The 111,935-nt window shown below is 71.3% G+C and carries 112 protein-coding genes, 2 pseudogenes and 1 riboswitch (2 of these 115 running past the window's edge); of the genes and pseudogenes, 47 read left to right on the forward strand and 67 right to left on the reverse strand.

Going from position 1 to position 111,935, the window contains the following annotated elements:
• The 3 genes in view from ABGB05_RS04480 to ABGB05_RS04490 are tightly spaced (each overlapping or abutting the next) and all read right to left on the reverse strand, a layout consistent with a single transcriptional unit that may run on beyond the window.
• Nucleotides 1-655: the 5' portion of a hypothetical protein gene (locus ABGB05_RS04480; RefSeq protein ID WP_347651843.1), read on the reverse strand. Its footprint begins 347 nt before the window's first position; 655 of the gene's 1,002 nt are visible here — the first part of the coding sequence; it begins with the start codon at nt 653-655; the stop codon falls past the left edge of the window.
• Nucleotides 652-1,542 carry an ABC transporter ATP-binding protein gene (locus ABGB05_RS04485; protein ID WP_347651844.1) on the reverse strand — a complete coding sequence of 297 codons (891 nt, stop codon included), beginning with the start codon at nt 1,540-1,542 and terminating at the stop codon, nt 652-654. The genes ABGB05_RS04480 and ABGB05_RS04485 overlap by 4 nt, the downstream gene beginning before the upstream one ends.
• Complete coding sequence (locus tag ABGB05_RS04490; protein ID WP_347651845.1) at nt 1,539-1,928, reverse strand: GntR family transcriptional regulator; 390 nt, start codon at nt 1,926-1,928, stop codon at nt 1,539-1,541. Before ABGB05_RS04490 ends, ABGB05_RS04485 begins: the two co-directional genes overlap by 4 nt.
• 218 nt (nt 1,929-2,146) lie before the next feature.
• On the opposite strand from ABGB05_RS04490, the gene ABGB05_RS04495 reads away from it, so the two are divergent.
• Nucleotides 2,147-2,836 carry an alpha/beta hydrolase gene (locus tag ABGB05_RS04495; RefSeq protein ID WP_347651846.1) on the forward strand — a complete coding sequence of 230 codons (690 nt, stop codon included), beginning with the start codon at nt 2,147-2,149 and terminating at the stop codon, nt 2,834-2,836.
• 218 nt (nt 2,837-3,054) lie between these two features.
• Nucleotides 3,055-4,935, forward strand: a complete 1,881-nt coding sequence (locus tag ABGB05_RS04500) for a Xaa-Pro dipeptidyl-peptidase (protein ID WP_347651847.1) — start codon at nt 3,055-3,057, stop codon at nt 4,933-4,935.
• A gap of 71 nt (nt 4,936-5,006) precedes the next feature.
• Here the strand turns inward: ABGB05_RS04500 and ABGB05_RS04505 are convergent, their stop codons facing one another.
• From ABGB05_RS04505 to ABGB05_RS04515, 3 genes are all read right to left on the reverse strand, one after another.
• Nucleotides 5,007-5,723: an NAD(P)-binding domain-containing protein gene (locus tag ABGB05_RS04505; RefSeq protein WP_347651848.1), complete on the reverse strand. Its 717-nt coding sequence runs from the start codon at nt 5,721-5,723 to the stop codon at nt 5,007-5,009.
• Nucleotides 5,724-5,789: 66 nt separating this feature from the next.
• Entirely contained in the window at nt 5,790-6,821 is a 1,032-nt protein-coding gene (locus tag ABGB05_RS04510; RefSeq protein WP_347651849.1) for an LLM class flavin-dependent oxidoreductase, read from the reverse strand.
• Nucleotides 6,814-7,863 (reverse strand): LLM class flavin-dependent oxidoreductase, encoded by a 1,050-nt coding sequence (locus ABGB05_RS04515; protein ID WP_347651850.1) that lies wholly within the window; start codon nt 7,861-7,863, stop codon nt 6,814-6,816. The genes ABGB05_RS04510 and ABGB05_RS04515 overlap by 8 nt, the downstream gene beginning before the upstream one ends.
• Nucleotides 7,864-7,976: 113 nt before the next feature.
• Here ABGB05_RS04515 and ABGB05_RS04520 point away from each other — a divergent pair, with 113 nt between their 5' ends.
• Nucleotides 7,977-8,465 carry a MarR family transcriptional regulator gene (locus tag ABGB05_RS04520; RefSeq protein ID WP_347651851.1) on the forward strand — a complete coding sequence of 163 codons (489 nt, stop codon included), beginning with the start codon at nt 7,977-7,979 and terminating at the stop codon, nt 8,463-8,465.
• Here the strand turns inward: ABGB05_RS04520 and ABGB05_RS04525 are convergent.
• Nucleotides 8,450-9,022 carry a hypothetical protein gene (locus ABGB05_RS04525; protein ID WP_347651852.1) on the reverse strand — a complete coding sequence of 191 codons (573 nt, stop codon included), beginning with the start codon at nt 9,020-9,022 and terminating at the stop codon, nt 8,450-8,452. The two genes, ABGB05_RS04520 and ABGB05_RS04525, sit on opposite strands and share 16 nt — an antisense overlap.
• 84 nt (nt 9,023-9,106) lie before the next feature.
• Here ABGB05_RS04525 and ABGB05_RS04530 point away from each other — a divergent pair, with 84 nt between their 5' ends.
• A complete protein-coding gene (locus tag ABGB05_RS04530; protein WP_347651853.1) occupies nt 9,107-9,400 on the forward strand; it encodes a hypothetical protein in 294 nt (97 codons plus the stop codon).
• A gap of 490 nt (nt 9,401-9,890) precedes the next feature.
• Here ABGB05_RS04530 and ABGB05_RS04535 read toward each other — a convergent pair whose 3' ends face one another.
• The gene (locus ABGB05_RS04535) at nt 9,891-11,102 is read right to left on the reverse strand and encodes a helix-turn-helix transcriptional regulator (protein ID WP_347651854.1); all 1,212 of its coding nucleotides are present in this window, start codon (nt 11,100-11,102) and stop codon (nt 9,891-9,893) included.
• Nucleotides 11,103-11,186: 84 nt separating this feature from the next.
• Here ABGB05_RS04535 and ABGB05_RS04540 point away from each other — a divergent pair, with 84 nt between their 5' ends.
• The 5 genes from ABGB05_RS04540 to ABGB05_RS04560 all read left to right on the forward strand — a co-directional run bounded on the left by ABGB05_RS04540 (nt 11,187) and on the right by ABGB05_RS04560 (nt 18,208).
• Nucleotides 11,187-11,729: a flavoprotein gene (locus ABGB05_RS04540; protein ID WP_347651855.1), complete on the forward strand. Its 543-nt coding sequence runs from the start codon at nt 11,187-11,189 to the stop codon at nt 11,727-11,729.
• 379 nt (nt 11,730-12,108) lie between these two features.
• On the forward strand, nt 12,109-15,237 hold the full coding sequence (locus ABGB05_RS04545; RefSeq protein ID WP_347651856.1) for a DUF3427 domain-containing protein: 3,129 nt from the start codon (nt 12,109-12,111) through the stop codon (nt 15,235-15,237).
• A 105-nt stretch (nt 15,238-15,342) separates the two neighbouring features.
• Nucleotides 15,343-16,413, forward strand: a complete 1,071-nt coding sequence (locus ABGB05_RS04550) for a sigma-70 family RNA polymerase sigma factor (RefSeq protein WP_347651857.1) — start codon at nt 15,343-15,345, stop codon at nt 16,411-16,413.
• Nucleotides 16,414-16,488: 75 nt separating this feature from the next.
• Nucleotides 16,489-17,295, forward strand: coding sequence for an alpha/beta hydrolase (locus tag ABGB05_RS04555; protein ID WP_347651858.1), 807 nt, complete (start codon nt 16,489-16,491; stop codon nt 17,293-17,295).
• A 196-nt stretch (nt 17,296-17,491) separates the two neighbouring features.
• Nucleotides 17,492-18,208, forward strand: a complete 717-nt coding sequence (locus ABGB05_RS04560; protein WP_347651859.1) for a hypothetical protein — start codon at nt 17,492-17,494, stop codon at nt 18,206-18,208.
• A 47-nt stretch (nt 18,209-18,255) separates the two neighbouring features.
• Here ABGB05_RS04560 and ABGB05_RS04565 read toward each other — a convergent pair whose 3' ends face one another.
• The 4 genes from ABGB05_RS04565 to ABGB05_RS04580 are packed head-to-tail and all read right to left on the reverse strand — an operon-like array spanning nt 18,256 to nt 23,315.
• Entirely contained in the window at nt 18,256-19,662 is a 1,407-nt protein-coding gene (locus ABGB05_RS04565; protein WP_347651860.1) for an AAA domain-containing protein, read from the reverse strand.
• Nucleotides 19,659-21,179 (reverse strand): hypothetical protein, encoded by a 1,521-nt coding sequence (locus ABGB05_RS04570; RefSeq protein WP_347651861.1) that lies wholly within the window; start codon nt 21,177-21,179, stop codon nt 19,659-19,661. Before ABGB05_RS04570 ends, ABGB05_RS04565 begins: the two co-directional genes overlap by 4 nt.
• Before the next feature lie 31 nt (nt 21,180-21,210).
• Nucleotides 21,211-22,371: a hypothetical protein gene (locus ABGB05_RS04575; protein WP_347651862.1), complete on the reverse strand. Its 1,161-nt coding sequence runs from the start codon at nt 22,369-22,371 to the stop codon at nt 21,211-21,213.
• Complete coding sequence (locus tag ABGB05_RS04580) at nt 22,368-23,315, reverse strand: hypothetical protein (protein ID WP_347651863.1); 948 nt, start codon at nt 23,313-23,315, stop codon at nt 22,368-22,370. Before ABGB05_RS04580 ends, ABGB05_RS04575 begins: the two co-directional genes overlap by 4 nt.
• Before the next feature lie 115 nt (nt 23,316-23,430).
• Between ABGB05_RS04580 and ABGB05_RS04585 the strand changes: the two genes are divergently transcribed.
• Nucleotides 23,431-24,216 (forward strand): permease-like cell division protein FtsX, encoded by a 786-nt coding sequence (locus ABGB05_RS04585; RefSeq protein ID WP_347651864.1) that lies wholly within the window; start codon nt 23,431-23,433, stop codon nt 24,214-24,216.
• Nucleotides 24,217-24,296: 80 nt separating this feature from the next.
• Here ABGB05_RS04585 and ABGB05_RS04590 read toward each other — a convergent pair whose 3' ends face one another.
• The 6 genes from ABGB05_RS04590 to ABGB05_RS04615 form a co-directional block, all read right to left on the reverse strand.
• Nucleotides 24,297-25,103, reverse strand: a complete 807-nt coding sequence (locus ABGB05_RS04590; RefSeq protein ID WP_347651865.1) for a hypothetical protein — start codon at nt 25,101-25,103, stop codon at nt 24,297-24,299.
• A complete protein-coding gene (locus ABGB05_RS04595; protein WP_347651866.1) occupies nt 25,100-25,885 on the reverse strand; it encodes a winged helix-turn-helix domain-containing protein in 786 nt (261 codons plus the stop codon). The genes ABGB05_RS04590 and ABGB05_RS04595 overlap by 4 nt, the downstream gene beginning before the upstream one ends.
• A gap of 367 nt (nt 25,886-26,252) precedes the next feature.
• Nucleotides 26,253-28,301: a glycogen debranching N-terminal domain-containing protein gene (locus ABGB05_RS04600; protein WP_347651867.1), complete on the reverse strand. Its 2,049-nt coding sequence runs from the start codon at nt 28,299-28,301 to the stop codon at nt 26,253-26,255.
• The gene (locus ABGB05_RS04605) at nt 28,298-28,720 is read right to left on the reverse strand and encodes an SCP2 sterol-binding domain-containing protein (protein ID WP_347651868.1); all 423 of its coding nucleotides are present in this window, start codon (nt 28,718-28,720) and stop codon (nt 28,298-28,300) included. Before ABGB05_RS04605 ends, ABGB05_RS04600 begins: the two co-directional genes overlap by 4 nt.
• A 152-nt stretch (nt 28,721-28,872) precedes the next feature.
• Nucleotides 28,873-29,691: a sugar phosphate isomerase/epimerase gene (locus ABGB05_RS04610; RefSeq protein ID WP_347651869.1), complete on the reverse strand. Its 819-nt coding sequence runs from the start codon at nt 29,689-29,691 to the stop codon at nt 28,873-28,875.
• A 109-nt stretch (nt 29,692-29,800) separates the two neighbouring features.
• Complete coding sequence (locus ABGB05_RS04615; RefSeq protein ID WP_347651870.1) at nt 29,801-30,748, reverse strand: Ppx/GppA phosphatase family protein; 948 nt, start codon at nt 30,746-30,748, stop codon at nt 29,801-29,803.
• Nucleotides 30,749-30,802: 54 nt separating this feature from the next.
• Between ABGB05_RS04615 and ABGB05_RS04620 the strand changes: the two genes are divergently transcribed.
• Complete coding sequence (locus ABGB05_RS04620) at nt 30,803-31,723, forward strand: hypothetical protein (protein WP_347651871.1); 921 nt, start codon at nt 30,803-30,805, stop codon at nt 31,721-31,723.
• Nucleotides 31,724-31,834: 111 nt separating this feature from the next.
• Here the strand turns inward: ABGB05_RS04620 and ABGB05_RS04625 are convergent, their stop codons facing one another.
• Complete coding sequence (locus ABGB05_RS04625; RefSeq protein WP_331214460.1) at nt 31,835-32,518, reverse strand: response regulator transcription factor; 684 nt, start codon at nt 32,516-32,518, stop codon at nt 31,835-31,837.
• A gap of 29 nt (nt 32,519-32,547) precedes the next feature.
• Nucleotides 32,548-33,864 carry an ATP-binding protein gene (locus ABGB05_RS04630; protein WP_347651872.1) on the reverse strand — a complete coding sequence of 439 codons (1,317 nt, stop codon included), beginning with the start codon at nt 33,862-33,864 and terminating at the stop codon, nt 32,548-32,550.
• 242 nt (nt 33,865-34,106) lie between these two features.
• Here ABGB05_RS04630 and phoU point away from each other — a divergent pair, with 242 nt between their 5' ends.
• Nucleotides 34,107-34,745 carry a phosphate signaling complex protein PhoU gene (gene phoU, locus ABGB05_RS04635; RefSeq protein WP_347651873.1) on the forward strand — a complete coding sequence of 213 codons (639 nt, stop codon included), beginning with the start codon at nt 34,107-34,109 and terminating at the stop codon, nt 34,743-34,745.
• Nucleotides 34,746-34,804: 59 nt separating this feature from the next.
• Here phoU and ABGB05_RS04640 read toward each other — a convergent pair whose 3' ends face one another.
• A complete protein-coding gene (locus ABGB05_RS04640; RefSeq protein WP_347651874.1) occupies nt 34,805-35,608 on the reverse strand; it encodes a phosphoglyceromutase in 804 nt (267 codons plus the stop codon).
• Between the two features lie 153 nt (nt 35,609-35,761).
• Between ABGB05_RS04640 and ABGB05_RS04645 the strand changes: the two genes are divergently transcribed.
• From ABGB05_RS04645 to ABGB05_RS04655, 3 genes are all read left to right on the forward strand, one after another.
• Nucleotides 35,762-37,078: an MFS transporter gene (locus ABGB05_RS04645; RefSeq protein WP_347651875.1), complete on the forward strand. Its 1,317-nt coding sequence runs from the start codon at nt 35,762-35,764 to the stop codon at nt 37,076-37,078.
• 65 nt (nt 37,079-37,143) lie between these two features.
• Nucleotides 37,144-37,746 (forward strand): helix-turn-helix domain-containing protein, encoded by a 603-nt coding sequence (locus ABGB05_RS04650; protein ID WP_347651876.1) that lies wholly within the window; start codon nt 37,144-37,146, stop codon nt 37,744-37,746.
• A 62-nt stretch (nt 37,747-37,808) separates the two neighbouring features.
• Nucleotides 37,809-38,642, forward strand: coding sequence for a M23 family metallopeptidase (locus ABGB05_RS04655; RefSeq protein WP_347651877.1), 834 nt, complete (start codon nt 37,809-37,811; stop codon nt 38,640-38,642).
• A 359-nt stretch (nt 38,643-39,001) separates the two neighbouring features.
• On the opposite strand, the gene ABGB05_RS04660 is transcribed toward ABGB05_RS04655, so the two are convergent.
• Entirely contained in the window at nt 39,002-39,277 is a 276-nt protein-coding gene (locus ABGB05_RS04660) for a hypothetical protein (RefSeq protein WP_347651980.1), read from the reverse strand.
• Between the two features lie 40 nt (nt 39,278-39,317).
• Here ABGB05_RS04660 and ABGB05_RS04665 point away from each other — a divergent pair, with 40 nt between their 5' ends.
• Nucleotides 39,318-40,166, forward strand: coding sequence for a hypothetical protein (locus ABGB05_RS04665; protein ID WP_347651981.1), 849 nt, complete (start codon nt 39,318-39,320; stop codon nt 40,164-40,166).
• 114 nt (nt 40,167-40,280) lie between these two features.
• Here the strand turns inward: ABGB05_RS04665 and ABGB05_RS04670 are convergent, their stop codons facing one another.
• Nucleotides 40,281-40,805 carry a YbjN domain-containing protein gene (locus tag ABGB05_RS04670; protein WP_347651878.1) on the reverse strand — a complete coding sequence of 175 codons (525 nt, stop codon included), beginning with the start codon at nt 40,803-40,805 and terminating at the stop codon, nt 40,281-40,283.
• A gap of 82 nt (nt 40,806-40,887) precedes the next feature.
• Complete coding sequence (gene mshA, locus ABGB05_RS04675) at nt 40,888-42,261, reverse strand: D-inositol-3-phosphate glycosyltransferase (protein ID WP_347651879.1); 1,374 nt, start codon at nt 42,259-42,261, stop codon at nt 40,888-40,890.
• A 297-nt stretch (nt 42,262-42,558) separates the two neighbouring features.
• Here mshA and ABGB05_RS04680 point away from each other — a divergent pair, with 297 nt between their 5' ends.
• Together ABGB05_RS04680 and ABGB05_RS04685 are read left to right on the forward strand one after the other, a co-directional pair.
• Complete coding sequence (locus ABGB05_RS04680; protein WP_347651880.1) at nt 42,559-43,338, forward strand: SDR family oxidoreductase; 780 nt, start codon at nt 42,559-42,561, stop codon at nt 43,336-43,338.
• Between the two features lie 153 nt (nt 43,339-43,491).
• Nucleotides 43,492-44,268 carry a class I SAM-dependent methyltransferase gene (locus ABGB05_RS04685; RefSeq protein ID WP_347651974.1) on the forward strand — a complete coding sequence of 259 codons (777 nt, stop codon included), beginning with the start codon at nt 43,492-43,494 and terminating at the stop codon, nt 44,266-44,268.
• A 76-nt stretch (nt 44,269-44,344) separates the two neighbouring features.
• Here the strand turns inward: ABGB05_RS04685 and ABGB05_RS04690 are convergent, their stop codons facing one another.
• Together ABGB05_RS04690 and ABGB05_RS04695 are read right to left on the reverse strand one after the other, a co-directional pair.
• Entirely contained in the window at nt 44,345-44,533 is a 189-nt protein-coding gene (locus tag ABGB05_RS04690; RefSeq protein WP_347651881.1) for a hypothetical protein, read from the reverse strand.
• Nucleotides 44,534-44,595: 62 nt separating this feature from the next.
• Complete coding sequence (locus tag ABGB05_RS04695; protein WP_347651975.1) at nt 44,596-45,651, reverse strand: UDP-N-acetylmuramate dehydrogenase; 1,056 nt, start codon at nt 45,649-45,651, stop codon at nt 44,596-44,598.
• Between the two features lie 97 nt (nt 45,652-45,748).
• On the opposite strand from ABGB05_RS04695, the gene ABGB05_RS04700 reads away from it, so the two are divergent.
• Nucleotides 45,749-46,510 (forward strand): maleylpyruvate isomerase family mycothiol-dependent enzyme, encoded by a 762-nt coding sequence (locus ABGB05_RS04700; RefSeq protein ID WP_347651882.1) that lies wholly within the window; start codon nt 45,749-45,751, stop codon nt 46,508-46,510.
• 107 nt (nt 46,511-46,617) lie between these two features.
• Here the strand turns inward: ABGB05_RS04700 and ABGB05_RS04705 are convergent.
• Together ABGB05_RS04705 and ABGB05_RS04710 are read right to left on the reverse strand one after the other, a co-directional pair.
• Nucleotides 46,618-46,827: pseudogene (locus tag ABGB05_RS04705) on the reverse strand (macro domain-containing protein); the annotation flags it as partial.
• Nucleotides 46,828-46,843: 16 nt separating this feature from the next.
• A complete protein-coding gene (locus ABGB05_RS04710) occupies nt 46,844-47,671 on the reverse strand; it encodes an EI24 domain-containing protein (protein ID WP_347651976.1) in 828 nt (275 codons plus the stop codon).
• A gap of 184 nt (nt 47,672-47,855) precedes the next feature.
• On the opposite strand from ABGB05_RS04710, the gene ABGB05_RS04715 reads away from it, so the two are divergent.
• Nucleotides 47,856-48,833, forward strand: coding sequence for a YafY family protein (locus ABGB05_RS04715; RefSeq protein WP_347651883.1), 978 nt, complete (start codon nt 47,856-47,858; stop codon nt 48,831-48,833).
• Between the two features lie 49 nt (nt 48,834-48,882).
• On the opposite strand, the gene ABGB05_RS04720 is transcribed toward ABGB05_RS04715, so the two are convergent.
• From ABGB05_RS04720 to ABGB05_RS04765, 10 genes are all read right to left on the reverse strand, one after another.
• Complete coding sequence (locus ABGB05_RS04720) at nt 48,883-49,806, reverse strand: SDR family oxidoreductase (RefSeq protein ID WP_347651884.1); 924 nt, start codon at nt 49,804-49,806, stop codon at nt 48,883-48,885.
• Between the two features lie 62 nt (nt 49,807-49,868).
• Nucleotides 49,869-50,606, reverse strand: a complete 738-nt coding sequence (locus ABGB05_RS04725; RefSeq protein ID WP_347651885.1) for an alanyl-tRNA editing protein — start codon at nt 50,604-50,606, stop codon at nt 49,869-49,871.
• 45 nt (nt 50,607-50,651) lie between these two features.
• Nucleotides 50,652-51,539, reverse strand: a complete 888-nt coding sequence (locus tag ABGB05_RS04730) for an alpha/beta hydrolase (RefSeq protein WP_347651886.1) — start codon at nt 51,537-51,539, stop codon at nt 50,652-50,654.
• The gene (locus ABGB05_RS04735; protein WP_347651887.1) at nt 51,536-51,850 is read right to left on the reverse strand and encodes a DUF2516 family protein; all 315 of its coding nucleotides are present in this window, start codon (nt 51,848-51,850) and stop codon (nt 51,536-51,538) included. The genes ABGB05_RS04730 and ABGB05_RS04735 overlap by 4 nt, the downstream gene beginning before the upstream one ends.
• A gap of 70 nt (nt 51,851-51,920) precedes the next feature.
• Complete coding sequence (locus ABGB05_RS04740) at nt 51,921-52,586, reverse strand: hypothetical protein (RefSeq protein ID WP_347651888.1); 666 nt, start codon at nt 52,584-52,586, stop codon at nt 51,921-51,923.
• A gap of 2 nt (nt 52,587-52,588) precedes the next feature.
• The gene (locus tag ABGB05_RS04745; RefSeq protein WP_347651889.1) at nt 52,589-53,269 is read right to left on the reverse strand and encodes a helix-turn-helix domain-containing protein; all 681 of its coding nucleotides are present in this window, start codon (nt 53,267-53,269) and stop codon (nt 52,589-52,591) included.
• A 79-nt stretch (nt 53,270-53,348) separates the two neighbouring features.
• Complete coding sequence (locus tag ABGB05_RS04750) at nt 53,349-54,308, reverse strand: asparaginase (RefSeq protein WP_347651890.1); 960 nt, start codon at nt 54,306-54,308, stop codon at nt 53,349-53,351.
• A 74-nt stretch (nt 54,309-54,382) separates the two neighbouring features.
• A complete protein-coding gene (locus ABGB05_RS04755; protein ID WP_347651891.1) occupies nt 54,383-55,216 on the reverse strand; it encodes a 3-keto-5-aminohexanoate cleavage protein in 834 nt (277 codons plus the stop codon).
• Between the two features lie 80 nt (nt 55,217-55,296).
• Nucleotides 55,297-56,409 (reverse strand): folate-binding protein, encoded by a 1,113-nt coding sequence (locus ABGB05_RS04760; protein ID WP_347651892.1) that lies wholly within the window; start codon nt 56,407-56,409, stop codon nt 55,297-55,299.
• Entirely contained in the window at nt 56,406-56,813 is a 408-nt protein-coding gene (locus tag ABGB05_RS04765; protein ID WP_347651977.1) for a transcriptional repressor, read from the reverse strand. The genes ABGB05_RS04760 and ABGB05_RS04765 overlap by 4 nt, the downstream gene beginning before the upstream one ends.
• A 134-nt stretch (nt 56,814-56,947) precedes the next feature.
• Here ABGB05_RS04765 and ABGB05_RS04770 point away from each other — a divergent pair, with 134 nt between their 5' ends.
• Nucleotides 56,948-57,796 carry an aminotransferase class IV gene (locus ABGB05_RS04770; RefSeq protein WP_347651893.1) on the forward strand — a complete coding sequence of 283 codons (849 nt, stop codon included), beginning with the start codon at nt 56,948-56,950 and terminating at the stop codon, nt 57,794-57,796.
• A gap of 13 nt (nt 57,797-57,809) precedes the next feature.
• Here the strand turns inward: ABGB05_RS04770 and ABGB05_RS04775 are convergent, their stop codons facing one another.
• Together ABGB05_RS04775 and mtfM are read right to left on the reverse strand one after the other, a co-directional pair.
• Nucleotides 57,810-58,409 carry an FABP family protein gene (locus ABGB05_RS04775; RefSeq protein ID WP_347651894.1) on the reverse strand — a complete coding sequence of 200 codons (600 nt, stop codon included), beginning with the start codon at nt 58,407-58,409 and terminating at the stop codon, nt 57,810-57,812.
• A 7-nt stretch (nt 58,410-58,416) separates the two neighbouring features.
• Nucleotides 58,417-58,521, reverse strand: coding sequence for a small membrane protein MtfM (mtfM, locus tag ABGB05_RS04780; protein WP_347651895.1), 105 nt, complete (start codon nt 58,519-58,521; stop codon nt 58,417-58,419).
• Between the two features lie 25 nt (nt 58,522-58,546).
• On the opposite strand from mtfM, the gene ABGB05_RS04785 reads away from it, so the two are divergent.
• A complete protein-coding gene (locus ABGB05_RS04785; RefSeq protein WP_347651896.1) occupies nt 58,547-58,909 on the forward strand; it encodes a DsrE family protein in 363 nt (120 codons plus the stop codon).
• Between the two features lie 21 nt (nt 58,910-58,930).
• On the opposite strand, the gene ABGB05_RS04790 is transcribed toward ABGB05_RS04785, so the two are convergent.
• On the reverse strand, nt 58,931-59,815 hold the full coding sequence (locus ABGB05_RS04790) for a hypothetical protein (protein WP_347651897.1): 885 nt from the start codon (nt 59,813-59,815) through the stop codon (nt 58,931-58,933).
• A 66-nt stretch (nt 59,816-59,881) separates the two neighbouring features.
• Nucleotides 59,882-60,367 carry a winged helix-turn-helix domain-containing protein gene (locus ABGB05_RS04795; RefSeq protein ID WP_347651898.1) on the reverse strand — a complete coding sequence of 162 codons (486 nt, stop codon included), beginning with the start codon at nt 60,365-60,367 and terminating at the stop codon, nt 59,882-59,884.
• 305 nt (nt 60,368-60,672) lie between these two features.
• Here ABGB05_RS04795 and ABGB05_RS04800 point away from each other — a divergent pair, with 305 nt between their 5' ends.
• Together ABGB05_RS04800 and ABGB05_RS04805 are read left to right on the forward strand one after the other, a co-directional pair.
• Nucleotides 60,673-65,067, forward strand: coding sequence for a S8 family serine peptidase (locus ABGB05_RS04800; protein ID WP_347651899.1), 4,395 nt, complete (start codon nt 60,673-60,675; stop codon nt 65,065-65,067).
• Between the two features lie 249 nt (nt 65,068-65,316).
• Complete coding sequence (locus tag ABGB05_RS04805; RefSeq protein WP_347651900.1) at nt 65,317-65,784, forward strand: nuclear transport factor 2 family protein; 468 nt, start codon at nt 65,317-65,319, stop codon at nt 65,782-65,784.
• Nucleotides 65,785-65,809: 25 nt separating this feature from the next.
• Here the strand turns inward: ABGB05_RS04805 and ABGB05_RS04810 are convergent, their stop codons facing one another.
• Complete coding sequence (locus ABGB05_RS04810; RefSeq protein WP_347651901.1) at nt 65,810-68,662, reverse strand: DEAD/DEAH box helicase family protein; 2,853 nt, start codon at nt 68,660-68,662, stop codon at nt 65,810-65,812.
• A 598-nt stretch (nt 68,663-69,260) separates the two neighbouring features.
• On the opposite strand from ABGB05_RS04810, the gene ABGB05_RS04815 reads away from it, so the two are divergent.
• On the forward strand, nt 69,261-71,525 hold the full coding sequence (locus tag ABGB05_RS04815; protein WP_347651978.1) for a ricin-type beta-trefoil lectin domain protein: 2,265 nt from the start codon (nt 69,261-69,263) through the stop codon (nt 71,523-71,525).
• Nucleotides 71,526-71,561: 36 nt separating this feature from the next.
• Here ABGB05_RS04815 and ABGB05_RS04820 read toward each other — a convergent pair whose 3' ends face one another.
• From ABGB05_RS04820 to ABGB05_RS04830, 3 genes are all read right to left on the reverse strand, one after another.
• Nucleotides 71,562-72,407, reverse strand: coding sequence for an alpha/beta hydrolase (locus ABGB05_RS04820; protein WP_347651902.1), 846 nt, complete (start codon nt 72,405-72,407; stop codon nt 71,562-71,564).
• Between the two features lie 32 nt (nt 72,408-72,439).
• Complete coding sequence (locus ABGB05_RS04825) at nt 72,440-73,240, reverse strand: hypothetical protein (RefSeq protein ID WP_347651903.1); 801 nt, start codon at nt 73,238-73,240, stop codon at nt 72,440-72,442.
• A gap of 182 nt (nt 73,241-73,422) precedes the next feature.
• Nucleotides 73,423-74,016, reverse strand: coding sequence for a PadR family transcriptional regulator (locus tag ABGB05_RS04830; protein ID WP_347651904.1), 594 nt, complete (start codon nt 74,014-74,016; stop codon nt 73,423-73,425).
• 52 nt (nt 74,017-74,068) lie between these two features.
• Here ABGB05_RS04830 and ABGB05_RS04835 point away from each other — a divergent pair, with 52 nt between their 5' ends.
• Both ABGB05_RS04835 and ABGB05_RS04840 read left to right on the forward strand, forming a co-directional pair.
• Nucleotides 74,069-74,752 carry a DUF998 domain-containing protein gene (locus ABGB05_RS04835; RefSeq protein WP_347651905.1) on the forward strand — a complete coding sequence of 228 codons (684 nt, stop codon included), beginning with the start codon at nt 74,069-74,071 and terminating at the stop codon, nt 74,750-74,752.
• A 222-nt stretch (nt 74,753-74,974) separates the two neighbouring features.
• A complete protein-coding gene (locus ABGB05_RS04840; RefSeq protein WP_347651906.1) occupies nt 74,975-76,213 on the forward strand; it encodes a hypothetical protein in 1,239 nt (412 codons plus the stop codon).
• A 200-nt stretch (nt 76,214-76,413) separates the two neighbouring features.
• Here the strand turns inward: ABGB05_RS04840 and ABGB05_RS04845 are convergent, their stop codons facing one another.
• Complete coding sequence (locus tag ABGB05_RS04845) at nt 76,414-76,911, reverse strand: VOC family protein (protein ID WP_347651907.1); 498 nt, start codon at nt 76,909-76,911, stop codon at nt 76,414-76,416.
• Between the two features lie 184 nt (nt 76,912-77,095).
• Here ABGB05_RS04845 and ABGB05_RS04850 point away from each other — a divergent pair, with 184 nt between their 5' ends.
• Genes ABGB05_RS04850 through ABGB05_RS04860 form a run of 3 tightly spaced genes read left to right on the forward strand, consistent with a single transcriptional unit; the run spans nt 77,096 to nt 78,167 of the window.
• A complete protein-coding gene (locus ABGB05_RS04850; protein WP_347651908.1) occupies nt 77,096-77,458 on the forward strand; it encodes a DUF2089 domain-containing protein in 363 nt (120 codons plus the stop codon).
• Complete coding sequence (locus tag ABGB05_RS04855) at nt 77,455-77,715, forward strand: hypothetical protein (RefSeq protein ID WP_347651909.1); 261 nt, start codon at nt 77,455-77,457, stop codon at nt 77,713-77,715. Before ABGB05_RS04850 ends, ABGB05_RS04855 begins: the two co-directional genes overlap by 4 nt.
• Before the next feature lie 20 nt (nt 77,716-77,735).
• Nucleotides 77,736-78,167 carry a hypothetical protein gene (locus ABGB05_RS04860; RefSeq protein WP_347651910.1) on the forward strand — a complete coding sequence of 144 codons (432 nt, stop codon included), beginning with the start codon at nt 77,736-77,738 and terminating at the stop codon, nt 78,165-78,167.
• A 222-nt stretch (nt 78,168-78,389) separates the two neighbouring features.
• Here ABGB05_RS04860 and ABGB05_RS04865 read toward each other — a convergent pair whose 3' ends face one another.
• Nucleotides 78,390-78,899, reverse strand: coding sequence for a nuclear transport factor 2 family protein (locus tag ABGB05_RS04865; protein ID WP_347651911.1), 510 nt, complete (start codon nt 78,897-78,899; stop codon nt 78,390-78,392).
• Nucleotides 78,900-78,918: 19 nt separating this feature from the next.
• Between ABGB05_RS04865 and ABGB05_RS04870 the strand changes: the two genes are divergently transcribed.
• A complete protein-coding gene (locus tag ABGB05_RS04870; protein ID WP_347651912.1) occupies nt 78,919-79,713 on the forward strand; it encodes a helix-turn-helix transcriptional regulator in 795 nt (264 codons plus the stop codon).
• 253 nt (nt 79,714-79,966) lie between these two features.
• Here ABGB05_RS04870 and ABGB05_RS04875 read toward each other — a convergent pair whose 3' ends face one another.
• Nucleotides 79,967-80,464: a GNAT family N-acetyltransferase gene (locus ABGB05_RS04875; RefSeq protein ID WP_347651913.1), complete on the reverse strand. Its 498-nt coding sequence runs from the start codon at nt 80,462-80,464 to the stop codon at nt 79,967-79,969.
• A gap of 75 nt (nt 80,465-80,539) precedes the next feature.
• Between ABGB05_RS04875 and ABGB05_RS04880 the strand changes: the two genes are divergently transcribed.
• The 3 genes from ABGB05_RS04880 (at nt 80,540) to ABGB05_RS04890 (ending at nt 84,001) form a co-directional block, all read left to right on the forward strand.
• Entirely contained in the window at nt 80,540-80,974 is a 435-nt protein-coding gene (locus tag ABGB05_RS04880) for a VOC family protein (protein WP_347651914.1), read from the forward strand.
• 127 nt (nt 80,975-81,101) lie between these two features.
• Nucleotides 81,102-81,296, forward strand: coding sequence for a hypothetical protein (locus ABGB05_RS04885; RefSeq protein ID WP_347651915.1), 195 nt, complete (start codon nt 81,102-81,104; stop codon nt 81,294-81,296).
• A complete protein-coding gene (locus tag ABGB05_RS04890; protein ID WP_347651916.1) occupies nt 81,263-84,001 on the forward strand; it encodes an AAA family ATPase in 2,739 nt (912 codons plus the stop codon). Before ABGB05_RS04885 ends, ABGB05_RS04890 begins: the two co-directional genes overlap by 34 nt.
• A gap of 359 nt (nt 84,002-84,360) precedes the next feature.
• Here ABGB05_RS04890 and ABGB05_RS04895 read toward each other — a convergent pair whose 3' ends face one another.
• The 3 genes from ABGB05_RS04895 to ABGB05_RS04905 form a co-directional block, all read right to left on the reverse strand.
• Nucleotides 84,361-85,320, reverse strand: a complete 960-nt coding sequence (locus ABGB05_RS04895) for a DUF559 domain-containing protein (protein ID WP_347651917.1) — start codon at nt 85,318-85,320, stop codon at nt 84,361-84,363.
• Between the two features lie 131 nt (nt 85,321-85,451).
• The gene (locus tag ABGB05_RS04900) at nt 85,452-85,709 is read right to left on the reverse strand and encodes a winged helix-turn-helix domain-containing protein (protein ID WP_347651918.1); all 258 of its coding nucleotides are present in this window, start codon (nt 85,707-85,709) and stop codon (nt 85,452-85,454) included.
• A 131-nt stretch (nt 85,710-85,840) separates the two neighbouring features.
• Complete coding sequence (locus ABGB05_RS04905; protein ID WP_347651919.1) at nt 85,841-86,071, reverse strand: winged helix-turn-helix domain-containing protein; 231 nt, start codon at nt 86,069-86,071, stop codon at nt 85,841-85,843.
• Nucleotides 86,072-86,399: 328 nt separating this feature from the next.
• Between ABGB05_RS04905 and ABGB05_RS04910 the strand changes: the two genes are divergently transcribed.
• Genes ABGB05_RS04910 through ABGB05_RS04920 form a run of 3 tightly spaced genes read left to right on the forward strand, consistent with a single transcriptional unit; the run spans nt 86,400 to nt 87,833 of the window.
• Nucleotides 86,400-86,711, forward strand: coding sequence for a DivIVA domain-containing protein (locus ABGB05_RS04910; RefSeq protein ID WP_347651920.1), 312 nt, complete (start codon nt 86,400-86,402; stop codon nt 86,709-86,711).
• The gene (locus tag ABGB05_RS04915) at nt 86,708-87,013 is read left to right on the forward strand and encodes a hypothetical protein (RefSeq protein ID WP_347651921.1); all 306 of its coding nucleotides are present in this window, start codon (nt 86,708-86,710) and stop codon (nt 87,011-87,013) included. The genes ABGB05_RS04910 and ABGB05_RS04915 overlap by 4 nt, the downstream gene beginning before the upstream one ends.
• Nucleotides 87,003-87,833 carry a hypothetical protein gene (locus ABGB05_RS04920; protein ID WP_347651922.1) on the forward strand — a complete coding sequence of 277 codons (831 nt, stop codon included), beginning with the start codon at nt 87,003-87,005 and terminating at the stop codon, nt 87,831-87,833. Before ABGB05_RS04915 ends, ABGB05_RS04920 begins: the two co-directional genes overlap by 11 nt.
• A 5-nt stretch (nt 87,834-87,838) precedes the next feature.
• On the opposite strand, the gene ABGB05_RS04925 is transcribed toward ABGB05_RS04920, so the two are convergent.
• From ABGB05_RS04925 to ABGB05_RS04970, 10 genes and pseudogenes are all read right to left on the reverse strand, one after another.
• Nucleotides 87,839-89,569: a thiamine pyrophosphate-binding protein gene (locus ABGB05_RS04925; RefSeq protein WP_347651923.1), complete on the reverse strand. Its 1,731-nt coding sequence runs from the start codon at nt 89,567-89,569 to the stop codon at nt 87,839-87,841.
• A gap of 113 nt (nt 89,570-89,682) precedes the next feature.
• Nucleotides 89,683-90,210, reverse strand: coding sequence for a GNAT family N-acetyltransferase (locus tag ABGB05_RS04930; protein ID WP_347651924.1), 528 nt, complete (start codon nt 90,208-90,210; stop codon nt 89,683-89,685).
• Between the two features lie 54 nt (nt 90,211-90,264).
• Nucleotides 90,265-90,897, reverse strand: coding sequence for a TetR/AcrR family transcriptional regulator (locus tag ABGB05_RS04935; protein WP_347651925.1), 633 nt, complete (start codon nt 90,895-90,897; stop codon nt 90,265-90,267).
• Nucleotides 90,798-92,278, reverse strand: a pseudogene (locus tag ABGB05_RS04940) (methyltransferase); the annotation flags it as partial. The gene ABGB05_RS04935 and the pseudogene ABGB05_RS04940, both read right to left, overlap by 100 nt.
• Nucleotides 92,275-93,171, reverse strand: coding sequence for a hypothetical protein (locus tag ABGB05_RS04945; protein WP_347651926.1), 897 nt, complete (start codon nt 93,169-93,171; stop codon nt 92,275-92,277). The pseudogene ABGB05_RS04940 and the gene ABGB05_RS04945, both read right to left, overlap by 4 nt.
• Before the next feature lie 344 nt (nt 93,172-93,515).
• Nucleotides 93,516-93,845, reverse strand: coding sequence for a DUF1416 domain-containing protein (locus tag ABGB05_RS04950; RefSeq protein ID WP_347651927.1), 330 nt, complete (start codon nt 93,843-93,845; stop codon nt 93,516-93,518).
• Nucleotides 93,842-94,690, reverse strand: a complete 849-nt coding sequence (locus ABGB05_RS04955) for a sulfurtransferase (protein ID WP_347651928.1) — start codon at nt 94,688-94,690, stop codon at nt 93,842-93,844. Before ABGB05_RS04955 ends, ABGB05_RS04950 begins: the two co-directional genes overlap by 4 nt.
• A 179-nt stretch (nt 94,691-94,869) precedes the next feature.
• A complete protein-coding gene (locus ABGB05_RS04960) occupies nt 94,870-94,947 on the reverse strand; it encodes an Ms5788A family Cys-rich leader peptide (protein WP_311202345.1) in 78 nt (25 codons plus the stop codon).
• 95 nt (nt 94,948-95,042) lie between these two features.
• Complete coding sequence (locus ABGB05_RS04965) at nt 95,043-95,855, reverse strand: DUF2993 domain-containing protein (RefSeq protein WP_347651929.1); 813 nt, start codon at nt 95,853-95,855, stop codon at nt 95,043-95,045.
• An 83-nt stretch (nt 95,856-95,938) separates the two neighbouring features.
• Nucleotides 95,939-97,111, reverse strand: a complete 1,173-nt coding sequence (locus ABGB05_RS04970) for a hypothetical protein (protein WP_347651930.1) — start codon at nt 97,109-97,111, stop codon at nt 95,939-95,941.
• Nucleotides 97,112-97,373: 262 nt separating this feature from the next.
• Here ABGB05_RS04970 and ABGB05_RS04975 point away from each other — a divergent pair, with 262 nt between their 5' ends.
• From ABGB05_RS04975 to pstB, 7 genes are all read left to right on the forward strand, one after another.
• Nucleotides 97,374-98,087 carry a response regulator transcription factor gene (locus tag ABGB05_RS04975; RefSeq protein WP_347651931.1) on the forward strand — a complete coding sequence of 238 codons (714 nt, stop codon included), beginning with the start codon at nt 97,374-97,376 and terminating at the stop codon, nt 98,085-98,087.
• A gap of 194 nt (nt 98,088-98,281) precedes the next feature.
• A complete protein-coding gene (locus ABGB05_RS04980) occupies nt 98,282-99,346 on the forward strand; it encodes a polysaccharide deacetylase family protein (RefSeq protein WP_347651932.1) in 1,065 nt (354 codons plus the stop codon).
• 41 nt (nt 99,347-99,387) lie between these two features.
• Entirely contained in the window at nt 99,388-100,362 is a 975-nt protein-coding gene (gene mshD, locus ABGB05_RS04985) for a mycothiol synthase (RefSeq protein WP_347651933.1), read from the forward strand.
• Nucleotides 100,363-100,612: 250 nt separating this feature from the next.
• Nucleotides 100,613-101,713, forward strand: coding sequence for a phosphate ABC transporter substrate-binding protein PstS (pstS, locus tag ABGB05_RS04990; protein WP_347651934.1), 1,101 nt, complete (start codon nt 100,613-100,615; stop codon nt 101,711-101,713).
• Nucleotides 101,714-101,791: 78 nt separating this feature from the next.
• Nucleotides 101,792-102,922, forward strand: coding sequence for a phosphate ABC transporter permease subunit PstC (gene pstC, locus ABGB05_RS04995; protein WP_347651935.1), 1,131 nt, complete (start codon nt 101,792-101,794; stop codon nt 102,920-102,922).
• Entirely contained in the window at nt 102,919-104,001 is a 1,083-nt protein-coding gene (pstA, locus tag ABGB05_RS05000) for a phosphate ABC transporter permease PstA (RefSeq protein ID WP_347651936.1), read from the forward strand. Before pstC ends, pstA begins: the two co-directional genes overlap by 4 nt.
• A gap of 21 nt (nt 104,002-104,022) precedes the next feature.
• Nucleotides 104,023-104,799, forward strand: a complete 777-nt coding sequence (pstB, locus tag ABGB05_RS05005) for a phosphate ABC transporter ATP-binding protein PstB (RefSeq protein ID WP_347651937.1) — start codon at nt 104,023-104,025, stop codon at nt 104,797-104,799.
• A gap of 86 nt (nt 104,800-104,885) precedes the next feature.
• On the opposite strand, the gene ABGB05_RS05010 is transcribed toward pstB, so the two are convergent.
• The gene (locus ABGB05_RS05010; protein WP_347651938.1) at nt 104,886-105,446 is read right to left on the reverse strand and encodes a GNAT family N-acetyltransferase; all 561 of its coding nucleotides are present in this window, start codon (nt 105,444-105,446) and stop codon (nt 104,886-104,888) included.
• Between the two features lie 81 nt (nt 105,447-105,527).
• Nucleotides 105,528-105,641: riboswitch (SAM riboswitch) on the reverse strand.
• 66 nt (nt 105,642-105,707) lie between these two features.
• Nucleotides 105,708-106,559, reverse strand: coding sequence for an NUDIX hydrolase (locus ABGB05_RS05015; protein WP_347651939.1), 852 nt, complete (start codon nt 106,557-106,559; stop codon nt 105,708-105,710).
• A gap of 87 nt (nt 106,560-106,646) precedes the next feature.
• Here ABGB05_RS05015 and ABGB05_RS05020 point away from each other — a divergent pair, with 87 nt between their 5' ends.
• Complete coding sequence (locus ABGB05_RS05020; RefSeq protein ID WP_347651940.1) at nt 106,647-107,615, forward strand: Gfo/Idh/MocA family oxidoreductase; 969 nt, start codon at nt 106,647-106,649, stop codon at nt 107,613-107,615.
• A 70-nt stretch (nt 107,616-107,685) separates the two neighbouring features.
• Here the strand turns inward: ABGB05_RS05020 and ABGB05_RS05025 are convergent, their stop codons facing one another.
• Both ABGB05_RS05025 and ABGB05_RS05030 read right to left on the reverse strand, forming a co-directional pair.
• Complete coding sequence (locus ABGB05_RS05025) at nt 107,686-108,687, reverse strand: inorganic phosphate transporter (RefSeq protein ID WP_347651941.1); 1,002 nt, start codon at nt 108,685-108,687, stop codon at nt 107,686-107,688.
• A 3-nt stretch (nt 108,688-108,690) separates the two neighbouring features.
• Complete coding sequence (locus ABGB05_RS05030; protein WP_347651942.1) at nt 108,691-109,317, reverse strand: DUF47 family protein; 627 nt, start codon at nt 109,315-109,317, stop codon at nt 108,691-108,693.
• A gap of 324 nt (nt 109,318-109,641) precedes the next feature.
• Here ABGB05_RS05030 and sigJ point away from each other — a divergent pair, with 324 nt between their 5' ends.
• Entirely contained in the window at nt 109,642-110,637 is a 996-nt protein-coding gene (gene sigJ / locus ABGB05_RS05035) for an RNA polymerase sigma factor SigJ (protein ID WP_347651943.1), read from the forward strand.
• A gap of 34 nt (nt 110,638-110,671) precedes the next feature.
• Here the strand turns inward: sigJ and ABGB05_RS05040 are convergent, their stop codons facing one another.
• The gene (locus ABGB05_RS05040) at nt 110,672-111,175 is read right to left on the reverse strand and encodes a DUF402 domain-containing protein (protein WP_347651944.1); all 504 of its coding nucleotides are present in this window, start codon (nt 111,173-111,175) and stop codon (nt 110,672-110,674) included.
• A gap of 360 nt (nt 111,176-111,535) precedes the next feature.
• Between ABGB05_RS05040 and ABGB05_RS05045 the strand changes: the two genes are divergently transcribed.
• Nucleotides 111,536-111,935 carry the 5' end (the start) of an ATP-dependent DNA helicase gene (locus ABGB05_RS05045; RefSeq protein WP_347651979.1) on the forward strand. Its footprint extends 1,703 nt past the window's final position, so 400 of the gene's 2,103 nt are visible here — the first part of the coding sequence; it begins with the start codon at nt 111,536-111,538; the stop codon falls past the right edge of the window.

Genomic DNA, 111,935 nt, shown 5'->3' on the forward strand with positions numbered 1-111,935 from the left:
CCTGGTGGACGGGGGCGATGAGGTACGGGCGGACCAGGAAGGGCATGGCGATCTGGACAACGGCGACCACCAGCAGGGTGACCGCCATCGCCGGCACGGTACGCCGGATGAGCAGCCCTGCGGTGACCCCGACGGCAAAGGCAAGCGCGGCGTAGCCGACCGGGACGAGCCCTCGGTTGGCGAAGAGGTGGGGAAGCATCCGGTCCATGCCGACGGTATCGATCGGGGCGGCCCACCAGCTCACCGCCAGGGTGATCAGCCCGGCGGCGACCATGCTGGCCACGCCGCCGAGCAGGAGCTTGACCACCAGCCAGCGGGCGCGGGTGACGCTCTGGTTCCACACCAGCCGGTGGGTGCCGGTCTCCAGTTCCCGGGCGACCAGGGGCGCGCCCCAGAAGACCCCGAGCAGAGCCGGCAATGCGAACATGCCGCCGATGCCGAGGTAGTAGAAGTTGCCGATCATGCCCCCGCCCACCCGGGTCAGGAAGCTGTCGGCGGCGGAGCCACAGCTGTCGCCGCAGGTGGTGAGGCCACTGCTGGCGTACAGCTCGTTCAGGCCGGGGCGGGTGACCAGCAGCAGGAGGGCGAACGCGGCCAGGACGGCCAGGACCGCCGAGAACTGGGTACGGAACTGACGCCAGGTCAGCCAGGTCATCGCTGGGCCTCCAGGACGGGCGTACGGCCGACGGTGGCGGCCTCGGTCAGATAGGCGAGGACCAGGTCCTCCAGGTCGAGCCGGCCTACCGTCCAGCGCGGATCGTCGACCGGGGCGGTGCTGCGTACCACGAGGGTGGACTGCCGTTCGGTGTGACTGGCCTGGATGGGTCGCTGACCGGCCGGCAGCGTGGCCGGGTCGACCCGGTCCCCGGTCAGCCGGTGGTGGGTGGCGAGCAGTTCGTCGACCTCACCGACGAGCTGGACCCGCGCGGCGGTCAGCACGACCAGGTAGTCGCAGATCCGCTCCAGGTCGGCGACCAGGTGCGAGGAGAGCACCACGCTGGCCTCGCTGTCGGCGACGAACTCCATCAGGTTCTGCAGGAACTCCCGGCGGGCCAGCGGGTCGAGGCTGGCCACCGGCTCGTCCAGGATCAGCAGCTCGGGGTGCTTGGCGACGGCCAGGGTGAGGGCCAGCTGGGCCCGCTGGCCGCCGGAGAGCTTGCCGGCCGGCTGGGCCGGGTCCAGTCCGAGGTGTTCGATCCGGCGGGCCGCCAGCGCTGCGTCCCAGCCCGGGTTGAGTCGGGCGCCGAGGCGCAGGTGCTCGGCCACGGTAAGCCGGGCGTAGGTGGGAGTGTCCTGGGCGACAAAACCGACCTTGGCCAGCTGTTCCGGCCCGCTCGCCGGGCGGGCACCGAGGACCTCGATGGTGCCGGACGTCGGCGCCAGCAGCCCGCAGGCCAACTGCAGCAGGGTCGACTTGCCGGCACCGTTCGGCCCGACCAGCCCGACGACCCGGCCGCGCGGAATGCTCAGGTCGCAGTCGGTCAGTGCGGGGCGCCGCCCGTACCGTTTCGTCAGCCGTGCGGTCTCGATGGCGGCGGTCATGCCCGCTCCCCCGCCGGGGTCCGGAACGTGCTGACGAAGAGCGCCTCGATGCTCTCCTCGTCGAGTCCGGCGTGCCGGGCTCTGCCGAGCCACTGCTCCAACTCCTCGCGCAGGCGCCCGTGCGCGGCAAGCGACGCGTCACTCAACGTCCTGGTCACGTACGTCCCGATGCCGGCCCGGACCGCGACCAGCCCCTCGTACTCCAACTCCCGGTACGCCTTGAGCACGGTGTTCGGGTTGATCGCCACCTTTGCGACGACCTCCTTGACCGTGGGCAGCCGGTCCCCCTCGTTGAGCCGCCCCAACCGCATGGCCTGGCGGACCTGCTGGATCAACTGCATGTATGGCGCGACGCCGGATCGGGCGTCCAGGTGAAACTCGATCACTCCAACTCCAAATCACTAGGGTCCTAGCACATTAGCACTTAGCTGTCCTCAGCGTCACGAAAACCCAGGGCTCCACCGTTGACGGAATTCGGCAAGTCGGGGATGACGTGACCTTCCTCGCGGGACGCGCTCCGGACGAATCGTCGGACACAATGTCTGACACCATGTACGGCGACGTTGTCCGCGAGCCCGCGGACCTGGTCCCGAAGAGGAGAAGGATGACTGACGCAACCGCGGAGCGGCCGGTGATCGTGCTGGTGCACGGCGCCTGGCACCGCCCCTCGACCTGGGACGCCACCCGGGCCGCGCTCGCCGAACTCGGATACGAGACTCGGGTTGCCGCGCTGCCCAGCGCCGGCACCAACCCGACCGCCTCGATGTACGACGACGCCGACGCGGTCCGCCGGGAGGTGGACGCGGTCGACGGCCCGGTGGTGGTTCTCGCCCACTCGTACGGGGGCATCCCGACCGCCCAGGGCCTGACCGGTGCCCACAACGTCGACCACCTGATCTTCCTGGCCGCGTACCTGCTCGACGACGGCGAGTCCATGTACAGCCGGCACGGCATGGAGGTGCCCGCCGACACCAGCGGCCTCTTCCCGCGGCCCGAGCACCCGGGCCCGGCGCTGTACCACGACGTACCCGAGGAGGTGGCCGCGCGGGCGGTGGCCGACCTGGTCGACCAGAGCCTGGTGTCGTTCACCGGCACGGTGACCCGGGCCGCCTGGCACGACATCCCGGCCACCTACATCGTCTGCGAGGACGACCGGATCCTGCCGACCGCGCTACAGGAGACGATGTCGGCGCACGCCGGAAAGACCCGCCGGTGGGCCGGCGGCCACTCGCCGTTCCTGGCCGCACCGGAGAGGTTCGCCGCCCTGGTCGACGAGATCGTCCGGTCCCGCTGACCAAGTCCCACTGACCGGTTCCCGCCGGCACCTCCCGACCCGGACCACCGGTCCGCCTCCTCGGCGGGCCGGTGGCGTCAACAGGGCCACCCGTGGCGGGAACTTCCCGGCAAAGATGATCAACAAATCCTTCGATCGCACCTAGCATGTGGACAGACGGCTCTACCGGCTCCACCCCCTGGCCGGCTCGGCCACCGGTTCGACCGAAGGAGACGCCCGTGCGTCGACCCCCGTACCTGTCCCTACTCGGCGTCGGCATGTCCGGCGCGCTGGTCCTGGGTGCCGCCCCGGCCGCCTCGGCGGCACCGCCGGCGACCCCCACCACGCCCGGCATCGTGGTCAGCGACGGCATGACCCAGCCGGTCTTCTCGCTCGACGACGCGATCGAGGAGCGGGTGTACGTCCAGACGTCACTCGACACCGACCACGACGGCAGCCCCGACCGGATCGCGATCGACATCTCCCGCCCCCGGGAGACCGCCACCGGCTTCAAGGTGCCGGTCATCTTCGAACACAGCCCGTACCGCAAGGACGTCTGGGAGGACGTCCCATACCCGAGTGTGCTGGTCGACGAACTGCCACAGAACGGCCTCGCCGACCGCTCCAGGCAGCGGAGCGCCGACGTCGGGGTGCAACGGGCGACGGCGAAGGCCAACCTGCCCGGCTCCTGGGACGACTACTACGTGCCGCGCGGCTACGCGGTCGTGCTCGGGCAGAGCATCGGCACCGGCGACTCCGACGGCTGCCCGACCACCGGCGACCAGGCCGAGACGCTCGGCACCAAGGCGGTCATCGACTGGCTGAACGGCCGGGCGCGCGGGTACGACGCCAACGGCGCCCCGGTCAACGCCGACTGGACCACCGGCGCGGTCGGCATGATCGGCGCCTCCTACAACGGCACGCTGCCGAACCAGGTCGCCACCACCGGGGTCAAGGGGCTCAAGACCATCGTCCCGGTCGCCGCGATCAGCAGCTGGTACGACTACTACCGGGCAAACGGCCTGGTCGTCGCCCCGGGGACGTACCAGGGTGAGGACGCGGACGTCCTGGCCATGTTCACCGGCGGACGGGCCCGGTCCGAGGGACGCTGCGCGGACGAGTTCGCCGAGATCACCGAGGAGCAGGACCGGGTCACCGGCGACTACACGAAGTTCTGGGCCGACCGGGACTACCTCGACGCCCGGAAGGTCGAGGCGAGCGTCTTCGTCGTACACGGGCTCAACGACTGGAACGTCAAGACCGAGCACTTCGCAGGCTGGTGGGACGAGCTGACGAAGAACCGGGTGCCGCGCAAGCTGTGGCTGCACCAGGGCGGGCACGGCGGACCGGGCAGCACCGCGTCGGTGACCCTGCCGAACGGGCAGACCTGGACGTACAAGCAGACCGAGAACCGGTGGTTCGACTACTGGCTGTGGAACATCCGCAACGGCATCATGGACGAGCCGACCGCGGTACTCCAGCGCGAGAACCGGATCTACACGACGTACCGCAACTGGCCTGATCCTGGTGCGCGCGAAGTGGCACTGAAGCTGGCCGCGACCAGCGCCGGCCAGCCGGGCACGCTGACCACCGGCCGGCAGCCGAGCCGCAACGTCGAGCAGTCCTTTGTCGACGAGGGCCGGACCATCCACCCCGACGCCCTGGTCGCCGACCCGGACACCGCGAGCGCGAACCGGCTCGCCTACCTCTCACCGACGCTCGCCGCCGACGTACGGTTCTCCGGCCGGCCGGAGATGCGGCTGCGGATGGCGATCGGCAACAAGCCGGACGCCAACCTCACCGTCTACCTGGTCGACTACGGCCCGGCCGGCTCCACCGCCGCGCCGTTCGTGGTGACCCGGGGCTGGATGGACCCGCAGAACCGCAAGGGTCCGTCCCGCACCGAGCCGGTCCGGCAGGGCAAGCTGTACGACTACCGGTGGACCCTGGAGCCGAAGGACTACGTCTTCCCGGCCGGACACCGGATCGGTGTGGTCGTCTTCTCCAGCGACCAGGAGTACACGCTGCTGCCGTTCGGCGGCACCGAACTGCGGGTCGCACCGAACGACAGCGAGCTGCGGCTGCCGGTCGTCGGCGGTCGGGGCGTACTCGGCTTCTGACCTGTGGTTGAACCGGGGCGGTCCGCGATCAGCGGGCCGCCCCGGCCCGTCTCGACCGGCGTCGTCCCGTCTCAACCGGCGTCCTGCCCCGTCCCGGCGCGGGCGGCGGCGACGACCCGGCCCCGCTCCGACTCCGGGAAGCGGTCGAGCATGGCCCGCAGTTCGTCGGCGCTGACGTTGGCGCCGAACGACTCGCTGCCCGGTTCGAGCCGTACGCCCTCGGCGAGCGGTCCGGCGATGACCGGATCGAAGCCGAGCGCGTCGACGAGGGTCGCGACCGCGGCGACGTCGGCCGGATCGTCGCCGGCGACCGCGATCGCCTTACGTCCGGCCGTCCCCGCCGGTCGGGCCTCGGCCTCGAGGTCGTGGTACCCCATGTGGTTGAACGCCTTGACGACCCGGGAACCGGACAGGAACGTCTGGACGGTCTCGCTCGATGACGTACGCGGGTTGGTGAGGTCGTCGCGGATGCCGTCGATCTCCCACCAGTAGTTCATCGCGTCGACGACCGGCTTGCCGCGCATCGCCTCGGCGGGAATGCTGCGGTACTTGCTCAACGGGAGGGCGAGGATGACAAGGTCGGCACCGGTCGCGGCGTCCAGTGCGGTGGTGGCGACCGCTCCGGGCGTGAGCACCTCGACGGTGAGGGCGATCTTCGCCGGGTCCCCGGAGCCGGCGATCAGCACCCGGTAGCCGGCGGCGAGGGCCAGCCGGGCGAGCACCGTACCCACCTTGCCGGCGCCGAGGATGCCGATGGTTTGCGGCCCGTTCGGGGCGTTGTCGGCCATGTCTTCCTTCCGGGTGTCGCGGTGGCGTCCGATGGCCCGGTCAGCTCGCCGGGCCAACTGGTTGGCTCAACTGGCCAGGATGTCACGGACCAGGGGAATCACCGTGGTGCCGTACAGTTCGACGGCGCGCATCCGGGCGCTCACCGGCTGCGGCCCGACGGTGTAGATGAGGTCGAACCGGCCGACGCCGAGGCTGCGGACCGCGCGGGCGATCCGGCGGGCCACGGTCTCGGGTGAGCCGATGTAGAGCGACCCCTGCGCCACCTCGGCGTCGAACTCGGCGCGACGGACCGGTGGCCAGCCCCGCAGCGCGCCGATCCGGTCCCGCATGATCCGGTAGGACGGCCAGAACACTTCCTTCGCCTCCTCGTCGGTGTCGGCGACGAAGCCTGGCGAGTGCATCCCGACCGGGTGGGCGGTCGTTCCGAGCTGCTCGGCTGCCCGCCGGTAGAGGTCGATGTACGGTGCGAAGCGCTCGGGGGCGCCGCCGATGATGGCGAGCATGAGCGGGAGCCCGTAGCGGGCGGTCCGGACGACCGACTGCGGTGAGCCGCCAACGCCGACCCAGGTGCGCAGGCGCCCGGATTCCGTTTTCGGGAACACGTCGGCCTGCTCGAGCGGGGCCCGCACGGTGCCGCTCCAGGTGACCGGCTTCTCCTCCAACAGTTTCACGAACAGTTCGATCTTCTCTTCGAACAGTACGTCGTAGTCGCGCAGGTCGTAACCGAACAGGGGAAAGGACTCGGTGAACGAGCCACGGCCGAGGATGACCTCGGCCCGGCCGTGCGACAGCGCGTCCACGGTGGCGAAGCGCTGGAAGACCCGGACGGGGTCGTCGGAGCTCAGCACGGTGACCCCTGAGGCGAGGCGGATCCGTGAGGTACGGGTGGCGATCCCGGCCAGTACGGTTTCCGGGGTCGACACCGAGTACTCCGGTCGGTGGTGTTCGCCGAGGGCGATGACGTCGACGCCGAGTTCGTCGGCGAGTACCGCCTCGTCGACGACCTGGCGGATCGCCGCGGCGTGCGAGACGAGTGCGCCGGAGTCGTCCGCCGGGACGTCGCCGAAGCTGTCGAGGCCGAACACGAGATCAGACATGGGTGGGCTCCTTCGCGAGCAGTTCCCGGACCCGGGGCGCGACCTCGCTGCCGAGCAGCTCGATGGTGCGCGCGCGGGCGTCGCGCGGCAGGTGCATGATGTCGTACTTGAGATCGAAGCGACTCAGCCGCAGGTCGCGGGCGGTTTTGGCGATCTTCCGGGCCACCGTCTCCGGAGACCCGACGAACAGCGCGCCCGTGGCGAGTTCGATCTCGTAGCGGGTGCGGTCCGGCCTGTAGAAGCCGCGCTCCTCGGCGAGCGCCGTGACCACCGGCTGCCAGTACCGCCACCAGGTCTCCACGGCCTCCTCGTCGGTGTCGGCGACCAGGCCGAGCGAGTGCTGCCCGATCGGGCGTACCGGATGGCCGGCCTGTTCGAGTGCCCGGAGGTAGAGGTCGACGTGGCCGGCGAACCGTTGCGGGCGCCCGCCGATGATCGCGAGCATGAGCGGGAGCCCGTAGCGGGCGGCCCGGGCCACCGAGTTGGGGCTGCCGCCGACGCCGATCCAGGTCGGGATGCCGCCGGGACGCATGCGCGGGTGCAGTCGCTGCCCGACCAGCGGGGTGCGTACCGTTCCGGACCAGGTGACCGGTTCGTCGCCCTGGAGCCGGACGAAGAGGTCGAGCTTCTCCTCGAACAGTCGCTCGTAGTCGGCGAGGTCGTAGCCGAACAGCGGGAACGACTCGGTCGCCGAGGCGCGGCCGAGGACGATCTGCGCACGGCCGTTCGAGACCGCGTCGAGGGTCGAGAACTCGTGGTAGAGCCGTACCGGGTCGTTGGTGCTGAGCACGGTGACGGAGGTGCCGAGGCGGATCCGCTCGGTCGCGGTGGCGATCGCGGCGAGCAGTACGGGTGTCGCCGAGTCGTTGTGGCCCTGCCGGTAGTGCTCGCCCACGCTGAACACGTCGAGTCCGACCGACTCCGCGAGCCGCGCCTCGTCGACGAGCAGCCGTACCGTCTCGGCGTCGCTGAGGACCCGGCCGCGATCGGTGGCCACCTCCCCGAACGAGTTGAGTCCCAGTTCGAAGTCTTCCGCTGTCATCGTCCCCTCCCTCACGTACTCCCCGGCCGGCGACACCCGGGGCCGGAAGCCTCAGGTGCTTGACACGTCAACAATGCTAGCCTGTGGTTGACATGTCAATCAGGGGGAGCCAGATGACAAACGCCACACCCGGCAGAGGGGGCCGCCAGCTACCGACCGCCGAGCAGCTCCGGATCTGGCGGGACTTCATCGAGACCACCGAAGCGCTCCGCTCCCGGCTCACGTCTCGCCTGCAGACCGAGTGCGCGCTCTCGCCGGGCGACTACGCCGTGCTGCTCGCCCTCAGCGAGGCGGAGGACCGGCAGCTACGCTCGTCCGAACTCGCGACCCAGATCGGCTGGGAACGGAGCCGGCTCTCCCACCACCTGGGGCGGATGGAGCGGCGCGGCCTCATCCGGCGCCAGGAGTCCGCCGCCGACCCCCGCGGAGCGGAGGTGCTGCTCACCGAGGCCGGCGCCGAAGCGTTCCAGCGGTCCACGTACCCGCACCTGCGGGCGATCCGCGAACTCTTCGTCGACGCCCTCACCCCGGAGCAACTCGTCGCGGCCGGCGAGATCGCGGCGGCACTCCGCGATCGCCTGGACCGTCAGCAGGACGGCTGACGGTAAGCATTGCGGCGGCGCGTTGCTCCGGATGGCGACCAGGGAATGGACAGCACCTTCGGCTCCAGGGTCAGATCCTCGACGGCGCCACGCAGCTCGGACAGGTCGCGGTCGTGCTCGGGATGCGGTGGCATCAGCGGAAGCGGATCCTGGGTGAACCTCGGCTCCGGGCCGAACAGACGCAGCAGGTCACGGGCGAACCGGCTGAAGGTTCGGTTCGGTCGCACGAAATCCATCGGTACGTCGCTCTTCGCCGAGTAGCGCCAGGGCAGGAGGAGATGGCCGGCACAGATCGTGATCCGAAACTGGGCACGCGGTGGACGTACCGAGACGGTCTCCGGCAGGCCCTCGAGATGGTTGAGCAGCTCCTCGTACTGCACGAGCCAACGCACCGAACCGAAAGCGTGGTCGCTGGTCATCTCAGATGCGTCTCGCGCGTCCCTCGCGCGTTCGACGGCCCGGTGCATTGCCGCCGGTACTCGGCGCCACAGCTGCACTGCGAGTGTGAACCCGAATCGCTCGATCGCCCAGGCAGATGGACCGTCAACTACCGCCACGCTCATCACCCCTTGTGGCCACCCAGACACGCTACGATCAACCGTCTCACGTCAGTCGATGGATGACCAGGAGAGGACGAGGATGTGCCGCTTTCCCGATTCTCCGTCGGTGCGATCGAGCGTGAGCTGCGCTTGCGGGCCGGCCGGACGGTGGTCCAGCAGTGGCAGGCCGAGCACGGCGCCTTCACCCCGCAGGAGCTGGCCTCGGCGTACGCCGAGATGGCCGCTGCGGACGCCGCCTATCTGATTGGCAGCACTCCCGGTCGCCACCTACTTCCGGTCGGAGGCACAGGCGCCGGGGTGGTGGGCGGGCCGGCAGCAGCGGCGGCCGCCGGGTCCGTCGACCCGGGCGTCACACCAGATCCGGGTACGTCGTGACTGGTCGTCCTCCTGCCCGGTTTCGTGCCGCCGAGCCAGCTCAAGTACGCGCTGGCGCGCGGCCTCCGCTTCCTCGGCATCATCTTCGAGAGCCGCTGCGTAAATCTCGGCCGCATGCCGCTCAAAAAGTGCGGTCAACCGCCGCTGCCTCCAGCGTTTCCAGATGCCCACCTAACGCTCCACAGATCAAGGGGCATGGCGGCCGAGCCTGACCAGCGCCGACCGTCACACCCGGCTGGGAAGGCCGGGACCGCTGCACGGGGGGACCGCACCGATCCCGGCCAGGGCGGACGCGGCGCGGCGATATTCGATGCTGACGAAGGTCGTGCTACCGCGTCCGATCGGGGCGGTCACGGCGGGACGAACAGCTACGCAGGCAGCTACACCATTCGGCCTGCGATGCGACTTCTTCGCCGCGACCGTGCGACCACGTTAGATGCCCGAAAGTAGGCGAAGGGGTACAGCACGTACCCGGTTACGACATGTTCCCCTATGGAGTCAGACCCACCCGTTGAGCGAGATCCACCGCCTCGGCCCGGATCGATGCCGGAGCCTCGTTCACCAGGCGGTCGAGCATGTCTCTCGCGGCCGGGCTGTACCGAACCGTCTCCGGCGAGGTCACGTCCGCCTTGTGCAGCAGATGAAGCGTCGCCTCCCTGGCACCTTCCAGGTCGGCACTGCGCGCCAACTCCACATAGTGCCGGCCGCGCCGCTCGGTCGACGGGATCGACGTGGGGTCGAGCGAGTGCGCCCGGCGCTGCGCCTCGTCCGGATCGCCCAGATCAACGGCACACATCACCGCGTAGACCTCAACCAGTGGGCGAGAAACCCGGGTACGCAACCCGACGAAGTCGGCCGGCAATATCCGGTGCACCACCTCGCGGGCGATCTCCCAGTCCGACCAGGCCCCCTGATCTCCGGTACGGGCCCGGGTAAGCGCCATACAGAGGTGCAGGTCGGCAAGCATCTCGGCGCACTCGGTCGGGCCGTCCGCCACTCGGGTTTCGATAAGCGCCCGCGCCTCACCGAGGCGGGCCAGCGCCTCGTCACCGCGACCGACAGAGCGAAGCAGGTGAGCCGCGTACCAGCTCGCCTGGGCGATGGCGAGCGGATCGTCCGCGTCCAGGGCTGCGGTCATCCCCCGGTCGACGGTCAACCAGCACAACTCGCGGTCCCCGTGCCAGGCCAGGAACGCCTGGGCCAGGTGGTACACCTGGGCCAGCATGGCAAGCGACTGTCGGCGTTCCGTGCCGCTGTGCAGCCGAACCGCCCGCTGTGCGGCGTCCAGTAGACCCGGCAGGATGGCGCCGGCCTCGGATCGCTGGTGCCGGGACGTGTGCCAGGTCTGCCACGCCGAGTCGACTGCACCTCGGAGGTAGTCGGGCGAGGCTGGTTCGCCGGTGACGTTGACGTGCCAGGCGGTCAGGGCACGACGGACGTCCTCGACGCTGGGATGACCGGGTCGGACGTCGAGGGAGAGCGTGACGGCGGGCCCGAACAGGTCTCCGAGGTCGCGTACGCCGAGGTGCGGCGCGATCTGCTGGGCGGCCCGAAGAGTCAGTGAACGCTTGCCGTTCTCGATGAACTTGACGGTGGTTGGAGAGAGGCCGGCGAGGCCGGCAAGCCGTTCCCGGGAGAGACCCGCCGCGCGGCGAAGGCGCTCGACCCGCTTGCCGGGAGTGGGCTCGGTCTGGTCCGTCATGGCGCACCTCACCGCGTTGGGTACATCGTGTACCCAGACGGTACGCCTATCGATCCGTAACTGCTACGTGCTGAACTTGCTGGCATGAGCGAGCGACGGTCCGTGCTGTGTGTCGTGGTGTGTGCCGCGCCCCCGGCCCAACAGATCGGCGAGCTGGTCGATCTTCTTCTCGAAGACAACTGGACGGTATGCGTCGTTGCCACCCCGACGGCCGCGACCTGGATCGACACTGAGGCATTTACCAACCAGACTGGCTACCCAGTGCGATCGGCCTGGCGGCGGCCGGGCGCGCCGGGCGCGCTACCCGACGCGGAGGCGCTGCTGGTCGCGCCCGCCACCTTCAACACGATCAACAAGTGGGCGCTCGGGATCAGCGACAACTTCGCCCTGGGCGTCCTCAACGAGATGCTGGGGCTCCGGGCCCCCATCCTCGTCTCCCCGTACGCCAAGTCGGCGCTCACCACCCATCCCGCGTACCCGCACCACGTCCAGGTCCTCCAGAAGGCGGGGGTCCACTTCACCCCCACCGAGGCACCACGACCGTCGTCGCCGGACGCCCGTTTCCGCTGGCCCGAGTTGGTCGAAGACGTACGCCGGCTACGCCGATCAGGAGAGCTGACGCCCTGACGGTCTCCAGAAGGCGCGCATCCGCGACGACCAGGAGGTCGCTCGGGCAGATCGGGTATTGGCACGGTGTATCAACGAGGCACACCAGGCCCTGGACAGGGAGGTATAAAGGCCATGGGCGAGGTTGGCAGTTGGGCCGCTATGCGGGAGCGGCGCATGGCTGAACCGGGCGCCGAGCAGGCGTACGAGGCGACACGGCTGGCTTTCGAACTCGGCCGCGCCGTACACGAACCTGGAAAGCGCCAGTCGGAGCCAGAGGCAGCTGGCGAAAGAGTCCGGAAGAACGCAACCGGCGGCGGCCCGGTCCGAGGCCGACGGGACGTGAGACACGCCGACACGGGGGATTCCCGCCTGTGCTGGACGGGCTACTCTCGCCCGGGTGACGGAGTTGGCACCCGGGATCCACGAACGGTTGGTCACCAACGAGGTGGCGAGCCAGCTCGAACAGATCAAGGCCGACCTGGTCCAACGGGACAGGCTCGATCCGGCTGACGCCGACACCATCCTCACCCGGCACATCGCCGGCCTGGTGCGGCGGGCGTTGCGTGCGGCCGGCGGCAGCGACGACAACGAGCGGCTGTCCCGGCAGGTCGACATGGCCAACCGCATCGCCGAGAGCATCGCCGCACTCGAACCCCAGGCCGCCACCGACGACGACCAGGTGGCGAAGGCGCACCAGCAGCTTCTCACCGCGATCGCGAAGCCTCCGACGCCGCCGGCCACGCCGCACTTTCCCGCCCGTCCGGCCACCCCGCTGTCAACGGGCGCCCTGCTGGTCAACGGTCGGCACCAGCCGCGGATCGGCCACGAGGTCAACACCGAGATGGCCTCCGCGGACCGGGTCGACCTGCTCTGTGCCTTCATCACCTGGCAGGGCGTACGTATGCTCGAAACCTCGATCCGCGAGCTGATCGAGCGCGGTGGCGAACTCCGGGTGATCACCACGACCTACCTTGGCGCGACCGACCAACGCGCCGTCCACCAGCTCGCCAAGCTGGGCGCGAGCATCAAGATCTCGTACGAGACCAGGACCACCCGGCTGCACGCAAAGGCGTGGCTGTTCCACCGCGAGACCGGGGTGACCACCGCGTACGTCGGCTCGTCGAACCTGTCCCGGGCCGCCCTGGTCGACGGCCTGGAGTGGAACATCCGGGTCTCCGGCCTGGAGCAGCCGTACGTCATCGACACGTTTGAGACGACGTTCGCGGACTACTGGAATGACCCGGCCTTCGAGGAGTACGACCCGGCCCGGGACGCCGAGCGGTTGAAGGCGGCACTGCAGGGCGAGCGTCGGCAGCGGCTACCGCGCGGCGAGCGGCTGATCGACACCGTCGAGGCAAACGTCGAGATCGCCAACATCGACGTCCACCCGTACGGCTACCAGCGGCTCATCCTCGCTGACCTCGAAGCCGAGCGGCTGGTCCACGACCGGCACCGCAACCTGGTGGTGATGGCCACCGGCACCGGAAAGACCGTGGTCGCCGCCCTCGACTACCGGCACCTGCGGGCCGAGGGTCGGGCGAAAACGCTGCTCTTCGTCGCTCACCAGGAGCAGATCCTCCGGCAGAGCCGGTCGGTGTTCCGGCACGTGCTGCGCGACGGCACGTTCGGCGAACTCCTCGTCAACGGTGAGAAGCCGAGCGAATGGCGGTACGTCTTCGCCTCGGTCCAGTCCCTGCACCGGCTCGGCGACGAAGACCTGCCCCCGGACCGCTTCGACATGGTGATCGTGGACGAGTTCCACCACGCGGAGGCGCCGACCTACACCCGACTGCTGGCGCGGCTGCAACCACGTGAACTGCTCGGGCTGACCGCGACCCCGGACCGGGCCGACGGTCAGAACGTTCGGCACTGGTTCGACGGGCGTACCGCCGTCGAACTGCATCTCTGGGAGGCGTTGGAACGGCAGCTTCTCGCGCCGTTCCAGTACTTCGGCGTACACGACGATGTTGACCTGTCGAACCTGCGCTGGCGGCGGGGGCAGGGCTATGACCAGGGCGAACTCAGCAACCTCTACACCGGCAACGACGCGCGGGCCGCGAAGGTCCTCCAGGCCGTACGCGACAAGGTCGAGGTCGGCCAGATGCGGGCGCTCGGCTTCTGCGTCAGCGTCGCCCACGCGGAGTTCATGGCGACATCGTTCAGCCGGGCCGGCGTGCCCTCGGCTGCCGTCACCTCGAAAATCGACCCGGCCGACCGGCGCCGGCTGATCGACCAGTTCCGTGCCGGTGAGCTGCTGGTCCTCTTCACCGTCGACCTGTTCAACGAGGGTGTCGACCTGCCGATGGTCGACACGATCCTGCTGCTGCGGCCCACCGAGAGCGCGACCATCTTCCTCCAGCAGCTCGGTCGTGGCCTGCGCCTCGACAAGGGCAAGGCCTGCCTGACCGTACTCGACTTCATCGGCGGGCAGCACGCCAACTTCCGGTTCGACCTGCGGTGGCGGGCGCTGACCGGGGTGAGTCGCCGCGCCCTGACCGAGGCGCTCATCCAGGATTTCCCCCACCTGCCCAGCGGCTGCCACATCGAGCTGGACCGGGTGGCCAAGGACGTCGTACTGGCAAACCTTAGGTCGGCGCTGCCCAACTCGACCAACAACCTCACGAATGAACTGCGGGAACTCGGAGACGTCAGCCTCGGCACCTTCCTACGGGAAACCGGCGTCGAGTTGGCGGACCTGTACCGCCGCCGGACGATCGGTGGCTGGGCCGGCCTCCGCCACCGGGCCGGCCTGGGTCGGGGTGAGCCCGGCCCGGATGACGCCATCCTCGGCGCCGCGATCGGCCGGATGTTGCACCTGGACGACCCGGATCGGATCAACCTGCTCCGCCGGGTCGCTGCCGGGGAGCGCCCAGCTCCGGGCCGGCTGGCCAACCTGCTGCACGTCGCGCTCTGGGGCAACAAGATCCCACTCGACCGTACGGAGGAAGGGCTGCGCCGACTCTGGGAGCACCCGGACCGGTGCGCCGAGCTGGCAGAGCTGGCCGACGTGCTGCAGGAGCAGATCCATCGGGTCACCCACGGACCGGTCTCGTCAGCCGTGCCGCTACGGGTGCATGCCCGATACAGCCGGGACGAGGCGTTGGCCGGCTTTGGTGTGCCGAACCCGACCCAACTCCGTGAAGGGGTGAAGTGGGTCCAGCAGGAGCGGGCCGACCTTTTCTTCGTCACGCTGGTCAAGGCCGAACACCACTACTCGCCCACCACCATGTACGCCGACCGTGCCATCACCGAGCGGCTCTTCCAGTGGGAGTCACAGAGCACCACCTCGGCCGCCTCCCCGACCGGGCAGCGCTACATCCGGCACGCCGAGCAGGGCTCGACCGTGCACCTCTTCGTACGTGAAACCAAGGTCAAGGACGGCGACCTGGGCGTTCCGGCGTACCTGTACGCCGGCCCGATGACGTTCCGGTCCTACACCGGCGACCGTCCGATGCGGGTCATCTGGGAACTCGACCGTCCCCTCCCACCCGACGTGTACGCCGCCGCCCGCGCCATCGCCGCCTGAAGCCCGTCGATGATCTGAGCACGATGGACCTTATACGGTCTGGATAGGGGCCATAGTGCTCAGATCGTCAGCGCCGCAACCGCACGTGGCCGATCACAGCGGCTGGTGTGTCGCCCGGCGCGGAGGGATGGTGCCGTGGAAGTGGAGTTGGAGCCGTACCGGGTCGAGTTGACCGGCTACTGCTACCGGATGCTCGGCTCGCCGTTCGAGGCGGAGGACGCAGTCCAGGAGACCCTGGTCCGGGCCTGGCGGAACCGGGACCGGTACGACCCTGACCGCGCCCCACTCCGCGCCTGGCTCTACCGGATCGCCACCAACATCTGCCTGGACATGCTGCGCGGCGCCCAGCGTCGAGCCCGCGCGGTCGACCTCGGCCCGGCGGCCGGACCCGGGGCCGACCTCGGTCCACCACTGCCGGAGTCTGCCTGGCTGCAACCGGTCCCGGATGGTCGGGTGCTACGACTCGACGGCGACCCGGCGGAGGTGGCCGCCGAGCGCGAGACGATCCGGCTGGCGTTCGTCGCCGCGCTGCAGCACCTGCCGCCCCGGCAGCGGGCGGTGCTGATCCTGCGTGAGGTGCTCTGCTGGCAGGCCGACGAGGTGGCCGGACTCCTGGACACCACGGTCGCCTCGGTGAACAGCGCGCTGCAACGGGCCAGGGCGACCCTGCGGGCGACGCCGCCCGCCGAGCCGTACCGGCCGCTCGACGTCAAGCAGCGGCATCTGTTGGCTCGCTACTGCGACGCCTTCCAGCGGTACGACGTCGAGACCCTGGTGTCGCTGCTGCACGAGGATGCCACCACCTCGATGCCGCCGTTCGTCTGGTGGCGATGCGGCCGGGCCGAGATCCGCGAGATGCTGCGCGCGGCCGGCAATCCCTGTGCCGGTGCCCGGTTGGTGCCGACCGTCGCGAACGGCACACCCGCGTTCGGCCAGTACCGGCCGGCCGGCGACGGGACCGGCTACCGGCCGTTCGCGCTGGTTGTCGTCACCATCTCGGCCGGGCTGATCACCGAACTGACGACGTACCTCAACGCCGACCGGCTCTTCCCGGTCTTCGGCCTGCCGGCCGGCCTGTCCAGGGAGGCATGTCCAGCAGGGCCGCATGTTCAGGAGAGCCGCATGTCCAGGTTCGACGACATGACTGAGAGGCATGATTATGACTCCCAGTCATAACAGTCAACCACCAAACAACTTCCCGCACAGCGCCATCTCACCGATGAGTTTCCGGCCGCCGCCCCGTAGTAACCGGTGAACACCGTCTACGAGGGGAACGACAAGATGGCCGACTACCTGGACGTCAACGGCGTACACATGTGGTTCGACGAGCGGGGCGCGGGCGAACCGCTGGTACTGCTGCACGGTGGGCTCACCGACAGCCGCTGCTTCACCGGCAACCTGGACCGGCTCGCCGACCGGTTCCGGCTCCTGCTGCCGGAACGTCGGGGCCACGGCCACACCGCCGACGTACCGGGGCCGATCACGATCGAGCTGATGGCCCAGGACACCATCGGCTTCGTCGAGAAGACCGTCGGCGGGCCGGTCCGACTGGCCGGCTACAGCGCCGGCGCGGCGGTCGCGCTCCAGGTCGCCGTACGCCGCCCCGAACTGGTCGACCGCCTGGTGCTGGTCAGCGGCGCCTACCGCCCCGACGGCATGCTCTTCCGGCCGACCGCCGACAGCACGCCACCGGCCCCGCTGCTCGCCGCGTACGCCGAGGTGTCGCCTGACGGTGCGGACCACTTCCCGGTGGTCATCTCGAAGATCGCCCGGGCGGTTGACGAGGAACCCGGGCTGGAACCGGCCGACCTCGAGGCTGTCACCTGCCCCACCCTGGTGATGGCCGGCGACGACGACCTGGTGACGCTGGAACACACCGTGGCGTTGTACGAAGCGCTGCCGAACTCGCAGCTCGCGATCGTCCCAAACGCCTCCCACCTGCTGTTGCAGGAGAAGCCGGAGTTCTGCGCCGAGTTGGTCGCGGACTTCCTGAGCAACGATCACCCGCCCACCTGGATGCCGATCCGGCGCGCCGGATCAGCGCCCAGCGCCAGCTGAGCACTCCGCGGTGCCGGGCGCGCCGCCGTGGCCCGGCTACCGGACAGATCGAGGGATGACGCGGGCGCCCGAGGTGGGGCAGGATGATCCGGACCCTGGCCCGGCCCGCGCCCGTTGGCCAGGCAGGAACTTCCCGCGCACGGGAAGGATCCGCGCCGCCGAACCACACCGCCGGAGGCCCCTGATGCTCGACGACATGCGCGATCTCCGGGCCGCGGTGGCCGGATACCGTACGGCGGCGACCGCTGCCGGCCTCGCCTGGCCGGTGCCGGCGGAGTCGCCGGCCGGGCAGCCGCCCGAGCTGGTCTACCGGCTCTTCGGGGTGGACCGGGTGCCCGAGCAGCTGGCCTGGTTGACCTCCCAGGGAATGCACGAGCACCGGCTGCTGCCCAACGGCGGATGGGTCGAAGCCTGGCCGACCGGGGGTGAGCCGCTCGACCTGCTGAGCCTCTCGATCGGTACGCCTTTTCCCTGGCGACAGCAGATGCCGCTGTTCCACTTCGAGTACATCTTCTACACGTTTGTGCTCGCGGGTGAGCACGAGGGCGAGATCTGGCGCTACGAGCTTCCCCCCGACACCCTCGACCTGGCGGTTCGTGCCGCCCCCAGCGCGGCTGCGCTGTTCACCGAATGGACGAGGGGAATCGCCGCCGGGGTGGTCGCCCACGACCGGACGAACGGGTGGCTCCAGGTCGGTGGCGGCAGCGCGAGCGTCGGGAGGCTCCTGGAGCGGGACCTCGACCCGCTGGCCTTCCCGGTCTCCCTGGTGGACGAGCCGCTGGTAAGGATGCGGCAGCGTGAATGCGGGGTCGACATGGCCCGGGTCGAACTGGCCCACGGCGACGAGGGCTTCGACTGCTTCGAGGAGCTGTCCGACATCGTCCAGGCAACCCGCGCCTCGCTCGGCGTGTGACCGGTGCCGGCCCTCCCCTGCCGGCGCCGACCACACACGGCTGCCGGTCAGCCGGCGACGACCTGCCGGCCGTCCAGGTAGGACATCACCGCCTGGTTGGCCTCCCAGCCGTCCGGGAACTTCACCGGTACGTTCAGGTGCACCGGCTCGGTCGACGGGTGGGCGTCCAGCAGCTCGCTGATCCCCGCCCTCGCCACCACCACACAGGCGTGCCGGTGCCGGGACGCCAGCACACACAGCCGCCCCGCCTCCAGGTGGAATCCGGTCGCGTCCCGCCGTCCCGACAGCGGGTGCAGCACGATGGTGACGTCGTACTCCCGGCCCTGGAGGCGGTTGGCGGTGTCGACGGTGATCCCGGCACCGGCCATGCCGAGCCGGGCGCGGATCGCCGCGACCTGGTCGCGGTGCGCGGCCCCGATCGCGATCCGGTCCGCGGTCACCGGAGCCCCCTGCGGCGTACGCTCCGAGACCGCCACCGCGCCCCGTTCCAGTAGCCGCAATCCGAGTTTGGCGCAGGCCGCCGCCGCCTCCGAGTCGGTACGTAACGTGTGCCGGGCCGGCAGTTCGTAGAGTGCCCAGCCGGTCGCGGCGGCCAACTCCAGCGCCTCGTCCACCGGCCCGCCACCGAATCCGGCGGTGGTGAACGACAGTGACCGCTGCTCCGCCGTCGTCCCGGCGGAGAAGCCGGTGAACGGATAGAACGCCTCGGCCACCACCGGGGCCGCCGAGGCGGGCAGCCGCCACGACACCGGCAGCCGGTGCACCGGCAGGTCGGGATTGTGTCGCAGCAGCGCGGCCACCGCCGACTGCATCGGGTCCCAGGTCAGTCCGAGCCAGCGTTCGGTGTCCACTGTGGAGAACGGGTCGAGCTGGCCCGGGTCGCCGACGAAGAGGGCCCGGTCGAACCGGCTCGCCACCCGCAGCAGCGCGTCCGAGCGCATCTGGTACGCCTCGTCGACGATCGCCCACGGCCAGCGGCCCTCCGGAACCATCGCCCACTTCGCGGCCGTACCGATGATCACCGACGACGCACCGAGGTCGGCGACCTTGGCGGCGACCCGGACCGTCGAATAGTTCTGGATTCGCTCGCTCGCCGAGTAGTCGTTCGCCGACAGTCGCCCGATCGGCAGCTCCGGCTGCGCCTGGGCAAGCCGTTCGATCAGGTCATCGACCTGCTCGTTCGTCTGGGCGACCACGATCAGCGGCTCACCGGCCTGGGCCAGCTCGCCGGCTGCCTTCACCACCAGCGTCGATTTCCCGGCGCCGGGCGGCGAGTCGACCACCACGCCCCGGTGTTCCCCGTCGTGCAGGTCGGCGAGGACGGCGGCGACCGCCCGGTCGGCCCGTACTCCGGGCGGCTCCGCCGCACCCGGGTCGAGGCTGGCGCGCGGCGCCACCACTCCGAGATTCCGCGTACCGGGCAGCACCCAGCGCTGTGGCGGCGACGTTGTCATGCCCACTCCTCCCGGGCGTCGTCGGCGGTCGGCTCGACCGGCTCCTCGTACGCGGTCGGCGGGCCGCCGTGGGTCCACGGCGTCTGTTCCCGGTCCGGGAACTCGCCCGGCGGCATGAAGCCGTCGGAGAGTGTGGTGTAGCAGAGCCGGTTCCCGACCTCCGGCACGCTCCCCGGTGCCGGGGTCAACGCCCGGCCGAGGCCGCCGGTCAGCTCCAGCACCAGCTCGGTCCCCTCGGACCCGTCCGACGCCGGGTTGACGAAGACCACCCGGGCCTTCTGCTGCGGCCGGTCGGGGGAGAAGACCGCCGCCCCCGGGATGATCTGGACCGGGTCGCTGGTCCGGAGCATGATCCGGGGACGCAGTACCCGCCGTTTGCCGCTGTCGTCGATCCGGTTCGGGTCGGCCAGCACGACGGTGCCGACAAACGCCTCGCCGCTCAGCCGGTGGTCGGCCATCACCAGCGGATCGTCGTACGCCCGCTGGACCGCGTACGACTGCAGGGCCCGTTCCAGCCGGTGCAGCCGGGTCGCGGCGGTGACCGCCCCGTCCCGACGCGGCTGGGGGAAGCCGCCCTCCTCCAGGTACAGGATGAAGTTGGTGAACGCGTCCCGGTCCTCGGCCCAGCGCTGCTCCACCCGCCCGCCCGGCGGCAGCGCCCGGAGCAGGTCCAGCCCCTGCCACATCAGCCGCCAGGTCGGTTCGAGCTGCGACCGGAGCGCGTCGGCGAGCACGTCGGCGGCCCGGGTCCGGCGTACCGGGTCGTCGGCCGCCTCCTCGTAGTCGGCGATCGCCGGCGCGAGTACCTCGTTGTCGAAGGTCGGGTCGGTCAGCGGCCCGGCCGGCGGCCAGCTCACCGGATCCTCGGCCAGCGCCGCCGCCTCGGCCCCGGTCAGCCCGGGTGGCGGGTCGATCCAGCCGAGCAGCGCCGGCAGGTGGTTGTCCTCCAGCGGGGACTGTCCGGTCGCCCAGTGCGCGGTCAACGCCTCGGTGAGCCCGAGCAGCAGGCAGGAGCCGGGATGTTCGGCCCGGTCGGCGAGGAACGTCAGCCAGCGGCCGAGCACCGGCACCGACGGATGCACCGGATAGTCCCCGTCGGTACGCCGGAACCGGGTCGACCGGCCGAAGAGCCGGATGAACTGGATTCCGGTCGAGTTCGGCACCAGCAGCTGCGGCGCGTCGACGTACCGGTGCCGGACCTCCTTGCCCCGGTTGACCGCGACCGCCTCGGCGACTCCCCGGAAGCCTGTCAGGTAGGGCAGGACGATCCCGGCCAGTTCGGCGGCGAAGCCGAACCGCTGGTCACGGTTGCGGGGCTGCGGTACGAACAGCAGCCTCGGGCTGTCCCGGTCGGTGCCGACCAGCGCGGCGAGCGGGGCGTTCGCCTCACCGGCCATGGCCAGCGGGATCACCACCAGCGGCCGGGCGCCCAGGTGCAGGTGCCGGACGGTGGTGGTCCGCTGGGCGCGTCCGGCCGCGACCGCCTCGGCCCGGGCCAGCGCGGTCAACGTACTCATCCGGCCGGAGTCCCGATCCGCGCCGACGTGGTCATGCCGGCGCCCCGGCCAGGACCTCGGCGCGCAGCCGGGCGGCGGCCCGCAGCAGCGCGGCGGCCTCCGCCTGCTCCTCGGCCGGTTCCAGGGTCTCACCGGCCAGCCCGAGCACGGTTTCCACGTGTTCGATGCCGCCGAGCGCCTCCCGGGTCGACGGGCCGAGTGCCGCCGTGCAGCCGCGTGCCTCGTCCCGGCAGAAGTACGCCAGTTCACAGACGGCCAGGCAGTCCGGCGCGTACCGGGAGTCGACGGCCCGCAGCGCGTCGGCGACCGCCGCCGGCTCCCGGGTCGGGACCCCGGCCGCGTCCGGCGCCAGGTCGAAGCTGAGGTCCGCCGGCAGCGCGGCCAGCAGCTGGTCGACCTTTGTCATCCGGCTCAGCTGCCGGCGCAGCACGGCCATCTGCTTGCGTACGTCGATCAGCACCGCGGTCGGCTGGTTGGAGAAGTCCCGGGGGCAGACCAGGATCACGTCGTGCGAGACGATCTCCGGGTCGAATCCGGCGCTGGCCAGCAGTTCCCGCATCGCCAGCACGTAGACCGCCGACTGGATCGCCGCCGAGGAGACCTTTCCCGCGTCGGCCTGCCCGTCCACCACCGCGAACGACTTGATCTCGACGACGTGGAACCGGCCTCCCGCCTGGAAGGCGATCAGGTCCGGTTCGAGGTAGACCGGCTGCCCGGCGACGTCGATCCGGAGCAGCGGATGGTCGAAGAGGGTGCCGGCGTCGTCAGCCCCGGCGGCGGCCCGGGTCAGCAGGGCCCGGGAGCGGGCGTACCGGACCTCGGCGCTCTCCTTCTCCCGGCCGGTCACCGACTCCAGGTCGTCGTACGCCACCTCGGGAATCGGCAGTCCGAGCCGTTCCCGGAGCAGGGCCAGCAGTTCGGCGGCGCCGTTCGCCTTCACCTGCGCCTCGAACGCGTTGCCTCGGGCGATGGCGAACCCGGACTGGCCGAACCGGGCCGGGAAGTCGACGTACGCGGCCAGCCGCTGCTTGTCCACTCCCGCACAGTCGAGTACGGCCCGCCGGGCACAGCCGGGATTACGGGTGAGCGCGGCGATGGTCCGGGCGTTGTGCCGTTTCGGTGCCGTACCGCCCCGGATCGCGGCCAGCCGCTCGGTGGTGCCGACTCCGGTGCTGGTGATGCTGCTCGTCATGCCGTCCTCGTCTCCCTGACCCGGTCCAGCGTGTGGCCGAAGAGTTGCGCGACGTCGTCGAGGTGCCGGCGGGCCCGGTCGGCCGCCGCCGCCCGGTGGGCCCGGTCGGCCTCGGCGTGCACCTCACGCTCGTGCTCCGCAGCTTCGATGATCACCCTTGTGTCCACTGTGCCGGGTATCTGCCCGGCCGACGCGCCGGGGATGTTGGTCGCGAACCGCCACAGCAGCCGGGTCAGCTGGGGGTTCGGCTGTGGCATCCGGGCCGCCCGCTCGGCGATCCGGACCGCCGCGGTGAGGAAGTCGACCCGGGGACTGAGCGGGCCGACGATCCGCCGTTCCAGCGGCCAGGTGGAGACCCCGAAGAGGCCGCGCGCCGGCGTCAGGTGGTCGGCGGTCAGCGCCGCGCAGAGATAGTACGGCCGCGAGTGCCGGGCGGTCTCGTACGACCGTCGCTCGTCCCGGCGCAGGTGGGTGAGGCGGGCCGGGGCCAGGCCGTGCCCTCCGCCGTCGAGCCCTCCGCCGTCGAAGAACGCCTCGTGTACGTCGGCGATCAGTTTCGACGCGGCCGGTACGCAGAGCAGGGTCAACGCGTGGTGCACCTGTTCCCGGACCGGCAGCAGCGAGCCACCGGCGCCGGCCCGTCCGGCGCGCGTCGAAGCCGTTGCCCGGGCGGCCTGCGGCGAGCCGGTCGCCCGGGTGGACCGCGACGAGCCGGCGGCCCGGCCGGCCTGCCCGGGCACGGCGGCGGGACCGGCAGGCTCGGCGACCACGGACTCGGCGGTGTCGGCGAGGTCGGTGATGGCCTGCTCCCAGGCACGTTCGGCGGCCCGCAGTTCGGCCCGGAGCGCCCGGGTACGCGGATTGTCCCGAGCCACCACGGCACGACGTACCTCCGCCCGGAGGGCGTCGATCCGCCGTTCCAGCACCTCCACGGACTCCGCCATGAGGCGTGAGCGTACAAGTTCCAGTCTTTTCCAGCAAAGACCCCTATGTCCGCGTGTCGCACCCACGGAGTTATCCGATGTCCCGGATAGACGGCCTCGACTACCCTGCCGGGCCATGTGGAAAAAAGCTTCTGCCGTGCTGGTGGCGGCCCTGCTCGGTGCCGGCCTCGCCGGCTGCACCGCGGACGGTCCCCCGACCGAGCCGGCGGCCCCCATCTCGGTCTTCCTGACCGAGGACGTCACGGAGCAGCAGAAGCAGGCGATCGAGGCGCGGCTGCGGGCCGTACCGGGCGCGACGGAGGTCAGGTTCGAGTCCCGGGAGCAGGCGTACCAGCGGTTCAAGGAACTCTTCAAGGACCGGCCGGAGATGCTCGCCCAGGTCAACCCGGAGTCGCTGCCGGAGTCCCTGATGCTGACCGTGCGCGACCGGGCCGCGTTCGACCGGGCCGCAGCCAGCCCGCTCCGTACCGAACTGCTCGCCCTGCCAGGCGTGGACGACGTCGTTCTCCCCGGCAAGCCCGGTGACGGCGCGGTGAGCGAGTGTGTCGATGCGCTGCCACCGCTGCAGGGTGTCTCGCCGAACGAGATCTGGGTGGTCCTGACCGACGGTGCCGACGAGGCACAGCAGCAGGCCATCCTGGCGAGACTGGAAGCCTTCCCCGGCGTGACCGGGGTGGTACGGGAAACCCGCACGCAGGCCACCGACGGGCTCCGACAGCGGTACGGGCTGAACGCCGACGAACTCGCGGAACTGACGAAGCTCCGGCCTGACCTGCTCCAGTCGCGACTGCGGGTGACGCTGGCCGACGCCGCCGCCGTCACACAGGTCACCGGATCCGACCTCGACGACGACCTGTGCCGTACCCCGTGGGTCGAGCGGGTGCTCATCCCACCCCGATAGCTGGCGATCTGACCCGATCCTGCGCGACCGCCTGTCTTCGCGTCGTGGGACAGGCGGCGCTTCGACCGTTCTCGCCCACGTCAGTGGGTTGGTGTGACGACCTGCCGGACAAGTGCCTGCATCCGCGTCCGTTCCCCGGAGAGGTTCGAGACCTGCTTGAGGCCGGTTGCGTTCGGAGCACCGAAGAAGCGGAACAGCACCTGTCCCGCCTGTCGGCCGGTAACGCTGGTCGGCCAGTCCGACGCACGGAGCCCGGCGACGTAGGCCGCGTTGAGCAGCCGCCAGAGATCGACCGCATCCTTGTCGGCGAACCGCCCTCGATAGGCGAAGGCTTTGACGCATATTGCCGACGTCAGCTCCGGCAGCACCAGCCGGGTACGGAGATCGTCGCCAGCCGTGAGACGAACCCGGAGATCCACCGTGGTACCAGGGCGATGCAACGCCAACAGCAGTCCCGGCACCTCGTCGACGACCAGGTCGCCGTGACGCTGGTTGGGTACCAGGGCACCCCGATAGGAGGGCGCGAGCACGTCCACGACCAACTCGAGTGGTCCGTACCGGTCCGCTCGCTCACGTACGAACCGGTTCGCCGCGCCTCGGGTCAGATAGCCGCGCCCAGTCAGCGCCGTCGGCAGACGAGGATCAGCGATGACCGAAGGCAACGCGGCGAAGTCCGCGTCGGCCGTCTCCCGCATCGGCACCTGGTCCGCGACGCCGTAGGCGGCGACAAGCAGTGTCACCATGTGCCCGCCGACGATCCGGTAGTCGATCCCGAGTTCGGCGGCGATCTCGGACAGGTCGGCGAGGGTTCGGTAACCGGCATCCGCCGCCCTGCTGGTGGACGCGACCGAGAGGGAAATGGCGTCTGTCGGCTCCGGGTCCTTCACGCCGCGTCCTTTCGGTTGGCGAGCCGGCTGCGGCTACGCAACGCCTCCCACAGGCGGGTGACCGCCTCATCCGTATCCGGGCCTGGCACACGGCACATGTCCCAGAGGATCTGCATCGGATCAGCCAGCGGCAGCGAGCCGGCAGGGGGTCCCAGGTCGGTCACCGCAGGGGGCCACACACCCGGGTCTTCGGGGATGACGTACTCCAGCGTGGAGTCCTCCTGCAACGCGGGCACGAAGCCGGCGGCGGCCAGGTCGAGCCCCGCACGTGTGTAGACAATCGCCCGTCCCGGGTTACGCCACGGCGCTATGAAGTCAGCGGCCACGTCACCGGAGACCACAGCCGAGGGCCGGATGTGGGCAGAGTCGGGCCAGCCGGTGGCCGGGTCAGCGAGCTCGATCACCGCGCGCGCCTGGGACACCGGGGAGTCGAGGCCGTACCAGAAGGTACGCAGGCCGCCAGGGCCTGGGTACTCCGCCAGCCACCACCGGGTTGCCTCGTCGAAGTCCCGCACCCGCCAGCCGGCCGCGTCCCGTTCCACAAGCCCGTGGTCGGTCAGCATCCGGAGCGTCTGGGACACCCGCGGTTGGGAGATCCCCGCCAGCTCCGCCAACTGCCACTGAGTGCTGAACGGCCGCTCGACAAGTCGGCGTAGCAGGGCGAACGCACCCCAGGGCAGCCGACCCGGCCGACGCTGGCGGGCTCCGGGCCCACCCGAACGGCCCTTCTTCCCGTGGCCGAGTTCGACCCGGTACCCCGCGATGTGGATCACGCCGCGCACTTGGTGATCATCATCGACCAGCCAGGACCAGCCGGCCTCCTCCAGCAACGCCTGCACAGCAGCCGAAGCCGACGGAACGATCAGCAGCACCGGCTGAGTCCGCCATCCCGGAAACCGTCCGAGATCGCTGGGATTCAGCGGCACCGAGAAGGCCAAGACGGGAACCGTGCTCCGCCGCTCACCGTGGCGGAGTTCGACCTGGCTCGCGTCAACCGGCACAGCGGTGATCCCGGCTTCGATCAACGCGCGCCAGATGTTCGCCGATATAAGCATTATCCGTCCTCCTCAGATAATACTTATAACACGTGGCAGAGGCGGGTGGTGTCGACCAGGAGAAGGCCCCGGGAAGGCAGCGCCCGGAGGGAACTCAGGGACGGAAGTCCACGTCCCCGCGGCCCCACCGGCCAGGAATGTGACTCAGCCGCACCCGGCCGAGTTCACGGGGCACCTCGGGGTCCACCGCGAGTTCGTCGCCGGACGAGTTGAGCCCGAGCACGATCCGCAGTAACAGCAGCGGCGCCCCGGTCGACCACGCCTGCGGGCTGCAGGCGGTCGGGTACTCGACCGGAGCGGCGGACGTCTTCCGGTCGTACCCGGCGAACGCCTCCGGCAGCCGCCCGTCGAAGTGCGACGCCGCCTCGAAGATGCCGCGCGCGATCCGGGCCGCCTCCGCCCGGTACCCGTACCGGCGCAGACCCCAGGCGATGAACGAGTTGTCGAACGGCCACACCGTGCCGGTGTGGTAGCCGATCGGGTTGTACCGGGCGGAGTGCTCGGCCAGCGTCCGAATCCCCCAGCCGGAATGTAGACGCGGCCCCATCAGGTGCCCGACGACCGCGTCCGCCTTGTCCTCGTCGACGATGCCACTCCACAACAGGTGGCCGATGTTGGAGGAGAGCGCGTCGACCTGGTCGCCGTCCGGCCCCAACGCCAGGGCGTAGTAACCCTCGTCGGCGATCCAGAAGTCACGGTTGAACCGCCGCTTCAACTCCTCCGCCGACCGTTCCAGCTCGTCCGCGTACGCCGGGTCGTGCCAGACCTCGCGGGCCAGCCGGGCGGCCCGCAGTTTCGCGTCGTACGCGTACCCCTGCAGCTCGCAGGTTGCCCGGGGCAGGCCGGGCAGCCGCCCGTCCCGGTAGCAGATCGCGTTCGGGGAGTCCTTCCAGCACTGGTTCACCAGTCCGGTCCGCTCGTTGCGGGTCTGGTAGCTGAGGTAGCCGTTGCCGAGCAGGTCGCCGTACTCGTCGATCCAGGCCAGCGCGGCCCGGGTCTGCGGTTCCAGCAGTCGCACCAGGTCGCTGTCCCCGGTCCACGCCTCGTACTCGTCGAGCAGGATCACGAACAGCGGGGTGGAGTCCGCAGAGCCGAAGTACGGCGTGTGCGGCTGTTCGGCGAAGGCGGCGGTGGTGCCGTACCGGATCTCGTGCAGGATCTTCCCCGGCTCGGCGTCCCGGAAGTTGTCCAGCGCCACCGCCTGCGCCCGGGCCAGCACCCGCAGCGTCGAGGCTGCGAGATGCGGTGCGTAGGCAAGGGTCTGCAACGAGGTCAGGATGCTGTCCCGGCCGAAGACGCTCATGAACCACGGCAGACCGGCCGCCGGCACCCGGTACTCCGGGTCGTAGTCCGTCAACGCCGCCTGTCCGCTCAGCGGCCGGAACCGGAGCGCGGCCAGGTCGACCAGGCTCCGCTGGTAGGTGACCTCGAACTCGTCGTGGTCGCACTCCAGTCGGGGCATCTCGTCGAGCCACATCTGCAGTTCATGGACCAGCCTCGGGCGTTCCCGTCGGGCCTGACCCTGCAGTGTCGTCCGGATGTCGCGACCGTCCCACCCGACGGTCTCCACGTGCAGGTGGGTCGTCCACCTGCCGTCCGGCTCGACGTGCACCCGGAAGGTGAAGCCGTCCTCGTCGACCTCGACCGGACCGGTGGCCGAGATGACCGTGGAGCGGGCGTACATGTCGCGCCGGTAGTGGAAGGTGAGCCGGTCGGCGCCGATCTCGGTGGAGAAGTCGCCCACCTTCGGTTCGACGTTCTTCACCTCGAACAGGTCGGCGAAATCGCAGCCGGCCTCGACCCGGATCGTCAGATCGACCGGGTCGACGCCATGGTTCAGCACCGTCAGCCACTCGCACATGCTGCGGGTGATGTCGCGCTGCCGGACGATCGTCACCTCGGACTCCACGTAGAGCGTCGGCTCGCCGGGCACCAGGAAGAACGTCGCCTCGAAGTAGTGTGGCTGGTCCACCGACAGCACGGTGAGCGGTTCGCCGTCGATGGTGAGCTTCCAGGTGGACAGGTGGCGGATGTCGAGCGTGAACAGGCCGGTGGGGAACGACCGCGACGGTTCGATGTCGCCGTTGGCAGCGCTGACCAGGAACATGTTGCCGTCGAGGATGCGTACCGCGTCGGAGCTCATCGCCGGTGCCTCCGCACGAACTCCCGGGGATGGTCGGCGCCCGGCTCGCCGGCGACAAGATGCGGGATCAGCCAGAACTGGAGGAACTTGGCCGGTGTCCCGTACACCACCAGCCGCTCACCGGCCCAGGCCTGCACCAGCGTCATCCGACCGTTGATCATTTCGAGGAGGATCGGCCGGCCGACCCGGACGACCGTGTCGGCGGGATGTTGACCCGCCCGGACGTGGACCCGACCGTCGTCGAACGTGACGACCCAGTACTCGATGTCCCCGCCGTCGCGCTGCCGGTAGTCCCGGTCCTCGGTTATCTCGAATCGGATGCCGCCGGTGACCCCGCTGAGTCGGGGCTCGACGCCGCACCGGGCGACCCGGGCGAAGAACGCCGCGACGTCCTCGTCCGCATCGCGCCTGTCACTCACCCGTGCCCCCTTCCGTCCCGAAGGTCTGGTTCGCGACCACGGATCGGCTGCGTCCGCCGGCCCGGGTCGCGCCCGTCCGGTGGAGCAGATCGCGGTTACCCGGCGATGTGACCGGAAAACGGCGGCACGGAAGACCCGGCGGGAGGACCGGGTCAGCCGGCGGTGTGCGCGTCGACCGGGGCGGGCGTACCGGCGGCCAGGTGCTCGCGGGCGTACGCCAGCGCCGCCCGCAGGTCCTCCTCCCGGTCGGCGCGGCTGCGGGCCCGCCGGGTGGAGACCTCCAGGGCGACCGAGCCGGTGAAGCCGCGTCCGGCCAGCGAGGCGAGCAGTTCGCCGCAGGGCTGGGTGCCCCGGCCGGGCACCAGGTGCTCGTCCCGGCCCTCGCCGGTGCCGTCCCCCAGGTGTACGTGGGCCAGCCCGCCGCCCATCCGGTCGGCCATCGCCAACGCGTCGGTCTGTGCGGCGGCGCAGTGCGAGATGTCCAGGGTGTAGGCGTCGTAGCCGGTGTCGGTCGGGTCCCAGCCCGGCTGGTACGGCACGAACTTCCGACCCGCCATCCGGACCGGGTACATGTTCTCGACAGCGAACCGGATCCCGGTGTGCCCGGCCGCCAGCCGCTCCAGCCCGTCGACGAACGACCGGGCGTAGTCACGCTGCCAGCTGAACGGCGGGTGCACCACCACGGTCGGCGCCTCCAGGGTCTCGGCCAGGATCGCCGACCGACGCAGCCGCTCCCACGGGTCGGAACTCCAGACCCGCTGGGTGACCAGCAGGCAGGGCGAGTGCACCGACAGGACCGGCACGCCGTAGTGCTTCGCCAGCCCGCGCAGCGCCCCGGCGTCCTGGCTGACCGCGTCGGTCCAGACCATCACCTCGACGCCGTCGTAGCCGAGCGCCGCCGCCAGTTCGAAGGCGGCCGCGGTCGGCTCGGGGAAGACCGAGGAACTGGACAGCAGTACGCGGGTGGTCACGTCCTTCAGGGTAGCCCGCTCCGGCGCCCACCACCCGGGACGAGTCGTCGCATATCGCCCGGGAAGCCGCAGAACAGCAGCTCAGGCCGACATCGAGAAAGCTGCCCGACTACCCGGACGCCTCCAGCTGGTCCAGCCGGCGCAGGATGACCCCCTCACGCAACGCCCACGGGCAGATGTCCAGGCTCTGCACGCCGAGCCGGCGCATCACCGCCTCGGCCACGATCGCCCCGGCCAGCAGCTGGTGGGCCCGCCGGGCACTGACCCCCTCCAGTTCGGCGAGCCGGTTCGGCGACATGTGCCGGATGAAGCCGATCACCTGACGCAGCCCGGTCCGGGTCAGACTGCGCCGCGCCCAGAGCCCGGCCCCGGACGGTGCCGCCCCGGCCAGCCGGGCCAGGGTCCGGAAGGTCTTGCTGGTGGCGGCGACCCGGTCCCACTCGATTCCCACCATGTCGTCGACCACCGGGCCGAGCAGGCTCTCCACGTACTCCTCGAGTTTGGCGACCGCCTGGCTGGACGGGGTGTCGCCGCTGTCCGGCCCGAGCTCCAACCACTCCCGGGTCAGCCGGCCGGCACCGAGCGGCAGCGAGAGGGCGAACTCCGGGACCTCGTCGATCCCGGCCGCCATCTCCAGCGAGCCGCCGCCGATGTCCAGCACCAGCAGCCGCCCCGCCGACCAGCCGAACCACCGGCGTACGGCGAGGAAGGTCATCCGGGCCTCGTCGGCACCGGAGAGCACCTCCAGGCGTACGCCGGTCTCGTTGCGGACCCGGGCCAGCACCTCCGGCGCGTTCGTGGCGTCCCGGACCGCGGAGGTCGCGAAGGCCAGTACGTCGTCGGCGGTCAGCCGGACCGCCGACATCTTCGCCTCGTTCACCGCCGCCACCAGTGCGTCCGCTCCTTCTCTGCGCAACGAGCCGTCCCGGCCGATCTGTTCGGCGAGCCGGAGCACCGCCTTTTCCGAATGGGCCGGCCAGGGGTGGGCCCCCCGGTGGGCGTCGACCACCAACAGGTGCACCGTGTTGGAGCCGACATCGAGTACGCCGAGTCGCATGAGTTGCACCCTAGACGCAGGTCGGAACGCCGGTCGCGGGCGTACGCTGACCAGGTGGCAGCACGCAACCAGCTCCGGATCATCGTCGACGACCCCGCCGACCCGCGCAGCCGGGAGGTCCCGCTCGACTTTCCTCGGGAGTGGATCGAGTTTCCCGACCCGGCCGACCCGGAGCACCTGATCCGCGCCGACCTGACCTGGCTGCTGTCCCGCTGGACCTGCGTCTTCGGCCAGACCTGCCACGGCATCATCGCCGGTCGTGCCGCCGACGGCTGCTGCTCGCACGGCGCGTTCTTCACCGACGCCGACGACGAGAAGCGGGTCCGGGCGGCGGTGAAGCGGCTCACCCCGCAGACCTGGCAGCACTACCGGCGCGGTTTCAAGAACTACACCGAGATGGACTCGGTCGACGGCGAGTCGCCGGCCCGGCGTACCGCGACCCGGGCCGAGGACGCCCCGTGTGTGTTCCTCAACGACGCAGACTTCGCCGGTGGCGGCGGTTGCGCGCTGCACGCCCAGGCGCTGCGCGACGGCGTCCATCCGCTGGAGTACAAGCCGGACGTCTGCTGGCAGCTGCCGGTCCGTCGCGACCAGGACTGGGTGAAGCGTCCGGACGGGACGAAGGTGCTGGTCTCCACGCTCGGCGAGTTCGACCGGCGGGGCTGGGGCGCGGGCGGGCACGACCTCGACTGGTGGTGCACGTCGTCGCCGGAGGCACACGTCGGGACCGAGCCGATGTACGTCTCGTACGAGCCGGAGCTGACCGCACTGGTCGGCAAGGCGGCGTACGCCAAACTCGCGGAGATCTGCGGCGAACGGGCCCGGCGTGGCCTGGTCGCGACGCATCCGGCGACCGCGGAGGCCGACCCGGTGGTCGTGCACCGCGAGGAGGGCGGCCGGGAGCCGGCCAGCCCGAAGGCCGCCGCCGGTCGTCGCCGACCCGCCGCCCAGCGGACCGGCGCCGGCAACCACTGAACCTCGGCCCGCCGCCCACCCGACCGGCGCCGGCGACCACCGAATCTCGGCCCGCCGCCCAGCGGACCACACGGACCGCATGCCGCACGGCCCCGCCGGGGTGCGGCCGGCCTACGGCTCGAACTTGTAGCCGAGTCCGCGGACGGTGACGATGAACCTCGGCGCGGACGGCTCCGGCTCGACCTTCGACCGCAGCCGCTTCACGTGCACGTCCAGGGTCTTGGTGTCGCCGACGTAGTCGGCACCCCAGACCCGGTCGATCAGCTGCCCCCGGGTCAGTACCCGTCCGGCGTTGCGGAGCAGCAACTCCAGCAGCTCGAACTCCTTCAGCGGCAGCTGCACCGGGGCGCCGTCGACGGTCACCACGTGCCGCTCGATGTCCATCCGGACCGGGCCGGCGGCCAGGGTCGGAGTGCTGACCTCGACGGCCTCGTTGCCCCGCCGCCGCAGTACGGCCCGGACCCGGGCGACCAGCTCACGCGGCGAGTACGGCTTCGTGACGTAGTCGTCGGCGCCGATCTCCAGGCCGACCACCTTGTCGATCTCGCTGTCCCGGGCGGTGACCATGATGATCGGCACCTGGGAACGCTGGCGGAGCTGACGGCACACCTCGGTGCCGGACATCTCCGGCAACATCAGGTCGAGCAGCACGATGTCCGCGCCGGTGCGGTCGAACTCGGTCAACGCGTCGGTGCCGGTCGCCGCGGCCGAGACCTCGAATCCCTCCTTGCGCAGCAGGTAGGAGAGGGCGTCGGAAAACGACTCCTCATCCTCGACCACGAGTACGCGGGCCACGGACTTTCCTTTCTGATTCGCGCGTCGGACTATCCGACCGGATCGGTCTCGATCTCAACTGACGGGGCTGGCGGCAGGAAGGCGTCCGGCGGTCGGGCCGGCAGCCGCAGGGTGAACGTGGAGCCACCACCAAGAGTGCTGGACACCTCGACACGACCGCCATGGTTGGTCGCGATGTGTTTCACGATCGCCAGGCCGAGGCCGGTGCCGCCGGTCTGCCGCGACCGGGCCTGGTCGGCCCGGTAGAAACGTTCGAAGATCCGGCCCACGTCGTCGGGGGCGATGCCGATGCCCTGGTCGGTGACGGCGATCTCGATGTGCTCCTCGCTGCTGCGTACCGCGACGGTGACCTTCGTCCGCTCGCCGGAGTAGGCGATCGCGTTCTCCACCAGGTTGCTGACCGCGGTGGCGATCTGGCCGTCGCTGCCGTACACCGTCAGGTCCCGTTCGCCCTCGACGGCCACGGTGACCTCGCGGGCGTTCGCGGCGGTCCGGGTCCGGTCCAGCACCTCGGCGATCACCCAGTCCAGGGCGACCGGGTCGGGGTCGGGCAGCGGCTCGGCGCCCTGCAGCCGGGTCAGTTCCAGCAGCTCGTTGACGAGCTTGCCGAGCCGGGTCGACTCGTGCTGGATCCGCTCGGCGAACCGGCGGGCCGCCGCCATGTCCTCCGACGGGTCCAGTGTGCCGTTTCCGGTGGTCTGGTCGGTGGCGTCCAGCAGCGCCTCGGCGAGCAGCTGCAACGCCCCGATCGGGGTCTTCAGCTCGTGGCTGACGTTGGCCACGAAGTCCCGGCGTACCCGGGCGACCCGGTGTGACTCGGTGACGTCGGCGGCCTCGACGGCCACGTACCCGGAGCCGAGTCCCATCGCCCGCAGGTGCACGCCGAGCGGGTCCTGCATGCCCCCGTCGCGGCCCCGGGGCAGGTCGAGCTCCACCTCGCGGCGCACCCCGGTGCGGCGGACCTGGCCGGCCAGGGTACGGATGATCGGATGCGCGGCGACCGTACCCGGGGTGGCGCCGACCCGGAGCAGCCCCATCGCCCGGGCGGCCGGGTTGACCAGCACCGGGACGTCCTGGGCGTCCAGGACGACAACACCGACCCGGAGCGAGTCCAGGCTCTTGCGGCCGAGACCGGACAGCCCGCCGGCCTGTTCCTCGTTGCCGATCGCCGGCCTCCTGTTACGTGTGTCGCTCGCTGGGCCGACCTGTCGGGGAATGTCGGGCCGGGGCCTGGGTTGTCCGGTGTCGTACGATCGGCCCCGCCCGTTGAGTCGGTGCCGGAACGGGCCGAAGAACAGGCCAAGCCCGAGTCCTCCGACGACGCCCGCCACCACCCCCCAGTCCACGCGGCGATCGTAGGGTCATCGTTAACCTATCGACCAGGCAAAATTGGGCGAATCACGCGGCCATCCGCGAATGTTCACCGTCCGGCCGGGTGCCGTTCACCGAGGTTCACCTCGGAGCCGTCGCCTCGCCCTACCGTTGTCGGGACCCTCGTTCATCCGTACCGTCGCCGGGCCGGCCCACCGCCGACCCGGCCGGTGGTACGCCGGTCGCCTCCCGGCGAACTGACCAGCAGGACGTGATCATGCGCGACGAATTCCGGATCGACCTGAACATCGTGAGCCAACTCCTGGTGGACATGGCGGAGGCGGTGCAGGTGGCGATGCGTCAGGCCACCAAGGCGCTGCTCACCGCGGACCGGAAGGCCGCCGAAGGGGTGATCGACCGCGACGCGGAGATCGACTCCATCTTCCGGCAGGTCGAGGAGCGGGTCTGTGACCTGCTCGCCCGGCAGGCGCCGGTCGCCTCCGACCTGCGGGCCCTGATCACCGCCCTGCACGTCGCGGCCGACCTGGAGCGGATGGGCGACCTCGCCGACCACGTGGCGAAGACGGCGGTACGCCGGCACCCGTCCCCGGCCGTCCCGGCCGAGCTGCGCGGCGTCTTCACCGAGATGGCCAAGGCCGCGGACCGGATGGCCGGCAAGATCGCCGAGGTCCTCTCCAAGCCCGACGCCGACCTGGCCGCCGAACTGGAACAGGACGACGACGCCATGGACGAGCTGCACCGGCAGCTCTTCGCGATCGTCCTCGACGACGAGTGGCCGTACGGGGTGGAGACCGCGATCGACGCGACACTGCTCGGCCGCTTCTACGAGCGGTACGCCGACCACGCGGTGAACGCCGGCCAGCGGGTCGTCTACCTGGTCACCGGCGAGATGTGACGGTCGGGACGGGCCCCTTCCGACAGCGGAAGGGGCCCGTCCCGGCCTGTGTCCTGGGTTCAGCGTCCCTGGTTGGCGACCGCTGCGGCGGCCTCCCTGGCGGCCTCCGGGTCGAGGTACGCCCCGCCGGCGACCAGCGGACGCATCGACCGGTCGAGGTCGTAGCGCAGCGGGATGCCGGTCGGGATGTTCAGCTTGGCGATCGCCTCGTCGGAGATGTCGTCGAGGTGCTTGACCAGCGCCCGCAGCGAGTTGCCGTGCGCGGCGACCAGCACCGTACGAGCGGCCAGCAGGTCCGGCACGATCGAGTCGAACCAGTACGGCAGCATCCGGTCGACGACGTCCTTGAGGCACTCCGTCCGGGGCATCAGCTCGGGCGGGAGCAGGGCGTAGCGCGGGTCGCCGACCTGGGACCACTCGTCACCGTCGGCGATCGGCGGCGGCGGGGTGTCGTACGACCGGCGCCAGAGCATGAACTGCTCCTCGCCGTACTCGTCGAGGGTCTGCTTCTTGTTCTTGCCCTGCAGCGCGCCGTAGTGCCGCTCGTTGAGCCGCCAGGAGCGGCGGACCGCGATCCAGTGCCGGTCGGCGGCGTTGAGCGCCAGCTCGCCGGTGCGGATCGCCCGGCGCAGCACGCTCGTGTGCATCACGTCGGGCAGCAGGTTGTGTTCGCGCAGCAGTTCGCCGCCGCGCCGGGCCTCGGCCTCTCCCTTGGCGGTCAGGTCCACGTCGACCCAGCCGGTGAAGAGGTTCTTCGCGTTCCAGTCGCTTTCGCCGTGCCGGAGCAGCACCAACGTGCCCACCGCGGCGCCCTCGCCCGCCACCGGGGCGCCCTCCGGTCCAGTACTCGTGCTCCTACTCATGGGCATCATCCTGCCGGACCGGCCGGTGCGACATGCGGCGACCCTGGGTGACGACCGACACGTGGAAAACCGGGTGACCTGCGATGTCGCCTCCGGCTAGCTTCGTAAGGCGTTTGACAGCTAGTGGTCATTACAGAGGCACGGGGGCACGGGGTGCGGACGGTCCAGAACTGGTTCCGGGACACGACAGGCGGTTTACCGAGGACCTTCTGGTATCTCTGGGCCGGCACGCTGGTCAACCGACTCGGCGCCTTCGTCGTCATCTTCCTGGCCATCTACCTGACCGAGGTACGCGGCTTCTCCGAGTTCGAGGCGGGGATCGTGCTCGGCCTCTGGGGCGCCGGCGGCGCGGTCGGCACGCTGACCGGCGGCGTCCTCGCCGATCGCTGGGGGCGGCGGCCCACCCTGCTCACCGCCCACGTCGGCGCGGCCACCATGATGCTGGCCCTCGGCCTGGCCCGGCCGCTGTGGCTGGTCGCGCTCGGCGCGCTGCTGCTCGGCGTCTTCGCCGAGGGGGCCCGGCCGGCCTTCGGCGCGATGCTGGTCGACGTCGTACCGCAACAGGACCGGCTGCGCGCCTTCACCCTGAACTACTGGGCGATCAACCTGGGCTTCGCCTCCGCGGCGATCCTCGCCGGGCTGGCCGCCGAGGCGAGCTACCTGCTGCTCTTCGTGATCGACGCGACGACGACGCTGGCCACCGCCGCCATCATCTTCCTGAAGGTCGGCGAGACCCGGCGGCTGCGGGACGTCCGCCCCGGCGCCAACCAGCCGGACGGCGCCGCGCCGCACCGGGGTGGACTGCGGGTCGCCCTGACCGACCGGGTCTTCGTCGGCTTCGTGGCGGTGAACGTCCTGCTGGCGCTGATCTTCATGCAGCACATCTCGATGCTGCCGATCGCGATGGGACAGGACGGTCTGTCGCCCTCCACCTACGGCACGGTCATCGCGGTGAACGGGGTGCTGATCGTCGTCGGCCAGCTCTTCATCCCGCGACTGATCCGGGGACGTGGCCGGTCGAACGTGTTGGCGCTGGCCGCGGTGCTGGTCGGGCTCGGCTTCGGGTTGACCGCGTTCGCCGACGGGGCGTGGTTCTACGCGCTCACCGTGGTGATCTGGACCCTCGGCGAGATGTTGAACTCGCCGTCGAACTCGACGCTGATCGCCGAACTGTCGCCGTCCACCCTGCGCGGCCGCTACCAGGGGCTCTTTTCGCTCTCCTGGTCGCTGGCGGCCTTCGGGGCCCCGGTGGCCGGCGGGTTCGTCCGGCAGCAGTTCGGCAACTCGGCGCTCTGGTTCGGCTGCGCGGCGGTCGCCGCCGTGGCCGCCGTCGCCCACCTGGTCTCCGGCCCCGCCCGGGAGCGCCGGGCCCGCGACCTGCGGGTACTCGAGTCGGCGTACGTCGAGTCCGCCGCGCCGCGACCCTCCGGTGCGGACCGGACCCCGGCGGCCGCACCGGCCAACGCCTGAGCGATGGGAGCCAACCGACACTCCCAGCATTGACGGAGATTACGTAGTTACGTAATCTCCGATGTATGGAGTGGGAGGAACGGCTGGCGGAACTGGAGAGCCGGCTCACCGAGCGGATCGACGAATTGGCACGACAGCTCGCGGCCATCTCGGAGCGGCCGGACACGACCGGCACGGGCGGGCCGACCGGCTCCTCCCCCGACGCGACGAGGGGAGGTGGCGGGCGCGACCGCGCCGGCCACCGGCCGGACCAGGACTTCTGGGCCCTGGAAGGGTTGAAGAGCCAGCTCGCCGACCTCGGTGCCGACGACGGCGGGATCCTCTTCACCGGCACCGTCCGGCTCCCCACCCACGAGCGGTACGACTGGCAGTACGGCCTGCTCACCGGGACGGTTCTCGACGAGGTCGACTGGACCGAGGCGGCGGAGTCGTTCGCCGCGCTCGGCCATCCGGTCCGGATGCGACTGCTCCGCGAGATCCTCGGCGGTCGTCGTACGGTCACCGAACTCACCGAACTGGACGGGCTGGGCACCACCGGGCAGGCGTACCACCACCTGCGGCAACTGGCCGCCGCCGGCTGGCTGCACAGCCCGACCCGGGGCCGCTACGAGGTTCCGCCCGGCCGGGTGGTGCCGCTGCTCGTCGTCCTGGCCGCCGCCCGACCGTGACCCGACCGGCGCCCTGACCGACCCGCCGGCGTCGGCCCCCACCACCGGAAGGAGCTTTCACCGTGCCCAAGGTCCTGATGGTCCTACACCGGCTCTGCTGGCTGGCGTTCCTCGCGCTGCTGGCGGCGCAGTTCGTCGTCGACATCTCCTGGCTCTGGGGCTGGGTGCCGATCGGGCTCGCCATCATCCTGCGGTTCGTGACCGGTCGGCTGCTCACCCCGAGCGAGGCGGCCGGGCCGGCGCGACCGGTCGAGGTCCTCGCCCCGGTCGCCGGCCGCTGGTCGGCGTTGAACAGCCCGGCCGACAAGGTGCCCAGCCACGGCGTACGGGCCTACGGACAGGCGTACGCGATCGACGTGGTGGCGGAGCCGACCGAGGATTCCCGCCCCAGCTTCGGCTGGTGGCCGTTGATGCGCCGCAACCGCGACTTCCCGGCCTTCGACTCCCCGCTGTACGCCGTCGCCACCGTGGTCCGTGCGGTCGACCGCAACCGGGACCATCTCAGCCGCAACTCCTGGCCGGCACTGCTCTATCTGATCGTCGAGGCGTCCCTGCGGGACCTGGTCGGCCCGGGACAGGTCCTCGGCAACCATCTGGTCCTCGACCTCGGCGACGGCGTCTTCGCCGCGTACGCCCACCTACGGCGTGGATCACTGCTGGTCCGGGCCGGCGACCGGGTGGTGGCCGGACAGCCGGTGGCGCGCTGCGGCAACTCCGGGAACTCGACGGAGCCGCACGTGCACTTCCAACTGATGGACGCACCGGACCTGGACGTGGCCCGGGGAATTCCGTTCACCTGGCGGGAGATCGGTGTGCCCCGGAACACCGAGACCTTCACCGCCGGAACGCCGAAGCCGACCAAAATACTGAGGCCGACCCGGGTGTCGGGCAGCTGAACGGGACGGGGAAAACGAAAGGGGATTTTCAGATGGACCGGCGGCGGCGGGCGACGCTCACCCCCGTAAACGCCGCCCGCACACACCGCCGGTTACAGGTGGCGGCGCCGTCCCCCAACGGCCTCGTGCGCCACCCGTCCCCCAGCGTCGCCGCCCGGTGCACGAATCTGATCGATCCGCCGTTCCCCCGAACGATTCCGAGCGCGACGCGCGTAATAACGTTAGTTGTCGCCGGATCTGCCACACAACCCAGGACCGCTGTCTCGCCGGTCACATCGGGTGCAAGCAGCGTTTTTCCGACGTCGTAGGGGGCAACACCGAGCCTCGTGCCAGCATTCCCGGTCCTGTCCCCCACACACTCATCCGTCCTCGCGATCCGGTGATTCGGTACGGAAGAAGTTGCTCTGCCGACCATCGGACAACTGTTCCTGGTAGATGAAATTCAGGCGCCGAAGGTCAAACGTCTGGAACCACTCGTCCCAACTCACCGGCTTCAGTCCACCGCCTTCCCGCCATCCCGGGAAGTCAAACGTCAGCACGCCGATCCGACCCTCGCGTTCGGTGCCCTCGATGGTCGCCGGCCGTGCGTTCCGGGCCTCCGCCCAGCGTTGGATGACATCGTGTTCGCGGGTCACCAGGCTCCGTCCGGGCCGTTCCGGCTGATCCTGGGACGAGGTGATCGGCTGGGCGTACTTCAGGCTCTTCGACTGCCCCCCACCGGCCGCCCCGGTCCGCTTCGCGGTCGCCGCCGTACCCTTCTGGGCGCCCGCCGCCGACGTGCTCTTCCGCGCGCCGGTCGTCTTCCGGCCCGGCGCGGTGCCCGCCCCGGCGGCCTTCCGGACCGACGCGGTGGTCGTCTTCCGGGCGACGGCCGTGCTCTTCCGGGCGGCGGCCGTCGTCTTCCGGGCCGGCGCCTTCGTTGCCGTCGCTGACGCCTTCTTCGCCGGCGCCTTCTTCGCGGTCGCCTTCTTCGCGGTCGCCTTCTTCGCCGGAGCCCGCTTGGTGGTCGCCTTCTTCGCCGGCGCCTTCTTCGCCGTCGCCTTCTTCGCCGGAGCCCGCTTGGTGGTCGCCTTCTTCGCCGGCGCCTTCTTCGCCGTCGCCCGCTTCGCCGGCGCCGACACGGTCTTCCGGGCCCCCGTCCGCGTACTCGCCGCGGAGACCGCCTTACGGCCGGTCGTCCGCTTGCTCGCCGCGGAGACCGCCTTCTTCGTGGTCGCCTTCTTCGCCGGTGCCTTCTTGGCGGTCGTCTTCTTCGCCGGGGCCTTCTTGGCCGGCGCCTTCTTCGCGGTCGTCTTCCTGGCGGCGGTGCCACCCCGACCCTCCGCCCGCAACGTACGGACCAGGCTCTTCACCAGGTCCATCTTCCGCAGCGCGGAGATACCCGAGACACCCCGTTTCCGGAGCTGCCCCCGGATGTCCTCGACCTTCATCATGCTGATCTTGTTTTCGCTGATGTCGGCCGTGCTGCTGGTCCGGCGCTTCGACGCGGTCGCGGTCGCGCCGCGACCGGAACTGTTCCGCTGAGCCATGATCGCTCACGCTCCCTCTGACAGTCTGACCTCGGCAGGCGGCGCGGTCGTCGCTGTACCGCCGCAGAGCACCGGCACAGGCCGCCGATGCACCGCCGGGGCATACCCGTCAGGGGCGGTCCAAATCCGAGTTTTCCGGAGAGGATCGCTCGAAGAGGTGCGCGAAGGCCTGGAGGTTCGCCAACGACTCACCGCGCTTGACCCGCCACTCCCACTCCCGGCGGATCGCCGTACCGAACCCGATCTCCAACATGGTGTCGAACGACTCGTCGGCGTAGTTGAGCACCGCCCCGAACAGCCGGTCCAACTCCTCCTCGGTCACCCCGGCCAGGCCCAGCCGGCCGGTGAGATAGACGTCGCCGACCGCGTCGACCGAGAACGCGACCCCGTACATCCGGGCGTTGCGCTGGAGCAGCCAGGTCCAGAGTTCCTCGCGCCGCTCGTCGGGCTGGCGCATCACGAACGCCTCGATCCGCAGCGCGTAGTCGCCGACGATCAGGTTGCAGATCGTCTTGAGCTTGTGCCTGCCGGGCAGCGTGACCGCGTACGAGAACTCGCCCGTCGACTCGCAGTCCAACTCCCGGTCGGCACAGACCGCCTCGATCAGTCGCCCGATCTCCGCCCGTGACCTCATCGCACGCCCCTTCCGTCCGTTCCGGACCGGCGGACGGCCCGTACCCCGGCGGCGGCGTCCCGGCAGGCAGGCCGCCAGCGTCTCAGCAGGCCGCCAGCGGAGCGACCTGGGCACCGTCGGCCAACTCGGAGGCGAGCTGGGCTCGGTGCTCCGCCACCGCCCCACGGTAGACGGCGAGCAGCCCGGTCGCGGTACGCGCCCAGGAGAACGCCCGGGCGTGCAGCACCGCACCGTGCGCCAGTTCGGTACGCCGCCGCGGCGCCGCCAGCAACCCGGCGAGGACCCGGGCCCAGTCGGCCGGATCGTGGCCGTCGACAAGTACTCCGCTCACCCCGTCCCGGACGGCGGTGACCAGCCCGCCGACCGCGGCCGCCACGACCGGCGTACCGCAGGCCTGCGCCTCCAGGGCGACCAGGCCGAACGATTCGTTGTGTGACGGCACCGCGACCAGGTCGGCGGCCTGGTAGAGGGCCGGCAGGGCGTCACCGGTCTGCGGCGGCAGGAACCGTACCGCGTCGGCGATGCCGAGCCGGGCGGCCAGCTCGATCAGGGCGGTCGGCCGGTCCAACCCGCTGCCGCTCGGACCGCCGGCGATGACCACGGTGGCCGTGGCGGCGATCCGGGGGTCCCGGGCCCGCAGTTCGGCGAACGCGTGCAGCAGGACGTCCGGCGCCTTCAACGGCTGGATCCGCCCGACGAAGGCGATGATCGCGCCCTGCTCGGGCAGGCCCAGCCGCCGCCGGGCGGCGATCCGGGCCTCGCCGGCCAGACCCGAGTCGGGCGGCCGGAAGCGGTCCAGGTCGACACCGGGCTCCACCACCTCGACCCGGGCCGGGTCCGCGTCGTAGCGGGCGATCAGGTCGCGGGCCTCGACGGCGGTGTTCGCCACCAGCCGGTCCGCCTCGGCGACCACCTGCTCCTCGCCGATCACCCGGGCCTTCGGCTCGGGCCGGTCCCCGTCGGCCAGCCGGGCGTTCTTGACCTTGGCCAGGGTGTGCGCGGTGTGCACCAGCGGTACGCCCCAACGTTCCTTGGCCAGCCAGCCCACCTGACCGGAGAGCCAGTAGTGCGAGTGCACCAGGTCGAAGTAGCCCGGTGGCCGGGCCGCCTCGACCCGCAGCACGCCGGTGGTGAAGGCACAGAGCTGGCTCGGCAGCTCCTCCTTGGCCAGGCCTTCGAAGGGGCCGGAGATGACGTGTCGGACGTGCACCCCGGGCGCCATCTCGACCAGGGGTGGCAGGTCGCTGGAGGTGGCCCGGGTGAAGATCTCGACCTCGACGCCGGCCTCGGCCAGTCGCCGGGAGACCTCGACGATGTAGACGTTCATGCCACCGGCGTCACCGGTGCCGGGTTGGTGCAGCGGTGAGGTGTGCACGGAGAAGGTGGCGATTCGACGCGGGGTCGGCCACGGTTGGGTACCTCGCTGCCGGGCCACGCCGGTGTGCGCTTCCGCCACGTCCGCTCCTTCTGTCACGGTGTTACGCCGTCCCGCACGACCGGGGCACCTCAACAAGAACCACCCGACCGGGTGACATCTTCCCCATCCGATGACCCGCAATCCTCCGGACGTCCCGGATAGGTGACCGACCTCATTCGACCGCGACGGGTGGATCTCCTTAGATGCCCGACCGGCCCGCGGCGGCGTCGCCGCCCGCACCGCGATTCCCGCCGGATGCCCTTCCTGCGGATCCGCCCGACGGTCTGCCCCGGGCCGGGCGGCGACGGCGGCGACGGTCTGGGACAGAATGAGCCGATGACCTCTGTCGCGATCGTCACCGGTGCGTCCAGCGGAATCGGTGCGGCCACCGCCCGCCGGCTGGCCGCCGAGGGCTTCCACGTGCTCGCCGCCGCCCGCCGCGCCGACCGGCTCGACGCGTTGGTGAAGGAGATCGAGGCCGCCGGCGGGCAGGCCACCGCGCAGGTCTGTGACGTCACGTCCGACGGATCGGTGGCGGCGTTGGCCGCCGTCGCGGGCGAACTGCCCGGACCGGTCACCCTGCTGGTCAACAACGCCGGCGGTGCCCGCGGCCTGGACCCGGTCGAGTTGGGCTCGATCGCCGACTGGCAGTGGATGTACGACGTCAACGTGCTCGGCACGCTGCGGGTCACCCAGGCCCTGCTGCCACTGCTGGAGTCCTCCGGCGCCGGGACGGTCGTGGTGCTCAGTTCGACCGCCGGGCTGATCGTGTACGAGGGCGGCGGCGGCTACACCGCCGCCAAGCACGCCCAGACCGCGCTCGCCGAGACGCTGCGCCTCGAACTCTGCGGACGACCGGTCCGGGTGATCGAGATCGACCCGGGCATGGTGAAGACCGAGGAGTTCGGGCTGGTCCGGTTCGGTGGCGACGCCCAGCGGGCCGCCGCGGTCTACGCCGGGGTGGCCGAGCCGCTGGTCGCCGAGGACGTCGCGGACTGCGTCGCCTGGTGCGCCACCCGCCCCCACCACGTCAACGTGGACCGGCTGGTGGTCCGTCCGCTGGCCCAGGCCGCCCAGCACAAGGTGCACCGGGTCACGCCCGACGCCGGCAGGTGAGGCGTCGTGTCGCCGTCCCGGCCCGCCGGGGACCCGGCGACCGGACCGGCCGCGTCCCGCCCGGTCGGCGGTGCCGGCAGTCCCCGGCCGGTCGGCGGTACCGGCAGTCCCCGGCCGGTCGGCGGTACCGGCAGCTCCCGCCCGGTCGGCACGGTGACCCGGGGGACCACCAACCCGAACCGGTTGCGCCGGGTCGACAACTGGATCGCGGCGACCTGCGGCGACCTGCTCCGGGACGCGGCGGACCCGCTCGTCGTCGACCTCGGCTACGGGGCCAGCCCGGTCACCGTGGTCGAACTGCGCAACCGGCTCGCCACCGCGGTCCGGCCGGACGTCCGGGTGGTCGGACTGGAGATCGATCCGGTACGGGTGGCCGCCGCCGAACCCGCCGCCGACCCGCCGGGACTGACCTTCGGCCGGGGCGGCTTCGAGTTGGCCGGGCTGCGCCCGGTCCTGGTCCGGGCGTTCAACGTGCTGCGCCAGTACGCCGAACCGGAGGTCGTACCGGCCTGGCAGATCATGACCGGGGCGTTGCGACCCGGCGGGGTGCTGGTCGAGGGGACCTGCGACGAACTCGGTCGGATCGGCGGTTGGCTGCTCGTCGACGCGTCCGGGCCGCGCTCGTTGACGCTGGCCGCCCGGCTCGCCACCCTGGACAGCCCGGCCGTGCTCGCCGAACGGCTACCGAAGGCGTTGATCCACCACAACGTGCCCGGCACCCGGGTGTACGCGCTGATCCAGGCCCTCGAGGACGGGTGGCGGGCCGCTGCCCCGTACGCCACCTTCGGCCCCCGGCAACGGTGGCGGCGTACCATCGAGGCGACCCGCGCGGCCGGCTGGCCGGTGCTGGACCGACCCGCCCGGTGGCGGCTCGGCGAGGTCAGCGTCCCCTGGTCGGCGGTGGCCCCACCCGGTACGTCGTGGCCCTGACCGGCGCTCCGGCCCCCTGTCGACAGGTCAGCCCGGCACGTCGCGTCGTCGGGTCACCTCCCGCAGCGTGGTCGGGTCACACCGGAGCCGGCCGGGCGGGGGCGGTACCGACGGTCAGCCGGGCCCGGCGCACGGACAGATTGACCGCCAGTCCGCCGACGAGCAGCACGGGCGCCTCCAGCGGGCCACTGCGGCGCGGCGCGATGTCGAACCGCTCGCGGGCGTCCGCCCCGAGGACCGCCGGATCTCCGAGTCGGTCCAGCATCGCCCAGCGAGGAACCCTGGCCGGCGTCGATCCCTTGTCGACAACCCGGCAGGTGGAAAGCGTCAGAGGGCGCAGTTGACCAGGACCGGCTCCGGGTGCAGGGTGGCACCGAACCGGGCGTGCACCCCGTCGCGGATCTCCCGGGCCAGCGCCAGCAACGCCGCCGTCGACCCGTCACCCGGGTTGGTCAGGGCCAGGGTGTGCTTCGACGAGATCGCCACCCCGTCGGCTCCCCGGTAACCCTTCGGGAAGCCGGCCTTGTCGATCAGCCAGGCGGCGCTGACCTTCACCGTGTCGCCGCTGCCCGGCCAGGACGGCGGCTCGCCGAGGTCGGCGGCCCGGTCCCGCAGCGCCAGGTAGGCGGCCGAGTCGAGCACCGGGTTGGTGAAGAAGGAGCCGACCGAACGGGTGTCCGGGTCGGCCGGGTCGAGCACCATGCCCTTGCCGGCCCGCAGTGCGCGTACCGTCGCCCGGGCGTCGGCCAGCGGCACCCGGTCGCCGATCTCGGCTCCGAGCGCCCGGGCGAGTTCGGCGTACCGGACCGGGGCGGAGAGCGGCGAGCGGAGCAGCCGGAAGTCGACACTCAGCACGGTCCACCGGTCGTTGTGCTTGAAGACGCTGGCCCGGTACCCGAACCGGCACTCCTCCGGCGTCATCCGGACCACCTCCCCGGTGACCCGGTCGTACGCCTCGACTCCGGTCACCGTCTCGGCGACCTCCTGCCCGTACGCCCCGACGTTCTGGATCGGGGTGGCGCCGGCCGAGCCGGGGATGCCGGAGAGGCACTCCACCCCCGACCAGCCGGCCTCGACGGTGGCGGCGACCAGGTCGTCCCAGGGCTCGCCGGCCGCCACCCGGACCGTCACCGTCTCGTCGTCCGTGGCCACCACCTGGAAACCCCGGGTTCGGACCAGCAGCACGGTGCCGGGGAAGCCGTCGTCCGAGACCACCACGTTGCTGCCGCCGGCCAGCACCAGAATCGGCTCATGCCGCGATTCGGCGTCACGTAGACTCTGCACGATTTGCTCTGTTTGGGTGGCGGTGACCAGTTGTCGAGGCGCCCCGCCGAGCCGCAGAGTCGTATAACCGGCCAACCGTCCGGGGCCGGCGGAGTTCATGGCGCTTGTCAGTCGGGCATTAACGTCTGGCACACCATTCACCCTAGGCTGAGAGACAGCCCGGCCGGTGGCGGCCCGGTCTCACGGGAGGATCGTGATGAGCAGATTGCACGGCACGAAGGACTTCTGGCTCGGCGCGCTCCGCACCGAGGGGCCGACGTTCGAGGCCGCGATCACCGAAGCGTCGCCGGACCTGCGGGTGCCGTCCTGTCCCGACTGGACCGTCACCGATCTGATCCACCATCTCGGCTCGGTCTACCAGTGGGTTCGGGGTGTGGTCGGCCGGGGGAACACCGGGGTGCCGGACCGTCGTACCGTGCCCGAGGGGCTGCCGACCGGCCCGGCGGCGGTCGAATGGTGGCGGACCGAGTACGACCAGCTGATGGCCGTACTGGACCGGCTCGACCCGGAGGCTCCGGCATGGAACTGGGCGCCGCAGCCGAAGAAGGTCGGCTTCTGGCACCGCCGGATGGCCCACGAGACGGCGGTGCACCGCTGGGACGCCCAGATGGCGGTCGCGGCCGGCGAACCGCTGGAGGCCAAGCTCGCGGCGGACGGGATCAGCGAGGTGCTCGACACCTGGCTGCCGGCCGGCCGCCGCGCCTCCGAACAGGGCTGGCACGGCGTGGTGCAACTGGTCGCGGCCGACGCCGGCCAGGAGTGGTACCTGCGGCTGCGCGGCACCGGGGTCGCGCTGCTCGACACCGACACCATCCTCGACACCGACGACCACCACGCCCGGGCGCACCTCTCCGGTACGGCCAGCGACCTGCTGCTGGCGCTCTGGGGACGGGTCGGCTTCGACGCCCTCGACGTGGCCGGCGACGCCAGCCTGCTGGACGGCCTCCGGGTGCACTGACGCGGGGCAGCGACTCAGTCCGGCAGCCGTCCGTGTACCCGCAGGGCGGTCCGGTGGGTGGTGGCGTCGAAGAGCACCAGGCGGGCGGTGCCGACCGTGGCCGGACGGGCCGTGGTCGCCACCGCCTGACCGGTCGGCAGTCCCCGCCCGTACCGGGAGGCTCGCAGCGCCCGGCACTCGGCGAGGATCTCCGGACCGCCCCGCCGGTGGATCGCCCCGTCCACCCCGCCACCGCCGAGCAGTGACGAGTTCGCGGCGTTCACGATCGCGTCCACCCGCTCGCCGGTGATGTCGCCCTGGACCAGCTCGATCTCCATCAGACCCGACCGACCGTCATCGCCCGGGACCGACCGGCGCGGGGACCGGGCCGGAGGCCGGACTCTCGACCGGCTGCCCCAGGACACGCCGGGACAGCAGCGCGGCACCGGCCACCGCCGCCGGCATCAGCAGCACCGCGCCGAGCGGGATCAGGAAGCAGAGGAAAACCGCGACCCCGAAACCGAGCGCCAGCGGGCGGTGCGCCCGCAGCATCCGACGCCGGTCCCCCAACCGCATGCCCCGCCGGTAGAACGGCACACCGACCAGTTCCACGGCGAGGAACCAACCGCCGACCAACGCGGCGATCACCGGGACGACGAACTGCCCGACGACCGGGATGAAGCCGGCCAGAAATAGCGGAATGCCGACCAGCACCGACCGGAGGACCAGCCGCAGCGAGTCCGCCACACTCCGCCGCAACGACCGCCACCAGGAGACCTCGACCTCGTTCGGCACCCCGCCGTACCGGCCCTCCACCCGCTCCGAGATCGCCTCGTAGAACGGGTCGCCGATCACCAGGGTCACCGCGGTGAAGGTGAGCACTCCGAGCAGACCGCCGAGGCCGACCAGGGCGAGTCCGGCGACCAGCCGGAACCCGTCCTGCGTCCAGCCCGACCAGTCGTCGGCGAAGGGTGTGATCAGCTCGGCGAGATCGTCGGCGTAGTAGATCAGGGCGGCGAAGCCGGCGAGGTAGAGCGCGCCGGAGATCAGCCCGGGCACCATGCCGAGCAGGACCAGCCCGGGGTTGCGGACGTAGACGCCGAGGCCCCGGAAGAACAGGCCGACGCCGGCGCCGAACCCGGAGGCGAACGGGCGGACCCGGCCGGCCGCCGCCCGACCGATCGTGGGGGTGTGCACGACGGGAAGCGTAGTGGCCGCCGCGTCACCCGGCAGCCGGACAGGACTTTGCGGCGGGACGGCCCCTGCGGCAGGACGACAGGACGGCGCCGGCGCGCCGCCGAAGGGCGGCACGGCGTACCCGGAGCCGGGGTCGGACCGGGGCGGAGCCGGCGGGCAGGATGGGACGATGCGTGCCGCGCGGCTGATCTCCCTGGTCCTGCTCCTACAGAACCGGGAGTCGATGACCGCCGCCCAACTCGCCCACGAGCTGGAGGTCTCCGAACGGACCGTGCACCGGGACGTGCTGGCGCTGAACGCCGCCGGCATCCCGGTGTACGCCGACCGGGGTCGGGCCGGCGGATACCGACTGCTCGGCGGCTACCGGACCCGACTGACCGGCCTCAGCCGTGACGAGGCCGACGCGCTCTTCCTCTCCGGACTGCCCGGACCCGTCGGCGACATGGGACTGACCGAGGTGGTGGCGACCGCCCGGCTGAAGGTGCTGGCCGCGCTGCCCAGCGGACTACGTGACGCGTCGAACCGGGTGGAACAGCGTTTCCATCTCGACGTGCCGGGCTGGTTCCGGGAGGCGGATCCACCGCCCTGGCTCGCCGAACTCGCCGGTGCGGTGTGGCGGGATCGGACCGTCGAACTGCGCTACCAGCGCCGGGACCGGGTGGAGGTGACCCGGACCGCCGAGCCGTACGGGCTCGTCCTCAAGGGCGGGGCGTGGTATCTCGTCGCCCGGGTCGACAGCGGACACCGTACCTACCGGGTCGACCGGATCGTAGGCGTCAGCGTCGGCGGTGACGGAGCCGACTTCGACCGCGACGAGTCCTTCGACCTGGTCGGTTACTGGGCCGGGCAGGCCGAACGGTTCGTCCGGCACCTGCTGGCCGACGAGATCACCGTACGACTCAGCCCGGCCGGGCTGCACGCCCTCCGGTACGTCGCCGAGTCCCCCGCGGTACGGGAGGCGACCGCCAACGCCGGGGAGCCGGACGACGACGGTTGGGTGGTGACCCGGCTGCCCGTCGAGTCGGTCGACGTGGCGTACGGCCAACTGCTCAGCCTCGGCCCGGAGGCGGAGGTGCTGGCCCCGCCGGAACTGCGGGCCCGGCTCGCCGACGCCGCCCGCCGCCTCACCCGGCTCTACCGGGGGTGAGGAAGGGCCCTCCCCGTCGTTTGCGGTACCGGAAGGGCCCCTCCACCGCTCAGCGGTAGCCGGTGGCGTCGGCGGGCTTGCCCTGGCTCTCCACCTCTGCCATGTACCGCCAGGCGTCCGGGCGGCTGCCGTCGAGGTCGGTGAAGCCGTACACCTGGGCGAGTTGACCGCTGGAGAGCGACTGGCCGGACCAGCGGGCCCGGTCCGGATCGGCGGCCAGCGCGGCGACGGCCCGGCCGACGTACGCCGGGCTCTCCGAGATGACGAAGTGCGGCTCCTTCTCAGTCGCGTCCCGCCAGTTCTCCTCGGTGACGCCGAACTCGTCGAGCATCAACTCGGAACGCAGCCAGCCCGGGGTGAGCGCGACCGCCGTACCGCCGTGTTCGCGCAGTTCGTGTGACCAGATGTAAGCCAGCCGGTTCACCGCCGTCTTGGCCAGGTCGTAGAAGGCGGAGAGCCGGTAGTTGGTCTCGTTGTACTCCCGGGTGCCGTCGCCGACCTCCACCACCAGGCCGCCCGGGTTGCGGATCAGCAGCGGCAGCGCGTAGTGGCTGGTGATGAGGTGTGTGTCGATCGCCAGCCGGAGGGTGCGGAAGCCGTCGTCCAGGGACTGCTCCCAGATCGGCTTGTTCCAGCCGATCAGGTGGTCGGCGCCCCAGATGTCGTTCACCAGTACGTCGAGCCGGCCCTGCTCGCGGTCGATCCGTTCGACAAGCGCGTGGACCTGGTCACGCTCCAGGTGGTCGACCGGTACGGCGATCCCGACACCGCCGGCTTCGGTGACCAGTTCGGCGGTCTCCTCGATCGTCTCCGGCCGGCCCACCTCGGAACGTTTCTCCCGGGTGCTCCGGCCGGTGGCGTACACGGTGGCGCCGGCCGCGCCGAGTTGCACCGCGATCTGCCGGCCGGCGCCCCGGGTCGCCCCGGCGACCAGCGCCACCCTGCCCTTCAGGTCCTGTGTCGTCTCACTCATGGCACCGAGGTAACCAGCAAATCCCGACAACCGGTGTCCGGATTTCCGGCGGGGTCGCCGGATCAGGGGACGAGCCGGACCCGGACCCGTCGGTTGGCCCGGCCCTTGCTCTCCACCTTGACCACCTGGACCTTGCCGATCTGCGCGGTCGAGGCGACGTGCGTACCGCCGTCGGCCTGGACGTCGAGCCCGACGATGTCGACGATCCGGATCTCCTGCTCGTCCGCCGGGATCAGGTTCGACTGGGTACGGATGATGTCCGGCAGGGCCAGCGCCTCGTCCCGGGGCAGCACCCGGACCGCCACCGACCGGTCGGCGGCGACCTCGCTGTTGACCAGTTCCTCCAGCCGGGCCTTGAAGTCGGTCGGCACCTCGGGCAGGTTGAAGTCCATCCGGGCCTCGCCGGGTTCCATGTTGCCGCCGGTGACCAGCGCCCCGAAGTCGCGGAACACCACACCGCAGAGCACGTGCAGCCCGGAGTGGGTCCGCATCAGCAGGCTCCGCCGCTCGTCCTCCACCGCACCGGTGACCGCCGTGCCCACCGGCGGCACCGGATCCCCCTCGGCGGGAACCAGGTACAGCTCGTCACCCTTGCGGGTGCCGACGATCCGGGTCTGCACCCCCTGCCAGAGCAGTACCCCGTGGTCCGGCGGCTGGCCGCCGCCGCCCGGATAGAAGGCCGACCGGTCCAGCACGATCCCCTGCTCGGGGTCGACGTGCAGGACGGTGCACTCCCACTCCCGCAGGGTGGGGTCGACAAGGTCGAGACGGCTCGTACGGCCGTGCTGGTGAACACCCATGGGGCGCAGGCTACTCCGACCGTCCCGCCGATCCGGGGACGTCGGCTACGGGTTGAGGAATCCGGAGATCCGCTCCCGCAGGTCGGCGCGGTGCGACCAGAACAGCCCGGGTTTGTCGTACACGTGCAGGGTGGCCGCCGGCAGCGCGGCGGCGAGCTGTTCGGCGACCGCGACCGGGTGCAGGTCGTCGCCGGCACATCCGATCACCAGCGCCGGGGCCGTGACGGCGGCGAGGTCGGCCCGCTGCCGGACCGCGACCTGCTCGGGCAGGCCGGCCAGCCCGGCACCGAGCCCGTCCCGGGTCAGTTGGTCGACCCGCTGCCGCAGGTAGGCCCAGCCGACCGGGGTGTTGCGGACCGCCGGGGGCACCTCGGCGGAGACCGCCTCGGCGATCTCGGCGGCGTCGCCGGACCGGACCGCGGTGAGCAGTTCGGTGAGCCGCCGCCGGGCCGCGTCCGGTCGCGGTTCGTCGAGTACGGCGGGCAGCACGAACACCACCCGGCTGAACCGCTCCGGGCTCTCCCACAGCACCCGGCAGAGCGCACCCGCGCCGAGACTCACGCCGAGCGCCTGGGTCGCCCCGCCAAGGTCGGCTACGGCCCGCAGGTCACGGGCCAGGTCGGCGTAGCTCCACCGGCCCTCCGGCGCCTCGGAGCGGCCGTGTCCGCGGAACTGGAAGAAGATCCGGCGACCGGTGACCGCACTGCCCAGCGGTCGGGTGGTCGAGATGCCGGAGCCGAGGCCGTGCGCGAAGACGGTGACCGGGTCACCGGTGCCGGTGACCAGCCGCTCCAGCCGCACCCCGTGCGGGGTGGTGACGAGTTCGGTCTCCGGGTCGGGCAGGGCGGGCCGCCCGCTGCGCGGCGCGCTCGGCCCCGGGCCGTACGTCCGTGGTCCGCCGTCGGGCGGCGGTGGCCAGCGGAAATCCCTCACCAGAAGCCTTTGCCGTCGGTCAGGTCCCGCAGTCCGACCCGGACGTCGAGCAGGTAGATCAACGCCGCCGCGATCCCGACCAGGACGAACAGGCTGAACGCCCCGCGGGTCAGCAGGCTGAGGACCAGGCAGACGGCCAGGATGGCGATCCAGGCTCCCTTGGGGAGGGTGCCGATCGCGGGAAAGGCGTCCGAGCGCTGGGTGACGCAGTGCACCAGCGCGACACCCTGGATCACCAGGGCGAAGACGGTCAGCACCAGGTTGATGACGAAGATGACGTCGACGTAGAAGAGCGGCGCGGCGTGGGCCATGGCGTGAAGCTTATGCCGGGGACCCCGGGTACGTGCCACTTGCCGCACGTACCCGGGGTGAACGACACGGTTACTTGTCGGTGGCCGGTCGGGTCCGCTTCACGGCGGCCGGGCGGGTCGACTTCGTCGCCGTACGCTTCCTCGGCGCCGCCTTGGGGGTGGCGGTGGCGTCGGTGCCGGCCGGCCCCTCGGTCGCGGCGGGCATCGCTGGGGCCTCGGCCGGGGCCTTGATCTGCTCGAGCACCTCGGTCGGGGTGCTGGAGACGGCGGCCGGCGTCGTCGGGGCCTCGGTCACCGCCATGTCGGCGTTGACCGTGTCGGCGGCCTGGACCACGCCGGTGCCGACAACCCGCTCGCCGCGGGCGACGAGTTCGCCGTAGACGGCGACGGCGCGCTCCTGCGCGGCCTGGGCACCGGCGACCACGACCGCCGCGTTGCGCAGCGTCACCGCCCGCAGCTGGTCGAGGTCGAACTCCCGGTTGGTCGCCCGCTGCCGCAGTTCGGCGGTGGTGGTGACGGCCTTCTCCCGCAGCTCCGCGGTGGTGGTGGCCGCCTTCTCGCGGAGCTCGGCGGTGGCGGTCGCGGCCTTGTCCCGCAGTTCGGTGCGGGTGGTCTCGTCGCTGAGGCTGGTCACCACGGCCGGCAGCCGGCGCAGCTGCTGGTAGGCGAGGTCACCGACGCCGGCGACGGCGTAGAGCGGGGCCGGGATGCGACTGGTACGGGGCAGGGTGGTCATGACTACTTCTCCTCGTCAGGGGCCGAGGCGACCGGCGGGGCCGGCGGCGCGGCCTTCTTGACCGCCTTCTTGGCGATCTTCTTCAGGGGTGCGGCGGTGGTGGTCGGCGAAGCGGACACGGCCTCCGTCCCGGTCTCCCGGACGTGCGGTGGGGCGGCCGGGTCGGAGGTGACCGGTGGGGCGGCGGCGCCCGTTTCGGTCACCGCCACGGACTCGAGTACGGCATCCGTGGGGGATTCCCGCTCAGCGCCGGTCGGAACGGCACCCGGCGGAACGGTTTCCGGCCGGGTGTCTTCCGGCCAGGCGTGTCCCGGCCGGGTGTCTTCCGGTTCGGCGTGCCGAAGGTTCTCCCGCCGGAATGTCTCGTAGATCTGACTCAACGACTGCTTCTGCGGCATGGTCAGGTCGGGGTCGGCCGCGATGGCGGCCAACACGCCCTGACCTTCCCGGTCGTCGAGCAGGCCGGCGCGCAGGTACATCGCCGGGGTGGAGACCCGCAGGGCGCTCGCCAGCTGCTGGAGCACCTCGGCGCTCGGCTTGCGCAGTCCCCGCTCGATCTGGCTCAGGTACGGGTTGCTGACCCCGGCCTGCTCGGCCAGTTGCCGCAACGAGATCTTCGCGTTCCGGCGCAGGTCGCGGATGAACCCACCGATGTCGCGGGGAAGGTCCTTCGGGTTGGACATGACATCGACGGTAACCACGCCCGCTTGCAACTGCAAGCAGAATGCTAGCGAAAGTTAGCAGCGTCTCAGCGGTACCCGGTCACCACCGGGTGCGTACGGCGCCGACGAGTTCGCCGCCGCCGTGCAGCGGCAGTTCGGCGAGGCCGTCGAGGACCGGCCCGGTGACGCCGAGCCGGCGAAGGGCAGAGACCACCACCGGGCGGCGGGCCCGGGACGCCCCATCGTCGATCTTGAGGGCGACTGCTCCGCCACCGGGCAGCGCCGCCGCGACCACCCCCTCGGCGCCACTCTTCATCAACAGCCCGGGCACCCCGGTCATCAGCAGCGCGTCGTCGGCGCCGGTACCGGAGACCAGCAGCGGGTGGGCCCGCATCGCGTCGGCGACGGCCCGCTCCACCGAGCCCGGGTCGGCGGCGACCAGCCGCAGGAACGCCCGGGCCAGGCCGGTCAGCGAGATCGCCAGCACCGGTGCCCCACAGCCGTCGATCCCGACCGCCGCCACGCGCTCGCCGGTGAACTCCTCGACGACGGAGGTGATCCGCTGCTGCAGCGGGTGTTCCGGACGCCAGTACCCGTCGGTCGGCCAACCCGCGACCAGGCAGGTGAGCAGCATCCCGGCATGCTTGCCCGAGCAGTTCATCCGCAGCCGGGACGGCCCGCCGCCGGCCCGGAACACCTCGGCCTGGGCGTCGACCGCGAACGGCAGATCGGCCGGGCAGTGCAGGTCGTCCTCGGTCAGCCCGCCACTGCGCAGCAGCGCCTCGATCCGGCTGACGTGGAACTCCTCGCCGGAGTGGCTGGCGCAGACCACCGCCAGGTCCGCCGGGTCCGCCAGCCGCAGCCCGGACCGGACCATCGCGACCGCCTGCATCGGCTTGTTCGAAGACCGGGGAAAGATCGGCGACTCGACGTCACCGACCGCCGACACCACCGCGCCGGTCGGATCGAGGACCACCACGGAACCGTGGTGCACCGACTCCACGAAGCCCGACCTGACCGCCTCGACCAGCGGAACCCCACCCCGGTAACTGTCGCCCATGAAGCGGGACGGTACCGAGCGGTAAGGGGCCGACTTGCAGCGACCCCCTACTTCGCCGACCGGTCGAAGATCGGCTACCTGGCGATTCCGAGCAGGTCACGGGCCTGGGTCGGAGTCAGCGGCGGCCGCTGGGCGAGCTGCGCGGCAGCGACCGCCCGAGCCACCAGTTGCATGTTCGACTCGACCGGCCGCCCCTTGGCGTACGTGATGGTGTCCTCCATCCCGACCCGCAGGTGGCCACCGGCGGCGAGCGAGGCCAGCAGTACCGGCACCGTGCTGCGGCCGATGCCGGTGGCCGAGAACGTCGTCCCCGTCGGCAGGTCCCGCAGCGCCTGGAGACAGGCGACCAGCGCCTCCACACTGCCTGGCATCCCGCCGGGGACCCCCATCACGAAGTCGACGTGCACGTGCCCACCGGCGGGCAGACCGTACCGGTCGAGGAGGCGGCGCAGGGCGGCCAGGTGGCCGAGGTCGAAGATCTCGTACTCGGGCACGATGCCCCGCTCCTGCATCCGGGTGTGCAGGTCGACGATGAACTCCCAGCGGTTCAGGAACACGTCGTCACCGAAGTTGACCGTACCCATCGTGCAGGAGGCCATCTCCGGGCCGGCGTCGAGCACGGCCAGCCGGTCGGCCTCCGGGTCGGTCACCGCGCCGCCGGTGGAGAGCTGCACGATCAGGTCGGTGCCGTCGCGCAACGCCGCGACCGTCTCCCGTAGCCGGCCCGGGTCCAGGGTGGGCCGCGCCCGGTCGTCCCGGATGTGGACGTGGATCACGGCGGCGCCGAGCGCCTCACACTCCTTGGCGGTCAGCAGCAGCTCGTCGAGGGTCACCGGCAGCGCCGAAACCTCCGCCTTCGCCGACTCCGCGCCGGTCGGCGCGACCGTGATCAACGTTCCAGCCGTCATGCCGGCGATCCTAGTCTCGGCCGGTCCGGCAGGATACCTGTCGCAGAGGCGCCGGGCAGGCGCCGCGGCGGGAACGCCGGTCAGTCCGGGTCGATCGCGGCGGCCGTACCGTCGATCAGCAGCGCCGCATCGTCCGGGACCGAACGCTTCAGCACCGCGAGGGCGACCATGCCCAGCTCGTGGTGCCGGACGGCGGTGCCGACGAACCCGACCGTACGCCCCTCAGCCGTCACCGGCGTACCGACCGTCGGCAACTGGTCGGTGGTCACCCCGTCCAGGTGCAGCAGGACCAGCCGGCGCGGCGGACGACCGAGGTTGTGCACCCGGGCCACCGTCTCCTGGCCCCGGTAGCAGCCCTTTTCCAGGTGTACGGCCGGACCGACCAGCCCCACCTCGGCGGGAATCGTCCGGTGGTCGGTCTCGAAACCGACCCGGGGCAGCTTCGCCGCCACCCGCAGCGCCTCGTACGCCCACAGCCCGGCGAGCCCGATCCCGGCGGCGGTCAGCTCGTCGACCACCCGGGTCAGCTCCGGCCGGGGCACCAGCAGGTCGACGCCGAGCCGGACCCGGCGGGCCCAACCGCCGGCCGGGAGCGGACGGACGTCGTACACGACACTCGGGCGGGCCGGGACGGAGCCGGCGGCGAACTTCGGACCCGGCACCGGCAGCTCGTCGGGTTCGGCGAGCCCGGTGACCCCGAGCAGACCGGCCGCCTCGACCGCCCTCGGCCCGACCAGCGACAGCAGCGCCCAGTCGGCGGTGACGTCCCGCGGGTCGACCTGGCTGAAGAACCGCATCTTCTCCAGGTACGTCAGCAGGGCGCCGGTGTCCCCCGGCTCGGTGTCCAGCCAGACGGTGCCACCGTCCTCGGCGACCATCGCGTGCTGCTCGACGTGCCCGTGCGGGGAGAGGACCAGCAGTTCGCTTCCCTGCCCGGCGCGCAGCTGCGCCAGGTGCTGGCTGGTCAGGGTGTGCAGCCAGCTCGTCCGTTCCGCACCGGGTACCGCGATGATCCCCCGGTGCGACCGGTCGACCAGGCCGACGTCGGTGCCGAGCAGCCGCTGCTCCCGCATCGGGTCGCCGTAGTGCGCGGCCACCGGGCGCACCCCGGCCGCGGCATGCTCCGGTTCCGGCTGATCCCGGGTCTGCTCGTCGATCGCCTCGACAGCCACCGCGCCCGTAATGTCGATCATTCCCGCCGCTCTCCACACTCGGTCCGACCGCAGACGCCGAACAGCGCCACGTGCCCGATGTCGACCTGGAACCCCCGCTCCGCCGCGAGCTTCTCCGTGACGGGCTGGAACAGTTCCGGGTCGACCTCGTCCACCGACCCGCAGATCCGGCAGACCAGGTGCACGTGGGTGTTCTCACCCGCGGCGTGGTACGTCGGTGACCCGTGGGACAGATGCGTATGGGTAACCAGTCCGAGGCGTTCGAGTAATTCCAGGGTCCGGTAGATAGTGGTGATGTTCACGCCGGCGGCGACCTCACGGACCGCGGCGTGCACCTGCTCGGGAGTGGCGTGCCCGAGATCGAGCACCGCTTCGAGGATCAGCTGACGCTGCGCGGTCAACCGCAGACCACGGGAACGCAGCATCTCCGCCAGTGACGAATCCGACACCGTCAAAGCATAGTGCGGCCCGCCGCACATCGTCCCGCTCGCCCGCACCCGCCGATGGTCGATCCGGCCGTCGGCCGCCACACCGCCCGGCGGCGGCTACGCTCGACGCCGTGTCCGGGCGCCAGATCGTCGCCGTGCTGGGCCGGGGCGTGGTGCCGGCCGACGAGCCGGTACTCCGCGCCGACGACCGGGGCGCCCTGCACGGCGACGGCCTCTTCGAGACGATGCACGTCCGGCACGGCCGGCCCTGGTTGGCCGACGAACACCTGGCCCGGCTGGTCCGCTCGGCGGTCGCCCTCGACCTGCCGCTGCCGCCCGTCGAGGCCCTCCGGCACCTGCTCGGCACCGCCTGTGCCGACTGGCCGACCGACACCGAGGGTCTGCTGCGTCTGGTCTGCACCCGGGGCCCGGAGCGCGGCACCTCCGGCACGGTCTACGTCACGGTCTCCGAGGTGCCGGAGTCGGTCCGGCGGAGCCGGCGTACCGGGATCAGCGTGGCGACCCTGCCGCTCGGGGTCACCGCCGGCGCCCGTACCCACCGGCCGTGGCTGCTCGCCGGCCTCAAGACCACCTCGTACGCCCCGAACCAGGCCGCCCGCCGCTGGGCGGCGGCGAACGGCGTGGACGACGTGCTCTGGGTCTCCACCGACGGGTACGCGTTGGAGGGGCCGAGCGCCAACCTGGTCTGGCTGACCGGCGACACCCTCTGCACCGTCCCCGCCGACACCGGGATCCTGCCCGGCGTCACCGCCGGCTGGCTGCTCGACCGGGCCACCGCCCTGGGCTGGACGGCGGCCCGGCGCCGGATCTCCCCCACCGACCTGCACCGGACCGACGGGGTCTGGTTCACCTCGTCGGTCCGGGGCCTCGCCGAGGTACGCGCGCTGGACGGCGTACCGCTGCCCGCCTCCCGGCACACCGCCGCCCTCACCGCACTGCTCGGCTTCGCCGAGGTGTGAGGAAGGGGACGGTTCAGCCGCCGACCCGGATCAGCCGGGCGGAGAGGTGCGGCGAGAGCGGCTGACCCATCGCCGCCATGTCCTGGGCGTAGAGCAGAGCGCCCTCGACGATGCCGAACAGCCGGTGACCGGCGGTGACCTCCTTGGCGGTGGACGTACGGATCACCGCGTCGGTGACGATCTCCACCTGGGTTCCGGTGACCTTGCCCAGGTGCAGTTCCATCACCCCGGTCGGGGTGGTGAGCAGCACCTCCAGCTCACCGGTCGGTGTGCCGTCCTCCCGGAGCACCGCCCGCCACCAGCCGACCTCCCGCCCCGCCGGTCGGACCGGTCGGCTCTGCTCGTCCAGGATCCAGGCCCGCGACTCGTAGTAGAGGAACGGCCGCCCGTCGTGGGTGATCCGGATCTCCTGCGCGTAGTCGAAGTCCTCGATGGTGGGGAACCCGCCCCGGCCCCGCCCCCGCCACAACCCGACGTACGGCAGCAACGCGTTCAACGCCGGGTGCAGGGGCGGCCCGGTACGCAGGTCGTACGTCTCCTCGTACGGGTACGGGTCGACCGGCGGCGCGTTCAGCCACGGCGGCGGTGGCTGGATCGGATTGTCACTCACCAACGTGCTCTCACCAACGCCCTCTCGAAATGCGAACAGCTATGTACACCAGGTAACCGGTGAGCGCACCAAATCCCGCCACCAGCAGGCTGACGAACCCAATCTCGGTAACCATGACAGGGTGATCCTATGCTGGCGGCATGGCTCGTACCCTGGTCGTCAAGGCCACCGCCGGTTCGGACGCGCCGGAACGCTGTGCGCAGGCGTTCACCGTGGCCGCCACGGCGGTCGCGTCCGGCGTCGACGTGTCGCTCTGGCTGACCGGTGAGTCGAGCTGGTTCGCCCTGCCCGGCCGGGCCGACGAGTTCGAGCTGCCGCACTCCGCGCCGCTGGCCGAACTGCTGCACGTGATCCTCAGCAGCGGCCGGGTCACGGTCTGCACCCAGTGTGCCGCCCGCCGCGAGATCGGCGAGGGAGACGTCCTGCCCGGGGTACGGATCGCCGGTGCGGCCGTCTTCGTCGAGGAGATCATGGCCGACGGAGCCCAGGCGCTGGTCTACTGACGCCCGGACCGACCGCCGGTCTCAGCCGGAGCAGCCGCTGGTGACCGCCACCCGGGTCGTACCGTCGAGCGCCTCGACCACCACGTCGAGCCGGCCGACCCGGTAGGCGTACGACTCGGGGGTGTCGGTGACCACGACGGTGCCGGCGGGGCGGGGCAACAGCGCGCCGGGCGACTCGGCGGGCGCTCCCTGCCCGGTCGCCCGGGCCGTCCGGACGAACCCGCCGTCGGGGCAGCGGGCGGCGGTCAGCTCGACCGGGGTGGGGTCGGTCGCACCGATCGCCGCGAGCACCCGGACCGGCTCGTTGTCGGCGGGGTCGGGCGGCAACGGCGCCACCGCGTGACGCTGCTGCGGCCCGGCCGGCCGGCAGCCGGTGCGCACGGTCAGCCGGACCAGCCCCGGCGACACCAGGTCGCCGCTGACCGCGACGAACTCCCCGGCGTCGGCGTGCAGGGTGTGGTCGGTGCCGTCGGGGCTGTGCCAGACGCTGGGCCGGTATCCGGCGGGCAGCGACTGGGCGATCCGGTCGAGCAACCCGGGGCCGTCCGCCTCCGGGGTACGGAAGGCGACCGACGCGGTCAACGACTCGCCCCGGCGTAGCACGGTGAGCCGGCAGTCGGTGTCCAGCCGCTGCTGACCGAGTTCCACCACCGGGTCCGGGCCGGCGGCCGCGACGAGTTCGCCGACCGCCCGGTCCACGATCGGCCGGGCCTGGGTGAGGCTGCGCTGCTCACGTACGGTCGGCTCGTCGCGTAGTGCGGAGAAGGCGGTGGCGCCGAGCAGCAGCACGGCCCAGCCGGCGACCACGGCGTAGAGCGTCCGACGCCGACGCTGACGCCGACGGCGGTCGACCGGAGGCTCCGGTTGCGGCGTCGGCCAGACCGGGGCCGGGACGTCTGTGGTCACGCCGCCATGGTGGCACGCCGCGCCGGGAGCGACGGGGCCGCCACCACCCGCCACCGCCGACCCGGGCTACCGGCGCTCCGGCTCGCCCGGGGTCAGCCGGTAGCCGACCCCACGTACGGTCTGCACCTGCGGTCCCCCCTCGACGGCGCGCAGCTTGCGGCGGAGCCGTTTGACCGCCGAGTGCAGGATGGCGGTGTCGCCGAGGTACGCGCCGCCCCAGACCGAACCGAAGAGCCGCTCGTACGTCCAGACCCCGAGCGGCGTGCTGGCCAGCCGGGCGAGCAGTTCCCGCTCCAGCCGGGTGAGCGCGAGTGGCTCGCCGCGCCAGGTGACCAGGTGCCCGCCGGGGTCGACGGAGAGGTCGCCGAGGCTCACCGGTCCCGGTGCTGATTCTGTCCCGTTGCCCATCATCGGAAAGAGCATTGCCCGCAACTCGGACAGATCGGAGCAGATCACCACGGTTCCGAAGTCGTCCAGTCGCCGCACCACCCGTTCCCGCACCGCGACATCCGTCGATACGCATACGACCAGTGGGACTTCTCCGTTCGCCACCGTTCTCCTCCCCGCCGCCAAGTCGACTCAAGCCAAACCGGTTTGGCCGGACGAGTCAACAGCGACGGCAACCGATGCGAGGCAGTTATCTGTTCGCTGACCGAAATACGCCCTGTTACTGCCTAGATACTGCTCTACCTCGAGCATTGATCACTACCCCGGGGAGCAAGAGCATTACTCCAAGCCGATGTGGGGGGCGCTGTGCGTGAACGAACGTCGGACCCACGGGTGCCCGCGGCACCGGACATCCCGGAGCGCAGTGGTTGGCCACCGAGCGGATCGGCGGCCGGGAAGTGGGAGGTAGCATGCCGCATCGACCAGGCCGCAGCAAGGCTGGGCGGCTCAGATCATGGCGCGCGGTCGCCCTCGGCGTCGCCGTCGTCCTCGGCATCACCGGGCAACCCGCCCTCGCCGGCGCCGCCGGCCCGGAAGCCTCGGTGAGCGGCGAACTGCTCGCCGAACTCTCCACCAAGGGCAGCACCACCTTCACCGTCTACCTGCGGGAAAGGGCCAAACTCAGCGACGCGGCCACACTGGCCGACGACACCGCCCGAGCCACCGAGGTCTACCGCCAACTCACCGGCACCGCCGAACGCAGCCAGCGGGATCTCCGCGACGAACTCGACAAGCGCGGGGCGAAGTACACGTCGTACTGGATCGCCAACGCGGTGCGGGTCGAGGGTGACCGGAGCCTGGTCGACAGCATCGCCGCCCGCGACGACGTGTCGAGCATCGAGCCGAGCCGCAGCTATGAACTGATCAAACCGGTCGAGATGCGGTCCGGCACCGACAACACCACCAACGCCGTCGAATGGAACGTCAGCAACATCGAAGCCCCCCGGGTCTGGTCCGAGTTCGGCACCCGGGGCGAGGGCATCGTGGTCGCCAACATCGACAGTGGCGTCCAGTTCGACCACCCGGCGCTGGTCGGCTCCTACCGGGGCAACAACGGTGGGACCTTCGACCACAACTACAACTGGTTCGACCCGGCCGAGGTCTGCGCCAACAACACGCCGTGCGACAACAACGGCCACGGTACGCACACCATGGGCACCATGGTCGGCGACGACGGCGCCGCCAACCAGGTCGGGGTCGCCCCCGGCGCCACCTGGATCGCGGCCAAGGGCTGCGAGACCAACAACTGCTCCGACGCCTCGCTGCTCGCCGCCGGCCAGTGGGTGCTGGCGCCGACCGACCTGAACGGGCAGAACCCCCGCCCCGACCTGCACGCCGACGTGGTCAACAACTCGTGGGGCGGCGGCCGCGGCGACGAGTGGTACGAGCAGACCATCAACTCCTGGCGGGCCGCCGGCATCTTCCCCACCTTCTCCGCCGGCAACGACGGGCCGGGCTGCAACACCACCGAGAACCCCGGCGACTACCCGAACGCGTACGGGGTCGGGTCGTACGACATCAACAACAACGTCTCCGACTTCTCCGGCCGGGGCACGTCGAGCATTGACGGCGCGGTCAAGCCGAACATCGCCGCACCGGGCAGCAGTGTCCGGTCCAGCCTGCCCGGCAACGGCTACGGCACCGGCAGCGGCACGTCGATGGCGGCACCACACGTCTCCGCCACCGTCGCCCTGGTCTGGTCGGTCTCCCCGGCGATGAAGGGCAACGTCGACGCCACCGAGCAACTCCTCGACGACACCGCCACCGACGTCAACGCGCTCACCTGCGGTGGCACCGTCGACTTCAACAACGTCTTCGGCGAGGGCCGGCTCAACGCGTACCAGGCGGTCAACGCCGCACCGCGCGGCGACGGCGGCCGGATCAGCGGTGTGGTCACCGCGGCCGGCAGCGGCACACCGGTCGCCGGCGCCACGGTCGGCACCGGCACCCTCAACGTGGTGACCGGCCCCGACGGCCGCTACTCGCTGGTCGTACCGGTCGGCGAGCACGTGGTGACGGCCAGCGCGTACGGCTACGCGACCGCCACCGCGACGGTGACCGTCGACAGCGGTGACATCGTCACGCAGAACTTCACGCTCACCGCCGCACCGACGGTGACCATCGCAGGCAGGGTCGTCGACGGCTCCGGCCACGGCTGGCCGCTGTACGCGAAGATCGAGGTGGCCGGTCGACCCGGCGGTCCGGTCTTCACCAACCCGGCCACCGGGGCCTACTCGTTCACCGTCCCGGCCAACGCCACCTACCGGCTCAACACCACGGTCGTCTACCCCGGCTACCAGCCGGTGGCCACCGACGTCCAGGTCGGTACGGGCAGCCGGACCGTCAACATCTCCGCCAGGGTGGCGCCGGCCTGCACCGCCGCCGGCTACCTGCCGGGGATCAGCGACCCGGTGCTGTCGCAGAGCTTCGACGGCACCACCGCGCCGGACGGCTGGTCGGTGGTGAACCGCACCACCAGCGGCGGTTGGACCTTCACCGACACCCGGGCGCGGGGCAACCTGACCGGCGGCAGCGGCAACTTCGCGATCATCGACAGTGACGCGCTGGGCAGCGGAAACACCCAGGACACCGACCTGGTCACGCCGACTCTGGACCTCTCCGGGACCGGCGCGCCGCTGCTGAGGTTCAACAGCGACTGGCGGGCGGTCGGGGTCAGCGACACCGCCGACGTCGACGTCTCCACCGACGGCGGCACCACCTGGACCAACGTCTGGCACCAGACGGTCAGCCGGCGTGGCCCCCGGGTCGAGGAGATCCCGCTCGACGCGGCGGCCGGCGCGGCCGAGGTGCGGGTCCGGTTCCGGTTCAAGGGCACCTTCGCCTGGTGGTGGCAGGTGGACAACGTCCAGGTGGTCAACCGGCTCTGCACCCCGAAGCCCGGCGGCCTGGTGGTCGGCTTCACCACCGACTCCAACACCGGCGCGGCGGTCAACGGGGTGACGGTGACCAGCGACGCCGCCCCGACCGACAAGGGGGTCTCGGCGCCGACGCCGGACGACCCGAACATCCCGGACGGCTTCTACTGGCTCTTCTCCAGCCTCAGCGGACAGCAGTCCTTCACCGCCAGCCTGCCGCCGTTCCGGGCGTTCACCAAGAACGTGACGGTGGACGCCGACAGCACCAAGCGGGCCGACTTCGCGCTCAAGGCCGCCCGGCTGACGCTGGACCGGAGCGAGATCGAGATGCACCAGCCGTACGGCAGCACCCGCACCGTCAAGGTGACGGTCACCAACACCGGCAACGCGCCGGCAACGGTGGAGCTGCTGGAACGGTCGGGCGGCTTCGACCTGCTCTCGGCCAGGGGCGCGGAACTCGTCGAGTACAAGATGAAGGGGATCAGCAAGGCGGCCACCGGCATCGCGTACGGCGCCCCGACGAACTCGGCCGCGGCGGCTCCGCTGGTCGACGACGCCTGGACCCGGGTCGCGAACGCCCCGGCGGCGGTCTTCGACAACTCGACGGTGACCCTGAACGGCCGGGTCTACTCGGTCGGCGGCGGCAGCGGCACCGGCAACGAGCGCAAGACCTGGGTGTACGACCCGTCGGCCGACACCTGGAGTGCCCTGCCGGACCTGCCCACCGCCCGGTCGAAGCCGGCGCTCGGCGCGATCAACGGCAAGATCTACGCCGTCGGTGGCTGGGGTGCCGGGTCGACGCCGGTGGCCACGGTCGACGTCTTCGACCCGGCGACCAACACCTGGAGCACCCTGCCCGGTGTCACCAACCCGGTGCCCCGGGCGGCGACCGCGGCGGCGGTCTCCGGCGGCAAGCTCTACGTGGTCGGTGGCTGTGGTGACAGCGCCTGCGGTACGGACACCGCCGACGTCGTGGTCTTCGACCCGTCGACCAACCAGTTCAGTCAGGCGGCCGACTACCCACAGGGGGTCTCCTGGATGTCCTGCGGCGGCATCGGCGGCAGGGTCTACTGCGCCGGCGGTGTCGGCACGGTCGAGTTCGACAACGGGTACGTCCTGGACCCGGCGGCCAACACCTGGTCGCCGTTGCCGGACATGCCGATCGACCTGTGGGGTTCGCAGTACGCCGCCGCCGGCAACATGCTGGTCCTGGCCGGTGGGGCGACCGCGAACTCGTCCACGCTGACCAACCGGACCATCGCGTACGACCCGACGGCCGGGGCCTGGGTGAACCTGCCGAACGCGCAGTTCGCCCGCTACCGGGGCGGCGGCGTCTGCGGCGCGTACAAGGTCGGTGGTTCGCCGAGCTCGTTCGTCGGGTCGGCGGAGACCGAGCGCCTCGGCGGTCTGGAGTCCTGTGTGGAGGCGGGTGACGCCTCCTGGCTCAGCACGTCGCCGAGCAGCTTCACGCTGGCGGCGGGCGCGTCGAAGGTCGTCTCGGTGGTCCTGACCGCGACGGCCGAGGCCGGGGTGGCCCAGCCCGGCACCTACGACGCCGAGCTGGCGTTGGTCGCGAACACGCCGTACCCGGTCGGCTCGGTGGACGTGGAGATGAACGTCTCCCCGCCGGCGAGCTGGGGCAAGATCCAGGGTTCGGTGATCGGCCTGACCTGCGGTGGCGCCGAGGTGCCGCTGGCGGCAACGGTACGGGTGAACCTGGTCAGCGATCCGGCCACCGGCTACACCCTCACCGCCGACAACGGCCGGTACGCCTGGTGGCTGCCGAAGGGCCGGTACGACGTGATCGTCGCCAAGGACGGCTGGGTGCCGCAGGTGAAGCGGCAGCAGGTCCAGGCCGGCCTGGTCAGCACGCTCGATTACGTCCTCGCCCCGGTGGCTGCCTGCCCGGAACGCCTCGGCGGGATCTGAGCCGCTGACCGGCGGGGATCTGAGCCGGTAACACCCGCTCGTCGGTGCCCGTCGCCCCACCCGGGGCGGCGGGCACCGCCGTGTGCGGCGCCGGAGTCCTCGCTGCGGGCACCGCCGTGTGCGGCGCCGGGATCCGTTTGTCGATCATCGCCGCCACGGCCCGGCGAGTTCCTAGGATGGGAGCGGCGTGGCCGTACCGGTCGGGCCGGTCGCCGCGCCGACCGACAACCGTCCGAGCGAGGAGAGAAGATGGCGAAGCGTCCTCCGGTACCTCCGTTCACCCGGGAGACCGCGATCCAGAAGGTCCGGCTGGCCGAGGACGCCTGGAACTCGCGGGACCCGGAGAAGGTGGCGCTGGCCTACACCCCGGACACCCGCTGGCGAAACCGGTCCGAGTTCGTCAACGGGCGGGACGAGGTTGTCGGATTCCTCCGCCGGAAGTGGGCGCGGGAGCTGGAGTACCGGCTGATCAAGGAACTGTGGGCGGTCGAGGGTAACCACATCGCGGTCCGGTTCGCGTACGAGTGCCACGACGGCTCCGGGAACTGGTTCCGCTCGTACGGGAACGAGAACTGGGAGTTCGACGACGACGGCCTGATGCGGGTCCGGTTGGCCAGCATCAACGACCTGCCGATCCAGGAGTCGGAGCGGAAGTACCACTGGCCGCTCGGGCGTCGCCCGGACGACCACCCCGGGCTGAGCGACCTCGGCCTCTGAATCCTGAGCACCCGTCACCGGCGGGTCACCGGTGAGCGGCCCGGTGCAGTTCCAGGAGCCGGTCCCGCAGCTCGGGCCGGACGGCGAGGGGCCGCACCGCGGTCGCCATCAGGCCCCGAACGGCGTCCGGACCGGCGGCCCGGGCGGTCTCCAGCTGCTCGGGGGCGACCGCCTCGACGAGTTCCCGCATGATCCCGGTGAGCGGCTGTCCGCCGAGTACGGCGAGTTCGGCCCGTTCCGGCCCGGTGAGCCGGTGGTTGAGTCGGGCGAGCCGGGCGGCGAGGGTGGCGACCTCGTCCGGGGTGACGCTGAGCCGCGCCGCCCTGCCGATCAACTCGGGCAGCGGCAGCTGCCGTTCGGTGCACCGGTGCAGCGGGACCGCCTCGGCCAGCGCCGCGTCGGTGACCCCGACCGCGTCGACGACCACGAACCGGTCCTTGACCGGCGCGTCCCCGGTGATCGCCCGGAATTCTGCCGGTGGAACGGTCCGGGCGGCGCGCCCGGTCAGCCGGGCGAGGTGGCCGGCGTTGCGAACCGGCCGGAGCAGGACGACGCACTCCAGCGCCGGTACGTCGATCCCGGTGGCGATCAGGTCGTCGGTGACGGCGATCCGGGGGTACGGAGTGTCCCGGAAGGCTCGGAGCAGCTCGTCCGGGTCGCCCGCCGACCACCGTGTCCCGTACGTGATCGCCACCGCGAACGGCTCCCCGGCGGCGGCGATACCGCTGGCGGCGCTGGTGGCGGCGCGGTCGCCAGCGGCGGTGGTGGCCCGGTCGCCGGTACCGGCGGTGGTGGCGAAGACGTCGCGGACCAGGGTCACGACCTCCTCGGCGTGCCCGGCGTCCCGGGCCAGGATCAGCGTCTTCGGCACCTGGGTCCGCCCCGGGAAGATCTCGCTGGGCAGCCGGTCCCGGAACGTCTCCAGCACGAGCCGCAACTGCTCCGGCGCCGCCGGCACCACGCGGCCGGGCTGACCGCCGACGTACCCGAAGTCGTCCTCGACCTCGTGGTGACGTTCGGCCCGGGTGTGCTGCTCCCACCTCGGCACCACCGGGCCGGCCTCGACCGACCCGCCCGGCACACCGTCGGGGACCCTGATCCGGTACGTGTCGAAGTCGAGCCCGACCCCGTCGGCGACCGCCTCCTGCCCGGTGTACTCCGCGACCAGGTTCTGTTGGAAGAAGCCGAAGCTCTGCTGGACCGGCGCGGTGGTCAGTCCGACGACGACCGCGTCGAAGTACTCGAGCACCCCTCGCCACTGGCCGTAGACCGCGCGGTCGCAGTCGTCGACCACGATCACGTCGAACGTCTCCGGGGGCAGGTTCGGGTGGTAGCCGACCTCGACCGGGGTGTCCGACTCGTAGCTGTCGTACGCCTCGTCGTCGTGGTCGGCGTCGGGCAGTTCCCGGCCGGCCAGTGCGGCGTACAGGCGCTGGACGGTCGAGATGACCACCCGGGCGGAGCCGAGCATGGTGGCACCGGAGAGCCGGTCGACGGGGTAGGACTCGGAAAAGCTCGGTCCGTCGTCCGGGCTGCGGTATCCGGCGTACCGGGCGAGGGCCTGCCGGCCGAGGTTGTTCCGGTCGACCAGGTGGAGCACCCGGTGGGCGCCGGCGTACCGGAGCAGTCGGTAGCTGGCGGCGACGGCGACACGCGTCTTGCCGGTCCCGGCCGCCAGGTGGATCAGCGACCGTGGCCGGTCCTCGGCCAGCGACCGTTCGAGGGCCTCCAGCGCGGCGTGCTGCGCTGGCCACAGCCCGTACGCGGGTAGCGGCGGCAGCTGGCGGAGCCGGGCCCGCAGGGTCGGAGCCCGCGGATCGTCGTCCGCCGCGCGCATCCACCGCGCGAGCGTCGCGGGCCGATGGACGGAGAACACCTCCCGGGTACGCGGAAACGGGTCGAGTCCGTTGACGGAGGCCGTCCCGGTGCCGGTGGCCAGGTATCCGAAGGGCAGCGGTTGACCGGGCCGCCACACGGTCGGCCGTTGTGCGGCGGTGAGTCCCGGCCGGTACCCGCCCGGCCGGAGGACGTTCCCGGTGGCTTCCGGCGCCGTCTCGACGACCCCGACGAGTCGGCCGTCGACGTGCAGCAGATAGTCGGTCGGCCCGGTGGTCCCGTCGGTCCGGCGTACGGCGACGCCGAGCGCGGCGGCGAGGTTGCTCCGGTTCTCCGACTGCACCACCCAGCCGGCCGCCGCGAGGTGGCGATCGAGTTCGTCCCGCAGCCGCGGTCCGGCGAGCGGCTCGCGGGACGTCCGCCGGAGTTGGTTGACCAACTCCTCCCGCCGGTCGGTGGGGATCCGCTCCGGCGGACGACGGTCGAACTCCTGCCGGGCGGCCTCGATCGCCGGCCGCAGACTCTCGAACAGCCCGGCGGCCGGGCTGCCCGGGCGCCGGTCGGCGGCTGTCCTGTCCGGACCCGGCTCGGTGGCCGGGGGTGGGCTCGGTGGGACGAAGCTGACCGGGGTCCGGTCCCCGGTCGTCGCCCGGTGCCACCAGCTGCCGAGGGTGAAGCAGGCGCGCAGACAGTCGAGCGCGGCCCCCGGTTCGTCCGGCCCGTCCGGCGGCTCGTGGGTCAACTGTCCGATGCCCCGCAGCTGTTCGAAGGCGGCGAGGATGTGCGGTACCAGCACACCGCTCGCGACCAGTGCCCGTATCCGGTGGTGAAAGCTGCCGCTGCGCGGCCGGGAGTTGGTGCGGCGTACCAGGTCCTGGGCGAGGATTTCACCAAAGGCACGGGCGGCGGTCATTGACCTGACTGGATCACGATAGACCAGCGACTCCGCGCCCGCGCCGTAGCAGAGCAGCAGTGGCTGCGCCGCCAGGAAGCCGAAGTTGCCGGACCGTTCCGCCAACCGGCGTACCTGTCGGAGATCCACGACGACGCACACTCCACTGACCAGACGGAGATCAACAAAAGCCAGGTGGGACGGGTGGTCGGGCCGGTGTCCGGTGGGCGCCGACGCCGTACCTCCGTCGGCGCAGGACGACAATGGACGAGAATGTACCGCGATCGGGGCGAGGTTTCCACCGGACGCCGTCCGATCCGCCGGCGACATTCGACAACGGGCCGGCGCCATTGTGTCTCCGCGCAGGGTCCGGTCGCCGTTTCCCTCATCATCGCAGCGCCGGCCGGAAACGATTTGCCGGAAACTCGGAGAACAGGGTGACGGCCGAGCTTTCCGGGGCCGTACCCGATTGACGACCCCGTCGGTGGGACGGATACCCGACATTGTCGGCGACCGACATCGCATGCGGTGCCACCGGCGGAAACCCTGGCGCCCGAGGCGGCGGGCGAGCCAGCGAGAGCAGGACCGAACACGCCGACGAACAGGGAAATCCGGGCAGACGGCAGCGATCGGACATTGCGCCGTCAACACCCTTCGGATGTCGTGACCCTGGCCACAATGACGATTGGCGACGTTCAGCAGAAATAACGCGTCACAGGGAGCAGGTAACCTGCACGTCGTGCCGGAGATGTTACCACTTCTTGTTACCGATCGGTATATTTTTGCGGAGCTTCTCGGCCAGGGCGGCATGGGTCGAGTGTGGAAAGCCCGCGACAAGATGCTGCAGCGGGACGTCGCCATCAAGGAAATCGTTCCGCCGCCCGGGCTGACCGAGGAGGCCCGGCAGGAATTGCGGGTACGGTCACTCCGGGAGGCGCGGGCGATCGCGCGACTCGACCACGTCAACGCCGTCCGGGTCTTCGACGTCCTGCTCGGCGGCGGAGGCGACCCGTGGATCGTCATGGAGTACGTCCCGTCCCGCTCGCTGGACGAGCAACTCGCCACCGACGGCCCCATCCCGCCGGCCCGGGCCGCCGAGATCGGCCTCGGGGTGCTCGGCGCGCTCCGAGCCGCCCACCGGGCCGGGATCATGCACCGCGACGTCAAACCGGCCAACATCCTGCTCGGCACCGACGGCCGGATCGTGCTCACCGACTTCGGCCTGGCCACCGCCACCGAGGACACCAACCTCACCCTCACCGGCATCGTGCTCGGCTCACCCGCGTACGTCTCACCGGAGCGGGCGATGACCGGCACGGTGGGGCCGGAGGGAGACCTCTGGTCACTCGGCGCCACCCTCTTCGCTGCGGTCGAGGGTCAGTCGCCGTACGCCCGGCCGTCGAGTCTGATGAGCCTCACCGCGCTCGCCACCGAACCGCCGCCGGTGGCGCGGCACGCCGGCCCGCTGGCGCCCGTGCTGGCGGGCCTGCTCCGCAAGGACCCGGCCGAGCGGATGGACGCCGACACCGTCGAGAAGCTGCTCCGCCAGGTGGCCTCCGGTGCCGTACCGGCAGTGGCGACCGCCCCCGGCACCCTGGCGTTGACCGCGGCGACCGTCGAGGTGCCGACCACGCTGCCGACCACGACCCGGCCCACCGGGGCGACGTCCACCGACGGCGCCGCCCGGGTCGAGCTGCGGTACGTCGACCCGCCGCTGCCCACCACCCGGTACCCCACCCCACCGGCCGGTACGCCGTACCCCGGAAGTGCCGGTACGTCGCGCCCGGCCCCCGCCTCCGAACCGACGCCTGCCGGGTCGGCGGCGACGGGCTTGGCGGCGACGGGACCGACGCCAGCCGGACCGGCCGGCGGGACGGGGCGCGAGGTGCCCTCCCGGCGGCTGCGCCCCGCCTGGCTGGTCGGTGCGGTGACCGTCCTGCTGCTGGTACTCGGCATCGGGATCGGCATCCCACTGGCCACCCGGCAGCCGGAGGACGACGCCGGTCTCTGGGCGGAGTCACCGAGCGGCGCTCCGGAACCCGCACCGACCGATCCCCCCGGCGCCGGGCCGAACGGCGGAGCACCGGCCCAGCTGAGCTGGTCCACCTACCGGGATGCCAGCGGATTCAGCCTGCCCGCACCGAAGGAGTGGCAGATCGTCCGGCGCAACGGCCGGGTCGAGTTCCGGGAACCGGACGGAGACCGGGTACTCGTGGTCAGCCGGACGAACACCCCTCGTACGGACCCGGTGGCCGAGGTGACCGCGCAGGAGAAGACGCTGCCGTCCGACGGCACGTACCGGGACTACCGACGGATCCGGATCGTCGCGGTGAACTACCAGCTGAGCGCCGCCGACTGGGAGTGGCAGCACACCAACGGCAGCGACCAGGTGGTGCACGTACGTCAGCGCACCTTCGTCACCGGGAAACAACAGGGCTACACCATCGTCTGGTCGACCCCCGAGTCCTCCTGGTCCACCAGCGAGGGCGCGTTCCGGAAGGTCGTCGACGGCTTCCGGCCGGCGGCGGGAGTCGACGGCGGTCCGGGTGACAGCAGCGCCCCGCCGACGACCGCGCCGGCGGACCCGCCGCCGGTGAAGCCGAGCAACTCGCCCCGGGTCTCCGGCTACCAGCTCGTCGGCGTGGCGAGCAACCGGTGCCTGGACGTCGCCAACCCCGACTCGGTCGACCCGGTCTGGCTGCGGCTGTGGGACTGCGGCGACGGTCGGGCCCGGAACCAACGCTGGACCTTCCAGTCCGACGGCAGCATCCGGCTCGGCGGCCGGTGCATGGACGTCCTCGCCGCGTCGGCCAGCAACGGGGCGACGATCCAGCTCACCACCTGCAACAACACCCCGGCCCAGAAGTTCACCCTGAACAGCCAGCGCCAGCTCGTCAACGCGCACAGCGGGATGTGCCTCGACGCGCTGGACGAGGGCTCCGCGAACGGCACTCCGATCCAGCAGTGGACCTGCAACAACGGTGCGTTGCACCAGAAGTGGACCCGCCGCTGACGCACGCTCCCGCCCCGGCGGTGCCGCCGGTAGGTCTCAGCTCTCGGCGCCAACCAGCCACTCCAGCACCGCCGGGGTGGCGTCGAAGTGGCCGGCGTGCCCGACGTCGGGTCGGGTCCGCAGCTGGGCGCCGGGGATCCGGGCCGCCAGCCAACGGCCGTGGCTGACCGGCACCGCCGCGTCGAGTTCGCCGTGCCACAGTCGTACCGGTCGGCTGATCGTCGCCGGGTCGAAGCCCCACGGCAGGCCGAACAAGGCGAGTATGTCGCCCGCCCAGCCGGCGGGCCCCGGCCGTACCGCCTCGGCGAACGCGGCCCGGAGCATCGCGCCGATCTCCGGGCGGGCGAGGATCGCCTGGTCGGTCGGGGGCAGCAGGGCGAGCGGATCCACCGCACCGGTGGTCGCGGCGAGGTGTTTCTCCACCGCCTCGGCGCCCTGCAGCGCCGCCTCGGCACTGGCCCGGTTGCCGTCCATCATTCCGTCCGTCCACTCCAGACCCTCGGCGTCCCGGGGTGCGAGGCTGGCCAGCACGGCGGCCCGGACCACCCGGTCGCCGTGTCGGGCGGTGAACGCCAGCGCGTGCGGCCCGCCGCCGGAGACCCCGAAGAGCGGAAAACGGTCCAATGCCAGCGCGTCGGCGATGGTCGCGATGTCGTCGGCCGCGTCCACCACCCGACGTCCCGGCTGTGGTGTGGAACAGCCGAAACCCGGCCGGTCGTACGTGATCAGCCGGATCCCGAGCCCGCTGAAGAGCCGGTCGTCGGGGTGGCGGGCGAGCCGGCTCATCGGGCTGCCACAGACGTAGAGGACCGGAGTGCCGTCCGGGTCGCCGTACTCCTCGACCGCCAGCATCCGACCGTCCGCGTTGATCACCGTTCGCATGGTCCCAGCGTGCCGGGCACGGTGACCGGAACCTAGACGCTGTCAGCGAACATTCGGGCCGGCCGCTTCGGACCAGGGCCTCGGCGGTGGTGAGGAACCGCCGGCCGTGCTCCGGTGCACCGAGCCGCAGCAGGTACAGAGCCGCCCAGTAGCGAAGCTGGTGCGGCTGTCGTCACTCCGGCGACGATTTCCGCACCAGCTTCGCGGCGATCCGGCGCGCCGGTCAGCCGGGCCAGCCGGCGGCGTACCTGCGCGACCACCTCGTCCGGGCGCTCCCTGACGAGCCAGGCGGGAAAGCGCAGGATCCGGTCGCCGCCGATCCAGACCTCGTTCTGTCGTCGCATGTCGGCCCACTGCTGGCGTACGTCAAGATGCTGGCCACCGTCGATCTCGACGTGCACCCCCCACTGTTCGTAGTACACGTCCAGGTAACGGACTCGCCCGGACGAGTCCCGGCGCCGGTGCTGCCTACTGGGCTCGGGCAGTCCCGCCCGCCGGGCGGCCCGGAAGTAGCGCAGTTCCGCCAACGACTCCGACCCGCCCCGGGCGTCGTCGGCGCTGGCCAGGATCAGGGCACGTCGGCGCAGGGTGGGGCGGTGTTGTGCGACCCGGTGTACGTCGTCGGCGCCGACCAGCCGTTGCTGGAAGCCGGCGGCGATGATCGCCCGGGCGGTGTTGTCGCTGCCGGCCCAGGCGGCGGCGTCGACCAGCGACCGGGCGTTTGTGGTGTACGGCGGCAACCCGTTCCGGTTCACCTCGTCTCCGGACAGGTGGGCGCTGTCGGCCGGAACCGGGCGTTCGGCCCGACGTCGGGGTATCGCGGAGAAGGACACGGGCGCCGATCATGGCCGGCGATCGGCGCGTCGGCTGTCGTCGATCCGTCACCGCCCACTTCCCGACACCGCACCCGGATCCGCCCGCAGAGTTGGTGCGCAGATCGTCGTGCCGACGACGACCGCCGCACCCGCTCCCCGGCGATCCGGCGATCCGGCGCCGCCCAGCCGGTGATCCGCAGTCAGCCGGGCCAGACCGGGGCGCCGTCGACGAACGGCCAGGTGATCCGTTCCGCCCGCAGCTCCTCGACCAGCTCCCGGACGTACGCCAGCTCGGCCGCCACAACAGTGCGCCGGTACTCGGACTCGACCGCGAACAGCCTGGGCAGGAAGTCGGCGACCTGGGCGATCTCCGAATCGAGAACAGTCAACTGCTCCTCCAGCCGCGCGACGCGGGTGGTCAGCGCGGCGACCGCGTCCGCCGGGCTGAGGTTCGGCAGGAACGACAGCGCGGCGGGGAACTCCGGGTACTCCGCCGCCGGGGTCGACAGCATGGCGCGCAACCACTCGGTCAGCGTCGCCCGGCCGGCGTCGGTGATCCGGTACATCGTGCGCTCGGGCCGGTTGTCGGCGCGTTCGGTCGATCCGATCTCCGCGAGGCCGTCCCGGACCAGGCGCTGGATGGTCTGGTAGACGCTGTTGCGCTGGCTCACGTTGACCACGTCGTCCTTACGACGTTCCTTGATCAGCTGCTGCATCCGGTACGCGTGCATCGGCTCCTCGACGAGCATCGAGAGCAGGGCAAGGGCGAGGACCGAGCGGCGCGGCGTGGACACCCGTCGAGCCTAACGTTGACACAATCATGGCCATAAAATGTATAGTCATTCTATGACTACAACACTGTCGGCGCCCTCCACCGACACCCCCCGCCCCGCTGACCCGACAGCCCGACGACTCGCCCTCGGCGCCGTACTCGGCCCGGTCCTGTTCACCCTCAGCTGGCTGATCCTCGGTTTCGTCAGCACCGGCTACACCCTGTTCGACCACCGGTTCACCGACTACTCGCCGATCAGTCAGCCGATCAGCGGTCTCGGCATGGGCGCCACCGCGCCGTACATGAACACGGCCTTCGTCGTCACCGGCCTGATGCTGGTCGCCGGCCTCGTCGGCGTCTTCCGCGCCACCACCACCGCCGGGCGGTTGGCTCCGCACCGCGCCGCCTTCGTGCTGCTCGCCTGCAGCGGGGTGGGTCAGGCGGTCTGCGGGGTCTTCGACCTCGAAGCGGTCATGCCGCACACGCTGGGCTTTGTCCTGGCGCTCGGCGCCCCGATCGTCGGTTTCCTGCTCGCCGGCCTCCACCTGCGCCGCGTCCCCGGCTGGCGCCGGTTCGGCAGCCGGCTACTGCTCGGCAGCCCACTCACCCTGGTACTGCTCGTCGGCTTCTTCCTGGTCTTCCAGCCCACCGCCGACGGCGCCGAACACGGCATTGCCGGACTCGTCCAGCGCGCCGGCATCCTGGAGGTCCACGCATGGTTCGTCGCGATGGGTTGGCTGGCGTACCGACGCCGGTGACAGCGACACCGAACCGCCGACCGCTCAATCACCGCGATCGTGCCGCGCGACATGTCGTACGTCACACGAATCAGCCGAACGACGCCACCTCTCACCCGATTCGACATTACCCTGGTCATCGATCGAGGTCGATGCTATGAATTGGTTGGTCGCCGGGAGACCAGCCAGGGCAGCGCCACCTCCACCGTTCAGGGCATCGACGTCATTTGGGGAGAACAGTACATGGACGAACATCAGGACGGCTGGCTGCGAGCCCGGTGGCGGCGTCCGGCGAGAGCCGCCCTCGGCGCGGCGACGACGGTCACCGGAATCGTCGTACTCGCGATCGGGCTCACCGCCGGCCCGGCCGCCGCCGGCGCCAGGCCCGCCGAGGGGGACGCAGCGAAGGCCCCATCTGCCGTCGCTGCCGCCGAGCCCAGTGTCAGTGTCGCCGCCGGTTACGCACACACCTGTGCGATCCGCTCCGACGGATCACTCTGGTGCTGGGGCAGCAACTTCTACGGCCAGGTCGGCGACGGCACCACCACGAACCGGACCACCCCGGTCCAGGTCGGCACCGCGACCACCTGGGCGGCGATCGACGCCGGCACCAGTTACACGTGCGGGGTGCAGACCAACGGCACGTTGTGGTGCTGGGGCAGCAACCGCCGGAGCCAGGTCGGCGACGGCACCACCACGAACCGGACCACCCCGGTCCAGGTCGGCACCGCGACCACCTGGGCGAGGGTCAGCGCCGGCGACAGTCACGCCTGCGGCATCCGGGTCGACGGTACCCTCTGGTGCTGGGGCTACAACCGCAACGGACAGCTGGGGGTCGGCACCTCCGTCTCCACCGCCCGGACCCCGGTCCAGGTCGGCACCGCGACCACCTGGGCGAACGTCACGACCGGCTTCGTACACACCTGTGCCACCCGCACCGACGGCACCCTCTGGTGCTGGGGTGACAGCTCGAACGGTCAGCTCGGTCTCGGCATCCTGAGCTACCGGACAACACCGTCGCAGGTCGGCACCCTGACGTCGTGGGCGGGCGTGACCGCCGGGTACGCCCACACCTGCGCCACCCGCACCAACGGCACGCTGTGGTGCTGGGGCGAGAACGGGTACGGGCAGGTGGGGGTCACCGGCGGCGTCCAGACCTCACCGGTCCAGGTCGGCAGCACCACCACCTGGACCAGGGTCAACTCCAGTCAGGACTCGTCGTGCGCGCTGCGCACCGACGGCAGCCTCTGGTGCTGGGGCAACAACACCGCCGGACAGCTCGGCGACGGCACCACCACCCACCGGTACGCCCCCACCCGGGCCGGTACGGCCACCACATGGAACGTCGGCTTTGTCGTCAGCCACCACACCTGCGGGCTCCGCACCGACGGCAGCCTCTGGTGCTGGGGCAACAACACCGCCGGACAGCTCGGCGACGGCACGACCACCCAGCGGTCGGCGCCGGCTCAGGTGACTTTGTAGAGCCGACCACCACCCGCACCGGTTTCTGACGCCATGCCGTCGACCTGCGCCGCTGACAGTTTTCGCGGCGGCCAGGTCGACGGCATGACCATGCACGACCCCCGACCGGAGATCATCACGAATCGTGAGATGGCGGACGTGGCACCGGCCGGAGAATCGCGCGGTGCCCCCTGCGGCCGATCACGACGGTGGGGTCTGGTTCAGGTCGCCAACGACCGGAGGGTCTTGTCCAGCGTGCTGAAGACGACGTCCGAACCGCCGTCCCAGTCGGGTGTCGGATCGGGCTGACCCGGCGCCGGCGCCCAGAGCCACCAGAGGTTCTGCCAGCGATCGAGCATCCTGCCGAGCGTCGACTCGCCGTAGAACGGCGTCGGCTCGGTGACGGTGGTGGCACCGTGGGCGTTGGCCCGCCGCAGCACCGTCGCCACGTCGCGGACCCACACCTGGAGCAGACCGGGCCGCGCCGGCCAGCCGTCGAGCCGGTCGGCGACCATCAGGTCGACGCTGCCGAGGCGCAGTTGGGCATGGATCAGCTTGCCGTCGGGCATCGGAGTCCTCGCCTCGGCGGTCTCCGGGACGTCGAAGACCTCGGAGACGAAGCTGACGAGGCCAGCCGCGTCGTCCACGATCACGAACGGGTTGAGCGCGGCGCCGGCCCCCGGCACCGCCCCCTGCGGGAGCAGCATTTCACTGTTCATGCCGGAGAGCCTCACACCGCTTCCGGTCAGATCCTGACCGCTGCCGTCAGCTCTTCGCGCCTGGATCCCCAGCAACCCGACAGCCAGCCAGATCTTAAGAAAATTAAAGCCTACTCGTTGACACCTTGAAAAACTCAAAGTACAAATGAATCACGGTCGTGGTGACGAGCGAGGGAGGCCGAGGGTGGACTGGCAGGAGCTGACGGAACTGACGCGTGGGCAGCCGTTCGTGGTCGAGCGGGTCCGCCTCGCCGGCAGTGGCGTCGCGATCGAGGGCCAGTTCGAGCCGCCGCAGTTGGCCCAGCTCAGCGTCGACGACCAGGTTTTTGTCGCCTCGTTCGTCCGCGCACACGGCTCGATCAAGGAGATGGAGCGGATCTTCGGGGTGAGCTACCCGACGATCAAGTCCCGGCTGAACCGGATCGCCGAGCAGCTCGACTTCGTCGACACCGACCCGGCGCCCACCGGCGCCGACGTGGTCGACCGCCTGCGGCGGGGCGAGCTCAGCGTCCAGGAGGCACTGGCCGAGTTGGAGAGGTCGCGATGATGCCGCAGCTGGTGACGTACCGCCAACGTCGCCGCAACGGCCGCTGGCTGCGACTGTACGTCCCGGTCCTGCCGGTGGCTCTGGTGCTCTCGCCGCTGCTGCTGCTCGTCGTGTTGGCCGGACTGGTCGCCTGCCTCGTCTTCCGGGTCAGCCCGGTGGGCGCGCTGCGCGGCACCGGGCGCCTGCTGTGCGCGCTGCCCGGTACCCGGTTCGAGATGGAGTACGGCCGTACCGCCGTGCTGGTAAGCGTCAGATGACTCAGAGGGGGAGTAGAGAGATGAACGAGCAGCGTCGCCAGATCCTGCAGATGCTCGCCGAAGGAAAGATCACCGCGGACGAGGCCGAACGGCTGATCGACGCCCTCGCCCGGCAGCAGCCCGAGGCGTCACCGGGAAGCACCTCCACCCCGAAGTCCCGCCCGAAGTACCTGCGGGTGGTGGTCAGCTCGGAGGACGACTTCAGCGGCGACGGGGCGGGCCGGATCAACATCCGCGTCCCGCTGCAGCTGCTGCGCGCCGGTGTCCGACTCACCAGCCTCGTCCCTCCGCAGGCACTCACCCAGGTCAACGCGCAGCTGCACAAGTCCGGGGTGCCGATCGACCTCACCCAGCTCAAGCCGCAGCACCTCGATGACCTCATCGAGCACCTCGACGACGTCATCGTCGACGTCGACCAGGCCGAGGCCAAGGTGCAGGTCTTCTGCGAGTGACACCGCATCAAGGTCACCCGGATCCGGCCAGGGCGGCGCCACGCCGCACGCGAGAGATCGGGCCAACAGATCGCCGCGTGATCCGAGAGGGACATCGACCGCCACACCAATCCGTGTGGCGGTCGATGCTCGGATAGTCCGGAGAGAGCAGCGGCTCCTGGTGGAGGACCGCGAACACGGCTCCGGTGCGGTACCGCGATCGGCGCCGACCGTCGTCGATCGTCAGGAAGGGACGGCGTGGTGGGCCAGGTGCGGGTCGGAGGCGGCAGGCGCCGGGTCAGCGCGGACCGCGTCCCACCACACCAGATTGGCGGCAACCTGCGCTACCGGCTCGATGATTTCCCAAGCCTCGACAATCAGCCCGCCGTCGAGGCGACAGATGTCGACGACGGCGATTTCCGGTCCCGTCTCCGGGAGCCACCGCCGCGAGTGCACCACGACATGGTCACCGTCGGCCAGGATCTGGTGAATTTCGACCTGCATTCGGGCGAGCGGCACCAGCGCGGCGCCGACGGCGGCGAGCCACTCCGTCTTGGTCGACGTGGTCGACCCGGGTCGGTGGTGGACGAAGTCTTCGCTCAGGAACGGCGCAACCGCATCGGCATTCCTCGTCTCGATCAGTCCCGCCAGCGCGCGTTGGACGATCGCCATGTTCTCGGTGGTCATGGACAGAGTGTTTCCGTGCCGGCCGGCGTTGTCGATGAAATCGGATTTCATGGCAATCGGCTGCACGGTGCGTACGCTCCGTCTCATGTACACGGTCGGAGAACTGTTGCGACAGTGGCGACACCGCCGAGGAATCAGCCAACTGGACCTTGCGATCGCTGCCGACGTCTCGGCTCGTCACGTCAGCCTGGTCGAGACCGGCAAGACCAGACCGAGCGCCGACATGATCCTCCGACTCGCGGACCAGCTCCACGTGCCGTTGCGCGACCGCAACCGGCTCCTGCTCGCCGCGGGCTTCGCACCCCGGTACGCCGAGCGTCCGCTCGACGACCACGCACTGTCGGCCGCCCACGACGCGGTCCGGCGGGTGCTTCGCGCGCACGAACCGTATCCCGCGCTGGTCTTCGACCGCCGGTGGAACATCGTAATGACCAACCGCGCGGTCGACCCGTTCTTTGCACAGGTGCACCCCGACCTGTTGCGTCCACCGGTCAACCTCGTACGCCTGGGCCTGGACCCGCGCGGGTTCGCTCCGATGGTCGTCAACCTGGCCGACGTGCGTGCGGTGTTCCGCGCCCGGATCAACCGCCAGCTCGCCACGGCTTCCGACCCGGAGCTCACCGCACTCTACGAGGAACTGCTGGCGCCCGAACCAGAGGACATGGCAGGCCAGCGGATCGACGGCGATGTGCTGATCTCGATGATCCTGCGCGTCTCCGGACGAGAGCTGCGGCTCTTCTCCACCATCACCACGTTCGGCACCCCGATGGACATCACCCTGGACGAGGTCGCCATCGAGTCGTACTACCCGGCAGACGCGGAAACTGCCGCCTACTTCACCAACCCGGAACCAGAGACAGACGAATCCACTCGCAGGTGATCGTCCTGGTCACTGCTTGCGAAACACGCCGGGTCCCGGTTTCCTCCGGGCGTCTGGCCCCGCCGAAGGGCCCACGCGAAGATGTCACACCGCAGGAGCCAGCTCGGGGACGGCACCACCACCCCACGATCGACCCCGGCACAGCTGACCCTTCCGGGCTGACGACGACCCCCGATCTCCGATGTCATACCGTCGACCTGTCCCGCTGATACCCGGGGCGCCAGGTCGACGGCATGACCACGTACGTCCTCGGTCAGACGCGTTCGCCTTCTGCTGTCCTGAAGGTGCGGAAACCTCGCCGGTGATAGTTGGGCAGGGCGTGGGGGTGGTCCAACGACGACGTGTGCAGCCAGATCCTCTCCACCGTGGGAGTCAGGTCCCAGGCCCGCTGGATCCCGAGAGTCAACGCGTACCCGCCCAGGCGCCGACCGACGAACTCCGGCACCAGCCCGAAGGTCTCGATCTCCACCTCGTCGCCAGGGTGGAGATCGTAGAGAACCAGGCCCGCGGGCTCACCGTCGAACGACAACAGCCAGAACATCCGGTGCGGGTATCCGGCGAACCAGGCGGTCCACTCCTCTCCCGTCCGGCTCGCGGACTTCCAGCCGTACGGCGCACCGATCCTGACCTGCAACTGGACGACCAACGGTGAGTCCCGGTCCAGGGGTTCCAGCGCCAGGCCAGGTACCGGGTCGGCCGGGGTGAACTGGTCGCGGGCGGTCATCTCCAGATACGTCACGATCTCCTTCACCCACCGGAGACTAGTGAGGGCCTGCCGGGTGAGCCCCGTGGAGACGACGGGAGAGCCCGCCCCTCTGGTGGACCGATGGCAGGGGTCAAGCAGTTCCAGGTCACGTTCGACTGCGCAGAACCTGAGCGCGTCGCCCGCTTCTGGTGTGAGGCGTTGGGGTACGTCGTACCGCCGCCACCGGAGGGTTTCGCCACCTGGGGCGATTACGACCGCACGTTGCCGCCCGAGCGTCAGGGTTCCGCGTTCGCCTGCGTCGACCCCACCGGTGTGGGCCCACGGCTGTACTTCCAGCGCGTGCCCGAAGGCAAGGTCGTCAAGAATCGGCTGCATCTTGACGTGCGGGTCGGCACCGGGCTCGTGGGTGAGGAGCGCCTGGCCGCACTTGAGGCCGCATGCGCACGACTGGTCCCGCTCGGCGCGGTACGCGGAAAACTACTGCTCGCCGACGAGGAGAACGAGTCGTGCCTGCTGATGCAGGACGTCGAGGGCAACGAGTTCTGCCTCGCCTAGGTATACCTAGGCGACCCACGCACTCTGCTAAAGCCCGCTGACCAGCGAAGATAGGTAGACGCTTCCGATGTGACAGCGCCCTTGTCAACCGATGATTGATCCATCAGCGGTGACAAGGAGACAAACCATGATGAACTACCCGGACACGATGCTGGTTCTGGCAAACGAGCGTCGCCGTTCGCTGATCGCCGAGGCCGACCGGGAGCGCCTGCTCACCAGCGCGCGCCGGGCCCGCCGCGCACGTAACACGCTGGCCGTCCGCGGGCAGCCCACCAGTACCCTGGCGTCGTGCGAACCATCCGCGGCGGTGCCAGCCCAGTGATGATCGGGCGGGAGAGCGAGCTGCGCCGGTTGGCGCAGCTCGCTTCGGCACGTGACCCGGCGGTCGCGATCATCGCGGGCGAGCCGGGCATCGGAAAGACCCGGCTGGTACACGAGCTCCTGACAACCGTGCCGGCGGAGACCGTGGTGCTGGTCGGTCAAGCGGAACCCAGCTCGCTGTCCCGGCCGTACGAGATGCTCCTGGACGCCATCGACGGCCGTCCGGAGGTCGACGAGGAGCAGTTTGCGGCGCTCGCGGACCCGCAGCGCAGCCCGGTCGAGCGCCTGCACACCGGCCTCGCCATCCTGGCGGACCTGATCGGCGACTCCCCTGCGGTCATCGTCTTCGAGGACCTGCACTGGGCCGACTCGGAGAGCGCGGCGCTGTTCGAGCGGATCGCCGACCAGCGCGGGCCACGGCTACTCATCGGAACGTACCGGCCGGGCGAGGTGACCCGCCGCCAACCGGTGGCCGGCCTGCTGGCCCGGATGGAACGCCGGCACACCGTCACCCACGTACGCCTGGATCGGCTCACCCCCTCGCAGACCGCGGCGTTGCTGGCGGCGGCCACCGGCGCTCCGGCGCCGCTGCGCGCCGTCACGGCGCTGCACCACCGCACCGGCGGCAACCCGTTCTTCCTGGAGGAGTTGCTCCGCGCGCTGCCCGGATACGACGTGGAGGCGCTGGTCGAGCAACCGCTGCCGTGGAGCCTCGCCGACGTGCTACGCCGCCAGGTCGACGACCTCGATCCGGTCAGCCACCGCATCGTCGAGGCGGCCACCGTGCTCGGCCACCGCATCCCGTTCGACCTGCTCGCCGAGGTAACCGCTGTGGGCGAGGACGAGCTCATCGCCGTGCTGCGGGACCTGGTCACCCGGGGCGTCCTCGTCGAGTCCGGCGATGACGAGTTCGCGTTCCGGCACGCGCTGGTGCGCGAGGCGATCGCCGACCAGATGCTCGGCCGGCAGCGCCGCCGGCTGCACGAGACGGCGCTCGACGTACTCCTGCGCGGCGGCGCCTCCGACCCCGCCATGGTGGCGCACCACGCCCGCGGCGCCGGCCGGTACGACGACATGATCGCCGCGGCCCGCCGCGGCACCGCGCTCTACCTCTCCATCGGCTCCGCCTACCAGGCCCTGCAACTGGCGGAGACGGGCCTCGACGAGGTGCCCGACGACACCGACCTGCTCGCCTCCGCAGCCCGGGCGGCGTGGCTGGCCGGACTGCTCGACGACGCGCTGCGGTACGGCCTGCGCTGGCGTGACCTCGCCGACAGCACGACCGACCGGGCCGAGTCGCTGTACCTCCTGGTCCGCATCGCGTGGGAGTCCCACGAGACCGACAGGATGCGCGCCCTGACGCACGACATCGGGACCCTGATCGCGCAGCTCCCGCCCGGCGCCGACCAGGCGCGGGCGATGACCGCGATCGCCCAGTCGGCGTACCTGCGCGACGATCTCAACGCCGCGCTGCTCTGGTCCGACCGCGCGCTGGCGCTGGCGGACGAATTCGACCTGCCGGCCATCCGCCTGGCCGCGCTGATCGAGAAGGGCTCGACGCTCACCGAGCGCCCGCAGACCGCCGCCGAGGGCTGCAAGATCCTGTCCGCTCTCGTTGACGAGGCCGAAGAGGCGGGCGAGTGGGTGCTGGCCGCCCGCGCCCTCAACACCCTGGTGCACGGTGCGCCACCGACGTCGCCGGCCGAGCACGCGGCGACACTGGAACGGATGCGGGTCGACGCTGAGCGAGCCGGCTTCGAGTCACTCGCGGTGGCCACGTACTTCAAGGGCCGAGCCCGGCTCGCGTTGCGGGCCGGCGACCTGTGCGCCGCGATCGCGGCGCTGGAGGAGGGGCGCGAACAGGACCGCAACTACCGGCGCCCGGGCCGCTGGGCCGACTCCCACGGGGTCTTCCTCGCCGGGCTCTACCTGGAGGCCGGCGAGCTGGACCAGGTCGCACAGCTCGTCACCGACCTGGCGGCGCTACCCCACAACCCGCCGGCCATGATTCCCGGACTCGCGTTCCACCTCGCCTGCCGTCGCGGCGACCTCCCGCGCGCCGAGGCGAGCCTGGAAGCACTCATCACGGCCCTGCCCGAGCAGACGTGGCGCAGCGGTGAACAGGCCCACGACCTGATCTCCGCCGCGCTGTATCTCGGCCTGCCGGCGCACCGGCTCGACCAGCTGGCCACCGCGCTCCTCGACCCCGACCTGTGGGACGCCTACCGGACACTCGTCGACGCCCAGCTCGCGGAGGCGCGCGGCCAGCACGCCGAGGCGCTGGCCGGCTACCTGTCCATCGCCGAGGCCCACGTCCTGGAGCCGGCGACCCGCGGCACCGTACGCGTCGGCGCCGCCCGTTGTCTGCTCTCCGACGACCGGCGCGAGGAGGCCACCGCGCAGGTGGAGGCGGCCGCCCCCCTGCTGGCCGCATGGCGTGGCTGGCGGGTGGTCCAGCTCGCCCAGGCCCGCGCTCAGCTGGGCATGGCGCCGGTCGACGCGGCACCCACCGTCACCGGTCCGACCGCCCTCACCCCCCGCGAGCGGGAAGTGGCGGTATTGATCAGCGACGGGTTGACCAACACCGAGCTGGCCCGGCGCCTCTACATCTCACCGAAGACCGCAGCCGTCCACGTCTCGAACATACTACGGAAGCTGGGCGTCTCGTCCCGGACCGAGGTGGGCGACCTCGTCGGGCGGCACTGACCACCCTCGCCGCCGCCGGGGACCGCGCCGGCCGGACGAGGAGCGGTTGTCTCCGCCTCCCACCGGCGCATGCCGTCAGCGGGGAGGCCTGGCAACATGACCGGGCCCTCACTGCCAGGCGCTCACCCCTACCTCGACCGGGGATGCCGCCTACCGCGTCTCGGCCGCCTCCGGTCCGTCGTCAACGGTGGTCGGCCGGTTCGCCAGGGCGTCGCCTCGCCGCGCACACCATTGCCGGCGGCCGGGTGGGGTTGATCATCGCGACCGGTCGGAACGACACCGTCCTGGTGCAGGTCGACTACGACGACCGTGTCGACTGGGTCGCCGTGCGGGTCCACCGGTCCTGAGGCGCGGACGAGTCATCCGGGCCAGCCGGCAGCGAGCAGAGCTCGGCGTACCTGCGCGATCACCTCGTCCGGGCGTTCCCTCACGAGCCAGGCTGGAAAGCGCAGGACCCTGTCGCCGCCGATCCACACCTCGTTCTGTCGCCGCATGTCGGCCCACTGCTGGCGTACGTCGAGATGCTGGCCGCCGTCGATTTCGACATGCACTCCGAACTGCTCGTAGTAGACGTCGAGGTAACGGAGTCGCCCGGAGGCGTCCCGCCGTCGGTGCTGCCGGCTCGGCTCGGGCAGTCCCGCCCGCCGGGCGGCCCGGAGGTAGCGAAGCTCCGACAGCGACTCCGAACCACCCCGGGCGTCGTTGGCGGTGGCCAGGATGAGCGCCCGACGCCGCAGGCTGGGCATCTTGTACGCCACCCGATGCACGTCGTCGACGCCGACCAACCGCTGCTGGAAACCGGCGGCGATGATCGCCCGAGCGGTGTCGTCACTGCCGGCCCAGGCAGCGGCGTCGACCAGCGACCGCGCGTTGGTGGTGTACGGCGGCAGCCCGTTCCGGTTGACGTCGTCGTTGGAAAGGGTGGTGGTGCGGTGCACGACCACCCAAGGTGGTGGGGTTGCGCTGGACAGCCCGACGGGCCGGAGCAGGTGGACACCTTCGCTGCGGAACCCCGTCAACCCGCATCTGATCGCCGCCGTCATCCCGGCGAGAAACGACTGCGGACCGCCGGCGAGGACAGCGATCCACAGTTTTTGTTCACCAGTGACCGGCCCGTTGTGGGCGACGTACACGCTCCGATGCACCTTCTGCCAGCGCCCCGTACGTACCCGGTGCCGCAGCGCCGACTCGCCCACGAGTCGACACGCCTGATTGCGGGTGAGTACGCCCTCCTGCCGGAAGAGCAGCCAGGTCAGTTCGTCGGCGTTGTCGGCCGGGGGAGGCCGTTCCGCTCGGCGACGCGGTACGGAGAAGGACACAGCCGTCGATCTTGACCGAGCGTCGCCCCGACAACTGCCGCAAATGCGTCACATGCGGCTTCGCGACACCCGTCGCCCGACCAAGATCTCAGATCTTGAACAGAAACCGTCGCGCCAACGACGGTTTCTGTTCAAAGGTTCGGATCTTGCCCCGGCTTCCGCAGCCACGTTGCCGGATCCGTCACGAAGACACCCTTACCCTGCCGCCGATCGATGACGCCAAGCGCCTCGAGTCGAACGTTGACGAGGTTGATCGTGGACGCGCTGACGTGGTATCGCTGACACAGCTCGGCGATCGACGGAAGTCGGTCACCCGGCCGGTACGTCCCAGACTCGACGTCCGCCAGGATCGCGTCCGAGATCTGGAAGTAGCTGGCGAGAACAGGCATGGCTCGTAAAGTTAGCGGCCCGATCTGACAAGATCGTCAGAAGCAGCAGTCGCCCGGCAAGCACCGGCGGTGCTGTCCGAATGAAGATCACGCGTGACGAACGCCAGCAAGCAGGGCGGGTGCCCCTCGCCTTACTTGCCCGAGTGGTCTGCCACGTACGTGCCCCGACCTGGCTGACCGATGATCAGGTCCCGGTCATGCAGCAGCGAGAGCGCCCGGTAGACCGTCCCGGTGCTCGTGTCGTAGATGTCAGCCAACTCACTCGTTGACGGCAGCTTGGTCCCGGGCGCCATCTCCCCACTTCTGATCTTCTCGCTGATCTCGTTGACGATCCGTCGGAACGTCGGCTCCTGTGTGGGCATGGGGTGTCTCCAGTTGGTTCGGCACCCTGATCATGCCTGACCTACTGGAGTAACTGCAATAACTACAGCGGGAATCTCCTTCTATCCATAGACCTACTATAGTTGCTGTAGTAGGTTGCTCCTTGTCGCTCTCCAGTTGGTTCGGCAATCCGGCTGAAGGCGGCATGGTCGGGGCGGGGCGTACACCCGAAACGCACCGTCCCGGCCGCCCGTAGGCAGCTCTGTGGTCGTACTGCCGCCCGGCTGCGCTCGCAGGGCGGGTGGTCCGGCCGGTGTCCCCTACCACCGGCCGGACCACCTCTCCCACCTCGTCGGAAGGTGCTCACCCATGCGCAGACTGCTCAGACTCTTCCGGTCCAGCCCGCCACCACCGCCCCGCACGCTGCCGTCGAATGCACCCGCCAGCTACTACTGGTCGGCGAGCCGCCGACCGATCAGCGAATCGCAGGTACGTCACCGGCAGTTCAACCTCGCCCGGCGCGGACTCGACCCGACCGAGGTACGCGGCTTCCTGCACCAGGTCGCCAACGAGTTGCTGGCGCTGCGCGGCGAGTTGGCGCGTACCCAGGAGGAGAACGTCCGGATCAAGAACGCGCTGCGCGACTGGCAGTCCCGCTACCGATCGCAGGTGTCCGCGTGAGGCGGTACGTCATCCACCTCACCGTGAGCAGCCGAAACCTCGACTCGGCGCAGTTGCTGGCGCGCACCCTCACCCGGTCGCTGCACTTCCTGCCCGAGCTGTCGCCCGGCGAGACAACCGTTTCCACGGAGGACGAGCAGGCCACCCAGCACCAGGTCTTCTGCGACCGGCGGCTCGACGGCGGCCGGCGCTGCCCGTTGAAGGCCGGCCACCTCGGCGACTGCTTCCGGACCAGCCGACCCGGCGGCCCCGGACCCGACGACGACCTCCCTGACCACCGGGCGGGCGGCGATGACACCTGAGCCGAACATCGTCGCCAGGCCGTGCCGGGAGTGTCACGGGTACGGCCGGCGCCGGGCCCAGCTCGTCCTGACCGTCGGCAACTTCGACACCGGTGCGGTCGCCTCGGCGAGTGTCGTACCCGGATCGGTGCCGCCGGCGGTCACCCCGGACGGCACCGGCTGGCGGATCGCGCTCGGGCCGGTCCTGGCCGACCTGGCCGCCCGGGTCGACGCGGCACCGCCGACCCTGCGTGAGGTCTTCACCCCGGAACGGCCACCCGACCCGGACGGCGAACTCACCATCCCGCTGCCGTACGACTGGCGGCCGGACCTGCCCGTCGAGCACCGGCACCGGATCGAGGCGGCGGCACTGGTGAACCGGTCGTACGCGCCATGGCTGGTTGTCCTCGGGCACTACGCCGCCCTACCCGGCGACGTCCCGACGCTGGCCGGCCTCGTCCGGCTCGTCAACGGCCTCGGCCTGGCGGTCCAGGTCACCGTCGCCGACCACCGGCACAACGCGAATGATCCCCGGCTCGCACTCGGAACCCGCTGGCAGGTCGAGATCGTCGACCCCGAGGCGGCGCTCGGCCCCGCCGATCCACCGCCGTGGCGGACCCTGCCCGAGGCGATCGGCCACTGCCTGCGTGGTTTCGGGCCGGCGCTGCTGGCGACCGTACCCGTCGATCCGGACCGACCGTTACGGGTGCCGCAGCAGGCGGTCCCGCCCGCCGGGACGCCCGACCCGGCCGACCACCTGTGGCGACTTGCCGCCCGGTACCCCGGCGAACCGGTCATCGCACGGTTCGAACCCCGCCGCGACCGGCGGCCCCGACCCTGAATCGCCTATCCCGGCAGGCCCTGCCAGGAAAGTTTCGGCGTCCCGTGCAGCGTCGTCTGGTAGTCGACCGCCGACGTCTCCATCCCCCACTTCGGCATCCCGACCGGCAGGTCCTGCCGGTCGACCAGCACCTCGACGACCGTCGGCCGCTCAGGCGTCCCGCGCAGTCGATCGAGTACGCCGGCCAGCTCGCCCTCCGTACTGACCAGGTGCGAGTCGATCGCCACCTCCCGGTGGAACATCGCCGGCAGCTCGGCGTACCGCCAGTTGTCGATGTCGTTGTACGGCTGGTGCGGCCCGTCGACCGACCGCTCGACCGTGTAACCGGCGTTGTTGATGACGAAGATGACCGGACACTGGCCGAGGGCCATCATCCGGCTGATCTCCTGCACGGTCAGTTGCAGCGACCCGTCCCCGGTGACCAGGACGACCCGCCGGTCCGGGGCCGCCATCGCCGCCCCGAACGCGGCCGGGGTGGCGTACCCGATCGCCCCCCACAACGGTGCCTGTACGCAGACCGCGTTGCGGGGCAGCCGGATCGAGGCGATCCCGAAGGTCGGCGTACCCGTCTCCGGGAGGACGATGTCGCCCTCCCGCAGGATCGTCGCCAGCGCCGGCCAGAGTCGGGCCTGGGTGATCGGCCGGTTGCTGGCCGGGTCGAGTCGGGCGTCCGGGCCGCGCGCCGGGTCGGTGACGGTCGGCCAGTCGACCGAGCGGGTCGGCGCGATGGTGTGCAGCCGGGCCAGCGCGGCGTCCGGGGCAACCGGCTCAAAAAGCTGCCCACCCACCGAACAGCTGTGCCGCCCGATCGTGATGATTTTCGCCGGGTCGAGGTCGGCGGTGAACAGCCCGTCCCAGTCGAAGAACTTCGTCCCGACACAGACCAGTACGTCCGCGCCCTCGATCACCTGTCGGATCGGCTCGGGACTGTCGCCGCCGTTGTAGATGCCGACGTAGTTCGGGCTGGTCTCGTCGAGCAGACCCCGGCCGAGGCTCTGGGTGGCGGCCGGCCAGTGCCGTTCGGTGAGGAAGCTGGCGATCTCGGCACCGAGGCCGTACCGCAGCGGCAGGTTCCCGACCAGCAGGGCCGGGCAGACCGCCCCGGCCAACAGCCGCTGCGCGGCGTTCTCGAAGGCGTCGAGCTGGTCTGGCGTACCCGTCGATGCCGGCCGGGCGAACCGCCCGGCCGGCATCGCCACCGGCTGGTGGGCGACGTCGCCCGGCAGCCGGAGATAGACGGGCCGCCGCTGTGTCCAGCACTCGCCCAGCACCCGGTCGATCTCGGCGGCGGCGTTGTTTGCGGTCAGCGTCGCCTGGGCGACGGTCACCTCCCGGGCGACCCGCACCCAGCGGTCGAAGTCGCCGTCGCCGAGCGAGTGGTGCATCGCCGCCCGGCGCGCCATGATTTCCGTCGTCGGCCCGCCGACGATCGAGACGATCGGCACCGACTCCGCCATCGCCCCCGCCAGCCCGTTCACCACCGACAGCTCACCGGGCCCGAACGTGGTCACCATCGCGGCGATCCCGGCCAGCCGGGCGTAGCCGTCCGCCGTGTACGCGGCGTTGACCTCGTTGCAGCTGCCGACCCAGTCGATCCCGTCGTACGCCTCGATCTGGTCGAGGAACTCCATGGTGTAGTCGCCGGGCAGCCCGAAGACGTGCCGTACGCCGAGATCGGCCAGTCTGCTGAGCAGCAGTTCACCCACGGTTGTGGCCGCTGGAGAACTTTTCGACATGACCGCCCCCGTCACCGTTTCACACCGGTTCCCGTCTGCGCTTCCCTCGTGCTGCGAACGGTCGGTGATTCCCGGCTGGGCCGTCGGCACACCTGCCCGACGGCTGCGAACGGTCACCTGGCGGGGTCCATACCACTCCTTCCGGGGGAGCGGTAGTGGCGGAGGGTCACCGGCCCTCCGTTCGGGGCGGTCCAGTCCGCCGTGCTCGTGCCGGTGTGCCGCCAACCGGCCCGCTCGTAGACGGCAACCGCGGAAGAGTTCTCCTCGTCGACAACCTCGAGCGTCAGGTCGTACCCCTGGACGGTGGCCCACTCCTCGGCCTGTCGCAGCAGACGGCTCGCCAACGACTGCCGCCGGGCGGCCGGGACGACAAAGAGCCGGCTGACCTCGGCGGTCGGCCGGGCGGACGGATCGCGGTCGTGGCCTGGACCGGTGGGCGCCTGCACGGCCAGATGGCCAACCACGCCGGAACCGACCGCCTCGGCCACCCAGGCGTGCAGCGTCCCGGGGGGAGACAGCCATTCGCGCGGGTCGGCGGGCCAGTTCAGCGGATACCGGTCGGCGAGGTGTACGGCGGCGAGCGCTTCGACACACCGGTCGAGATCGGCACTCCGCCGATCCCGGATGGTCACGTCAGTCATCCGTCCCATGATCCACGTTGCCGCCGGACCTGCCCCCGGAATCCCGCACCGTGTTCAGGACCGGCGGGCGACCCGCTTGACCGCCGCCTGGACCGCGCGCCTCGGCACCGGGCCGAGGTTGTCGACCACGTCGACCAGGACGGCGAGCTGTTCGAGGGCGGCGAACGCCTGGCCTGCGCCGTCGGCGTCGACGCCCTCGTAGAGTTCGAGCCCGACGAAGGCGGCGGAGAGCGCCCGGGCCAGCCCGCCGACGTCGGCGATCTCGGCGAACGGCGAACCGGCGAGCACCCGCCGCAGCACCGACTCGATCTCGTCGGTCCAGAGTTGGAGCGCGGCGGCGGTCGGCGCGGCGAGCCGCTCGTCCCGCTGCGCGCCGGCGAGGAGCTGGGCCAGGACCGAGACGTGCCCGAGGCCCTTCTCCTCATCGTGCAGGTCCCGGCCGACGTCGAGCAGTTCCCGCAGTGTCGCCACCTCGGCGAACCGGTCGGCGTAGTGCCGTACCCGGGCGGCGGTGCTGGTCGTGCAGGCGGCGGCGAGCAGGTCGTCGACGGTGCCGAAGTGGTAGAAGACGAGTGCCTGGTTGACGCCGGCGGCGGCGGCGATGGTCCGGGCGGAGACGCCGGCGATGCCGTGTTCACTGATCGCGGCGAGCGCCCCGTCGAGCAGTCGCTGTTTGGTGTCGGACATCCCTCTCCTCGCCGGCCGGCCGTTCCGCGCACGACGCCTCGCCCGCCGGTTGTCGTGCCGGGACGGTATCGCCGGGCGGGCGGGCCGGGTGCGGCGGTGCGATCATCGCATCGGTGACCAGCTGGGCCAGCCAGGCCACTCCCGGCAGTCGCAGCGACCAGCCCAGGTACGCCCACCCCAGGGTGACATGGTCGAGTGCGTGGGCGACGGCGGCCACCCCCCGTTCCGAGTGACCGTCGCCGCCCACGTACCGGGCCCGCCAGAGCACCTCGGGGTGTTCGGCGGCGGGTCTGATCACCAGCCGGTACGGCCGCCGGCGGCGGAGAAAGCCGGCGACCGCCCGGCACGTCCCGCAGCCCGCGTCGAGCCAGAGCACCGCCGCCGAGGCCGGGGAGTTCGACGGGTACGGCCGCCAGCGCGGCCACCAGTCGCGGACCTGACCCCGGTACGTCCGCCAGGCCGGGCCGTACCGCTGGTCGAGGTACCGCCGCTCGTGTGGACCGGCCACCGCGATCCCGAACGCGACGGTGGCCAGTGCCGTCACGGCGAGCCAGCCGCTGCCGGTGGCCGCCGCGATCAGCAGCAGCAGGCCGATGGTGCTGACCTGCATCGGGTTCGCCAGATAGGCGTACGGGCCGGTGGTGACCAGCCGTCGCGGCGGATCCCACGGGTACGGCGTACCGGCGCCGCGTACCGCGAACTCCCGGACCGCCGCCAGCGCCGGTACGGCGACCAGCAGGCCGAGTTGGGCGAGGAGAAAGAGCCGCTCCGGCGGCAGACCGGTGAGCCGTGCCCAGGAGCCGTTGCCGTACTCGAAGACGGCGGTCGGCACCAGCCACAGGGTCAGCGCGGCGAAGACGAGCAGTTGCAGCAGGACCCGGGCGGTGAGGTGTCGGCGGTCGGCGCTCCACCGGCCGAGCAGTTGGGCGGGCAGCGCCACCAGCAGCAGGCCGACCGCTTCGCCGACCAGCCAGTCCGGGGCGAGCCGGAGCAGTGGCGCCAGCTCCGGCATCGCCACCGCGTCGAGCCAGAGCAGCAGGCCGAGGGCGGCCGGCACCGGCACCACCCGACGCAGCAGCACCGGCACGGGTCCCCACAGCACCGCCCAGCCGAGCCACAGGTCGACCGGCATGCCCCGGAAGGTGCCGTCGACCGGGGCGAAGGTGTACCAGCCGGTGAGCCGGGACAGCTCGTGCAGGACGGCGATCCCGACCGCCGCCGCGATGCCGGCGAGCAGGGCGGCCAGCCGGACGTCCCGCCGCCGGTCCGGCGCGGCGTGACCGTGCTGGCCCGGCGCGGCGTGACCGTGCTGGCCGAAGCGAGCCGCGGCGAGCAGCAGTGCCAGCGGGGCCAGCAGGCAGAGGTAGCGGATGGTGGTCACGCCAGGGCCAGCATGTCGAGCAGGTGGCCGGCGCCCTCGTGCATCAGGGCGTCCTGCACGGGGCCGAAGTACCAGGAGGGGTCGAGGCCGCGCTGGTAGGCGGCGGTGACCCGGACCTCGGTCTGTCCATTGTCGACAGGGCGCCAGCTCAACTCGGCGTGCTGCCAGGTCACCCAGCGGTGGGTGATCGAGGTGTCCTCGACGAACCGGAAGCCGATCCGGCCCGGCTCGGCCCGGTCGACCTCGGCGACCAGGTGCCCGCCGGGCCCGTGTGAACTGCCGTGGTAGGCGAAGACCCACCGGTCGCCGACGGCCAGCCCGTCGCCGGTGACCTGCTTCGGCAGCGGTACGCCGAGCAGGCGCAGTGGGATGGACCGTACCGGGACGGGTCGCGGGCCAGCGGCGATCCGGGCGGCGAGCTGGTCGGCAGGGAGCGCGATCTGGCGGACGACCTGCACCGACTGCTCGGGGTCGAGGCGCAGGCCGTCGGTGGTCCCCTCGACTCCGCCGGCGAGCAGCAGCGGCAGCACCGCGACCGCGTAGTAGGGCCGGTTGACCTCCCGCCACCAGTGGATCAGCCCGGTGGTGGCGTGGACGACCCCGTACACCAGTGGCGCGGCGAGAATCACGCAGACCGCGCCCTCCTGCAGCGCCACCGAGGCGAGCAGCAGGCAGACGGTGGTGAACAGGAAGGCCCGGCCGTGGACGGTACGGGCCGGCGTCATCGCCAGGGCCGCCGCCAGCAGCACCGGCAGTCCGACAAACAGCAGGGCGCTGTCGGAGCGTCCGGAACGGACGGCGAGGGTGAAGACGACAACACCGAAGAGTCCGATGAGTGCGCTGACGATCCAGTTGGCGATTCGTGGCCGTGGTGGCTCCTCCGGTTCCGACATCTGGCTGCTCCCTCCGCTGTGGCTCCGCCGGTTGCGATTTGAGCGATCGCTCAAGAGTCAGCATAGGAGAGTTTGAGCGGACGCTCAAACGCCTTCGACCCGTCCTGCCGGTGCACCGACACCCGCAGCGGGTCCCGGCCACCGACCAGCACCCGGTTGCCCAGGTCGACCGGGGCAGACTGAACCCGGCTCGCGCCTTCGTCAGCGAAACCTGGTGGTAGAACGTGACCAGCCACTTCCCCGGCGGGTAGCGCCTGGCCGGACGGCATCCTTCCTGACACACGAAAGGCCCCGCCCGGTCGTGGGTACGACCGGGCGGGGCCTGCGGTGACGACGGAAAGGGGTCAGCCGACGGTGACGGTCACCTCGTTGACGCCCCGGTCGGCGGTGACCGACGTGTCACCGTTGCCGTGCCGGGAGAGCGCCCGCAGCGTCCAGCTGCCGGGTGCGGCGAAGAACCGGAACTGGCCGGCCGGCGACGTGACCACCTCGGCGGTGAACTCGCCGGTCGAGTCGAGCAGCCGGACGTACGCCCCGGGGACGGCCTCGCCGGACTCGGCGTTGACCACCCCGGTGATCACGGTTTCCTTCTCCAGGTCCAGGCTGGCCGGAAGCGGGGCCGCCTGGTCGGGCGCCGCGCAGCCGGCGGCGATGGGTGTGGTCATGACGCTCACGCCTCCCCCGGCTCGTCGCCGAGCGCCACCGGGACGCCGACCAGCGAGCCGTACTCGGTCCAGGAACCGTCGTAGTTCTTGACGTTCTGGTGGCCGAGCAGCTCCTTGAGCACGAACCAGGTGTGCGAGGAACGCTCGCCGATCCGGCAGTAGGCGATGGTGTCCTTGCTGCCGTCCAGCCCGGCCTCGCCGTAGATCTTCGCCAGCTCGTCGTCGGACTTGAAGGTGCCGTCCTCGTTCGCCGCCTTCGACCACGGCACGCTGATCGCGGTCGGGATGTGCCCGGCCCGCTGCGCCTGCTCCTGCGGCAGGTGCGCCGGGGCGAGCAGCCGGCCCGCGTACTCGTCGGGGGAACGCACGTCGACCAGGTTCTTGCTGCCGATCGCGGCGACCGCCTCGTCGCGGAAGGCGCGGATGGAGAGATCCGGCTCCTGCGCGACGTACTGCGTGGCGGGGCGGGTCACCGCGTCGGTGACGAGCGGACGGGCGTCCAGCTCCCACTTCTTGCGGCCACCGTCGAGCAGCCGGACGTCGCCGTGCCCGTAGAGCTTGAAGTACCAGTACGCGTACGCCGCGAACCAGTTGTTGTTGCCGCCGTACAGGATGACGGTGTCGTCGTTGCTGATGCCCCGTCCGGAGAGCAGCGCCTCGAACTGGGACTTGTTGACGAAGTCCCGACGCACCGGATCCTGCAGGTCGGTCTTCCAGTCAAGCTTGATCGCTCCGGCGATGTGGCCACCGTCGTACGCGGTGGTGTCCTCGTCGACCTCGACGAACACCACGCCGGGGGTGTCGAGGTTCTTCTCGGCCCAGTCGGCCGAGACGAGTGCGGTGTCGCGACTCATCAGATCACTCCTTGGTGAGGATGGTGTTGGTGAGCCTGCGCGTGCGGGTCGATCGATGCCTGTTCGTCGCATGCCACGCGCGGGACCCATAGTCAGGTGTGGATCACGGGTACGTGCGACGGCGCCGCTGCCGGGCGTGGGAAGAACTCAGAGGGTACGCAGAGAGAGCAGCCCCGCCGTCAGATGACGGGGCGACACAGGCAGGTGGCCACGCGGCACAGGTCGACCGCGCGCCGTTTGGTGAGGAGCGTCCCCATGGTGTCGCAGCTTACCAGTGCGATGGTCCGGTTACTAAGGGCCGACCACGATCCGGGATCGACGGGTCGGCCCGCGACGGCGTCCCACGGCGGGCTCAGCGTACGTCGTTGAGGGCGACGCCCCGGGCCGTACCGCTGATCGCCAGGCCGGTCGAACGGGGGTTGATCCCGGTCACCTCGACCGGGAACGGCAGCGAGGGCAGCGGTACCCGGACCGAGAGCTGCTCGGCGAACCCGTTGACGAAGGTCCGGACCAGCGGGGTGTTCGGCAGGTCCGGCGAGGTCAGCCCGGAGAAGCTGATCAGGATGTCGTCGCCCTCCGGGGTCAGCTTGGCGTTGCCGCGTACGGTGATCCGCCGGTTGAGCACCGGGACCTGTACCGGCGCGGTGACGACCAGTTGGCCGTCCTCCTCCTGCAGTTGCACACCCGGCTCGTCGATCAGGGCGACGACGCTGTCGTACGAGACGGTGAACGTGCCCCGGACGGTGTCGGCGGTGATGTCACCCTGGCCGGAGCGGAGCGTGTCCAGCGCGGCGTGGACGCCCTGGGCGTCCACCGTGGCCTCCGGCACCAGCACCGTGGTCGACTTCTCCGCCACCGGGGTCCGTACGTCGCGCAGTACGATCCGGACCGAGTCGTAGCGGCCGTCGACCACCTGGGTGAGGAACGGGAAGCCGCCCACCGTCACCTCGGGCCCGGCGGACGTGACGTCCCGTTGGGTCAGTTCCCGGTTGACCTGGTCGGCGACGAGGCGCTCGGCGACGCCGACCGCGACCCGGTCGGCGACCACCACCAACACACCCAGCACGAGAAGCAGAACGACCAGCACGACAAGTGCCCGCCGGCCCCGACGTCGACGCGGCCGTTCCTGGTACGTCTCGTCCTCCGCCGGATAGGTCTCCGCCACGCCGCCTCCCCTGACTCCCGGTCGTGGACCATATCTACCCGACCCGACGGATCGCCAACCGTGGGGCCGGTCCGCCACCCGTCCTAGAGGAAGAAGACGGTCATCGCGTACGCGGCCGGGGCGGCCAGGGCGAAGCCGCCGAGCGGGCCCTGCATGTGCCGGGCCACCCACATCGTCGGCGGCTCGCCGGCCATCTGCCGCCCGGCCTCGGCGTACCCGACTCCCAGGTCGGCCAGGACCGCGGCGGCCGCCGCGATCAGCCCCACCACGGCTCCGCTGGTCGGGGTGAAGCCGACGAGATAACTGCCGAGCACGGCCGCGGCGAGGGTGCCGGCCATCGCACCGGCCACCACGCCGGCCGCGCCCCGCGGCACCTGCGGGGCGAGCCGGGGCCACGGCAGCACCGCGTCGGTGAGGCGGGCGACCGCCAGTCCGACCGCGGTCGCGGTCAGACAGACGTAGATCGCCTGGGTGCCGACCGGAATCCGGCTGAGCACCACGAGGGTGGCGAACGAGACCACGCCGACGACGATGAACAGGGTCGCGCCGAGCGACTCGGTGACGCGTACCCGGTCCTCACGGCGGACGAGCTGGCCGAGCACCCCGACGGCGAAGCCGGCCGCGGCGACGTACCCGAGCGGGCCGATCGCGGCGACCTGCGGCAGGACGGCGGCGGCGTCGGCGGCGCCGGCCACCAGGACCGAGGCGCCGGCCACCACCGGCAGCGCCGGTGGCCGCATCGCCATCGTCCAGGAGAGCACGAAGAGCAGCTGCACCCCGAGGACCACCACCGCGAACGGGATCCGGGCCCCGGGCCCGGCGGTGTACGCGCCGAAGATCAGACCGAGGCCGAGCAGCCCGGCGAAGCCGGCGATCGCCACCGACAGCAGACGCCGTACCGGGACCGGCGGCATCTCCTCCTCGTCGTCCTCGGCGGCCGGGTCGGCGGCGACGTCGAAGCGCGTCGCGCCCTCCGGACGGTTCCCCGGGCCGCCGCGACCAGCCGGTTCGGGCCGATCCGGGGTCTCGGGCCGGCGAGGGCCGTCGAACTGACCCGGGCGGGCGTCGAACTGACCCGGGCGGGCGTCGGGCTGGCCTGGGCCGTCGAAGGGACGTGGACCGTCGTACGGGCCGCGGGCCGGGTCGGGACCGGCGGGGTGGCCGCGGGGGTCCGGTGCGCGGCGCGGTCCGCCCGGACCGGGGCGGCCGTCCGCCCACGAATCCCGACCTGTCTCCGGTGGCGTCGAGGGGTGCACGCCCCGATCGTGCCAGACGGCGCGGGCGACGCGCCGGTGCCGCCGCCCCCGATGTGGAAACTCGTGATCGTATGGCCGATCCCACAAGTGTTCAGACAAACGTGTGAGAGCGTCCGACGGAAGTTCCGATAAGCTCAGGGCTTACCTGCCCGTCAGTGAAGCCGGGACGACCCCCAGTCTTCAGCGGATCCCGGTCACCGCCGGCACACCGCTGGCCACACCGCGCGGCGCCGGTCCGGTGCCGCCGGGACGGAGGTGATGTGTGGAGATCCTGCTGCTGGTGACCGCGCGCGCAGGCGAACCGTCCGTTGTACTGCCGGCGCTTGACCTGCTGCCCCACTCGGTGCGTACCGCCCCTCGCGACGTCCGCACCCTGGTCTCCGGGCCGAGCCCGGACGCCGTACTCGTCGACGCCCGCTCGGAACTGAGCGAGGCCCGGGCCACCTGTCGGATGCTGCACGCCACCGGGCTCGGCGTGCCGCTGGTCGCCGTGGTGACCGAGGCCGGGCTGATCGCCCTGAACGCGGACTGGGGTGTCGACGACGTGATCCTGGCCAGCGCCGGGCCGGCCGAGGTCGAGGCCCGGCTGCGGCTCGCGGTCGGCCGACTCAACAACGCGACCGCGGCGGCCGGTGGGCTGATCCGGGCCGGCGAGCTGACCATCGACCCGGACACCTACGCCGCGAAGCTCAAGGGCCGGCCGCTCGACCTGACGTACAAGGAGTTCGAGCTGCTCAAGTTCCTCGCCCAGCACCCGGGTCGGGTCTTCACCCGGGACCAACTGCTGCGTGAGGTCTGGGGCTACGACTACTTCGGCGGCACCCGTACGGTCGACGTGCACGTACGACGGTTGCGGGCCAAGCTCGGTTCGGAGTACGAGTCGATGATCGGCACGGTCCGACAGGTCGGCTACAAGTTCGTCACCCCGCCGTCCCGACCGCTGCCCGAGTCGGAGGGCCTGCCGCTGCCCGTCTGAGGCGCCACGGCGCTCTTCGGCGCCGGCGACGAGAATCCGCGAGAAGGCCACCCCGCGCGGGCCGGGTGGCCTTATCGCTTTTATCCCCGAAGGTGAACCCGAGAAAGCGCACCTATTCGGGTATTTCGCTCGTAGCCTGAACCGGTGGATCCGAGGGCAGGGGCGACACCGGTGATGATCGTGGCGGTCGACTGATGGGCAGTCTGTCGAGAAGCCGGATGTTCGTGATCGCGGCGCTGATCACCGCCGCGATCCTGGGCGGCGCCTACACCCTCGGCCACACCCTCGGCCGGGCCGGGACCCCAGGCGACCACGGCGGGTTCGGTGGCCCCGGGCAGGTCGACGCCGGTTCGGCGTACCCGGCCGACGACGGGTCGGCGCCGTCCCCGGACCACGCGCCGGACCCCGGCACCGACGGTCGTGCCGACCGGGACGCCGGGACGCCGCCGAGCGCGTCCGCCCCGGCGCCGTCGCCGTCCGCGTCCGACGCCGCCGACGGGTACGCCGACGAGGACCTCGGCACGGCCCAGCCGGAGGAGGCACAACTGCCGCCCGAGCCGGCCGGCCCGTACGGCGCCCGGCTGACCACCGGAGGCCCGGCCGTGGCGCTCACCTTCGACGACGGTCCCGACCCCCGGTACACCCCGCAGACCCTCGCCGTCCTGCGCGAGTTCCACGTCCGGGCCACCTTCTGCCTGGTCGGCGAGAACGCCCTGGCGTACCCGGGGCTGGTCCGGGCGATCGTCGCCGACGGCCACACGCTCTGCAACCACTCCTGGGACCACGACGTCGCGCTCGGCAGCCGGTCGGCGGCTCTCATCCTGGCCGACCTGACCCGGACCAACAACGCCATCCGGGCGGCGGTACCGCAGGCTCGGATCGCGTACTACCGCCAGCCGGGCGGCAACTGGAGCCCAGCGGTGGTGGCGGTGGCCCGACAGCTCGGCATGACGTCGCTGCACTGGACGGTGGATCCGCGCGACTGGACGCTGCCCGGCGCCGGGAACATCGCCTCGATGGTCACCGCCAACGCCTTCCCCGGCGCCGTCGTCCTGCTGCACGACGCCGGCGGCAACCGGCAGGGCACGGTCAACGCCCTGTACCCGATCCTGATCAGCCTGAGCCGCCGGTTTGTCATCGCCCCGCTGCCGACCGGCCCGGCGGTACCGCAGCCGCCGACCGGGACAGCCCCGGCGGCGCCGCCCGGATCACCGTCGGACGCGGAGCAGTCGTCGCAAGCCCAGTCACCGCCGGGCTGACCCGGACCGCTACCGCCGACCGGAGGGTCTACGGTGTGGAGGTGAGCGAAGGAGCGGCGACGGAGCGGCGGACCGTCCGCCTCGACGTACTCGCTCCGGAGGATGTCGAGGCGGTGCTCCGGCTCGCCGAAGCGGCCGGTGCCGCCGACGGGGCGGCTCCGCTCGACGAGCACGTGACGCTCCGGTTACGGCATCCCGGCGCGACGGGCGTCAGCCATCTGCTCATCCGGGACTCCGCCGGCGCAGCGGTCGGCTACGCGTACCTGGAGAACGTCCCGGACGGAACCGGTGAGCTCTCCGCCGGGCTGGTCGTCCACCCGGCCCACCGCCGGCAGGGACTGGGCCGGGCCCTCGTCGAGGCAGCCCGGGAGACCGCCGTCGCCACCGGCGACCGGCTGCTGGTCTGGGCGCACGGTGACCACCCGTCCGCCGCCGCACTCGCGCTCGACCTGGGTTTCGGCCGGGACCGGGTGCTCTGGCAGCTCCGCCGGTCGCTGCGGGAGCCGCTGTCCGGGCCGCCGCTGCCGGCCGGGGTGGCGCTGCGCGCGTTCCGACCCGGCGAGGACGACGAGGCCTGGTTGCGGGTCAACCGTCGGGCCTTCGCCGACCACCCCGAGCAGGGCCGGTGGACCGCCGCCGACCTGCGGCTCCGACTGGACGAGCCGTGGTTCGACCCGAGCGGCTTCCTGCTCGCGGTGGAGGAGAGCACCGGGCGGGTGCTCGGATTCCACTGGACCAAGGTGCACCGCCGGGACACCTCCGGTGGTGCCGGCCCGACCGAACCGATCGGCGAGGTGTACGTCCTCGGCGTCGACCCGGACACCCACGGCCTCGGGCTGGGCAAGGCACTCACCCTGGCCGGCCTGCACCACCTGCGCGACACCGGCCTGCGCCGGGTGATGCTCTACGTCGACGAGTCGAACGCCGGGGCGGTCGCCCTCTACATCCGGCTCGGTTTCGCCACCTGGGTACGCCACGTCCAGTACCGCTGGCAGCCCGGTTCCCCGACCGACTGACCCCGTCGGGCAAGCGACGAAGCGGCCCAATGGTCACGTTCGGCAGCAGCAGCCCCACGGTTCACGGAACGGACATCCCACCCTCAGGATCCGGTCACCCAGCCGGTCACCCCTGTTCACCCCACGTTCACTTGTGACCGGCGAGCCGGCTACCTGGCACTTCTAACTTTCCCTACTAGCTGGCCATCAGCCGGCTCCCGGGAAGGGTCCCGGGTATGTCTCGCTCTTCAAGGTGAAGGGAACCTTTCAGGTGAAGCTCCAGCGGCACGGCACCATTGCCTGCCTCGCTCTGGCCACGGCACTGGCAGTCAGCGCGTGCGGCTCGGACAATAACGAGCCCACCGGAGCGTCGGGCTCCGCGTCCGCCAGCGCCGACTGCGCCACCGGCACGATCAACGCGCAGGGTTCGTCGGCGCAGAAGAACGCGATCGCCGAGTGGACCAAGGCATACCAGCAGAAGTGCACCGGCGCGACCATCAACTACGAAGCGAGCGGCTCCGGCGCGGGCATCCAGGCCTTCATCGCCGGCACCGCCGACTTCGCCGGCTCGGACTCGGCCCTCAAGCCGGAGGAGCAGCCGAACGCGGACGCCAAGTGCCCCGGTGGCGCGGCGATCCACCTGCCGATGGTGATCGGCCCGGTCGCGGTGGCGTACAACGTCAGCGGCGTGGACAACCTGCAGCTCAAGCCGACCACGCTCGCGCAGATCTTCGCCGGCAAGATCACCAAGTGGGACGACGCCGCGATCAAGGCCGACAACCCGGGTGCGACCCTGCCGTCGACCGCGATCCAGACCGTCCACCGCTCGGACGAGTCGGGCACCACCGACAACTTCACCGACTTCCTCGGCAAGACCGCCGCGGCCGACTGGACCTTCGGCAAGGCCAAGGCGTGGAAGGCCCCGGGCGGCACCGGCGCCAAGGGATCGGACGGGGTGGCCAGCGCTGTCAAGACGGCCGACGGCAGCATCGGCTACATGGAGTGGTCGTTCGCCGAGAACGGCGGCCTGAAGATGGCCAAGATCGGTAACGGGGCCGGCGAGTTCGCCGAGCTCACCGCCGAGGCGGCCGGCAAGACCATCGCCGGCGCCCAGGTGACCGGCCAGGGCAACGACCTGAAGATGTCGATCGACTACAACACCAAGGAGGCCGGGGCCTACCCGATCGTCCTGGTGACCTACGAGATCGTCTGCAGCAAGGGCCTCGCCGCCGACAAGCTGGCACTGGTCAAGGGCTTCCTCGGCCACGCCGCCAGCACCGAGGGGCAGGCCGAGCTGACCGCGGTGGGCTACGCCCCGCTGCCGGAGACGGTCCGCGCCAAGGTCGAGACCGCCGTCAAGGCCCTCGCCTGAACCACGGACGGGTCATCCCTCCGCAACGCCTGAACAACTGATCATCCTCATAACTTCGTCAACGGAGCGAGCGAGCAGATGGGCGACACCCCAGACCGCTCGGCCAACGCCGGCACCGGCGGACCACGCGTGACCACCAGTCACGCCCGGTCCGCCGGTGCCGCGCTGTCGGTCGACGTACCAGTGACACCCCTGGACCGCACTCCGGACGGAGTCGGCGGTCAGGGCGGGAACGCCGGGCTGGGCGGCAGCGCCCAGGGCGGCGGCGGAGCGCTGCCCCGGCGCCGCGCCTTCGGCGCGGAGCGGATCTTCCAGAGTCTCACCATGTCGGCCGGTGCGGTGGTGCTGCTCATCATCGTGGCGATCGCGATCTTCCTGGTCGCCAAGGCCGTGCCGGCACTGAACGCCAACACCGAGAACTTCTTCACCTTCGAGGGCTGGTTCCCGAACGAGTCCCAGCCCCGGTTCGGGATCGGTGCGCTGGCCTTCGGCACCGTACTCACCTCGTTCCTGGCACTGCTGCTGGCCGTGCCGGTCGCGCTCGGCATCGCGCTCTACCTGTCGCACTACGCCCCCCGCCGGGTCGGCACCACGCTCGGCTTCCTGATCGACCTGCTCGCCGCGGTGCCGAGTGTGGTCTTCGGCCTCTGGGGCCGGGACTACTTCTACGGCCCCGTCCGGGACCTGTCGGTCTGGCTGAACAAGTACTTCAGCTGGATCCCGATCTTCGGTGGCGACGGCCCGTTCGGTAAGTCGATCCTGCTCGGCTCGCTGGTTCTGGCGATCATGGTGCTGCCGATCATCACCTCGCTCTCCCGCGAGGTGTTCCTGCAGACCCCGACCGCCAACGAGGAGGCCGCACTCGCCCTCGGCGCCACCAAGTGGGAGATGATCCGGACTGCGGTACTGCCGTACGGCCGGCCCGGCGTCATCGGCGCCACCATGCTCGGCCTGGGCCGGGCGCTCGGCGAGACCATCGCCCTGGCGATGACCCTCGGCATCGTCTCGAAGATCTCGTTCAACATCATCGAGAGCGGCGGCAACACCGTCGCCGCCAACATCGCGAACGCGTTCGGCGAGGCCAACGATGTCGGCCGGGGCGCGCTGATCGCCTCCGGCCTGGTGCTCTTCTCCATCACCCTGATCGTCAACATGACCGCGCGGGCCATCATCTACCGGCGCCGGGAGTTCACGGAGTCCGCAGCATGACCACTCTGAGTGCACCTCCGGTCGCGCCGGGGCAGAGCCCCCAACTACGGTCCCGCCGGCTGCCGCTGGCGGCGTCCATCGGTATCGCGGTGGCGGCGGTGGCCGTCGCCGCCGGACTCGTGTACGGCACCAACATCGGCGGCACCGCCCTGGTGGTCGCCCTCGCCGTCCTCTTCTACCTGGTCGGCCTCTTCGCGGCGAGCAACGCCGTGGAGGGCCGGCGGCAGGCGCGCAACCGGATCTGGAGCGCGCTGATCCACTCCGCGTTCGTGCTCGCCCTGCTGCCGCTGGTCTCGGTGGTCTGGACCCTGGTCGACAAGGGTATGGACCGGCTCGACGGCAACTTCTTCGGCACCTCGATGAACAACATCGCGGCCCGGGACCCGAACGGCGGCGCCTACCACGCCATCATCGGCACCCTGGAGCAGGTCGGCATCGCCACCCTGATCACGGTGCCGCTCGGCATCGCCTGCGCCATCTACATCGTCGAATACGGCCGGGGGCGCTTCGCCCAGACCATCCGGTTCTTCGTCGACGTGATGACCGGCATCCCGTCCATCGTCGCCGGCCTCTTCGTGCTGGCGTTCTGGATCCTGATCGTCTCGCCGTACTTCAACAACGGCCGGCCCGGCTACTCCGGCTTCGCCGCCTCGCTGGCGCTGAGCGTGCTGATGCTGCCGACCATCATCCGTTCCACCGAGGAGATGCTCCGGCTCGTGCCGGCGCCGCTGCGCGAGGGGTCGTACGCGCTCGGCGTCCCGAAGTGGAAGACGATCCTGCGGATCGTCCTGCCGACCGCGCTGCCCGGCATCGTCACCGGCGTGATGCTGGCCGTCGCCCGGGCCGCCGGTGAGACCGCTCCGGTGCTGCTGGTGGCCGGCGGCGGCGCGGCGATCAACTTCAACCCGTTCCAGAACAACCAGTCGTCGCTGGCGCTCTACGTCTACCAGCAGGCCGGAGAGGCGTCACGGTACGCCCCGGCCCGTGCCTGGGCGGCGGCGCTGACCCTTGTCGCCCTCGTGCTCGTCCTGACGATCGCGGCGAAACTGCTGGCCCGCCGTAACCGGTTCGGCCGCTGACCGGAGGAGGAGAAAATCATCATGGCGAAGCGCATCGCAGCGACAAACGTCACCGCCTACTACGGTGGTTTCAAGGCGATCGAGAACATCAACCTCACCGTCGAGCCGAAGACCGTCACCGCGCTGATCGGCCCCTCCGGCTGCGGCAAGTCGACCTTCCTGCGGTCCATCAACCGGATGCACGAGGTGCTGCCGGGGGCCCGGGTCGACGGCCGGCTCACCATCGACGACCAGGACATCTACGAGCGGGACGTGGACGTCACCGCGGTCCGCCGGATGATCGGCATGGTCTTCCAGCGGCCGAACCCGTTCCCGACCATGTCGATCTTCGAGAACGTGGTCGCCGGGCTGCGGCTCAACGGCGTACGCAAGAAGTCGATCCTGGAGGAGGCGGCCGAGCGGGCACTGCGTTCGGCGAACCTCTGGGACGAGGTCAAGGACCGGCTCGGCAAGCCCGGCGCGGGCCTGTCCGGCGGTCAGCAGCAGCGGCTCTGCATCGCCCGGACGATCGCCGTCGAACCGCAGGTCGTGCTGATGGACGAGCCCTGCTCGGCGCTGGACCCGATCTCCACGCTGGCGATCGAGGACCTGATGTTCAAGCTGAAGGACCGCTACACGATCATCATCGTGACCCACAACATGCAGCAGGCGGCCCGGGTCTCCGACCGGACCGCGTTCTTCTCGATCGAGCGGACCGGTGACCCGGGCCGACTCATCGAGTACGACGACACCCAGAAGATCTTCAGCAACCCCAGCGAGAAGAAGACCGAGGACTACATCACCGGCCGCTTCGGCTGAGCTGTCCGGAGGGGTCCTTCCTGCCACCGGGGCGACAGCCGTGGTGAGGAAGGGCCCCTTCCTCGCACCACCCAGATCAGCGAGGGTCAGCGCCGCTCGCTGGACGGGCACCGCACCGTGCTGTCGGCCCAGACCATCCGCAGCTTCCGCGGCGTGCCGTCGAGCCGGCTGGCATCGCCGCCGGGCGGCTCCACCGTGGCCGTCTCCACGCAGATCGCGCCCCGCGCGGCATAGAACGCCTGCGCCCCGGTGTTCTGCCGCAACACCCAGAGGTACATTCCGGCGCCGACCGCCCGGTCGGTCACCGCTTCGGCGGCGCGGGTCAGCAGCCGGGTGCCGACGCCGGTGCGGTGTCGATCGGGTACGACGTGCAGGTTGTCGACCAGACTCCCCCACCGGGTGTCGTGGTCGAACACGACGTGCAGGAAACCCACCAGCCGCTCCCCGTGCTCGGCGAGCAGCGTCCGGGTACCGTCCGGCGCGGTCAGGCGGCTGCGCCACACCGCCCGACGGTCGGCTTCGACGTCGCCGTCCAGGTAGGAGTCGGCGTACGCGCCCCGGTAGTGGCGGCGCCAACTGTCGGCGTGCAACCCGGCGATCCGCTCGGCATCGTCCACTGTGGCGAGACGGATCGGCGGCGCCGTCATGGGCGAACTCCGATCCGCGGGTTACGTCCAGCCGGGAACCCGGCCCTGCGGTGTCTGACGATGATTGGCACGCGCCCCCCGTTCGACGGCTTGCCCGACACCTCGTGCCGGGCCCGGTCCTCACCCGGAGCACCCCGCCCGCGAACGGAGGGTTGCCGGCCAGCAAGCCGGGGCTTCGCGCTGGCACTCATGACCTGTGTCGGGCACGGTAGCACGGGGAGGGCGCCGGCAACGTCCACCGGAACGGTCCGTCCAGGCGGCTCAGTCGAGCACGAAGTGGGCGCCGCCGTCAGGGTCGGGCTCCAGCCGGGGCATCATCGGCCGGGCCGGGTCCCGCCGTGCCGCGACGGTCGGCAGCGCGGCCAGGTCGGCGCAGCCGGCGATCTCGGTCAGCGTCACCCGGGTCGGCGGCAGCATGGTCAGCTCCCCGGCGGTGGCCCGGGCCGCCGCGTCGGCCGGTGACAGCCACAGCGTCCGGTCGGCCTCGCCGGAGACGTCCCGGGTGCGCTGCCCCTCCGGCAGCAGGGCGAGGAAGAAGTACGTGTCGAAGCGCCGCGCCTCGAATTCCGGGGTGATCCACCGGCTCCACGGCAGCAGCAGATCGGAGCGGAGGGTGAGCCGGCAGTCCCGGAGCAGTTCGGCGAAGCTGGTCCGACCGTCGACCAGCGCCTGCCGGCAGCGTTCCCACTCGTCGCCGCTGACGTCGCCGAGCACCTCGTCCGGGTGCGGGCCGGCGAGCAGCACCCCGGCCTCCTCGAAGACCTCCCGGGCCGCCGCGCAGACCAGCGCCTGTGCCTCGGCCGGCGGCAGCCCGAGCCGCTCGCCCCACTGTTCCGGGCCGGGGCCGGCCCAGTCGAGCCGCGCCGACGAGTCGGCCGGGTCGACGCTGCCGCCGGGAAAGGCGTACATGCCGCCGAAGGTCATGGTGGCGGCCCGGCGGATCAGGTACACCTCGAAGCCGGCACCGCCGGACGGGGCTGGCCGCAGCAGCGGTACGGTCGCCGCCCGGCGGGCCGGCGCCGGCGGCCGTCCCTCGGCGTGGAACCGCCGGGCCCGCTCGGCGAAGGACGGCCCGGCGGGGAAGGTCAGCTCCCCGGAGCTGTGGTTCGGCATGCTGCGAGGGTAGTGCCCGAGCGACCGAGCCCACGATCTTGCCCGGCCGCTACGGTGCCGCTGACCGGCTCGGTTACCGTCCCTGCCATGACACGTTGGGGCATCCTCGCCACCGGCAACATCGCCAGGACCTTTGTCGAAGACCTCCGTCTGCTGCCGGACGCGGAGGTGGTGGCGGTCGGCTCGCGTACCGCCGACTCCGCCCGTGCCTTCGCCGAACGGCACGGCATCCCCCGGGCGTACGGGTCGTGGCAGGAACTGGCCGCCGACGACACCATCGACGTGGTCTACGTCGCCACCCCGCACGCCGCCCACCACGACGCGACGATGACCTGCCTCACCGCCGGCCGGGCGGTGCTGGTGGAGAAGCCGATCACCCTCGACCTGGCCGGCGCGCGGGAGCTGATCAACACTGCCCGGACGAACAACCGCTTCCTGATGGAGGCGATGTGGATGCGGTGCAATCCGGTCGTACGCCGGGTCAAGGAGCTGATCGACGACGGCGCGATCGGCGAGGTCACCACCGTGCAGGCGGATTTCGGGGTCGCCGGCCCGTTCCCGCCGGAGCACCGGATGCGGGCCCGGGCCCTCGGTGGTGGCGCACTGCTGGATCTGGGGGTCTATCCGGTGAGCCTGGCGCATCTGCTGCTCGGTGCGCCGGACGAGGTCCGCGCCTGGGCGAAGATCAGCCCGGAGGGGGTCGACGAGAACACCGGGCTCGTCCTCGGTTACGACTCGGGCGCGGTGGCAAGCCTGACCTGCGGCATGATCGGCGCGACCGCGGTGGCGGCGACGATCAGCGGCCGGACCGGACGGATTGAGCTGGGTTCGCCGTTCTACCGGCCGAGTCGGGTGACCCTGCACCGCGACGGTGCCGACCCGGAGCCGCTGCCCGTGGAGCTGATCGGCTCCGGCTACCAGTACGAGGCGGCCGAGGTGCAGCGCTGCCTGGCCGAGGGGCTGCTGGAGAGTCCGCTGGTGCCGCATTCGGCCACCACCGAGGTGATGGGGCTGCTGGACACCGTGCGGGAGCAGATCGGCGTCACCTACCCCTGAGATCGGCGCGGGCCCCTTCCGCACCGACGGCTGCCGCCGGCGGTGCGGAAGGGGCCCCTTTTCGCAGGGCTCAGAAGAGCGGGTTCACCAGGAAGTACATGATGGCGCCGATGGAGCCGGCGGCGGGGAAGGTGAGGATCCAGGCGCCGACGATGTTGCCGGCGACGCCCCACCGTACGGCGGAGAGCCGCTTGGTGGCCCCGACGCCCATGATCGCCGAGGTGATGGTGTGCGTGGTGGAGATCGGGGCGTGCAGCACCAGGGCGTTGAAGTAGAGGACCGCGCTGGCGACGCTCTCGGCCGCGAAGCCCTCCGGCGGGCGCAGGTCGATGATCTTCCGCCCGAGGGTACGGATGATCCGCCAGCCGCCCGCGTAGGTGCCGAGCGCCAGCACGGTCGCCGAGGTCCAGAAGGCCCACTCCGGGATGTGCTCGGCGCTGTTCTGGTAGCCACCGACGAAGAGGGCGAGGACCACGATGCCGATGGTCTTCGCGGCGTCCTGCATGCCGTGGCCGATCGACATCGCCGCCGCCGAGGCGGTCTGGGCCCACCGGAAGCCCCGGTTGAGCTTGGCCGGCTGACCGTTCCGGAAGATCCACTGTACGGCGATCATGACGATGTAGCCGAGGATGAAGCCGACCAGCGGCGAGAGGATCATCGGCAGCACCACGTCCCGGCCGATGCCGCCCCAGAGCACCGTGTGCGAGGCGGCCAGGGTCGAGCCGACCAGACCGCCGATCAGTGCGTGCGAGGAGGACGACGGCAGGCCGAAGTACCAGGTGATCAGGTTCCAGGTGATCGCGCCGATCACCCCGGCGAAGACGATGCCGAGGCTGGAGACCCCGGTCGGCAGGTCGACCAGACCGCTGCCGACCGTCTTGGCGACGCCGGCGCCGAAGTGCGCGCCGATGAAGTTGCCGATGGCCGCCATGGCCAGGGCCACCCGGGGGGTGAGGGCGCGGGTGGAGATGCTGGTGGCGATCGCGTTCGCGGCGTCGTGGAAGCCGTTGGTGTAGTCGAAGACCAACGCGACCGCGATCACCGCCAGCACGGCGATGAGTTCAGGTTCCACCGGTCAGCTTTCCTTGACCGCGATGGTCTCGACGGTGTTGGCGACGTGCTCGAAGGCGTCGCAGGCGGCCTCCAGCTCGTCGGCGACCTCCTTCATCTTCAGCACGGTGAGCGCGTCGTACTCGCCGGAGAAGAGCCGGACCAGCAGCATCCGGTACGCCTGGTCGCCGTCGTTCTCCAGCCGGTTGCACTCGATCCAGTAGTCCTCGAGGTCCTTCATCGCCTTCAGCCGCGGCATCGCGTCCGCAGTCAGCTTGGCCTGCTGGTCGAGGACGTTGACCAGCTCGTGCATCTCCCGGGGCAGTGACGGGAGCTTGGTCAGCCCGTACAGGTAGAGCAGGCTGCCGACCGCCTCCAGGTGGTCCATCACGTCGTCGAGCAGCGACCCGAGCCGGTAGATGTCCTCCCGGTCGAACGGGGTGACGAACGTCGAGTTGATCTTCTTGTAGAGCTCGTGGGTGATCTGGTCGCTGTCGTGTTCGACCTCGCTGAGCCGCTCGCTGACCGACTGGACGTCGACCCCGGGCAGGGCCAGCTCGTTGAGGAGCTCGGTGCCACGCACGAGGTTGTGGGCGGCTCGGGTGAACAACTCGTAGAAGGCGCCCTCGGAGGGGCGGAGCGAAAACTTCACGGCACGGACCTCGTTGCGTCGGCGGACGGGTGGCGGGCCGCAAGAGGCTGCCCCTGGGAGATGCTAGGAAACCTCGGATCGGGATTTTCCCCGGCCCACCCCTGGTCAGAGCCGGTTCACCCGTCATTCACCTGCTGTTCACCTTGGGACCGGCGCCAACCTCCGGAACAGAACAATCAGTCAGGAATCACCGGTACCCGCAACGGTGCCCGACGACACCCGGACCCGGGCCGGGAATCTGTCCGGCCCGCCCGGTCACACCGCGCCGACCGCCCTCTGTCATCGTCGTAGCGAGCACTCCGGAGAGCGGACGGGGAGGCCGACGTGCGGGACCTGGCGACGGAGTTCGAGGCCGAACGGGACCACCTGACCGCGGTCGCCTACCGGATGCTGGGCAGCCGGGCCGAGGCGGAGGACGTCGTACAGGAGACCTGGCTCCGGTACGCCGTCGCGCTGGCCACCCCGCAGGCCCGCGCCGAGGTACGTGACCTGCGGGCCTGGCTCACCACCACGGCCTCCCGGCTCTGCCTCGACGTGCTGCGCTCCGCCCGGGTACGCCGGGAGGCGTACCCCGGTGCGTGGCTGCCCGAGCCGATCGTCGACCGGGTCGTCAACCCCGCCGACCAGGTCGGGCCGGCCGGTGGGCAGACCGGCGGGGCGGCCGGGCTCGCCGCCGACCCCGCCGAACGGACGGTACGCGCCGAACAGGTGGGAATCGCCCTGCTGGTGCTCCTCGAACGACTCTCCCCCGAGCAGCGGGTGGCGTTCGTGCTGCACGACGTCTTCGCCGTGCCGTTCCCGGCGATCGCGACCGCGCTCGGGACCAGCCCGGCCGCCGCCCGGCAACTCGCCGCCCGGGCCCGGCGGGCGGTTTCCGAGGGTGGCGCCCGGCAGTCCGCCGACCCGGCCGAACACCGGCGCCTGCTCGACGCCTTCCTGGCCGCCGCCGAGGCGGGCGACCTCGACCGGCTGCTCGCGGTGCTCGCCCCCGACGTGGTCTACGTCGGCGACGGTGGAGGGATCTTCCCGACCGCACGCCGCCCGGTGACCGGGGCCGACAAGGTGGCCCGCTTCGCCCTCGGCCTGGTCCAACGGTCGACGGCGACCTGGCAGGTACGCCACCTGCGGTCGGTGCCGGTGCTGGTGAACGGCTTCCCGGGCGTGCAGATCGCGGCCGACTACCGGCCGGGACTGCCCCTGCACGGGGTCCTCTGGTGCACGGTCGCGGACGGCCGGATCACCGGGCTCTACCAGCAGGTCAATCCGGAGAAGCTGACCCGGGTGCCACCGCTGCACCCGAGCGACGCTCCCGCGCCGTGAGGTCGGACCGGCCACCACGGCCCCGGCCGGACGGTCAGACGACCAGGGCCAGCCACTTCCGGTACGCCGATCCGAACGGCTCGGTGCCGTCACCGAGCGCCCCGTACAGCCACTGCGCCGCCGCCCGGGCCTGCGTCACCAGCTCGTCGGGGTAACCGAACCGGATCCGGTGCTCGGCGAACTCGTCCTCGTCACGCAGCTCCACCAGTTCGGTGCTCCGGCGGCGTACCACGTCCAGGTCGAGGTCGACCAGGTGCACGGTGTCCCCCTCCCAGCGGGCCGGGGTGGCGATGTCGCAGTAGACCTCACTGGTCCGCGGCGGCGGGTTGAACATCGTCGTCCACCAGGCGTCGTGCGGGACGAGCAGGACGAACGGGATCTGCTCGACGGACGGTCGGCCGTGGTAGATGGAGTGGGTGCCGGCGGTCACGCCGAGCCAGACGCCGAGCTCGTCCTCGGTCAGCCGGCGGGCGGGGTAGTCCCGGTGCGGGGTGCCGTCGTACTTGCGATAGACGACCCGGACCACATCGCTCGACATGTCCGCACCCTAGCGGATCGTCCCCACTACCCGCCGTGTGCGAAGCGTCCGGTAGACGTCGCATTCGACAACATCAGGAGACTGACGGCGTGGCGGTTGGCGCTCCGGCGTCGGCCGGCCCTTGGCGGTCGGGGGCGTACCCCGGGTGGGCGAAGCGGCGGACCCGCCGGCCGAGGGAGCGCACCCGGTGTCGGGACCGACGGGTACGGTCGCACAGTGACCGCGCCCGCCACCGACGCCAGCCCACCCACCACGACCGGCCCGACGGCGACGGAGGCCGGCGCCGCCACCGGGTCCGACGGGAGCCCGACCGGCAGATCCGGGCGGCGGCGACGCGGCGACCGGCCCGGCGCCCTCGACCTGCTGACCGCAGCGGTCGGCGCGGTGCCCGGCGGTGCCGCCCGGCCCGGGCAGCAGCAGATGGCGACCGCGATCGAACGCAGCGTCCAGTCCCGCGAGCACCTGCTGGTCCAGGCCGGCACCGGCACCGGCAAGTCGCTCGCCTACCTCGCCCCGGCGCTGACCGTCGACGGCCCGGTGGTGGTCTCGACCGCCACGCTGGCACTGCAGTCCCAGCTGGTCGACCACGACCTGCCCCGGCTGGCCGACGCGGTCGAGCCGCTGCTCGGCCGGCGACCGACCTTCGCGGTGCTGAAGGGTCGGCACCACTACCTGTGCCTGGCCCGGCTGGAGAACTCCACAGAGGACGAGCCGGAGGACACCCTCTTCGACGCCCCGGCCCGGGGTGGGGGCGGCGGCA

This window comes from Plantactinospora sp. B5E13 (assembly GCF_039871775.1).
Classification (GTDB): Bacteria; Actinomycetota; Actinomycetes; order Mycobacteriales; family Micromonosporaceae; genus Plantactinospora.

Bases quoted from the DNA above. Each gene is read 5' to 3' on its own strand.
- ABGB05_RS05010 (WP_347651938.1), bottom strand. From the start codon at position 105,446: ATGACGGCGCCGCCGATCCGTCTCGCCACAGTGGACGATGCCGAGCGG.
- ABGB05_RS04870 (WP_347651912.1), top strand. From the start codon at position 78,919: ATGTACACGGTCGGAGAACTGTTGCGACAGTGGCGACACCGCCGAGGA.
- ABGB05_RS04725 (WP_347651885.1), bottom strand. From the start codon at position 50,606: ATGGGTGTTCACCAGCACGGCCGTACGAGCCGTCTCGACCTTGTCGAC.
- ABGB05_RS04920 (WP_347651922.1), top strand. From the start codon at position 87,003: ATGACACCTGAGCCGAACATCGTCGCCAGGCCGTGCCGGGAGTGTCAC.
- ABGB05_RS04905 (WP_347651919.1), bottom strand. From the start codon at position 86,071: ATGCCCACACAGGAGCCGACGTTCCGACGGATCGTCAACGAGATCAGC.
- ABGB05_RS04510 (WP_347651849.1), bottom strand. From the start codon at position 6,821: ATGTCTGATCTCGTGTTCGGCCTCGACAGCTTCGGCGACGTCCCGGCG.
- ABGB05_RS04535 (WP_347651854.1), bottom strand. From the start codon at position 11,102: ATGACGGACCAGACCGAGCCCACTCCCGGCAAGCGGGTCGAGCGCCTT.
- ABGB05_RS04690 (WP_347651881.1), bottom strand. From the start codon at position 44,533: ATGCTGGACCGACTCGGAGATCCGGCGGTCCTCGGGGCGGACGCCCGC.
- pstA (WP_347651936.1), top strand. From the start codon at position 102,919: ATGACCACTCTGAGTGCACCTCCGGTCGCGCCGGGGCAGAGCCCCCAA.
- ABGB05_RS04575 (WP_347651862.1), bottom strand. From the start codon at position 22,371: ATGACGAGCAGCATCACCAGCACCGGAGTCGGCACCACCGAGCGGCTG.
- ABGB05_RS04860 (WP_347651910.1), top strand. From the start codon at position 77,736: ATGAACGAGCAGCGTCGCCAGATCCTGCAGATGCTCGCCGAAGGAAAG.
- ABGB05_RS04680 (WP_347651880.1), top strand. From the start codon at position 42,559: ATGACCTCTGTCGCGATCGTCACCGGTGCGTCCAGCGGAATCGGTGCG.
- ABGB05_RS04845 (WP_347651907.1), bottom strand. From the start codon at position 76,911: ATGAACAGTGAAATGCTGCTCCCGCAGGGGGCGGTGCCGGGGGCCGGC.
- ABGB05_RS04960 (WP_311202345.1), bottom strand. From the start codon at position 94,947: ATGGGGACGCTCCTCACCAAACGGCGCGCGGTCGACCTGTGCCGCGTG.
- ABGB05_RS05020 (WP_347651940.1), top strand. From the start codon at position 106,647: ATGACACGTTGGGGCATCCTCGCCACCGGCAACATCGCCAGGACCTTT.
- ABGB05_RS04640 (WP_347651874.1), bottom strand. From the start codon at position 35,608: ATGAGTAGGAGCACGAGTACTGGACCGGAGGGCGCCCCGGTGGCGGGC.
- ABGB05_RS04815 (WP_347651978.1), top strand. From the start codon at position 69,261: ATGTTACCACTTCTTGTTACCGATCGGTATATTTTTGCGGAGCTTCTC.
- phoU (WP_347651873.1), top strand. From the start codon at position 34,107: ATGCGCGACGAATTCCGGATCGACCTGAACATCGTGAGCCAACTCCTG.
- ABGB05_RS04485 (WP_347651844.1), bottom strand. From the start codon at position 1,542: ATGACCGCCGCCATCGAGACCGCACGGCTGACGAAACGGTACGGGCGG.
- ABGB05_RS04505 (WP_347651848.1), bottom strand. From the start codon at position 5,723: ATGGCCGACAACGCCCCGAACGGGCCGCAAACCATCGGCATCCTCGGC.
- ABGB05_RS04650 (WP_347651876.1), top strand. From the start codon at position 37,144: ATGGAGTGGGAGGAACGGCTGGCGGAACTGGAGAGCCGGCTCACCGAG.
- ABGB05_RS04670 (WP_347651878.1), bottom strand. From the start codon at position 40,805: ATGAGGTCACGGGCGGAGATCGGGCGACTGATCGAGGCGGTCTGTGCC.
- ABGB05_RS04495 (WP_347651846.1), top strand. From the start codon at position 2,147: ATGACTGACGCAACCGCGGAGCGGCCGGTGATCGTGCTGGTGCACGGC.
- ABGB05_RS04615 (WP_347651870.1), bottom strand. From the start codon at position 30,748: ATGCGACTCGGCGTACTCGATGTCGGCTCCAACACGGTGCACCTGTTG.
- ABGB05_RS04765 (WP_347651977.1), bottom strand. From the start codon at position 56,813: ATGCTGCGTTCCCGTGGTCTGCGGTTGACCGCGCAGCGTCAGCTGATC.
- pstB (WP_347651937.1), top strand. From the start codon at position 104,023: ATGGCGAAGCGCATCGCAGCGACAAACGTCACCGCCTACTACGGTGGT.
- mtfM (WP_347651895.1), bottom strand. From the start codon at position 58,521: ATGGTTACCGAGATTGGGTTCGTCAGCCTGCTGGTGGCGGGATTTGGT.
- ABGB05_RS04585 (WP_347651864.1), top strand. From the start codon at position 23,431: ATGTGGAAAAAAGCTTCTGCCGTGCTGGTGGCGGCCCTGCTCGGTGCC.
- ABGB05_RS04540 (WP_347651855.1), top strand. From the start codon at position 11,187: ATGAGCGAGCGACGGTCCGTGCTGTGTGTCGTGGTGTGTGCCGCGCCC.
- ABGB05_RS04930 (WP_347651924.1), bottom strand. From the start codon at position 90,210: ATGACTGACGTGACCATCCGGGATCGGCGGAGTGCCGATCTCGACCGG.
- pstC (WP_347651935.1), top strand. From the start codon at position 101,792: ATGGGCGACACCCCAGACCGCTCGGCCAACGCCGGCACCGGCGGACCA.
- ABGB05_RS05015 (WP_347651939.1), bottom strand. From the start codon at position 106,559: ATGCCGAACCACAGCTCCGGGGAGCTGACCTTCCCCGCCGGGCCGTCC.
- ABGB05_RS04700 (WP_347651882.1), top strand. From the start codon at position 45,749: ATGAGCAGATTGCACGGCACGAAGGACTTCTGGCTCGGCGCGCTCCGC.
- ABGB05_RS04520 (WP_347651851.1), top strand. From the start codon at position 7,977: ATGACAAACGCCACACCCGGCAGAGGGGGCCGCCAGCTACCGACCGCC.
- ABGB05_RS04785 (WP_347651896.1), top strand. From the start codon at position 58,547: ATGGCTCGTACCCTGGTCGTCAAGGCCACCGCCGGTTCGGACGCGCCG.
- ABGB05_RS04885 (WP_347651915.1), top strand. From the start codon at position 81,102: ATGATGAACTACCCGGACACGATGCTGGTTCTGGCAAACGAGCGTCGC.
- ABGB05_RS04745 (WP_347651889.1), bottom strand. From the start codon at position 53,269: ATGTCCAACCCGAAGGACCTTCCCCGCGACATCGGTGGGTTCATCCGC.
- ABGB05_RS04820 (WP_347651902.1), bottom strand. From the start codon at position 72,407: ATGCGAACGGTGATCAACGCGGACGGTCGGATGCTGGCGGTCGAGGAG.
- ABGB05_RS04900 (WP_347651918.1), bottom strand. From the start codon at position 85,709: ATGCCTGTTCTCGCCAGCTACTTCCAGATCTCGGACGCGATCCTGGCG.
- ABGB05_RS04740 (WP_347651888.1), bottom strand. From the start codon at position 52,586: ATGACCACCCTGCCCCGTACCAGTCGCATCCCGGCCCCGCTCTACGCC.
- ABGB05_RS04750 (WP_347651890.1), bottom strand. From the start codon at position 54,308: ATGGGCGACAGTTACCGGGGTGGGGTTCCGCTGGTCGAGGCGGTCAGG.
- ABGB05_RS04580 (WP_347651863.1), bottom strand. From the start codon at position 23,315: ATGGCGGAGTCCGTGGAGGTGCTGGAACGGCGGATCGACGCCCTCCGG.
- ABGB05_RS04760 (WP_347651892.1), bottom strand. From the start codon at position 56,409: ATGATCGACATTACGGGCGCGGTGGCTGTCGAGGCGATCGACGAGCAG.
- ABGB05_RS04805 (WP_347651900.1), top strand. From the start codon at position 65,317: ATGGCGAAGCGTCCTCCGGTACCTCCGTTCACCCGGGAGACCGCGATC.
- ABGB05_RS04840 (WP_347651906.1), top strand. From the start codon at position 74,975: ATGGACGAACATCAGGACGGCTGGCTGCGAGCCCGGTGGCGGCGTCCG.
- ABGB05_RS04735 (WP_347651887.1), bottom strand. From the start codon at position 51,850: ATGGCCCACGCCGCGCCGCTCTTCTACGTCGACGTCATCTTCGTCATC.
- ABGB05_RS04570 (WP_347651861.1), bottom strand. From the start codon at position 21,179: ATGAGTACGTTGACCGCGCTGGCCCGGGCCGAGGCGGTCGCGGCCGGA.
- ABGB05_RS04835 (WP_347651905.1), top strand. From the start codon at position 74,069: ATGACTACAACACTGTCGGCGCCCTCCACCGACACCCCCCGCCCCGCT.
- ABGB05_RS04855 (WP_347651909.1), top strand. From the start codon at position 77,455: ATGATGCCGCAGCTGGTGACGTACCGCCAACGTCGCCGCAACGGCCGC.
- ABGB05_RS04925 (WP_347651923.1), bottom strand. From the start codon at position 89,569: ATGTCGAAAAGTTCTCCAGCGGCCACAACCGTGGGTGAACTGCTGCTC.
- ABGB05_RS04515 (WP_347651850.1), bottom strand. From the start codon at position 7,863: ATGACAGCGGAAGACTTCGAACTGGGACTCAACTCGTTCGGGGAGGTG.
- ABGB05_RS04945 (WP_347651926.1), bottom strand. From the start codon at position 93,171: ATGTCGGAACCGGAGGAGCCACCACGGCCACGAATCGCCAACTGGATC.
- ABGB05_RS04935 (WP_347651925.1), bottom strand. From the start codon at position 90,897: ATGTCCGACACCAAACAGCGACTGCTCGACGGGGCGCTCGCCGCGATC.
- ABGB05_RS04560 (WP_347651859.1), top strand. From the start codon at position 17,492: ATGCGCGATCTCCGGGCCGCGGTGGCCGGATACCGTACGGCGGCGACC.
- ABGB05_RS05040 (WP_347651944.1), bottom strand. From the start codon at position 111,175: ATGTCGAGCGATGTGGTCCGGGTCGTCTATCGCAAGTACGACGGCACC.
- ABGB05_RS04695 (WP_347651975.1), bottom strand. From the start codon at position 45,651: ATGAACTCCGCCGGCCCCGGACGGTTGGCCGGTTATACGACTCTGCGG.
- ABGB05_RS04565 (WP_347651860.1), bottom strand. From the start codon at position 19,662: ATGACAACGTCGCCGCCACAGCGCTGGGTGCTGCCCGGTACGCGGAAT.
- ABGB05_RS04880 (WP_347651914.1), top strand. From the start codon at position 80,540: ATGGCAGGGGTCAAGCAGTTCCAGGTCACGTTCGACTGCGCAGAACCT.
- ABGB05_RS04755 (WP_347651891.1), bottom strand. From the start codon at position 55,216: ATGACGGCTGGAACGTTGATCACGGTCGCGCCGACCGGCGCGGAGTCG.
- ABGB05_RS04800 (WP_347651899.1), top strand. From the start codon at position 60,673: ATGCCGCATCGACCAGGCCGCAGCAAGGCTGGGCGGCTCAGATCATGG.
- ABGB05_RS04955 (WP_347651928.1), bottom strand. From the start codon at position 94,690: ATGAGTCGCGACACCGCACTCGTCTCGGCCGACTGGGCCGAGAAGAAC.
- ABGB05_RS04600 (WP_347651867.1), bottom strand. From the start codon at position 28,301: ATGAGCTCCGACGCGGTACGCATCCTCGACGGCAACATGTTCCTGGTC.
- ABGB05_RS04715 (WP_347651883.1), top strand. From the start codon at position 47,856: ATGCGTGCCGCGCGGCTGATCTCCCTGGTCCTGCTCCTACAGAACCGG.
- ABGB05_RS04980 (WP_347651932.1), top strand. From the start codon at position 98,282: ATGGGCAGTCTGTCGAGAAGCCGGATGTTCGTGATCGCGGCGCTGATC.
- ABGB05_RS04720 (WP_347651884.1), bottom strand. From the start codon at position 49,806: ATGAGTGAGACGACACAGGACCTGAAGGGCAGGGTGGCGCTGGTCGCC.
- ABGB05_RS04910 (WP_347651920.1), top strand. From the start codon at position 86,400: ATGCGCAGACTGCTCAGACTCTTCCGGTCCAGCCCGCCACCACCGCCC.